Raw genomic sequence first — 110,385 nt, forward strand, 5'->3', positions numbered from 1 at the left:
CGGCGCGCCCGCCTGCCCGTCTCTCGAATTTCTTACCGCCTCGTCTGCGCTGGCGTCTCCGCCGCCGCCCCGTCTGGCGTCCCGTTGTGCGCCTCAGCGCCGCCGGTGAAGGGGCTTTTACGGTCAGCGCCGGGGGGCTGCAAGCGGATTTTCCAGGATGTGCGAAGGTTTTTCGAAAAAACTCGCAAACCACCCTATAAACAAGGACTTACACCTGCAATTTTCTGCGCATCCCCGCCGCCCCGCGCGCCTTCCCCCGCGTCCGCCAGACGCCCCGAAACCCACATCTTGCGGCACGCACAGAGTTATCAACAAGCCTATCCACACCCGGCCCCGAGTCAGGACCGAGTCAGCATGAGTCACGGAAGACTCGCCCTGCCCCGGAGTGGCAGACCCCATGCACAATCGATGCACAGGACATGCAGCACGAAAAAGGCGGCCGCTGCCGCGACCGCCTTTTGCTGTCCTATTTCAGATCGTGCGCTACCCCCTCGCCCCGCCCGGGGTGGCGAGCGACCTGGGGCTGCGCTTTTTTACACGGAGCGCCAGCAGCAGGACGGCAGCGCCGAGATAGAGCAGCGGCTCGATCTGGAATCCCTTGGCAAGCAGCACGAAGTGCAGAGCACCGAGCAGCACGGCCGGATAGGTCAGCCAGTGCAGCTTGCGCCAACGCTTGCCGAGTTTGCGGACCGAGAGGTTGTTCGAGGTGACGGCCAGCGGGACCATCAGGGCGAAGGCGAGCATCCCGACGGTGATATAGGGGCGCTTCACGATGTCGGCCCAAATCTGCGCGGGGATCTGCACGTCGAGCACCAGCCAGACCAGAAGATGCAGCGCAATGTAGAAGAAACAGATCAGCCCCAGGGCCCGGCGAAAGCGCAGCAGGTTCAGTCCGGCGTAGCGGCGCAACGGGGTGATCGCCAGCACGGCGAGCAGGACCTGCAGCCCCAACTCGCCCAGCTTGTGCTCGAGCGCGCGGATCGGCTCGACTCCGAGACCACCGGTGAACCCCAAATAGAGGAACCAGGCCACCGGCAGCGGCGCCACAATATAGAGGAGCCAGGGCGGAATGTGCCGGCTGGCACGGTTGATCCAATCCACCATGGCTCAGAAGTTCTTCGACAGGTCCATGCCGTCATACATGGCGGCGACCTCGTCCTCGTAGCCGTTGAACATCAGCGTCGGCTGGCGCTTGGCGAAGAAGCCGCCGCCGATGGGCCGTTCGGTGGCCTGCGACCAGCGCGGATGGTTCACCTGCGGGTTCACGTTGGAATAGAAGCCGTATTCGCGGGCATTGGCCTTGTTCCAGGAGGTCGGCGGCTCGCTGTCGGTCAGCGTCACCCGGACGATCGACTTGATCGACTTGAAGCCGTACTTCCACGGCACCACCAGCCGCAGCGGCGCTCCGTTCTGGTTCGGGATCTCCTTGCCATAGATGCCAGTGGCAAGCAGCGTCAGTGGGTTCATCGCCTCATCGAGCCTCAGTCCCTCGACGTAGGGCCAGTCGAGCACCGGGTAGGCGACGCCGCGCATTTCCTCGGGGCGCAGCAGGGTTTCGAAGGCGACATATTTCGCCCCGGACTGCACCCCCGCCATGTTCAGCAGGTCGGCCAGCTCGAAGCCGTTCCACGGCACGACCATCGACCAGGCTTCGACGCAGCGGAAACGGTAGATGCGCTCCTCGATGGTCATCTGCGAGAGGATGTCCTCGAGCGCGTAGTCGCCCGGGCGATCGACCATGCCATCGATGGTCACCGTCCAGGGATTGGTGGTCAGCGCACCGGCATAAGCCTTGGGGTCGTCCTTGTCGGTGCCGAACTCGTAGTAGTTGTTGTAGCTGGTGATCTCTTCCCAGCTGTTCGGCTCAAGCCCCTCGGCGGCGCGGGCCGGGCCAGCGAGCCCCGCCAGCCCGGCCCCGAGGCCGAGACCTGCCGCGCCACCGATGATCTGCCGGCGGTTCAGCCAGAGCGTCTCATCGGTAACGTGGTGGTCCTTGAGATCGCCTTTCCAGCGAAACGCCATGGATCGTCCTCCTTCACGCGGGTTTCAGGAAGGGTAGCGGCAATCCGCCGATCCGCCAAACCAAGCGATCTCACGTTGCGGTGTCCCCTCTGTAACTTGGGCGCAGCTTGGAGAAGGGGATCGAACTGCCGTCGGCCTGCACGATGCGCACGTGCCGCCGGCGCATCTGCCGCGGCTCCGACACGCCGACCGAATGGGCGATGGTCTCGACCTCCTTGATCACCGCCTTGGCGTAATTGGCGACCTTCTTGTACTTGTCCTCGACCACGAGCCCCTTCTGCAGGCGCGGGTCGTGGGTGGTGATGCCGGTCGGGCAGGTGTTGCGATTGCATTTCAGCGCCTGGATGCAGCCCATGGAGAACATGAAGCCGCGTGCCGAGGTGACGAAGTCCGCGCCGAGGCAGATCGCCCAGGCCACATCCGCCGGGTTCACCAGCTTGCCAGCGGCGACGATACGGATGCGTTCCTTGAGGCCATAGCGGTCCCGCAGATCGACGATGCGCGGCAGCGCCTCGCGGATCGGCATGCCGACAAGATCGATCAGCGGCATGGGCGCGGCCCCGGTGCCGCCCTCGCCGCCGTCGATGGTGATGAAGTCCGGGGCGCTCTCGGGGCCGCGCTCGACGATCAGCTGGAACATGCGTTCCCACTCGTCCGAGGAGCCGATCACCGTCTTGAAGCCCACCGGCTTGCCCGAGACCTTGCGGATATGCACGATCATGTCGAGCAGGTCCTCGAAGGTGTCGATCTCGCGGTGGCGGTTCGGCGAGATGCCGGGCTGGCCAACCTTGAGACCACGGATGGCCGCGATCTCGGCGTTGACCTTCTCGCCGGGAAGGATGCCGCCCTTGCCGGGCTTGGCGCCCTGAGCCAGCTTCAGCTCGAACATCTTCACCTGCGGGCGTGCGCCCACGGCGGCGAGCTTCTCGTCGTCGATATTGCCGTGCTCGTCGCGGATGCCGAACTTGGCGGTGCCGATCTGGTAAACCAAATCGCAGGCCCCGAGTTCGTGGAAGGGCGCGAGCCCGCCCTCGCCGGTGTTCAGCCAGACCCCGGCCTCGGCGGCACCGCGGCTCAGCGCCTCGACCGCCGGCCGCGAGATTGCGCCGTAGCTCATGCCCGAGATGTTGAAAATCGAGCGCGCCACATAGGGGACCTTGGCCATCGGGCCGATCACCATCGGCTCGGTCACCGAGAACTGGTCGTCGAGCGGCGGGAAGACCGCGTTCACGAAGATCGGCGTGCCGGGGATGTTGAGGTTGCGGGTCGAGCCGAAGGCGACGGTGTTATCCTTGCCCTTGGTGGCATGGTAGACCCAGTCGCGCTGCGCACGGTTGAAGGGCATTTCCTCGCGGTCCATGGCGAAGAAGTACTGGCGGAAGAATTCGCCAAGCTTGGAGAACCAGCCGCGGAAGCGGCCGATCACAGGGTAGTTGCGGCGGATCGCGTCGCCGGTCTGCGTGGTGTCGATCAGATACAGAAGTACCACTGCCAGCACTGCAAAGCCGATGGCCACCAGAAAGACCAGTGCCAGGATCTGCAGAAGGTACATTGCCGCGCCCATAATTTCCTCGGATGTCTTTAGAACGTGATTGTCGAAGCGGGTTCGGCGGCATGGTTACAACGCCCGGCAGGGACGACAAGGCAGGAACGACCGGCTTTTCCGAACTGGACGAATGTTAGCGCCATAGCTGCACAGAGATCGCCGACATCGCACCGCTGGATCGTTCACGAAGCCCTAACATGATCTCACGCGACCACGATCATATCGCGCAAATCCGAACAATCTGCGCTCTCCCGTTAGCTCCGCTTTCGCGTCGGGCAAGCTCTGCTCACGGGTATTTCAGCCTGATCCGTGGCCGAAACGCCCCCGTATCCCCTTCTACATTCACCTGATGAAGGAGCACTTCGAAATGATCCGCATGACGTCCATCGCCCTGAGCACCGCCGCAGCCCTTATCGCCAGCCCGGCTCTGGCCGACCATCATATGGAGAAGAACATCGTGGAGACCGCGCAGGAGGCCGGCAGCTTCTCGACCCTGCTCGCCGCGGCCGAGGCCGCAGGACTGGTCGACACGCTGACCGGCGAGGGCCCATTCACCGTCTTCGCTCCCACCGACGACGCCTTCGGCGCGCTGCCCGAGGGAACCGTCGACACGCTGCTGTTGCCCGAGAACAAGGACCAGCTGACCTCGATCCTCACCTACCACGTGGTGCCGGGCAAGGTGATGTCCTCCGACCTGACGAACGGCATGATGGCCGAGACGGTTCAGGGCGAGAGCCTCGAGATCATGACCGAGGGCGGGGTGACCGTGGGCGGTGTCAACGTGACCCAGCCCGATATCGAAGCCTCCAACGGCGTGATCCACGTCATCGATGGCGTTCTGATGCCGCAGTAATCCCCCTTGCAGCGCCGGCATATCCCCGCCGGCGCCGGTGGCATCAGCGAGGGGGCGCGGCAGCCAGCGTCGCGCCCCCTCACATCCCCTCAGGTCTGCTTGCCAGCCAGAAACGGAGAAGGCCCGCCGGAACGGCGGGCCTTCGGTCACTTTATATATAGAGTCCCGTTCAGTGCACCACGGCGTCGTCCGGGCGGGGCCGGTTGCTGGCGCCGATCCGGTCGCCGATGATCAGCCCCTCGGTCCCGGCACTCACGGGCACCGTGTCGCCGTCGTGGATGTCGCCGCCGAGGATCATCTCGGCCAGCGGATCCTGCAACGCGCGCTGGATCACCCGCTTCAGCGGACGCGCCCCGAAGACCGGATCATAGCCTTCCTCGGCCAGCCACTTCTTGGCGTCCGCATCGAGCGTGAGCGTGACCTTGCGGTTCGCCAGACGCTTGAGCAGCCGCGAGAGCTGGATCTCGACGATGCCGTCCATGTCCTCGCGCTTGAGCCGATCGAAGATGATCGTCTCGTCGAGACGGTTGAGGAACTCGGGGCGGAAGTGCGCCCGAACCGCATCCATCACGTCGCGCTTGGCGGCGGCGCTGTCGGCCCCCTCGGGCAACTGGCTCAGCGCCTGCGACCCAAGGTTCGAGGTCAGCACGATCAGCGTCTGCTTGAAGTCCACGGTGCGGCCCTGACCATCGGTCAGCACGCCGTCGTCGAGCACCTGCAGCAGCACGTTGAACACATCCGGGTGCGCCTTCTCGACCTCGTCGAACAGCACCACCTGATAGGGGCGCCGCCGAACGGCCTCGGTCAGCACGCCGCCCTCGTCATAGCCGACGTAGCCCGGAGGCGCGCCGATCAGACGGGCGACCGCGTGTTTCTCCATGAACTCGGACATGTCGATGCGAACCATCGCGCTGTCGTCGTCGAAGAGGAACTCGGCCACCGCCTTGGTCAGCTCGGTCTTACCCACACCGGTCGGCCCGAGGAACAGGAACGAGCCCAGCGGACGGTTCTCGTCGTTGAGACCCGCACGCGCCCGCCGAACCGCGTTGGCCACGGCGCGCACCGCCTGGTTCTGGCCGATGACCCGCTTGTGCAGGCCGTCTTCCATGCGCAACAGCTTCTCGCGCTCGCCTTCGAGCATTTTCGAGGTCGGGATGCCCGTCCAGCGCTCGACCACCTCGGCGATCTGCTCTGGACGCACCGCCTCTTCGACCATGACGTCGCTCTCGGCGTTCTCCGCCTGCTCGAGCTGCTGCTCAAGTTCGGGGATCTTGCCGTATTGCAGCTCACCGGCCTTGGCGAAGTTGCCTTCGCGCTTGGCGATCTCGAGATCGGCGCGCAGCCGGTCGAGCTGTTCCTTGATGTCCCGCGCCGAGGCAAGCTTGTCGCGCTCCGCCTGCCATTTGGCGGTCATCTCGGCAGAGCGCTCTTCCTGCTCGGCCAACTCCTTCTCGAGCTTCTCGAGCCGGTCCTTGGACGCCTGGTCATCCTCGAGCTTCAGCGCCTCGACCTCGATCTGCATCTGCAGGATGTTGCGGTCGATCTGGTCGAGCTCTTCGGGCTTGCTGTCCACTTCCATGCGCAGGCGGGAGGCGGCCTCATCCATGAGGTCGATCGCCTTGTCGGGCAGGAAGCGGTCGGTGATGTAACGGTGCGAGAGCGTCGCCGCGGCGACGAGGGCAGAGTCCGAGATCCGCACGCCGTGGTGCAGCTCGTATTTCTCCTTGATGCCGCGCAGGATCGAGATCGTGTCCTCAACCGTCGGCTCCTGCACCATCACCGGCTGGAAGCGCCGTGCGAGGGCCGGGTCCTTTTCCACGTGCTTGCGGTACTCGTCGAGCGTGGTGGCACCGACGCAGTGCAGCTCGCCGCGGGCCAATGCCGGTTTCAGCAGGTTCGAGGCATCCATCGCCCCGTCTGCCTTGCCTGCGCCGACAAGCGTGTGCATCTCGTCGATGAAGAGGATGATCTCGCCAGCGGCGGTCTCGATCTCCTTCAGGATGGCCTTCAGCCGCTCTTCGAACTCGCCGCGATATTTAGCACCCGCGATCAGCGCCCCCATGTCGAGCGCCATCAGCCGCTTGTTGCGCAGGCTTTCGGGCACGTCGCCATTGACGATGCGCAGCGCAAGACCTTCGGCAATCGCCGTTTTACCCACGCCGGGCTCACCGATCAGCACCGGGTTGTTCTTGGTGCGGCGCGAAAGCACCTGCATCGAGCGGCGGATCTCGTCGTCGCGGCCAATGATCGGGTCGATCTTGCCCTGTTCGGCGGCCTCGGTCAGGTCGCGCGCATACTTCTTGAGGGCGTCATACCCCTCTTCGGCATTGGCGCTGTCCGCCGTACGGCCCTTGCGAATGTCGTTGATCGCCTCGTTCAGCTTCTGCGGCGTGACCGCGCCAGCCTCCAGCGCCTCCTTGGCGCCGCTGCGCTCGATGGCGAGGGCCATGAGGACACGCTCGACGGGAACAAAGCTGTCGCCCGCCTTCTTCGCGATCTTCTCGGCCTCGTCGAGCACCCGCCCGGTGGCCGAGTCGAGATACACCTGACCGGCGTCGCCCGAGACCTTCGGCTGTTTCGCGAGTTTCTGATCGAGGGTTTCCACCACCCGCTGCGGCGCACCGCCAGCCCGGGTGATCAGGTTGCTGGCCAGCCCCTGGTCATCATCCATCAGGGCCTTCAGCAGATGTTCGGGAACCAGCCGCTGATGGCCTTCCCGCATGGCGATGGTCTGCGCGGCCTGAATGAACCCACGCGACCTTTCAGTGAACTTCTCCAAGTTCATCACGTCTCTCCTTCCACAAGCGCCCGTCTGGGATTTGCCACGCCTGCCAGGCAGCACGGGGCGGTATCGGGCCTCGGGATAGAGATGGGCGCAGGCCCTGAACGGTTCAAGAACATTACCGGTGAAAAATTGCCGCAGAGATGCAGCCCTTCAGACACTTGGCAGGATCCTGACACGCTTGCTTAATCTCTCTGGCGCATCCTGTCCGAAGTCCCGTCGCGCCCAAGAGGCGCCTTGCAGCAGAAGGATGCAAGCCATGCATGTCGAGCGCATCGAATTCGACGGATTCCGGCCGATGGATCAGTCCCCAGCAGACCATCCGATGGACCGACTCCCGAGGGATCATCCCCCGGGCCATGGCACCGCGAATCGGGTCCGCGAAGCTGCCGACCCCTGCGCAGAGGGCCCCCCGCCCCGCAGCGTGTCGCTGATCGCCCGGAACGGGCAGATCCGCGTCTCTCTCTACCCCGCGGCAGAAGAACCGCGCCGCGCCCTGATTTCCGGTATCCGGCAAATCTTGCGGATGCCGGAGTACCGTAGCGGGGCGGCGCGTCTCACCTTCGCGCAAATCCTGCCGCTGCGCGGCCTTGAACGGCGCCCCCGACCCGGCAATGGGCCAGGGGGCGACTAAGCGACTCAGCCCGCGCGTCGAAGGTCGGCAATCATCGCGTCGATATCGCCGCGGCGACGGTCGAGCATGGCGCCGATCTCGGTCCGCTCGGTCAGCAGCATGTTCACGCCCTCTACGTACATGTTGTAGAAGCGGCCGGATTTCTCGCCGACGAAGAAGGTCACCTCGAAAGGCGCCTGCCCGCGCAGGTCCGCCGTTGTGGCAACTTGGTAGGCGTTCTTCACTTTCTGCGTGCCCTCCACCCGGATTTGGCCGCCGATGAACTTGCGGAACTGCTTGCCGTACTTGCGCGCGGCATAGCCCTGGAAGGCGGCCGTGAAGGCCTTCTTCTGCGGGCCGCTGGCGCGACGGCCATCCGCGCCCATCACGTAAGCGGCGATATAGGGCATGTCGCCGTAGCGCGCGAAGATGCGCTCGAACTCGGCGATCATCGCCGCCTCGGAGGCCCCCGAGGCGATCACCGCGTTGACGTCGCCGACCAACCCCTGAACGAGCCGCTCTGCCTGCGCCGCGCTGGCCGCCAGCGCCACCCCCGGCAAGGTGCCCAGCGCCACCGCGCCCAGCGCTCCGACAAGAAAGCCGCGCCTGTTGGTGAAATGCGCCATCAGAATCCCTCCGTGTCCAAACTCTCGGGGTCGATGAACCCCGCACCTTCAATGCTGTCGTCACCAAGCTCGTGCCGGCGTTTCTCGAGCCAGATCACCCGCGCCTGCGCATAGCTGTCGGCGCTGCCCAGCATCACCGCGTCGAGCGCGTCGCCATAGTCGCTGCGCTTGATCGCCAGTTCCCCGAGCCGTGCGCCATAGCGCACGTAGCGCTGCGGCGAGGGCAGAACATGGGCGAAGGGATCAGTGAAGAAGTCGACGAAGATCCCCACCGTCTCGCGCTCGGTCGACGGGCCGAGCACCGGCAATTCCATGTAGCCGCCCTCCGGCAGGCCCCAGACGTAGAGGGTTTCGCCGAAATTGCTGCGATCCTGCGGCAGGCCCATCGGGCTGGCCACATCGATCAGACCGGCGAGGCCGAGCGTCGCGTTGACCGAAAAGCGCAGCGTGTTGCGCGATGCGCGCAGCAGCCGCCCCTGCAACAACTGATTCACCACGGTCTGTGGCAAGGCCACCGTATCGGAGAAATTGACCACCCCGTTTTTCACCGGATTCGGCAAAGATTCGATGAATCCGGGCTCATCGCCACCCGATAGGCGGGAATAAATCCTCTTGTTGAAAGCATGTACGCGACGATTGGCGGGTTCTTGCGGATCGTAGATGCCGTCGCGCATTTCGCCCGGTCCGGGTGTCGCGCAGGCAGCCAGCCCCGTGATAAGAACCAGGCTCGCAAAAGAACGGAAAACAGCCACACAGATGAACAATCGGGGAATTGTCATTAGGAAAAATCCGATCTTGATGTACAAGATCTACCTAATTGCAAACGCCGCAGGGCCCAAGTGTCCATGCACCTTGCGACGACCGGTTGCCCGGAGTGTGACATGAAAATAATTCGAGTCTGCACCGCAGACGAGATCTTCACAATTGGAGAGCGAAATAGCGCTCATGCAGAACAGAGTTAAAGCCGCCGGGGCAGACGAACTTGCAGCTGCCCGCAAGCAAAGCCGACCCTACTATTGGTTCGTCGGCGTATTCAGTTTCTTTGTCAACTTGCTGATGCTCACCGGACCGCTCTACATGCTGCAGGTCTACGACCGTGTGCTCGGCTCGAGGTCCGAGGCGACGCTGCTGGCGCTCACCGCGCTGGTCGTCTTCCTTTACGGCATGATGGGCGTGCTCGATTACGCTCGCGGCCGGGTCATGGCCCGCGTCGCGGCCCGCTTCCAGGCGGCTCTCGACATGCGGGTCTTCGACGCGGTGATCCGCCGCTCCGCCGTCAAGATGGACGAGCTGGCCGCCACCGGCCTGAAGGACCTGGAAGCCGTGCAGCGCTTCGTCGGCTCGCCAGTGCTGATGGCGCTCTTCGACATCCCCTGGACGCCCTTCTTCATCGCCGCCATCTTCGTCTTCCACCCCTGGCTCGGCATCCTGGCCATCTGTGGCGGCCTGGTACTGGTGGTGATCACCCTGCTCAACCAGACCCTCAGCCGCACCCCGACGCTCAAGTCGAACCGTGCCGTGCTGATCGCCGAGCAGACCTCCGAGCAGATCCGCCTCGATGCCGAGACCGTGCAGGCCATGGGCATGCGCGGTGCCGCCTTCTCGCGCTGGGACAAGGCGCGCTCCGAGGCGCTGAGCGGGCAGATCTCGACCAATGACCTGGTCGGCACCTTCACCACGATGACCAAGAGCTTCCGCATGCTGCTGCAGTCCGCGATGCTGGGCCTCGGGGCCTATCTCGTGCTGCAGAACGAGCTGACCGCCGGTGCGATGATCGCCGGCTCGATCCTGATGGGCCGTGCGCTCGCCCCGATCGAGCTTGCCATCGGGCAATGGCCGCTGGTGACCCGCGCCCGCAAGGGCTGGGAGAATCTGTCGGAGCTGCTTGGCGAAATGCCCCGCGAACCGGCCCGGACCGCCCTGCCCAAGCCGCGCGCCCTGCTCGAAGTGCAGCAGCTCACGGTCGTGCCGCCGGGGGAACAGCAGGCCTCGCTGCGCCTGGTGTCCTTCGATCTGCAACCCGGCCACGCGATCGGCGTGATCGGCTCCTCGGGGGCCGGCAAGTCGACGCTGGCGCGGGCGATCACCGGGGTCTGGCGCCCCGCCGGCGGGCGCATCCGCCTCGATGGCGCGACGCTCGACCAATACGACGAGGATCTCGGCAAGCATATCGGGTACCTGCCGCAGCGGGTCAGCCTGTTCGACGGCACGATCGCCGAGAACATCGCCCGCCTCTCGGAAAACCCCGACCCCGACAAGATCGTGGAGGCGGCCAAGAAGGCCGACGCCCACGAGATGATCCTCAAGCTGCCCAAGGGCTACGACACCCGCGTCACCGCCACCGGCGGGCGGCTTTCGGGCGGGCAGATGCAACGCGTCGGCCTTGCCCGCGCCATGTACGGCGATCCCGTCATCCTGGTGCTCGACGAGCCGAACTCCAACCTCGACAACGAAGGCAGCGAGGCGGTGAACGCCGCGATCCGCCGCCTCAAGGAAGAGGGCAAGTCGGTGATCATCATGGCGCACCGCCCTGCCGCGATCCGCGAATGCGACATGCTGCTCATGCTCGAGCATGGCGCCCGCGTGGCCTTCGGTCCCAAGGAAGAAGTGCTGCGCTCGCAGGTCAAGAACCACGAACAGATCACCCGGCACGCCGGGCCCGGAGGTGTCCGCTGATGTCGCAGGAAACCGACAAGCGCTTCCCGCTAAACAAACCGCTCACACTGGGCCTTGTTGCCCTGCTTATCCTGGTCGGTGGCTTCGGCACCTGGGCGGCGACCACCAACATCTCCGGCGCCATCGTTGCCAGTGGCCAGATCCAGGTCGAGCGCAACCGCCAGGTCGTGCAACACCCGGATGGCGGCGTGGTTCAGGAGATTCTGGTCGACGAGGGCGACACCGTCGAGGAAGGCCAGGTTCTGGTCAAACTCGACCCGACGCTGCTGCAGTCCGAGCTGAACATCGTCGAGGGGCAGTATTTCGAACTGGTCGCCCGCCGCGCCCGTCTCCAGGCGGAACGCGACAATGCCGACGAGCTGGCGTTCGACGAGACCCTGATCAAGGTGGCCGAATACGACGACGAGGTCGAAGACCTTATCGAAGGTCAGCGCAACCTGTTCTTCGCCCGGCTCGACTCGCTTCATCAGGAAAGCGATCAACTGGCCAAGCGCCGCGACCAGATCGTCAACCAGGTCGAGGGAATCGATGCTCAGCAGACCGCGCTGAAAAGCCAGCTCGCGCTCATCGAGAAGGAACTCACCGACCAGCAATCGCTGCTCGAACGCGGCCTCGCGCAAGCCAGCCGGGTGCTCGCCCTGCAGCGCGAGGAAGCCCGGCTCTCCGGCGAGGTCGGTGATCTCACCGCCCAGAAGGCCGAGGCCGAGGGCCGGACAACCGAGATCGACATCGAGATCCTGAAGCTCGCGACCAGCCGCCGCGAGGAGGCGATCACGCAGCTGCGCGACATGCAGTACCGTGAGCGCGAGCTGGCAGAGCAACGCTCGGCCCTGCTTGAGAAGCTCAAGCGAATGGAGATCACCGCGCCGGTCAGCGGCATCGTCTACGGCCTGACCGTCTTTGCCCCGCGCTCGGTGATCCGGGCGGCCGATCCGGTGCTCTACCTGATTCCTCAGGATCGTCCGCTGGTGATCACCGCGCAGATCCCGACGATTCACATCGACCAGGTGCACGTCGGTCAGGAGGTAACGCTGCGCTTCTCCGCCCTCGACCAGCGCCGCACGCCGGAAACCTTCGGCACCGTGACCCAGATCTCGGCCGATGCGTTTACCGATGAGAACACCTCAGCCAGCTTCTACCGTGCCGAGATCATGCTCGACGAGGGTCAGATCGAACGTCTGCCCGAGGGGTCCACTCTTGTGCCGGGCATGCCGGTGGAGGCCTTCCTGCGCACCGCCGACCGCACGCCGCTCGCCTATCTGGTGAAACCCTTCACCGACTACTTCACCAAGGCGTTCCGCGAGTAACCCTGCGTCAAACTTTTGATCGGGGGCCGCGTCCTACAGGGGCGCGGCCCCTTTTCTTTGCCGCCGCCCAGGTCTAGCGTCCGCGCAAACCCAAAGGAGGCCCCCATGACCGACATCACCGCCCGCCTTGAAGAGCTCGGCCTGACCCTGCCCGACGCCCCCGCCCCCGCCGCGAACTACGTCCCCTACGTGCAGAGCGGTGCCATGCTCTACGTTTCGGGCCAGATCAGCATGGACCAGAACGGGCTGATCACCGGCAAGCTCGGTGACTCGCTGGATGTCGAGGCCGGCGCCAAGGCCGCCCAGCGCTGTGCGCTGGCGCTCATCGCCCAGGCCAAGGCGGCCTGCGGCGGCGATCTGTCGAAGCTCAAGCGCGTGGTCAAACTGGTGGGCTTCGTGAACTCCACCCCCGAATTCACCGACCAACCCAAGGTGATCAACGGTGCCTCGGACCTGATGGTCGCCATCTTCGGCAACGCCGGCAAGCACGCGCGCTCCGCGGTGTCGGCCGCTTCGCTGCCGATGGGCGTTGCTGTCGAGATCGAAGCGATCTTCGAGCTCGCCTGATGGCCGGGCTGCCCGCCGCCTTTCTCGAGCGTCCCATCGCGCATCGTGCCCTGCACGATGTGGCGGCGGGCCGCCCCGAGAATTCCCGCGCCGCCATCACCGCCGCGATCAGCGCGGGCTACGGCATAGAGATCGACCTGCAGCTGTCCTCGGACGGGGTGGCCATGGTCTTTCACGACGAGCGGCTGGAACGGCTGACCGGCGCGCGCGGACTGCTCGGCGCGCGCGACGCCGCCGAGCTTTCCGCACTGAAGCTCAAGGGCGCTGACGAGGGCATTCCGACTCTCTCCGAGGTGCTGGACCTGGTCGCGGGCCGCGTGCCCCTGCTCATCGAGATCAAGGATCAGGACGGCGCGCTCGGCCCGGAGGTGGGCCCGCTGGAGCAGGCGACGGCCGATGCGCTGCGCGGCTACGGGGGACCGGTCGCCGTGATGTCCTTCAATCCGCATGCGGTCGCCCGCATGGCCCGGCTCGCGCCGAAGGTGCCGCGCGGGCTGACCACCGAAGCCTATGCCGCCGAGAACTGGCCCGGCGTGCCCGGCTGGCGGCTCGAGGAATTGCGCGGCATCCCCGATTATGCGCGCACCGGTGCCTGCTTCGTCTCGCACAACTGGAAGGACCTCGGCACGTCCCGTATCGCCGAGCTGAAGGACGCCGGCGCCGCAATCCTGTGCTGGACCATCCGTACGCCCGAGCAGGAGGCACAGGCCCGCAAGCTGGCCCAGAACGTGACCTTCGAGCAGTATCTCGCATGAGCGTGTCTTGATCCCGGCCCCGCCGGGGTCAGATAGTGCCCTGATGATGCCCAGCGCCGAGATCACCATATGACCGATCAGAGCCCCGCTCCGGCGTCCGACCCGCCGTCGGGCGACACAATAGCCGTCAACGTGCTGACCACTCTGGATCAGATCCCCGAAAGCGACTGGGACGCCTGCGCCTGCCCCGAGGCGGCGCAGGGAGGACGCGCGGACGATCCCTTCACCACCTGGCGCTTCCTGCGCGCGCTGGAGCGCTCCGGCTCGGTCGGGCGCGGCACCGGATGGGACCCGCGCTACCTGGTGGCGGAAAAGGCGGGACGGATCATCGCGGTCGCGCCGCTCTACGCCAAGGGCCACAGCCAGGGCGAGTACATCTTCGACCACAGCTTCGCCCATGCCTACGAGCAGGCAGGCGGGCGCTACTACCCCAAGCTGCAGGTCGCTGTCCCCTTCACCCCCGCCACCGGACGGCGCTTCCTGACCCGCCCCGGCCACGAGGCCGAGGGCATGATGGCGCTGGTTCAGGGCGCGGTGCAGCTCACCGCCGAGAACGATCTCAGCTCGCTGCACATCACCTTCTGCACCGAGGGCGAGGCCATTGCCGGAGAACGCATGGGGCTGCTGCGCCGCGTCACCCAGCAGTTTCACTGGCTGAACCGGGGCTACGCCGATTTCGACGGCTTCCTCGCCGATCTCAGTTCGCGCAAGCGCAAGGCGATCCGCAAGGAGCGCGCCCGGGCGCAGGACTTCGGCGGCACGATCCGCATGCTCACCGGCGACGAGATCGCGCCCGAGCACTGGGACGCCTTCTGGACCTTCTACCAGGACACCGGCAGCCGCAAATGGGGCACGCCCTACCTCACCCGCGCCTTCTTCGACGAGCTGCACGAGACCATGCGCGGGGACGTGGCGCTGGTGATCTGCGAGCGCGAGGGGCGGCCGGTGGCCGGCGCGCTCAACTTCATCGGCCGCGACGCGCTTTTCGGCCGCTACTGGGGCTGCACCGAGGATCACCCCTGCCTGCATTTCGAGGCGTGCTATTATCAGGCCATCGATTTTGCCATCGCCCATGACTTGTCGCGCGTCGAGGCCGGCGCACAGGGCGAGCACAAGCTGGCGCGCGGATACCTGCCCAATCCGACGCATTCTCTGCATTGGTTTCCCGACAAGGGGTTTGCCCGCGCCGTGGCGCACTATCTGGAGGCCGAGGCACGGGCCGTGGACGAGGACATCGAGGTGCTCACCGCCTACGGGCCGTTCCGGAAAGACCACGGGAAGGACACCCAATGACAGAGAAACTCTCCGACACCGGCCGCGCGACCATGCTCGCCCCGCTGCTCGAGAACGGATGGTCGATGAACAAGGCCGAGGACAGCCTCTGCAAGACCTTCGAATTCGCCGATTTCACCGAGGCCTTTGGCTGGATGACCCGCGCCGCGCTCTGGGCCGAGAAGTGGAATCACCACCCCGACTGGCGCAATGTCTACAAGACGGTGGAGGTCTGCCTGACCACCCATGACGTGGGTGGGCTCAGCGCACTCGACGCCAAGCTCGCGCGCAAGCTCGACTCGCTCTGAGCCCCGCGCCGGCAGGAGGGGCCTCCCCTCCCGCCTCCCCCCTTCGCCCCAAGGCAACCTTGACGGGCAGCGCGGCAGCGCATGTCCCGGCGCCGCGCCCTGCCCGGAACCGCGCGCGTCCGGCCTCGTCTCACCATGCGTATTTGGAAAGAGAAGACGCACCTCTCGCCCTTCTTCTCTTTCCAAATACGCAAATCCGGCGACGCCACCCGCGCCGCCGGATGCCGTTTCGCTCAGATCGCCGCCAGCAGCGCCTCGCCGCCCGAGATCTCGCAGGTGCCGCGCCCGGTTTCCTCGTGGAAGACCTTCACGGTGCCATCCTCGACATACATCGCGTAGCGCTTCGAGCGGCGGATCAGCCCGGCCGGCTCGGCGGTGAACTCCATGCCGATGGCCGAAGTGAAGGCGCACTCGGCGTCGGCCAGCATCGTCAGCCCGGCTTCGGCAGCGCCCGTCGCCTCGCCCCAGGCTTTCATCACGAAGGGGTCATTGACCGAGATGCAGATGATCTCGTCCACGCCCTTGGCGCCGAAACCCTCCTTGGTGCGCATGAAGCTCGGCACATGTGCCGACGAGCAGGTCGGAGTGAAGGCCCCGGGCAGTGCGAAGATCACCACCTTGCGGCCCGCCAGCTTCTCGCCCAGCGACACCTGTTCGGGGCCAGCCTCGCCCATGGTCAGCAGCGTCGCCTCGGGCAGTCGGTCTCCAGCGGATAGCGCCATGCAGTCTCTCCATCATTTGCGTTTCCAACCCGGCAAGATATAGGTTTCGCGCAAAACCCGGGAAAGTGGAAAGAGGCCAGGCATGGGGCATGTTGTTGTGATCGGCGCGGGGCAGGCCGCGGCTTCTCTGGTGGCCCGCCTGCGCGGCAAGGGGTTCGAGGGCAAGATCACCGTGATCGGCGCCGAGGCCGAGCCGCCCTACCAACGCCCGCCGCTCTCCAAGGCCTATCTGCTGGGCGAGATGCAGAAGGACCGTCTCTACCTGCGCCCGCGCGCCTATTACGACGAGCAGAACATCACCCTGATGCTGGGCGAGCCCGCCGTCTCGGTCGACACCGAGGCGCGGCACGTCATCGCCGGGGGCCGCGAGATCGCCTATGACGACCTGGTCTTCTGCACCGGCTCCGCGCCGCGCCGCCTGCCCGCCGCAATCGGCGGTGACCTCGACGGCGTCTGCGTGGTGCGCGGCATCGCCGACGTAGACGCCATGCGAGCCCGCTTTACCGAAGGCGCCCGCGTGCTGATCGTCGGCGGCGGCTACATCGGGCTCGAGGCCGCGGCGGTGGCCTCCAAACTCGGCCTGCAGGTGACCTTGGTAGAGATGGCCGAGCGCATCCTGCAGCGCGTCGCCGCCCCCGAGACCTCGGACTGGTTCCGCGCCCTGCACAAGGGCCACGGCGTCGACCTGCGCGAGGGCGTCGGCCTCGGCAGGCTGGTGGGCGAGGACGGCAAGGTGACCGCAGCGGAGCTGACCGACGGCACGACCCTGCCGGTCGATTTCGTCATCGTCGGCGTCGGCATCCTGCCCGAGACCTCGGTCGCCGAGGCCGCCGGGATCGAGATCGAGAACGGCATCCGCACAGACGCCATGGGCCGCTGCTCCGCCCCGCATGTCTGGGCGGCGGGCGATTGCGCCTCCTTCCCGCTGGGCGAGGCACAGCTGCGGCTGGAAAGCGTCGGCAATGCCATCGATCAGGCCGAGGCGGTGGCGGACAACATCATGGGCGCCGAGATGCCCTACCAACCGAAGCCGTGGTTCTGGTCCGACCAGTACGATGTGAAGCTGCAGATCGCCGGGCTGAACGCGGGTTACGACAAGGTCGTGGTGCGGGGTGGCGGCGCCGGGCCTGTCTCGCACTGGTATTACCGCGAGGGCCAGCTCATCGCCCTCGACGCGATGAACGATCCGCGCGCCTACATGGTGGGCAAGCGGCTGATCGAGGCGGGCAAGAGCGCCGACCCCGAGGTGGTTGCCGATACGGGAAGCGATCTCAAGGCGTTGCTGAAGGCATGAGGATCATCGCCGGAGACTGGCGCGGCCGCGCGCTCACCGCCGTCGGCAAGGGCGATCCGGGCGCGCATCTGCGCCCGACCACCGACCGGGTGCGCGAAAGCCTGTTCAACATGCTGGGCGGCGGACGCTTCGGCGAGCCCTTCGAGGGGGCCGTGGTGCTCGACCTCTTCGCCGGCACCGGCGCGCTGGGGCTGGAGGCGCTGTCGCGCGGGGCCGCCTCGGCGACCTTCGTCGATGACGGCCGGGTGGCGCAGAAGCTCATCAAGCAGAACATCCGGCTGCTCGCCTGCGCGGACCGCGCCCGGACGCTATCTTGCAACGCAACCCGCCTGCCGCCCGCAGAGGCACCCGCGACGCTGGTCTTTCTCGACCCGCCCTACGGGCTGAATCTCGGCGCCAAGGCGCTGGCGGCGGCGCACACGCAGGGCTGGCTCGCCCCCGAGGCGCTGATCGTCTGGGAGGAAAGCGGCCCGCAGGAGGCGCCCGAGGGCTTCACCATGCTCGACAGCCGCCGCTATGGCGACACCACGGTGACCCTGCTGGAAGCGCCCTGAAACCGCGCCTTAAACTCTGCGCCCGAACCGGGCATAATGACATGAGAGCGGGCATTTGCCGCACATTCGCGACCACTTGTCGCGCGGGCCCCGCGTTCCTATAACCGCGGCAACTTCAGGGGAGCCGTTCCATGCGTTTCGACCAGCGCCACCTTCTGGGCATCGAGCCCCTTCGTCCCGACGAGATCACCACGCTGCTCGACCTTGCCGAGCGTTACGTGACCCTGTCGCGCGCCCGCGACAAGCACGCCAATGCGCTGGCCGGGCTGACCCAGATCAACATGTTCTTCGAGAACTCCACCCGCACGCAGTCCAGTTTCGAGCTGGCGGGCAAGCGGCTCGGGGCGGACGTGATGAACATGTCGATGCAGGCCAGCTCGATCAAGAAGGGCGAGACGCTGATCGACACGGCGCTGACACTGAACGCCATGCACCCCGACCTGCTGGTGGTGCGTCACCCGCACTCCGGCGCGGTCGACCTGCTGGCGCAGAAGGTGAACTGCGCGGTGATCAACGCCGGTGACGGCAAGCACGAACACCCGACGCAGGCGCTGCTCGACGCGCTGACCATCCGCCGCGCCAAGGGCCGCCTGCACCGGCTCAACATCGCGATCTGCGGCGACATCGCGCATTCGCGCGTCGCGCGCTCGAACCTGCTGCTGCTGCACAAGATGGAGAACCGCATCCGCCTTGTCGGCCCGTCGACTCTGATGCCCTCGGGCATCGCCGACTTCGGTGCCGAGGTCTATGACGACATGGCCGAGGGGCTGAAGGACGTGGACGTGGTGATGATGCTGCGGCTGCAGAAGGAGCGCATGGACGGTGGCTTCATCCCGTCTGAGCGCGAGTATTATCACCGCTGGGGGCTGGACGCGGAGAAGCTCGCCCATGCGAAGCCCGACGCCATCGTCATGCATCCCGGCCCGATGAACCGCGGCGTCGAGATCGACGGCACCATCGCCGACGACATCAACCGCTCGGTGATCCAGGAGCAGGTCGAGATGGGGGTCGCCGTGCGCATGGCCGCCATGGACCTGCTGGCCCGGAACCTGCGGGCCCGGCCCACCGAGCTGGCGGTCTGAGCGGAGCGCGTCATGACCAAGATGCACATCAACGGCTCGGTGGACGGCGAAGTTCGCCTCTTTCACCTCGACCTGCCACCCGAGGCGGTCGAGCGCTTCACCGTGCAGGCCGGCACCGGGGAGTTTCCGCTGCAATACGCGCTCGGCGCGCGCAAGCTGCGGCCCTCGCGGATCGACGTGGTCTCGATCCGCGATCTGGGGGAAATGCCGCTCTCGACCTATCTCACCGAGGCCTATCAGGTCGGCGGCGAGGACTTCCGCCAGATGAAACCGCGCATCGACGCGCTGAAGGGCCACGTGGTGGTCCTGCCGAGTGCCGCCTTCGATCACACTTCGCAGGACCTGGCCATCTCGACCCCGCTGCGCTGGATCGGCACCTTCAAGGAAGCCGAGGGCGCGGGTGCCCGCGCCGGCAAGCTGCGCAGCGCCGCCGCCCGCGGCAGCATGGATCGCCCGGCGGCCACCGAGGACGCGCCGCGCAGCCGCGCGCTGACCTATGCCCTGCTCGGGCTGGGCGTGCTGGTGCTGATCGTCCTTTTCGCCTTCTTCAGGGCCGCATGATGCGCCCCTCCGCCGCCCTGAACATGACCCCGCCCCCCATGATTGCGCCTTCCGGAGGCACCGAATGAAAGACACGCTGCTCTACAACGCCCGGCTGATCGACCCCGAGGCCGGGACCGTCTCGGAGGGTGCGCTGCTGCTCTCGGGTGGCCGGATCAAGGCCGTGGTGACCTCGGCCGACGAGATCGCCACGCTGCAGGGACAGACCGCGGCGCAGGACCTGAACGGCGCGCATATCGCACCCGGTATCGTCGATCTCGGCGTCAAGGTGGGCGAGCCGGGCGAGCGTCACAAGGAAAGCTTCAAGACCGCCGGGGTGGCCGCCGCCGCCGGCGGCGTGACCACCATGGTGACCCGCCCGGACACCTCGCCGGCGATCGACACGCCCGAAGTGCTGGAGTTCATCCGCCGCCGCGCCAACGAGACCGCGCCGGTCAACGTGCTGCCCATGGCCGCGCTGACCAAGGGCCGTGAAGGCCGCGAGATGACCGAGCTCGGCTTCCTGCTCGACGCCGGTGCCGTGGCCTTCACCGATTGCGACCGCGTCGTGACCGACACCAAGGTGCTGTCGCGCGCCATGGGCTACGCCCGCTCGCTCGGCGCGCTGGTCATGGGCCACCCGCAGGAGCCGATCCTGTCGAAGGGCGCCGCCGCCAGCTCGGGCAAATTCGCCTCGCTGCGCGGCCTGCCCGCAGTCTCGCCGATGGCCGAGCGCATGGGGCTCGACCGCGACATCGCGCTCGTCGAGATGACCGGCGTCCGCTACCACGCCGACCAGATCACCACCGCCCGCGCCCTGCCGGCACTGGAGCGTGCAAAGAACAACGGCTTCGACGTGACGGCGGGCATCTCGATGCATCACCTGACGCTGAACGAGATGGACGTGGCCGACTACCGCACCTTCTTCAAGGTCAAGCCGCCGCTGCGCTCCGAGGATGATCGGCAGGCGGTGCTCGAGGCGCTGCGCACCGGGCTGATCGACGTGATCGGCTCGTTCCACACGCCGCAGGACGAGGAATCGAAGCGCCTGCCCTTCGAGGAGGCCGCCTCGGGCGCGGTGGGTCTCGAGACCATGCTGCCGGTGCTGCTGCGGCTCTACCACGCGGGAGAGGTCGATTTGCCCACGCTATTCCGCGGGCTGTCACTGAACCCGGCGAAACGGCTGGGGCTGGACTGCGGCCGCCTGAGCGCGGGCGCGCCCGCCGACCTGGTGATCTTCGACGCCGACAAGCCCTTCGTCCTCGACCGCTTCAAGCTGCAGTCGAAATCCAAGAACACCCCCTTTGACGGGGCGCGGCTGCAGGGCAAGGTGCTGCAGACCCTCGTCGCCGGAACCCCCGTCTGGAGCGCCTGACATGCTGCCCGAGATCACCTCTTCGGTCCCCGTGCTGATCCTCTGGGCGGTGCTCGGCTATCTGCTCGGCTCGATCCCCTTCGGCCTGCTGCTGACGCGGGCTATGAACCTCGGCGACCTGCGGTCAATCGGCTCGGGCAATATCGGCGCGACCAACGTGCTGCGTACCGGCAACAAGGCGGCAGCGGCGGGCACGCTGCTGCTCGACGGGGCCAAGGGCGCGGTGGCCGTGCTGCTGGCGCGCTGGATGGCGGGCGAGGACGCGGCGCAGTTGGCGGGGCTGGCGGCCTTTCTCGGCCATTGCTTCCCGGTCTGGCTGAAATTCCGGGGCGGCAAGGGCGTGGCGACCTTCATCGGTCTCATCCTTGCGCTGCACTGGCCGGTTGGTTTGATCACCTGCGCCACCTGGCTCGCCGCGGCGGCCATGTCGCGCATCTCGTCGCTGGGTGCGCTGGTGGCGGCGCTGCTCTCGACCCTCTGGATGGTGCTCTTCGGGCAGATCGAGATGACCGCGCTGACGCTGCTGCTGACCGCGCTGATCTTCTGGCGCCACCGCGAGAACATCGACCGGATCCGCAAGGGCACCGAGTCGAAGATCGGTCAGAAAGGCTGAGAGATCTCGAGGGATTTGGCCCGGACGAACGCCGGGCCGCCACCCTGCCGTGGAAGCTTCTTCTCAGAGCTTGCCGCTCAGGTGCAGCTCCAGATCCTCGACCCGGTCCTGCCCCCAGAACTTCTCGCCATCCTCGGTGATCCAGAAGGGCGAGCCGAAGACCCCGGCGCCCACCGCTTCCTCGAGGTTGGCGGCATAGGTCTCGGCCCCGACCAGCAGACCGCTATCGGTCAGCGACGGATCGAAGCCGTTCTCCTCCAGCGCCGCCTTGATCACCGCGTCCTCGGAAATGTCCTTTTCCTCGGCCCAGCAGTTCCGAAGCAGCATGTGGATCAGCCCGCCGACATCGCCGCCCCCGGCCTTGGCCGCCGCAATGATCGCGTAGGAAGACGGCGCGGCGTTCATCGGCCAGAACATCGGCTTGAGGTTCAGCGGCATGCCGACCTTCCGCGCCTGACGTGGCAGGTCCATGTTGCGATAATCGATCCGCGACTGATGGCGCTGCGCCAGAGGCGCGCCGCCGGTGCGCGGAAACAGGGCGGTGATGTCGAAGGGTTTGTAGACCACCTCAGCCCCGTGTTTCGCGGCGATCTCCTCGAACCGCGGCCCCGCGAGATAGGCAAAGGGAGACAACATCGAAAAATAGTACTGGATTTGTGCCATGGGGTCACATGCCCTTCCGTGTATCTTTGCCCCACGCTAACTGCGTGTTAAGGCGACCGCAACGTCACGAATCTGTCATTCCGTAACGCCGGAGCCTCCTCAAATGCCCACCGTCATCGAACCCAAGCTCATCGCGGGTAATGCCAACAAGCCGTTGGCGAACGCCATCGCCCGCCGCATGTCGCTCTATCGCGGAGGCGCGGTCGGACTCGTCGATGCCCGCGTCGAGCGGTTCAACGACCAGGAGATTTTCGTCGAAGTCTACGAGAACGTCCGCGGCGAGGACATGTACATCCTCCAGCCGACCTCGAACCCGGCGAACGACAACCTGATGGAGCTGCTGATCATGGCCGACGCGCTGCGCCGCTCCTCGGCCGCGCGCATCACTGCCGTGATCCCCTACTTCGGCTATGCCCGCCAGGACCGCCGAACCAAGGCGCGCACCCCGATCACCTCGAAGCTGGTCGCCAACATGATCCACGAGGCCGGCGTCGAGCGGGTGCTGACCATGGATCTCCACGCCGCGCAGATCCAGGGCTTCTTCGACATCCCGGTCGACAACCTCTACGCCTCGCCGATCTTTGCGCTCGACATCCAGCACCAGTTCAAGGACTCGCTGCAGGACGTCATGGTGATCTCGCCGGACGTCGGCGGCGTGGCCCGTGCCCGCGAGCTGGCCAAGCGGATCAACGCGCCGCTTGCCATCGTCGACAAGCGCCGCGAGAAGCCGGGCGAGATCGCCGAGATGACCGTGATCGGTGATGTCACCGGCAAGAAGTGCATCATCGTCGACGACATCTGCGACACCGCCGGCACGCTGTGCAAGGCCGCCGAGGTGCTGATGGACCACGGCGCCACCGAGGTGCACGCCTACATCACCCACGGCGTCCTGTCGGGCCCCGCGGTCGAGCGCGTCACCAAGTCGGTGATGAAGTCGCTGGTGATCACCGACTCGATCGCCGCCACCGACCCGGTCGCCGCCGCGCCGAACATCCGCATCCTGCCGACTGCGCCGATCTTCGCGCAGGCGATCCTGAACATCTGGAACGGCACCTCCGTGTCGTCGCTGTTCGAGACCGACGTGCTCGGCCCGATCTACGAAGGCATCCTCTGATGACCTCGCGCCCGCCGCTGATCCGGCGGGCGCGTCCCGCGGATCTTGAAGCGATCCAGGAGATCGTCGAGACCGCCTATTCCCCCTACATCCCGCGCATGGGGCAGAAGCCCGGCCCGATGCTCGACGACTATGCGGCGCTGATCGCCGCGGAGCGCGTCCATGTGGCCGAGCTGGACGGTTCGGTCGCCGCGCTGCTGGTGCTGCTGCCTCAGGACGACGCGATGCTGCTCGACAATATCGCCGTCTCGCCTCGGGCGCAGGGACACGGCATCGGCCGGGCCCTGATGGACTTTGCGGACGCGCAGTCCCGCGCCGGCGGCTACGCGCGAATCCGTCTCTACACCAATGCCCTGATGACCGAGAATCTCGTGCTCTACCCCCGCCTCGGCTACCGAGAGACGGGACGCGTGACCGAAAAGGGCTATGACCGGGTTTACTTCGAAAAGCCTATCTGAGCCTCGCGCCACGGTTTTTTCCCGGCATGCAGAGTCTGCAAGGCGGGCTTCTCCTGACGTGGCTTGTGACTCGGGCCGGAAATCCCGATGTCAGCGCCATCACGAAATCAGGAGGCCATCATGGCTACGACCGACATCCACAGTTTTCCGGCTGACTCGCAACGCGGATCCCTTTCCCGCATGATCGAACGCTTCAAGCTGGCCCGTTCGCGCCGCGCAGAATACTTCCGCCTCGTGCGCGAATTGGAATCCTTCAGCGACCGCGATCTTGCCGACATCGGGTTTCACCGCGCCAACATCCGCGACATCGCCTGGCAGGCCGCCTACGGCCGCTGACGGGCCCGGGCGATCCGCGGCAGGCTAGTCGATGCTCCAGTCATCCTCGCCCCGCACCTCCCCGATCGCCATCCAACCAAGACGCACGCGCGCGACGCGCGTGTCGGACCATGTGCGGAACACCATGTCGAACCCGGTTTCCGTGACATTCTCGGCCCCGAGGTCGGCACGGATGTTCCCGCCATTGTCGATATCCCAGAGCGACAGAACCACCTGAACGTTCGGCGGGCTCGCGAAAGGCTCGTTAAAACGCACGTGCCGCCGCCGTTCACGCTCGCCGGCACCGGTCCACATGGAACCGCCGGTCTCGAATTCCGAAAACAGGTCCTCGCTGCCCTGGTCGATACCAACCCAGGCGCCTCGCAATTTCCGCATAAGGTCTTTCCTCATCCGCGCTCTGCGCAGTCTTGTGCAACTGCCGGTGAAAGAAAATGGGAAATTCCCATTGTTTCCTATGACCTAGGACTTCAGTCGTCCGGGGTGCACACGCGGATGCGATGACCATCGGGATCGCGCGCCACGAAGGTACGCCCAAAGACAGCGTCAAGCGGCGGCTGTTCGATCTCGACACCCATCTCGCTCCAGCGCGCGTGGATCCGGTCGACCTCGGTATCCTCCGCCACCATGATGGCCAGTTCCGAACGGTGTCCGCTACCGCCGGAGACGAAGTCCTGCGCGGTTTCGGACCAGAGCCCGAGCGAGAGGCCATTCGCGAAGGAAAACGCCGCGTAGCCGGGAAAGACAGCCTCGGGCGCGGTGCCAAGCAGGCGTTCGTAGAAGGCGGCGCTAGCGGCGGGATCGGCGACGTAGAAAAGGATGAGGTTCGGGGTCATGGCGGGCTCCTGTGAAAGTCTTCCTCGGAAGTAGCCGACTCTGCCGACAGCACCTGTCAGCAGGGTGCTGCGCTCTCACGCGACCCCTTGGGGTCGCCCAAAAGCAAAAGGCCCCGCTTGCGCGGGGCCCTTGCGTTGTCTCGAGCGCCAGGCTCAGTAGTTGAGGTTGGCGGCTTTCGGGTCGAGCCCGATGTGCGTGCCAACCGCCACCATGTCCTGAAGCAGCTTTGCCGCCTCGTCCACGGGGCCCGGCTCGTTCTCGGGAGCAGCTTCCTTCGCGGCCTTGTAGGCCATGACAGCTTCTTCCACGAGCGCGTCGTAGGTCGCCTGGTCCATGTCGCCATGCGGCACAGCCTTCTCGGCCAGCACGCTGACCGACTGGCCGATCTCGGCGAAGCCGCCGGTGACGACGAACTCCTGGGTGCCGGTCTCGGTCTCGACCTTGAGGATGCCCGGACGCAGCGTGGTGATCATCGGCGCATGGTTGGGCATGGCCGTCAGATCGCCCTCGGTGCCCGGAATCTGCACTGCCGTGACGGCAGCCGACATCAGGTTGCGCTCGGGGCTCACCAGGTCGAATTGCATCGTTTCAGCCATTTGGGCCTCCGGTTACTGGGGGGCGCGAGGCCCCCCGCTGGTCTCAGGCTGCGTCTGCCGCCATTTTCTCGGCTTTCGCGAGCACCTCGTCGATGCCGCCGACCATGTAGAAGGCGCCTTCCGGCAGGTGGTCGTACTCACCGTTCACCACGGCCTTGAAGGACGAGATGGTGTCCTCGAGCGGAACCTGCACACCGTCGGAGCCGGTGAACACCTTCGCAACGTCGAACGGCTGGCTGAGGAAACGCTGGATCTTCCGGGCGCGGGCCACGGTCAGCTTGTCCTCTTCCGACAGTTCGTCCATGCCGAGGATCGCGATGATGTCCTGCAGCGACTTGTAGCGCTGGAGGATACCCTGCACGGCGAAGGCCACGTCGTAGTGTTCCTGGCCGACAACGGCCGGGTCCATCAGACGCGACGAGCTGTCGAGCGGGTCCACGGCGGGGTAGATGCCGAGTTCCGAGATGGCACGGTTGAGAACCGTCGTCGCGTCGAGGTGCGCGAAGGTCGTTGCCGGTGCCGGGTCGGTAAGGTCGTCCGCGGGAACGTAAACGGCCTGGATCGAGGTGATCGAGCCGTTCTTGGTCGAGGTGATGCGTTCCTGCATCGCACCCATGTCGGTTGCCAGCGTCGGCTGGTAGCCCACAGCGGAGGGGATACGGCCGAGAAGTGCGGACACCTCGGAGCCGGCCTGCGTGAAGCGGAAGATGTTGTCCACGAAGAACAGAACGTCGGTGCCGGACTGGTCGCGGAACTGCTCGGCCAGGGTCAGGCCGGTCAGGGCGACGCGAGCACGGGCTCCCGGCGGTTCGTTCATCTGACCGTAGACCAGTGCCACCTGCGATTCCGACAGATTGTCGGGCTTGATAACGTTGGATTCGATCATCTCGTGGTAAAGGTCGTTGCCCTCACGGGTCCGCTCGCCAACACCGGCGAACACGGAGTAGCCCGAGTGCACCTTTGCGATGTTGTTGATCAGTTCCATGATGAGAACGGTCTTGCCCACGCCGGCGCCGCCGAACAGGCCGATCTTGCCGCCCTTCGAGTAGGGAGCCAGCAGGTCGATCACCTTGATGCCGGTCACCAGGATTTCCGACTCGGTCGACTGTTCGTCGAACTGCGGGGCGGGCTGGTGAATGGCGCGGGTTTCTTCTGCGTTCACCGGGCCCTGCTCGTCGACGGGCTCGCCGACGACGTTCAGGATGCGGCCGAGGGTCGCGTTGCCGACCGGCACCGAGATCGGGCCGCCGGTGTCTTCCACGGCCTGGCCGCGGACGAGACCTTCGGTGGCGTCCATTGCGATGGTGCGAACGGTGTTCTCACCCAGGTGCTGGGCGACTTCAAGAACCAGTTTCTTGCCGTCGTTTTCGGTGGTCAGCGCGTTCAGAATCTCGGGCAGGTGGTCGTCGAACTTCACGTCGACCACGGCGCCGATGACCTGGGTCACTTTGCCTTTTGCGTTTGCCATTTATCGTCTCCGGTTCTTAGAGCGCCTCGGCGCCCGAGATGATTTCGATCAGTTCGTTGGTGATGACCGCCTGACGCGAGCGGTTGTACTCAATCGTCAGCTTGTCGATCATCTCGCCCGCGTTGCGCGTGGCGTTGTCCATGGCGCTCATCCGAGCCCCCTGTTCCGAAGCCGCGTTCTCCAGCAGAGCCGAGAAGATCTGGGTTGCGACACCACGGGGCAGGAGATCGGCAAGGATGGCTTCCTCGCCGGGCTCGTATTCGTAGAGCGTGGACCCGCCAGCGTCTCCCTCGGGCGCGTCGAATTGCGCCGGGATAACCTGCTGGGCCGTCGGAACCTGAGAGATCACCGACTGGAACTTCGAATAGAAGATGGTCGCCACGTCGAATTCCTCGTTGTCGAAACGAACGAGGATGTCCTTCGCGATGTTCTGAGCGTCGGCGTAGCCGATCTTCTTCACATCGCTCAGGTCGACGTGACCGACGAACAGGTCGCCGTAGTCACGCTTGAGCTGCTCACGGCCCTTCTTGCCGACGGTGAGGATCTTCACCGTCTTGCCAGACGCCTTGAGCGTTTCGATTTGAGTCCGCGCCTTCTTCACGATGGAGCTGTTGAAGCCCCCGCAAAGGCCACGCTCGGCGGTCATGACGACGAGCATATGCACGTCGTCCTTCCCGGTGCCCGAGAGCAGCTTCGGCGCCGTTGCGCTACCGCCCACCGACGCGGCCAGACCACCGAGCAGCGCGTTGAAGCGCTCGGTGTAAGGCCGCGACATCTCGGCCGCATCCTGTGCCCGCCGCAGTTTTGCGGCGGCCACCATTTGCATGGCCTTGGTGATCTTCCGGGTCGATTTGACCGAGGAGATGCGGTTTTTGAGGTCCTTGAGGCTAGGCATAATCCTGTCCTTTCAGGGCGCTCAGGCGTAGGTCGCGGCGAATTCGTCGAGCACTGCCTTCAGCTTGTCCGCGGGTTCACCCTTGATCTTCGGATCGTCGTTTTCGATCCACTCGAGGATGTCCTTGCGCTGGCCGCGCAGGAACGCGAGCAGGGCAGCTTCGTACTTGCCGACTTCCTTGACCGGAACGTTGTCCAGATAGCCGTTGGTGCCTGCGAAGATGATGCAGACGATCTCGGCGTTGGTCAGCGGCGAGTACTGCGGCTGCTTCATCAGCTCGGTCAGACGTGCACCGCGGTTCAGCAGCTTCTGGGTCGAGGCATCGAGGTCCGAACCGAACTGGGCGAAGGCCGCCATCTCGCGGTACTGCGCGAGCGACAGTTTCACCGGGCCGGCAACCGAGGACATTGCCTTGGTCTGAGCGGACGAACCCACGCGCGACACCGACAGACCGGTGTTCACGGCCGGGCGGATGCCCTGGAAGAACAGTTCGGTCTCGAGGAAGATCTGGCCGTCGGTGATCGAGATCACGTTGGTCGGGATGAAGGCCGACACGTCGCCGCCCTGGGTCTCGATGATCGGCAGCGCGGTCAGCGAGCCGGCACCGTGATCCTCGTTCAGCTTCGCCGAACGCTCGAGGAGGCGCGAGTGGAGGTAGAACACGTCGCCCGGGTACGCTTCACGGCCCGGCGGGCGGCGCAGCAGCAGCGACATCTGGCGGTAGGACACGGCCTGCTTGGACAGGTCATCATAGATGATGAGCGCGTGCTTGCCGTTGTCGCGGAAGTACTCTGCCATCGCGGTCGCGGTGTAGGGCGCGAGGTACTGCATCGGAGCCGGGTCGGACGCGGTTGCGGCCACGACGATCGAGTAGTCGATCGCGCCGGTTGCTTCCAGACGCTTCACCAGCTGCGCAACGGTCGAGCGCTTCTGGCCGACGGCCACGTAGACGCAGTACAGCTTCTTGCTGTCGTCGTCGCCGGCGGCGTCGTTGTAGGACTTCTGGTTCAGGATGGTGTCGAGCGCGATCGCGGTCTTGCCGGTCTGGCGGTCGCCAATGATCAGCTCGCGCTGGCCACGGCCGATCGGGATCATTGCGTCGACCGACTTGAGGCCGGTTGCCATCGGCTCGTGAACCGACTTACGCGGGATGATGCCCGGTGCCTTCACGTCGGCGACGCGACGCTCGGAGGTTGCGATCGGGCCCTTGCCGTCGAGCGGGTTGCCGAGGCCGTCGACCACGCGGCCAAGCAGGGCTTCGCCCGCCGGCACGTCCACGATCGAGTTGGTGCGCTTGACGACGTCGCCTTCCTTGATGTCCCGGTCGGAGCCGAAGATCACCACACCGACGTTGTCGGCTTCCAGGTTCAGCGCCATACCCATGATGCCGCCCGGGAATTCGACCATCTCGCCGGCTTTCACGCTGTCGAGACCGTGGACACGCGCGATGCCGTCACCGACGGACAGCACGCGACCCACTTCTGCGACTTCGGCCTCCTGACCGAAGTTCTTGATCTGCTCCTTTAGGATCGCAGAAATCTCGGCTGCTTGGATACCCATTTATCCGACCTCTTTCATTGCATTCTGGAGGGAGTTGAGCTTCGAGCGGATCGACGTGTCGACCATCTTCGAGCCCACCTTAACAACGAGACCGCCGATGAGGCTCTCATCCACGGTCGATTTGATCTTCACGTCCGAGCCGATCTGCGACTTCAGAGTCGCGGCAAGCTCGGTCGCCTGAGCCGGGGTCAGCTCGATGGCGGAGGTCACCTCGGCGGTCACCTCGCCCTTTTCTGCGGCGATCATCTCGCGCAGGTGGGCGATCAGCTGCGGCAGCGCGAAGAGACGACGCTTGGAGGCCATCAGCCCCAGCGTGTTCGTCAGCACGGGCGCGAGGCCCATCTTCGCAGCGATTGCCATGATTGCCTTGCCCTGCGCTTCGCGGGTGTAGACCGGCGAAGAGATCAGATCCTTCAGCTCAGCGCTTTCACCGAGTGCGGCGGACAGATCGTCGATACCGCTCTCGAGCTTGTCGAGCGCTTTTTCCTCTTTGGCGATCCCAAAGACCGCCGTGGCATAGCGCGCCGCGATGCCGCTGGAGATCGAAGCTGGTTCAGACACGTCCACCCTTCCGATATGAGGCCCCCGCGACGCACGGAAGTGATCCGGCGTCCGGAGGCGTTGTCCCTGCCCTGATGCCCTCAGGGCGTCGAAATCGCCGACGATCTATCAGAGCGATGGGGACCTCGCAACATGCTAACGGCCATTTAACCACCTGCGGAGCGTAGCTTTTCCGGCTCCCGACCGCCCCCGCGCGGCATTGCGGCAGACAGGGCTATGGAATGTCTCGCTTTTTCGTGATCCCCGGAAATAATGCGTCACGAAAGCGCAGGTTTTGATCACGCGTCACGCTAGCGCAAACGTGCGAGCGGCGTCACAATCTTAGGGAGATGAGTGCGCTTGCAGCGGCTTGGGCGAATCTTTCGCCCTGCCCCGCAGCGTCAAACCGGCTTCGGCTCCTTGCTGGGCACCGGGCTCAGCACCTCGAGCGGGCTCGGCACGCGGACTTTCTCGCCGATGCCCTTGCGCTGCGGCGGGTAACGCTTGGAGGCGCGCACCATCAGCACCCCGCCCGCCATCACTGCCGGCACCGTGCGGCCGATCCGCTCCCAGACCGGCGCGGTCTTCATCCAGAAGCGCCGGGTCGAAGGAGGCTGGTAGAGCACCGAGGCATGCGAGACCCGCAGGAAATCATGCGCCCGGAGCTGCGCGTCGAGCTGGCTCAGCGAGTAAGGGCGCCCCTGCCCGAAAGGCGTGCTCTCCGAGCGCGCCCAGAGCCCCGAACGGTTGGGCACGATGAACAGCACCTCACCCCCCGGCCCCAGCGTCCGGTAGCATTCATCGAGCAGCGCGGTGATGTTGTTGCAGGTCTCCAGCCCGTGCATGACCACCAGCCGGTCCAGATGCCCGGTCTCCACCGGCCAAAGCATCTCTTCGGTCAGCACCGAGACGTTCGGCATCCCCGCGGGCCAGCGCATCACCCCCTGCGGCGCGGGCATCAGCGCCATCACCCGGCGCGCCTGCGCGAGGTAGGGGCGCAGCACCGGCACGGCAAAGCCGTAGCCTGCAACATTCAGCCCCTGCGCCTCGGGCCAGAATCGCAGCACCTGGTCGCGCAGGGCGCCACGCGCCGCGCGGCCAAGCGCGCTGCGATAGTAGAAGTCGCGAAGCGCCTGCACATCCGGATGCATTGCGGGCCGTCGTCCCTTGCGTCAGTCTGGGTCTCTCTCGCGAGTCACTCTGTCAAAGCCTTGAAGGAAAAGCCATGCCCCTCGAGATCGTCACCGTCCCCTGCCTGAGCGACAACTACGCCTACGTGGTGAAGGGCCCCGAGGGCGTGATCCTGATCGACGCCCCCGAGGCGACGCCGATCGAGGCGGCGCTCGATGCGCGCGGCTGGTCGCTCGATGCGATTCTCATCACCCACCATCACCATGACCACGTCGAGGGCATCAAACCGTTGCGCGATCGCTACGGCTGCACCGTGATCGGCCCCCGCGCCGAGGCGGCAAAGATCGACGGTCTCGACCAACTCGTGGCGGGCGGCGACGAGTTCTCGGTCGCGGGTGTCGGCGTGCATGTCATCGATGTTCCCGGCCACACGCTGGGCCATATCGCCTTCTACATGCCGCAGGCGCAGGCCGCCTTCACCGCCGACAGCCTCATGGCGCTTGGCTGCGGACGGCTGTTCGAGGGCGATGCCGAGATGATGTGGGCCTCGATGCAGCGGCTCATGGCGCTGCCTTCGGACACGATGATTTGCTCGGGCCACGAATACACTTCCGCCAACGCCAGATTTGCGCTTACTATTGAACCAGAGAACGCCGAGCTTAAATCTCGGTGTGACGCCATCGCCAAAGCCCGGACAGAGGGGCGAGCTACCGCCTCCTGCGCGCTGTCCGAGGAACTGGCCACCAACCCTTTCCTGCGACCGGACTCTCCCGAGATCCGCGAGCGGCTCGGCTTGACCGAGGCGACGGATGCCGTTGTCTTTGCCGAAATCCGCGCCAGGAAAGACCGCTTTTAGGCCGCCGCTTTTCACGCCACGTTGCGCCCTTCGGGACAAATGTGAGCGCCGCAAGCCTAGAAAAGACTTGAAGGATGGTCGTGATCGACCAAACTTTAACGGTAAGAGGCAATGTTGGGCCCGTGCCCGACGCAGACAGGAAGGAGCACGCCGTGCCTTCATTCTCGAACACCCTTGAGCAGGCAATTCACTCGGCCCTGGCGCTGGCGAACTCCCGCAGCCATGAATTTGCAACTCTCGAGCACCTTCTCCTGGCCCTCATCGACGAACCCGACGCCGCCCGCGTGATGAAAGCCTGCTCGGTCGACACCGAGGAACTGCGCACCACGCTCGTCGAATTCATCGACGAAGACCTTTCCAACCTCGTCACCGACGTCGAGGGTTCCGAGGCCGTGCCGACGGCCGCCTTCCAGCGCGTGATCCAGCGCGCCGCCATCCACGTGCAAAGCTCCGGCCGCACCGAGGTGACCGGTGCCAACGTGCTCGTCGCGATCTTCGCCGAGCGCGAGAGCAACGCCGCCTACTTCCTGCAAGAGCAGGACATGACCCGTTACGACGCAGTCAACTTCATTGCCCACGGCGTGGCGAAGAACCCCGCCTACGGCGAGAGCCGCCCGGTGACCGGCGCGCAGGAGTCGGAGGAAGAAACGAAAAGCGAGAGCGCACAGGCCTCCGACAACAAGGAGTCGGCGCTGGCCAAGTATTGCGTGGATCTCAACGCCAAGTCCCGCAAGGGCGACGTGGATCCGCTGATCGGCCGCGAGCATGAAGTGGAGCGTTGCATCCAGGTGCTCTGCCGCCGCCGCAAGAACAATCCGCTGCTGGTGGGTGACCCCGGCGTCGGCAAGACCGCCATTGCCGAGGGGCTGGCGCGCAAGATCGTCAGCGGCGACACCCCTGAGGTGCTCTCGAACACCACCATCTATTCGCTCGACATGGGCGCGCTGCTTGCCGGCACGCGCTACCGCGGCGATTTCGAGGAGCGGCTGAAGGCCGTGGTGACCGAGCTTGAGGAACACCCCGACGCGGTGCTCTTCATCGACGAAATCCACACGGTGATCGGCGCGGGCGCGACCTCCGGCGGCGCCATGGACGCCTCGAACCTCCTGAAGCCCGCGCTTCAGGGCGGCAAGCTGCGCACCATGGGCTCCACCACCTACAAGGAGTTCCGCCAGCACTTCGAGAAGGACCGCGCGCTCAGCCGCCGGTTCCAGAAGATCGACGTGAGCGAGCCCTCGGTCGAAGACGCGGTGAAGATCCTCAAGGGCCTCAAGCCCTATTTCGAGGAGCACCACTCGGTCAAATATACCCAGGACGCGATCCGTACCGCGGTCGAGCTGTCGGCCCGCTACATCAATGACCGCAAGCTGCCCGACAAGGCCATCGACGTGATCGACGAGGCCGGTGCCGCGCAGCATCTGGTGGCCGAGAGCAAGCGCCGCAAGACCATCGGCACCAAGGAGATCGAGGATGTGGTCGCCAAGATCGCCCGCATCCCCCCGAAGAACGTCTCCAAGAACGACGCCGAGGTGCTCAAGGACCTCGAAGCGACGCTCAAGCGCGTGGTCTTCGGCCAGGACAATGCCATCGAGGCGCTGTCCTCGGCGATCAAGCTGGCCCGAGCGGGCCTGCGCGAACCCGAGAAGCCGATCGGCAACTACCTCTTCGCCGGCCCGACCGGTGTCGGCAAGACCGAGGTGGCCAAGCAGCTCGCAAGCTCGCTCGGCGTGGAACTGCTGCGGTTCGACATGTCCGAGTACATGGAGAAACACGCGGTCAGCCGCCTGATCGGTGCGCCTCCGGGTTACGTCGGCTTCGACCAGGGTGGCCAGCTCACCGATGGCGTGGACCAGCACCCGCATTGCGTGCTCCTGCTCGACGAGATCGAGAAGGCGCACCCGGATGTCTACAACATCCTGCTGCAGGTGATGGATCACGGCTCGCTGACCGACCACAACGGCCGGACCGTGGACTTCCGCAACGTGATCCTCATCATGACCTCCAACGCCGGCGCGGCGGAGCAGGCCAAGGCGGCCATCGGCTTCAACCGCGACCGCCGCGAGGGCGAGGACACCGCCGCCATCGAGCGGACCTTCACGCCGGAATTCCGCAACCGTCTGGACGCGGTCATCAGCTTCCAGCCGCTGCCGAAAGAGGTCATCCTCTCGGTCGTCGAGAAGTTCGTGCTGCAGCTCGAAGCGCAGCTCATGGATCGCAACGTCTCGATCGAGCTCACCAAGCCGGCGGCCGAATGGCTGGCCGACAAGGGCTACGACGACAAGATGGGGGCCCGCCCGCTGGGCCGCGTGATCCAGGAGAACATCAAGAAGCCGCTGGCCGAGGAGCTGCTCTTCGGCAAGCTGGTCAAGGGTGGACTGGTCAAGGTCACGGTCAAGGACGACAAGCTCGTGCTGAAGACCGAGGGCCCGGACAAGCTGCGCCTCTCGTCGCGCAAGCCGCCGCTGCTGACCGCAGACTGATCGTGCGCTTCGGCGCGCTGATATTGATGCTCTCCGCCGCGCCCGTCGCGGCGGAGAGTTTTCGTTTGGGCCTGCCCCTTGACTGCACGCTTGGCGAAGACTGCTTCATCGAGGATTACGTCGATCACGAGCCCGCCCCCGGCGCGCAGAAGGATTTCGCCTGCGCCTTCAACTCGCGCGATGGGCACAAGGGCACGGATATCGCCCTGCTCGACTTCGACCGGATCGCCGAAGGGGTCGCGGTCCGCGCCGCGGCCCCGGGCCGCATTCTGCGCGCCCGCGACGGCATGGCGGATGATCCAAACATGACCGGCGTCACCGAGCAGAACGCCTGCGGCAACGCCGTGCTCGTAGATCATGGCGGGGGCTGGCAGACCCTGTATTGCCACATGCGCGAAGGCTCCGTGGCCGACGTGATCACACCCGGAATGGACGTCGAGGCAGGAACGCAGCTCGGCCTCGTCGGCCTCTCGGGCCAGACCAATCACCCCCACCTGCATCTGGCGGTGATGAAAGACGGAAAGATCGTCGACCCTTTCGCCCCCGATGCAGGCGCTGCCTGCGGCACCGAGCAGGAGACGCTCTGGGCAGAGCCGCCGACCTACTACCGGACCGGGCTGATGACGGCGGGCTTCTCGACGTCGATCCCCTCCCTCGACGCGGTGCGCAGCGGCGCGGCGCGGGTGACGCGTGCCGAGCGAAACGCGGCGCTCGTCGTTTACGCCCATGTTGCCTATGGCGAGACCGGAGACCTGCTAACCGTCTCCGGACGAGGCCCGGACGGCGAGGTCTTTCGCAAGGAAATCGTCCTGGAACAGCCACAGGTGAGCCTGGTGCAGGCCTTCGGGCGCAAGCCCCCGCCAGGCGGTTGGCCCGCGGGCGACTATGTTGGCGAGGTACTTCTGACCCGCGACGGGATCGTAATCGCGCATCGCTTCGCCGACGTCACCGTTCACTGATCCCGCGCCGCGAGCCCGACGCGGGTCCTATTTCACAAGCCTCACTTCTCGGTCAGCTTCAGCTCGATGCGGCGGTTCTGAGCCCGCGCGGCCTCGGTGTCCGCAGGGTTGATCGGCTGGAATTCCCCGAAGCCGTTGGCTGCGAGCCGCTGCGGCGGGATGCCCTCGTTGTCGACCATGTAGCGCACCACCGAGAGCGCCCGCGCCTGGCTGAGTTCCCAGTTGTCGGCAAAAGGCGCGCCCGGGCGCAGCGGCGTGTCGTCGGTGTGCCCGTCGACCCGCAGGATCCAGTTGATCCCCGGCGGAATGTCCTGCGCGATGGTCCGGATCAGCCCGGCGACTTTGGAGATTTCACCCTCGCCGACCGCGGAAAGCGTCGCGCCCCCCGGCGGGAAGAGCACCTCGGAGGAGAAGACGAAGCGGTCTCCCTCGATGCGCACGCCCTCCTGCTGGCCGATCACCTCGCGCAGGCGGCCGAAGAACTCGGAGCGGTAGCGTTCGAGATCCTGCGCCTGCGCCTCGAGCCGCTTGCGCTCGGCCTCCTCGAGTTGCCGGCGCTTGCGTTCTTCGGCGGCGACACGGGCCAGCGCGGCGTTGAGGTCCGACCCAAGATTCTGGATTTGCACCTGTGCCTCGGCGTCCTTTTCGCGGCTGTCGTCGAGCAGCCCCTGCAGCTGCGACAGCTGCGTGCGCAGCGCCGCGACCTGCTGGTTGAGCAGCTCGGATTGCTTTTGCGCAGCGCTGGCGCGGTCGTCGCTGGCCTCCAGCTCCTTGCGCGCCTGCGCCAGAAGCGCCTGTTGGCGCTCGTCGTCGCTCAGCCCCTCGGCCAGCTTGGCCTCGGCCTCGGCCTTGGCGGCCAGCGCCGCGGCCAGCCGATCGCGCACCTGCCGGGCGTCGAGCTGCACGTCGCTCTGCGCCGCCAGCGCCTCGGCCAGCTTGACCTGCGCGGCATCGCGTTCGGCCCGCGCCGTGGCCAGATCGCTGCGCAGGCTGGCGAGTTGGCCCTGCGCGGTGTCGCCGCTCTGCTGGGCCTCTGTCAGCTCGCTCTCAAGCGCGACGATCCGTGCCTCCAACTCGTTGCTGTTGTCGGCGGCCAGCGCCGCGGCCAGCCGGGCGTTCAGCTCCGACTCCCCCTCGCGCGCGGCGGCGAGCAGGGTCAGCGTATCCTCGGCCTGCTTGCGCTGCTGTTCCAGCGACAGCGTCATGGCTGTCAGCTCGGCCTGCGCGCCCTCGAGACGCTTGCGCAGCGCGGCGGCAGCTTCGGACTCGGCCAGCCGGCGCTGTTCCTCGTCGGTCAGATCCTGCTCCAGCGCGTCGACCTGCGCAGAGAGCCCGCCCAGCTGCACCTCCTGCTCGGAATTCTTCGACCGAAGGTCGGCGATCAGCGCCTCCATGGCCTCGCGCTGCGCGGCGGCGAGCCGGGCCGCCTCGGCCTGATCGTCCATCTCGGTGCGGGCAGAGGCCAGCGCGGTCTGCAGGGCGTCCCGGTCCGAGGTCAGCTCGTTTTTCTCGGCGGTCAGCTCGGTGATCGTCTGCTGTGCCCCGTCACGCTGCGCGATCAGCGAGGCGACCTGTTCCTCGAACGACGCGATGCGCCCCTGCTGCTCGTCGCGCTGCGCGGTGAGCGCGGTGATGATCGACTGCTGCTCGGCCATCTGCGTGGCATTGTCCGAAAGCGTCGCCTCCAGTTCCCCCAGCTGGTTGGTCAGCGCGGTGTTCTCGCGCTCCTGCACCCCCAGCGCCTGCGCCAGCGCCGCCAATTCGCCCGAGAGGCTGTTGAGCTCGGTCTCCTGACCGGTAATCGTCTCGCGCAGCACGAACTGGATCACCATGAAGATGGTGAGCACGAACATCAGCACCAGCAGCAGGCCCGTCATCGCATCGACGAAACCGGGCCAGATATTGGCCTGAAGACGGGCTCCGGTGCGGCGGGACAGAGCCATGGATTAGCCCTCGGATCCGCCGGAGCGCGCCGGCCCGGGGCGCACTGCGCGCACCTGCGGCGGCTGCGGGCGGGCGATCTGACCAAGCACGCGGGTCAGCGTGGCAAGATCGGTGCGCAGCTCGGCCATGCTTTCCTGCCGGCCGGCGGCCACCTCTTCCAGCAGCCGCAGCATCTGCACGTCGATCGAGCGCAGGCGCATCCGGCTCTCGGCATCCAGCCCCTCGGCGCTCTCGCGGCTTTCCAGCACCTCGATCAGCCGCTCCTGGCCTTCAGCGATCCTCGCCAGCGAATTGTTCGACGGCGCAGTGGCTTCCAGCCGCTCGGTCATCCGCTCGATGGAATCGGCGAGCTGGCCGAGCCGCCCCTCGATTTCCATGCGGCCCTGCTCGCTCTCGGCATAGAGCGCGCTCATCCGCTCCATCTGCTCGGTCATCTGGTCGAGCACCATGCCGATCAGCGCCTCGTCACCGCTGCCCTCGCCCTCCCCCGAGGAGAAGCTGAGCTTGGTGATCGAGCTGAGCCATTCCTCCAGTTCACGGTAGAAGCGGTTCTGGCCGTGGCCGGCGAAGAGCTCCAGCAGGCCGACGATCAGAGACCCGGCAAGGCCCAGCAGCGACGAGGCAAAGGCCACGCCCATGCCGCCCAGCTGCCCTTCGAGACCGCTCATCAGCCGCGAGAAGGTCTGTACCCCGCTCTCGCCCTCTTCCGGCACGAGGCTGCGGATCGTGTCGACCAGCGCCGGCACCGTCGTGGCAAGCCCGTAGAAGGTGCCCAGCAGACCGAGGAAAATCAGCAGCGAGACGATGTAGCGGGTGATCTCACGCGCCTCGTCGATACGGGTCGCGACGGAGTCGAGGATCGAACGGGTCGAGGTGGTGGTGATTTGCAGCCGCTTGTCGTGCCGGCGAAGCAGCGCCGCCAGCGGCGCCAGCAGGCGCGGCGCGCGCGCGCCGGCGTCGCGACCCGAGGCAAAGCCCTCGATCCAGCGCACCGAGGTGATCAGCTGCGCCACCTGCAGGAAACAGGCCAGCACCCCGAGCACGAAGACGAAGAGGATGAATCCGTTGAGATAGGGGTTCGACTGGAACACCGGCAGAACGCGCGGCAGCACCAGCACCGCCCCGGCACCGCATAGCCCGAGCACCGCCAGCATCAGCAGGATCTGGCGGATCGGTTGGCTGAAATGGGCCTCTGCCTCGAGGTCGCGTCGGTCCATTTGGGGCACCTGGATTACCTTTATTCTGCGGGGCAGCGTAAGCCGTCGCCCCAATCAAGCCAAGCCGTTATCGGTCAGCCCCCGCACGCGGTCCGCCAACCAGTGCAGCTCGGCATCAGGAATCCCCAGATGTTCGAGGTGGGAGGCAGTGTTGTAGAGATACTCGCTGTTCGGCCCGCGTCCGCCAATGGCCTGCGCGATGATCCGCGCCTGCTCTTCGAGGTCGAGCCCGCCGCAATACTGCACGTGGTCCGGATCGATGATGTAGGTCACCGCCTCGACCTCGCGGCCATCCTGCAGCACCAGCGGCAGCGTGGCCTCGTAGTAGGCCGCCGAGACGAGCTCGCGCTCACGCAGGTAGGCCAGCGTCGGCCCTTCGGTGCCCGGCTGCGCGCGCAGCGCCAGCCCCTCGCAGGAGGCGGCGTGCTCGGCGTCCAGTGCCAGCACCAGCCCCGGCGCCTCGGGCGTGCCGCGATGATGGATCGAGCGCATGCAGAACGAGCGGCGATAGCCGGGCAGCGTCGCATGGGCGCTCTCCGCCACGGGAAAGCCGGGATTCCAAAGAAGTGAGCCGTAGCCGAAGACCCAAAGCGCCATCATTCTGGTCCTTTCCGCATGTGGGCTGTAAACACCAATCCTGTCCGTCAGAAAAGGGGGCGTAAGGTGAAGAAGCTGTTGACTGCCGTGATCGTGGCCGCGTTGGCCTGGTCCGGGTTCTGGTTCGTTTCGGTGCATTTCGAACGCAAGGCGATCGATGGCTGGATCGAGGCGCGCCGCGCCGAGGGCTGGACCGCCAGCTACGAGGACCTCTCGTTCCAGGGCTTTCCCAACCGCGTCGACGCGCGGCTGAGCGGGCTGGTACTGGAAAGCCCCGAGGGCCTGCGCTGGGAGGCCCCCTTCGTCGACATCTACCGGCTGGTCTACAACTTCGGGCATGAGATCCTCGCCTTCCCGCCGCAGATGACCCTGACCACCGAGCTTGGCGAAACCCAGGTCGCCTCGGACGGGATGCGGGCCAGCTTCGTCCATGAGGGCGACATCGTGGTGCGCGCCAATTTCGAGAGCCAGACGCTCAACCTCACCGGCGCCACCACCGCGGCGCTCGCGGGTCTGACCGCCGCGCTCACCCGCGACGAGGGTCAGGACACCAGCTACCGCATCGCGGTCGGCGCCGACGCCATCGCCGGCTCTGGCGGGCGCGTGGCCGATGCCATCCGGCTCGACGCGGGCTTCGACACCGACCTGCCGCTGCGCGTCGGCCGACAGGCAGGCCCGCATCCACAGCCGCTGCGCGTCGATCTGCGCCTCGCCGAGTACAAGGTCGACGACCTGCAGCTGAAGGTGGCCGGCGATGTCGACGTGGACGATGACGGCAAGCTCGACGGGCAGGTGACGGTGAAGGCGGTAAACTGGCGCGAGATGATCGACCTTGCCCGGCAGAGCGGCCAGCTGCCCGAGGGCATGGCGAAGGCCCTCGAGGACGGGCTGGGTCTCGTTGCCGGTCTCTCTGGCAACCGCGACACGCTCGATCTGCCGCTGACCCTCGACCGGGGCATCGCGCGCCTCGGTCCGATCCCCCTTGGAGAGGCGCCGCGACTGCGCTTCCCCTGACCTGACGCCTTCCCCGCGCCGCCACGCTTGCGCGGCGCGGCAAAGCCGGGAAGAGTGCGGACATGACAGACGCACTCGCCCCCCGCACGGACGCCCGCATCGAAGATCGTATCGCAGGCAAGCGCGACGATCTGATCGCGCTGACGCAGGACCTCGTCCGCATCCCGACGCTGAACCCGCCGGGGCAATACTACCGCGACATCTGCGACTACCTCGAACGCCGCCTTTCGGCGCGCGGCTTCACCTGCACGCTGGTACGCGCGACCGGTGCCCCCGGCGACAGTGACCGCTACCCGCGCTGGAACATCGTCGCCCGCCGCGAGGGCCCCCGTCCCGGTGACTGCGTGCATTTCAACTCGCATCACGACGTGGTGGAGGTGGGTGCCGGCTGGACCCGCAATCCCTTCGGTGGCGCGCTCGAGGGCGACCGCATCTACGGCCGTGGTACCTGCGACATGAAGGGCGGGCTCGCCGCCTCGATCATCGCCGCCGAGGCCTTCCTCGAAGAGCACCCGGATTTCGCCGGCGCGGTGGAGATCAGCGCCACGGCGGACGAGGAATCCGGCGGCTACGGCGGGGTTGCCCATCTTGCCAAAGAGGGCTGGTTCACCCCCGAGCGCGTGCAGCACGTGATCATCCCCGAGCCGCTCGACAAGCACCGCATCTGCCTCGGTCACCGCGGCGGCTGGTGGGCCGAGATCGAGACCAAGGGCGAGATCGCCCACGGCTCCATGCCCTTCCTCGGCGATTGCGCGATCCGCCACATGGGCGCCGTGCTCGACACCTTCGAAGAGCGGCTCTTTCCCGCCATGGCGGCCCGTGTCACCGAAATGCCGGTGGTCCCCGAGGGCGCGCGCAACTCGACGATGAACATCAACTCGATCCATGGCGGCCAGGCCGAGGAGCACGAGGGCCTCCCGGCCCATTGCGTGCCCGACAGCTGTCGCATCGTGATCGACCGTCGCTTCCTGATCGAAGAGACGGTGGAGGGTGTGCAGGAGGAAGTCGTGGGCCTCCTGGAAGACCTGAAATCCCGTCGCCCGAATTTCGATTACGAAATACGGGAACTCAACCGCGTCATCCCCTCGATGACCGAGAAGTCGGCCCCGGTAGTCACCACAGTCGCCGAGGCCATCCGCGAGGTCTTGGGGCAGGACCCCACTTACGTCGCCTCGCCCGGCAGCTACGACCAGAAGCACATCGACCGCATCGGCAAGCTGAAGAACTGCATCGCCTACGGACCGGGCGTGCTGGAGCTGGCGCACAAGCCCGACGAGTGGATCGGCGTCACCGACATGCTCGACAGCGCCCGCGTCATGGCTCGCAGCCTCGAGCGCCTGCTGCTGCGCTGAGCCCGTGTCCCGTTCGGGCGGGCAGGTCAGGCCTGCCTCCGGCGCGGATATATTCATCTAGACACGCCGCGCGCGGCCATCCCTTCGTCTAGGCCCAAATATCCCGGGGTCCGGGGGCAGATCCCCCACCCTGCGCCGGCCTCAACCCACCGCGATATTGTCGATCAGCCGCACCCCGCCCAGCCAGGCCGCGGCGAGCAGCCGCGCGGGCCGCGTGGGATGCTCCAGCGTTTCGAGCCCGTCCGCGCTGCGCAGCTCGATGTATTCGACCTCGGAAAACCCCGCCTCGCGCAGCGCCGCCTCGGCCTGGAAGCGCACCGGCCCGAGGCTCTCGCCCTCGGCAAGCCGCTCGGCAAGCTGCCGCATCACCCGGTTCAGCGCGGGTGCGGCCGCGCGGGTCTCGGGCGGCAGCAGTACGTTGCGCGAGGACAGGGCCAGCCCGTCCGGCTCGCGCACCGTCGGGCAGCCGATGACCTCGGTGAGCAGGTCGAGATCGCGCGCCATGCGGGTGACCACCTGCAGCTGCTGGTAGTCCTTTTCACCGAAATAGGCGCGATCGGCGAGAGTCTGCAGGAAGAGCTTGGCACAGACCGTGGTCACCCCGTCGAAATGCCCTGGCCGGTGCGAGCCGCAGAGCCCATCCGTGAGCCCCGTGACGGTGACCGCCGTGGCAAAGCCTTCGGGATAAATCTCGCCAGGTCCGGGCGCGTAGATGGCATCCACGCCAAAGGGCGCGAGCTTCTCGGCATCCGCCTCCTCGGTGCGCGGGTAGTTCTCGAGATCGGAGGCATTGTTGAACTGCTTGGGGTTCACGAAGATCGTCACGATCACCCGGTCGCAGTCGGCCTTGGCCGCCTCGACAAGGCTCAGGTGCCCCGCGTGCAGCGCGCCCATGGTGGGCACCACGCCAATGGTCTCACCGGCGCGTTTCCAGCCCAGCACGGCATCGCGCAACGCCGCCTTCGTTCGCAGGATGGGAGGGGTCATGTCTTCTTCTCCGGAGCCTCTTCGGCAAAGAGGTGCTCTTCGCCCGGGAATTCCCGGGCGCGCACCTCGGCCGCGTATTCCTCGATCGCCGCCTCGGCCTGATGGCCGAGCGCCGCATAGCGTTTCACGAATTTCGGCTTGAAGGCGGTGAAGGCGCCAAGCATGTCGTCGACCACGAGGATCTGCCCGTCGCAGCCTGCCGAGGCGCCGATGCCGATGGTCGGGATCGGCAGATCGGCGGTGACCCGGTCGGCCAGCGCCGCCGGAACCTTTTCCAGCACCACTGCAAAGGCCCCGGCCTCCGAGACCGCACGCGCATCGGCGATCAGCGCATCGGCCGCGGCGCCGCGCCCCTGCACCTTGTAGCCGCCCAGCGTGTTGATCGACTGCGGTGTGAGGCCGACGTGGCCCATCACCGGGATGCCGCGCTGCACGAGGAAGCGGATGGTCTCCTGCATGGTTACGCCCCCCTCGAGCTTCACGGCGGCGGCCCCGGTCTCTGCCATGACCCGCGCGGCATTGCGAAAGGCCTGCTGCGGGCTTTCCTCGTAGCTGCCGAAAGGCATGTCGACGACCATCATCGCCTTCGAAAGCCCGCGCTTCACCGCCCTTCCGTGCAGGATCATCATCTCCAGCGTGACGCCCAGCGTCGAGGGCAGCCCGTGCAGCACCATGCCGACGGAATCCCCGACCAGAACGACATCGCAATGGGCGTCCATCGCCTGCGCCATCGGCGTGGTATAGGCCGTGAGGCTGACCAGCGGCACGCCGCCCTTGCGGGCGCGAATATCCTCGGGCAGCGGGGCGCTCTTGCGGGCCGTGGCGCTCATCGATGTCTCCTCTCGATCCCGGCGCCCGGTCCGATCCTCCCCCGGGCTGGCGCCGTTTAACAGGCCCGGCGGCTCCGATCCAGCCTGCAAACCGTGTCGCCGCTTGCACAAACGGGGAATTTGCGCGCAGTCTTGGCCGCAGATCCGCCTGCCGGCGCCGACACAGGAGTTGCCTTCCCGATGACCCGACCGATGACCCGTTTCAGCCTCTCGCTCGCCGCGCTGCTGCTCGGCTCCGCCGCTGCCATGGCCCAGCAGGATGACCTGATCATCGCGCTGCAACTGGAGCCGCCGCATCTCGACCCGACCTCCGCCGCGGCCGGGGCCATCGACTCGGTGCTCTATGCCAACGTCTTCGAAGGGCTGACGAAATTCGCCGAAGACGGCTCGATCCACCCCGGCCTCGCGCAGAATTGGGATATTTCCGAGGACGGCACCAGCTACACCTTCCACCTGCAGGAGGGGGTCACCTTCCACGACGGCACCACGATGGACGCCGAGGACGTGAAATTCAGCCTCGACCGTGCCCGCGCCGAGGATAGCCAGAACGCCCAGAAGGCGCTTTTCACCGGTATCGACGAGGTCACGGTGATCGATCCGCTGACAGTACAGGTTACGCTCAAGGCACCCGACGGGGCGTTCCTCTTCAACATGGCCTGGGGAGACGCGGTGATCGTCGCGCCCGAGAGCATCGAGACCATCAAGTCGCAGCCGGTCGGCACCGGCCCCTTCAGCTTCACCAGTTGGACGCAAGGCGACAGCATCAGCCTGACGCGCAACCCGGACTACTGGGGCGAGGCCCCGGCGCTGAGCAAAGCCACCTTCCGCTTCATCTCGGACCCGACCGCGGCCTTTGCCGCGATGATGGCGCAGGACATCGACGCCTATGCCGGCTTCCCGGCACCGGAGAACCTGCCGCAGTTCGAGGCCGATCCGCGCTTCCAGGTGCTGGACGGCTCGACCGAGGGCGAAACCATCCTGGCGATGAACAACGGGCTCGAACCCTTCGACGATCCGCTGGTGCGCGAGGCGGTCGCCCATGCCATCGACCGGCAGGCGATCATCGATGGCGCGATGTTCGGCCTCGGCACGCCAATCGGCACGCATTTCGCGCCGCACAATCCCGATTACGTCGATCTGACCGACCTGTCGGACTACGATCCCGAGAAGGCCAAAACCCTGCTCGCCGACGCGGGCTATCCCGACGGCTTCACCACCACGCTGAAGCTGCCGCCGCCCTCCTACGCCCGCCGCGGCGGCGAGATCATCGCGGCGCAGTTGCGCGAGGTCGGGATCCAGACTGAAATCACCAACCTCGAATGGGCGCAATGGCTCGAGGAGGTGTTCCGCGGCAAGGACTTCGGCCTGACGATCGTCAGCCATACCGAGCCGATGGACATCAACATCTACGCCCGGCCCGATTACTACTTCCAGTATGACAATCCGGCGTTCCAGGACTTGATGGAAAAGCTCACCGCCACCACCGACCCGGCGGCGCGCTCCGAGATGCTGAAGCAGGCGCAGACCATGATCGCCGAGGATCACGTCAACGCCTTCCTTTTCCAGCTCGCCTTCCCGACCGTGGCGGATGCCAAACTGCAGGGGCTCTGGAAGAACCAGCCGACCCAGGCGACCGACCTCACCGCCGTCTCCTGGAAGGAGTGAGGCCGCCGAGGCCGGGGGCGCTGCCCCCGGACCCCCGGGATATTTCCATTTAGGCGAAGGGATGCCCGCGCGCGGCTTGGTCCAGGCCAGAATATCCCCGCCTAAGGCAAGCCGGCCCGTGCCGTACGCGCGGCGATCGGTCAGGCGACCAGCCGTTCCGCTTTCTTGAGATCGACCGAGACCAGCTGGCTGACGCCCTGCTCCTGCATCGTCACTCCGAAGAGCCGGTCCATCCGGCTCATCGTCACCGCGTGGTGGGTGATGATCAGGAAGCGCGTCTCGGTGCGGCGGCACATCTCGTCGAGCAGGTCGCAGAAGCGCGTGACATTGGCGTCGTCAAGCGGCGCGTCGACCTCGTCGAGCACGCAGATCGGTGCCGGGTTGGCCAGGAACACCGCGAAGATCAGCGCCAGGGCGGTCAGCGTCTGCTCGCCGCCCGAGAGCAGCGACAGCGTCGACAGCTTCTTGCCCGGCGGCTGACACATGATCTCGAGCCCGGCCTCGAGCGGATCGTCGCTCTCGACCATCACGAGGTTGGCCTCACCGCCGTTGAAGAGGTGGGTGAAGAGCGTGCTGAAGTTGGCGTTGACCTGCTCGAAGGCGGTGAGCAGCCGCTCGCGCCCCTCGCGGTTCAGCGAGGAGATGCCCGAGCGCAGCGTGCGCACGGCTTCCTCGAGGTCGGTCTTTTCCTGCACCAGCGTGTCGTGCTCGCTGCGCACCTCGCGGGCGTCCTCCTCGGCGCGCAGGTTCACCGCGCCGAGCGCGTCGCGCTGGCGCTTGAGCCGGTTTACATCGGCCTCGATCTCCTCGGAGCCGGGCATGTCCGAGGGCGCCATGTCGAGCCGCGCCAGCAGCTTCTCGGGGGTGGTCTCCTGCTCTTCCTCGATGCGCTCGGCGGCGGCAGTGACGGTCTCTCGTGCGGCTTCGACCCGGGCCTCGGCGCCGGCACGGGCCTCGCGCGCCTCGGAGGCGGCGCGTTCCGCGTCGCGCTCGGCGGCAATGGCGGCGCGCATTGCGCTCTCGGCGGCCGACAGCATGTCCGAGGCGGCGGCTCGGCGCTCCTCGGCCTCCTCCATCGAGCGGGCCAGCTCGTCGCGCTTGCCCGCCAGCTCGTCCGGCACGGCGTGGGCCTCGGCCAGCTCGCGTTCGTGGCCTGCCTTGCGCTCGGTCAGCTCGGCGCTGCGCTTCTCGGCGGTGTCGAGCCGGTGGCGCCAGCCCGAGAGCTCCTTGGTCACGTTCTGCTGCCGACCCTTGCGCGCCTCGCCCTCGCGGCGCAGCTCGTCATGCGCCGAGCGGCGGGTCATCATGGTCATACGCGCCGCCTCGACGGTCATCCGCACGTCCTCGGCCAGCGCCCGGGCGCTTTCGAGGTCGCCCAGTTCGGACATCGCCCGCTCGGCCTCGATCACCTGTTTGCGCGCTGCCTCGGCCTCGCCCTCGTGCCGGCTCACCGCCAGCCCGAGGCTCTCCAGCCGGCTCTCGGCCATGCTTCGATCGCTCTCGGCGCGGTTGACCGCGCGCATGGCCTCGTTGACCTCGCGGTCGGCCTCGCGCCGGGTCTCGCGCGCCACCTTGTCGGCGCGGGTGAGGTCGGCGAGCCGCGCCACCAGCGCGTCATGGGCGAGGCGCGCGGCCTCGGCCTGCGCCTCGGTGCGGGCCATGTCCTGTTTCAGCACCTCGAGCCGATTGAGCTGTTCCAGCCGCAGCGCGGCAGCCGAGGGCGCGTCCTCGGCCCCGGCGCGGAAGCCGTCCCAGCGCCAGAGATCGCCCTCGCGGCTGACCAGACGCTGGCCGGGCTTCAGCCGGGACTGGAGGCGGCGCCCCTGCGTCCGGTCGACAAGGCCGACCTGGCTCATCCGGCGCATCAGCACGCCGGGCACGGTGACATGCTGCGACAGCGGCTCAGCCCCTTCCGGCAGCAGCTGCTGGCTCTCGTAGCGCGGCAACTCGACCCAGCCGGAGGCCTCGTCCGCCCCGACCTCGGGCACGCGCAGATCGTCGGCCAGCGCCGCGCCGAGCGCCTTCTCGAAACCCTGCGCGACCTGCAGCCGGTCGAGGATCTGCCCGCCCTCGGCGGTGTCGCGATCCAGAAGCCGCGACAGCGCGCCGACCTCTGCGCTGAGCGCGCTCAGCTCGCCCTCGGCCTCGGAGCGTTCAGCGCGGGCCTCGGCCTCGCGCGACTGGCAGTCGGTGCGCGCCTCGTCGGCCTGCGCCAGCAGCTCCTCGGCACGGGCGGCCATGGCCTGCGCCGCCTCGGCGCGTGCCTGCGCGTCTTCCATGGCACCGGTCGCCTCGGCCAGCTTGCCGCGCGCGCCGGTGGCGGCATCGCGCGCCTTGCCCGCCTCGTCCTCGTGGCGGACAAGGGCCTTGCGCAGGTCAGCAAGATAGCGCTGCGCCGACTGGTGACGCGCCGCCAGACGCGCCACGTCCTCGGTCTGCTGCGTCAGCGCCGCCTCGCGGTCCTGCAACACCGCCGAAGCCTCGGAAGCGGCATCGGCGGCATCCGCCAGCCGCTCGTCGTGGCCTTCGGCGGCCTTGGCAAGCTCCCGCGCCTCCCATTCGAGCTGGGCGATGGTCTCGCCCGCGTCGCGGTTCAGCGCGCCCTCGCGCTCGATGTCATGGGCGATCTGCTCGATCCGCCGCGTCAGCGTCTCGATGGTGTCCTGAGCGCGCGCTTCCTGCTCGGCCAGCGCGTCGCGCTGCACGGCGAGGCGCTGCAGGATGGCGGCGGCGATGGCCTCTTCCTCGCGCAATGGCGGCAGCGCCTCGTCGCGCTCGGCGCGCGCGCGCTCGGCGGCGCGGGCGGCGCTCTCGGCCTGCGCGGCGGCGGTGACACGGCCGCGCAGCACCGTCTCGGCCGCCTGCCGGGCCTCCTCGGCCTCCATCCAGCGGCGGTAGAGCAGCAGACCCTCGGCCTGTCGCAGATCGGTGCCGATGGCGCGATAGCGCGCCGCTTGCCGCGCCTGCCGGTCGAGCTGCCCCAGTTGCGCCGCCAGTTGCTCGATCACGTCGTCGACGCGCAGCAGGTTGGCCTCGGTGTTGTTCAGCTTCAGCTCCGCCTCGTGGCGACGCTGGTAGAGTCCGGAGATGCCGGCCGCCTCTTCGAGGATGCGGCGGCGGTTCTTCGGCTTGGCGTTGATCAGCTCGGAAATCTGGCCTTGCCGCACCAGCGCCGGAGAATGCGCGCCGGTGGAGGCGTCGGCAAACAGCATCTGCACGTCGCGCGCCCGCACGTCCTTGGCGTTCACCTTGTAGGCGGAGCCGACGTCGCGGGTGATGCGGCGGACGATCTCCAGCTGGTCCTGATCGTTGAAGCCGGCCGGGGCGAGCCGGTCGCCGTTGTCGATGGTCAGCGCCACCTCGGCGAAATTGCGGGCGGGGCGGGAATGCGCCCCGGCGAAGATCACGTCTTCCATGCCGGCGCCGCGCATCGCCTTGGCGCGGTTTTCCCCCATCACCCAGCGCAACGCCTCGAGCAGGTTCGACTTGCCACAGCCGTTCGGACCCACGACGCCGGTCAGCCCGTCCGCGATGACCAGATCGGTCGGGTCGACGAAGCTCTTGAAGCCCGTCAGTCGAAGCCGTGTGAACTGCAATGGAGTGTCCTGATTCCGAAGTTACCCCCGAATTTGCCGTTCCGCGGGGACCCAAGTCAAACGCTTTGCACCGGATGTGGCAGGCGCTTGCCAATTGTCCACAAGATATTGCGGAGGGCCGCGCCGTCTTTCCGGGTTGACCGTGGCGCAGACCCGGCCAATATCCCAAGCTATGCCCGGAGGAAAGCTTTGATGTCGGTGACCATTCGTCCAGTTTCGCCCCGCGATCCGCGCGCCGAGGCGCTGCTGCTGGAAAGCCACGCGCTGATGGATGCGCTGTTTCCCCCGGAGGAGAACTACCACCTCGATCTCGACGCGCTTTGCGCCCCGGCGGTCACCCTTTTCGGAGCCGATGAGAACGGTGTGCTGCTCGGCTGTGCGGCCATCGCCCGCCACGGCGACTATGCCGAGGTGAAATCGATGTTCGTCAGCCCGGAGGCGCGCGGTCTCGGGCTGGCCCGCAAGCTTCTGGAACAGCTCGAGACGGTGGCGCGCGACGAGGGCATCGCGCAGCTTCGGCTGGAGACCGGCGACAAGCTGCCCGCGGCGGTCGCGCTCTACGAAAGCGCCGGCTTCGCGCTGTGCGGCCCCTTCGGTGGTTATGTCGAGAACAGCTCCAGCTTGTTCTACGAAAAGACGCTCTGAACCCTTCAACCGCATTGTGACACGCCCCGGACCACGAGGAAATCGCAGTCCGTGTGCCGCCCCCGCGGCTTCTTGGGGGCAGGTCTGCCATCGCAGGACAGACCGATTTCCAGCATCGCCGGATCGCCGATCACCCAGTCGGGCATGCATCCGCTTTCACGTGCGACGGCGATCTGCGCGCGGCGTGCTACCTCTCGGAAATTAGGGGGAAACATCGGGCTGACACGCACCGCCTCGGCCCGGTCGGGCCGAAGCCGCAGGATAAATCGCATACCTTCGACCTCGGCCTCTAGCGCTGGCAGCCCCCCGTAGCCCGGCCCGGCGACCTGCGCGGCGCAGCCCGGCAAGACCGAGGCAAGAACCACGATGAACAGCGGGGGAACTCCCGCGGAACGACGCCTGCGGCTTGGCAAAATCATGCGCAAAGCTTTGTGAAAATTTATTAATTTTCCGCAAACATCGCTCTCCATGGCTTGCCAGACCAGCTGCACAAGCCGCAGACTGGCCTGAGCCCTGCCCCGCGCGACGTTCCGAAGCGCCGCCCTTCAACGGAGTTTCCCGATGGCCCACGGTCCCGCTACCCCCGATCCCGGCAAGAAATGGGGCTGGATGCTCGCCCTTGGGATCATCCTGATCCTTGGTGGCATCGGCGCCCTGGTGCACCCTTTTGCCGCCTCGATGACCGTGCTGACGATCTCAGCCATCGCCTTCGTCATCGCCGGTGCGTTGCAGCTGTGGATCGCTTTCAACGACCACGCGAGCACCGGTGCGCGTATCGCCGAGGCGGTGCTGGGTCTGCTCGTGCTGGCGTTCGGGGTCTTCCTGCTGGCCAACCCGGCACGCGGGCTGGTCTCGCTGACCTGGCTGATCGCCGCTTTCTTCCTCGCCCTCGGTGTGGCGCGGATCGCCATCGGGTTTTCGATCCGCGAGCGTTCGGGATGGGCGTGGCTCGTCTTTGCCGGGCTCGTTTCGGTGGTGCTGGGCGGGCTGATCATGGCCACCCTGCCGGGCTCGGCCATGGGTCTGCTTGGCATCTTCCTCGGCATCGACCTGCTCAGCTCAGGCATCGGGGCGACGCTCATCGCCCTGCACATGCGCAGCCACTAGCCCGGGTGGCTGAGGGTCAGAAGTTCACCTCGACCCCGGGCAGTTCGAGCGCCGAGACCAGCTCGCGCAGCTCCTGTCGCGCCGCCACGTTCGAGATGTTGAGGTTGCCGACGCCGATGTCCTTGAGATCGAGCAGTGTCAGCCCGCGCGGGAACAGCTCTCGGAAGATCACCCGCTCGTTGAAGCCGGGGGCGATGCGGAAACCGATGCGCTTCGAGAGCTTGGTCAGCGCCTTTTCCATCTTCATCTTGTTGACCATGTTCTGTGCCCCGAGACGGTTGCGCAGCACCACCCAGTCGATCGGCTGCAGACCGGCCTGCGCGCGCAGCTGGCGGGCGTTCCACACCATCTCGGAATAGACCGAGGGGCCGAGGATCTTCTCGCCATCGGTGTCGATATGGGCCAGCAGGTCGAAGTCGATGAAGCTGTCGTTGAGCGGGGTGATCAGCGTGTCGGCCAGCGAATGCGCCACCTGGCTCAGGCGGGTGTGCGAGCCGGGGCAGTCGATCAGCACGAAATCGCAGTCGGTCTCCAGCTGTGCCACCGCCTTGGACAGCCGGTGATCGAAGGCGTTCTCGCCCGGCGCCAGCGCCTCGGGTGCGACCTCGGGCAGGTCGAGGTAGTCGGGGATCGGCAGGTCGAGCCCCTCGCGCGCGCAGAAGGCGCGGCGGTTCTCGATGTAGCGGCCGACCGAGCGCTGCCGCAGGTCGAGGTCCAGCGTGCCGGTGCGGTGTCCCATGCGGGCCAGGGCAGTTGCCACGTGCATCGAGACGGTGGACTTGCCCGCCCCGCCCTTCTCGTTTCCTACGACGATGATATGTGCCACGCTGTCCCCTCGAACTTCCGCCCACATGTTTGGCTGTGCTGGCGATAGACACACAGTATATGGGGTCTACTTCAAGGAAAAGCCTTCAGAAGCCCCTGATGCACAAGCTTTCGCGGTTTGCTGTCCCGGATGGCGTCTCCGCAACGCAAAAGCCCGGCCAGGGGCCGGGCTCTGCAAGCGTGTCGCTTCGCAAGGATCAGTGCAGCTTGGCACCGATCTCCTTGATCGACGAGTCCACGAGCTTTGCCTTGTCGTCGGCACCGAGCTGCTTGGCGATCACGTCGCTGGCAGCGGCGACAGCCACGGAAATCGCGCGATCGCGGACTTCCTTGACGGCCGAGGTCTCGGCGGACTTGATCTGCTCCTCGGCAGCCGCGATGCGGCGTGCGATGGAGACGTCCAGGTCCTTGCGGGCCTGATCTGCGGCGCTTTCGGCGTCGATCTTGGCCTGGGCCACGATCTTGTCCGCCTGCTCCTGCACTTCACGCTGCTTGCGCTCGTAGGAGGCCAGCAGGGTCTGTGCTTCTTCGCGCAGGGCGCGGGCTTCTTCGAGCTCGTTGCGGATGCCGTCGGCGCGCTTGTCGAGCAGGCCGCCCAGGGTTTTCGGCACTTTGAAGTACACGAGAACCGCGAGGAACAGCAGGAAGCCGAGCAGCACGACGAAGTCGGTGTTGCGCAGCGAGAAGAACGGGCCGGAGGCGGCCAGCGCGGGGCTGGCCATCAGGGTTCCGAGCGCGCTCAGGGAAATGAGGTTGCGCATGGGATCAGCCTTTCATCCGGTTGGCCACGGCCGCGTCGATCGCGGCCTTGTCGGCAGAGGTGCCCAGGGCAGCCACAATGGCTTCCGCGGTGTCCTTCGCCACGGCTTCGACGCTTTCCACGGCAGAGGCGCGGATCTCGGCGAGGACCTTTTCGGACTCGGCCGATTTCTCGGCGATCTTGGCATCTGCCTCGGCCGTTGCGGCGTCCAGCTTCGCCTTGATCTCGTCGCGGGTCTTCTGCGCGATGGCCTGTGCCTCGGTACGGGCATCGGCAAGCGCCTTCTCGTAGGCCGCTTCCGCGTCCTTCGCCTGGCGCTTCAGTTCTTCCGCGGCGGAGATGTCATTCGTGATGGTGCCCTGACGCTCGGCCAGGACGGATGCGATCCGCGGCAGAGCGATGCGCGACAGCACGAAGAAGATCACCACCAGAGTGATGATGAGCCAGAAGATCTGGTTCGGAATCCACTCGCCGCAAAGCTGCGGCATCCCGATGGCGGAGCCATGGGCGTCGACGCAGACACCGGCCATTTCTTCTTGAATGGGTTCGACCGCCATGTCGTCCTCCGTCGGAACGTTGTCTCTACTTGGGGCGGCCCGTCAATGACGGTGCCGCCCCCGCGTAAGGATAAGGTCCCGAAGGATTAGACGGCGAACATCAGCAGCAGAGCGACGAGGAACGAGAAGATCCCCAGTGCTTCTGCGAATGCGATGCCGATGAAGAGGGTGGCGGTCTGCGATGCAGCTGCCGACGGGTTGCGCAGTGCGCCGCCCAGGAAGTTTGCAGCAACGTTACCCACGCCGAGGGCTGCGAGGCCCGAACCCAGGCCTGCGAGGCCGGCGCCGATGAACTGACCGAGGTTTGCGATATCGCCTTCCATTTGAGTCTCTCCTTACGATGGAATTGGATGGATAGAGGTTGTCCGGACCGGCCTGCCCTTAGTGGGCAGGGTGCAGCGCGTCCTTGAGGTACACGCAGGTCAGGATGGTGAACACGTAGGCCTGGATGAAGGCCACCAGAACTTCGAGGCCGTAGATCGCGGTGATCGCGACGATCGACACCGGCGAGACGACGGCCAGCGCGGCGAAGCCTGCGAAGACCTTCATCACGGCGTGACCGGCCATCACGTTGCCAGCAAGACGGATGGAGTGGCTGACCGGGCGGACGAAGTAGGAAATGATCTCGATCACGGCGAGGATCGGGCGCAGCGCCAGCGGCGCCGAGGTCACCCAGAACAGGCCGAGGAAGTGCACGCCGTTCTTGACGAAGCCGAGGATGGTCACGCCGAGGAACACCGCCAGAGCCAGAACCCAGGTCACCGCGATGTGCGAGGTGGTGGTGAAGCTCATCGGGATCAGGCCGAGGAAGTTCGAGAAGACGATGAACATGAACAGGGTCATGATGTACGGGAAGTACTTCAGGCCGTCCTTCCCGGTCACGTCCTCGATCATCTTGTAGATGAAGCCGTAGGCGAGTTCGGCCACCGACTGGCTGCGCGAGGGGATGATCGCGCGGCGCGAGGTGCCCAGCACCATGACGCCGATGATCGCGAGGATGCAGATGAACATCCAGAGCGTCACGTTGGTGATGGTGAACATGCCCACGTCGCCGGCTCCGAAGAGCGGTTTGATCATGAACTGGTCCATCGGGTGGAAGGACAGGCCGCCTTCTACCGCGTGTTCTGCCATATCAGCACCGTGAGCCGCTTCAGTCGCCATCGCCGCGATCCCTCTTCTCGTCATCTCCGGACGTGCCGGAGGGTTGTCCCTCTCCGGCAGAGCCGGAAGTTTGTTTCGCCTGGATCTCGGCGGCGGTCCGCAGCATCACGCGGATGCCCGCCACGAGGCCCAGCAATGTGAACAGCACCATGAACCACGGCATGGTCCCAAGAAGGGTGTCCAGGCCGTAGCCGATACCAAAGCCGATCCCGAGACCGGCCACCATTTCCGTCACCATCCGCCAGGCGACATTGGCCTGGGAATAGTGTTCCTCCTGGTGCGACTTCCGGGTCTCCCGGGCAGCCTTGGCCGCCGCGATCTTCGCCTCCAGCGCGTCGAGTTGCCGCTTCGGATCGGGATCGCCCACCATTTCGCTCCATTCGGACGTTCCCGGAGTTGCTATGCGGAGGGGGGCTTCGAGTCAACCCGCCGTGATCGATTGAAACAGGTGCCTAAGTATCTGATTTTACTACATCAGAAAGCGAAGCTGCGGCGCGGCATCCACCCGCTAGCGCCAACAGCGGCGCAGATCCATATTCAACCCCGGGGTTGAGTATGGGAAAACAGCCGCCACGGCGCGGCTTGACGGCCTGCCCCGCTCCGGCGCTTATGAGCCCATGCAACCCGATCTCGACACTGTCTTCGCCGCCCTGGCCGACCCCACGCGGCGGCGCATCCTCGCCATGCTGCTCGAGGACGACATGGCGGTGACCGATGTCGCCGAGCCCTTCGAGATGTCGCTCGCCGCGATCTCCAAGCATCTCGCCATCCTCGCCGCCGCCGGGCTGATCAGTCAGGAAAAGCGCGGCCGGGTGAAGTGGTGCAAGCTCGAGCCCGATGCGCTGCGCGAGGCCTCGGTCTGGATGCAGGGCTTCGGACGGTTCGAGCCAATCAACCTCGACGCCTTCGAGCGCTTCCTGCTGGTCGAGCTGAAACCCGACGACGCGGGCTGAGGCCAAATTCCTTCCAAGGAATTTGCAACTCTCTTCGAAGAGAGTTGATCTCTATCCGTCCCGCAGCAACAGCAGTACCGCCAGCACCGACATCGCTATGCCGACGAGGATCAGCGCCGGAGGGGCGCTCCGTCCGAGCCCGAGCTCCCACAAGATCACCCAGCTGGGGATCAGATAGGTATAGGCCATCACCTTGGCGCTCGGCAGGCGCATCGCTGCGAACTGCAGCAGCACGGTGCTCAGCGCGGTGGCGGCCACCGTGGTATAGAGGATGGTCACCCAGACGATGGTCGGCAGCCCTGCCCAGTCGGTGGCGAGGATGTCCCTCCAGCCCCAGAGCACCAGCACGAGCGTGCCCGCCACCATGGTACCCAGGGTGAACACAAGGCCCGGCTCGCCGCGGTTCAGCCGCGGCACCAGCGGCGCGTAGACCGCATGGGCGGTGCAGCCGACGAAGAAGATCATCTCGCCCCGCCCCGGGGCGAAACGCAGCAGCGCCGCGAGATCGGCGCGGAAGATCACCCAGAGCGCGCCCGCGGCGCCGATCGTCAACCCCAGCGCGATGCGGCGGCTCATCCGCTGGCGCATCAGCAGCCAGCCGAAGCCCGCCGCCATCACCGGCGTCAAGGTGAAGACCGCCGACATGCTCACTGGCTCCGCGGTCTTCAGCCCCTCGAACATCAGCAGAAAGTAGATGGCCATCAGGGTGCCGATGAGCAGGTAGCGCCAGGGAGACGCGAGCGCCCACCGGGGCACGCCACCACGCGCCGCCACGACAATGCCGAGGACCGTAGTCGCCAGAAGGAACCGCCCGGCGTTCAGGGCGGCGGGTGCGATATGCGGCGCGGCCATCGCGCCCAGCGAGAAGGAGCCCGCGACCACAGCCGAGAAGACCAGCATCGCGAGATGGCCGCGGCCGGCATCAGTCCGGATCACGCAGTCTCCTGCTCGGCGGCATAGGCCTTGAGGTGCTTGAGGAAGGCCTGCACCTTCGGCGTGCGGTGCAGGTCGACGTGGGTGACCAGCCACAGCGGCGAGGACCAGTCCTCCTGCGGCGGCAACACCTGCACCAGTTCGGGATCGGCGTCGGCCTCGGTCGACGACATGAAGCCCATGCCCGCCCCGGCACGGATCGCCTGCAGCTGCACCCGGTCGTCCGACGTGCGGAAGACGATGCGTTCCTGCGGCACATGGCCCTTCATCCAGCGATTGTAGGGCGCGCGCGATTCAAGATCGTCGAAGCCGACGAAATCATGCGTGGCCAGATCGGCGACGCCCTTGGGCGTGCCCTTGCGCGCGACGTAGGATTTCGCCGCGTAGAGCGCCACCGACTGGCGATCGAAGGGCTGCACCACGTTGTCCGGCTCCTGCGGCGCCGCCCCGGCGCGCAGCGCTACGTGCGCCTCGCCGTACTCCAGCCGGAACAACCGCGAGCCGGTCAGGTAGCGCACGGTGACATCGGGGTAGGCTTCACGGAAAGAGGTCAGCGCTCCGATCATCAGGGTCGAGAAATTGACCAGAGAGGTGACGAGCAGCTCGCCCGACACCGCCTCGCCGCGGCCCTTGATCCGGCCGACGAGTTGCTGAAACTGGTCGTCGGTGCATTGTGCGACGCGCGACAGGTCGCTGCCTGCCTCGGTCGGCGTGTAGCCCCGCGCGTGACGCTGAAACAGCTTCACCCCCAGCCGGGCCTCGAGTGCATCGATGTGGCGGATCACCGTGGCATGGTGCACGCCCAGCACCTCCGCGGCTCCGCTGACGGTTCCCAGCCGCGCCACGTGATAGGCGGTGCGAATCTCGTCCCAGTTGTCCATCGGCCTCTCCTGTGCACCAGCTCGCAAGTTTGCGCTAGAAAGCGCGAAGCGGTGGGGAAATGCAAGGGAGCGTCCGCGACGCGCGGTCGCACAGAAGGCGGGCCGCGACCCCGCCGCCCGACCCCGCGGAGTGCTGCGGCCGCCCCGCGAGGCGCGACCGCCCGGGGCCCGAAATACAAATGCGAAAAGGGCCGGTCGAAAAGAAATGGCTGAGACAAAGAAAAACGCCCGGTAAATACCGGGCGTTGATCTGGCTGCGACTATTGCGCAGCAATATCAGAGCGATATTATTCGCCAGTCGTGCCGACGGTGCCCGACGAGCCGTCGTCATCGTTGTCCGAAGCAGCCACGATGAGCGCGATCGCTGCCAGACCAGCGGCGACGCCCAAGGCTGCGCCGCTCGAGGGCACGGCTGCCGGAACAACCGCGTAGGGGTCATCTTCCTCGACAACCGGAGCCGGCGAGCCGGCAATTGCGGCAGACGCACCGATCATGGAAATGACGGCTGCGGAAGCAATGAGTTCTTTGAGTTTCATATTCGCACCTATCAAAATGAGCGTCTCAGTCTCCCTCATACCGTCAAACCGATTTTCGGGCCAGAAATAATTGTTAAAACTCGTTGCATCGGCGGGCTCCTGCAGCTTGTTCAGCCAGATTTCGGGCACCCACCTTACCCAAGGTAAACAACCACCCCCTTACCCCCCGGTTTTCCGCCCATCCGCGGGCCCGCTGTTCCCCGCATCCCCGCGCCTGCGACCTGCCGAACTTGACTCCACGCGCCGCGGGGCGTACATCGCGCGCAATCCACCGGGAGTCCGCTATGCTTCCGGTCCCTTGGGCCAATGCCCGGGATCGCCCTCCGTCAGCGCGTTGCGCCCACGGAGGCGTTTTCGCATTGCCCCACGGGTCCGGCAGACACAGTGCTTCCGCGTCACGTTTGATTCCACGCCGCATGGCCCCCATCTCGGGTCTGCACACCAGATACGGACCAGAGAAGAAGGAGCCCAGACGGCCCATGTTCGAATCTCTTTCCGAACGCCTCGGCGGCGTCTTCGACCGCCTGACCAAGCTGGGCGCCCTCTCCGAGGACGACGTCCGCACCGCCATGCGCGAAGTCCGCGTCGCCCTGCTCGAGGCCGACGTCTCGCTGCCCGTGGCGCGCCAGTTCATCAAGGCCGTCGAGAAAAAGGCCACCGGCGCCGCGGTCACCAAGTCGGTGACCCCCGGCCAGCAGGTGGTGAAGATCGTCCACGACGAGCTGATCGCCACCCTCGCCGGCGAAGGCGAGCCCGGCGCGCTGCGCATCGACAACGCGCCGGCGCCGATCCTCATGGTCGGCCTGCAGGGCTCGGGCAAGACCACCACCACCGCCAAGCTTGCCAAGCGCCTGAAGGAGCGCGACCGCAAGAAGGTGCTGATGGCCTCGCTCGACGTGAACCGTCCAGCGGCCATGGAGCAGCTGCAGATCCTCGGTCAGCAGATCGGCGTCGACACGCTGCCGATCGTCAAGGGCGAGGACCCGGTGGCGATCGCAAAGCGCGCCAAGACCCAGGCCAGCCTCGGCGGCTATGACGTCTACATGCTCGACACCGCGGGCCGCCTGCACATCGACGCCGAGCTGATCCAGCAGGCCGCCGACGTGCGCGACGTGGTGAGCCCGCGCGAGACGCTTCTGGTGGTCGACGGCCTCACCGGCCAGGACGCGGTCAACGTCGCCACAGAGTTCGACGACAAGATCGGTGTCTCGGGCGTGGTGCTGACCCGGATGGACGGCGACGGCCGCGGCGGTGCCGCGCTGTCGATGCGCGCCATCACCGGCAAGCCGATCAAGTTCGTCGGTCTCGGCGAGAAGATGGACGCGCTGGAAACCTTCGAGCCCGACCGCGTCGCCGGCCGCATTCTCGGCATGGGCGACATCGTCGCGCTGGTCGAGAAGGCACAGCAGACGCTCGAGGTCGAACAAGCCGAGCGCATGATGAAGCGCTTCCAGAAGGGTCAGTTCAACATGAACGACCTGAAGATGCAGCTCGAGCAGATGATGAAGATGGGCGGCCTCGGCGCGATGATGCAGATGATGCCCGGCGCCGCAAAGATGGCCAAGCAGATGGACGACGCAGGTCTCGACGACAAGATCCTGCGCCAGCAGGTCGCCCTCATCAACTCCATGACCAAGAAAGAGCGCGCCAACCCGCAGCTCCTGCAGGCCTCGCGCAAGAAGCGCATCGCGGCCGGCGCGGGCATGGAGGTGGCGGACCTCAACAAGCTGCTGAAGATGCAGCGCCAGATGTCCGACATGATGAAGAAGATGGGCAAGATGGGCAAAGGCGGCATGCTGAAACAGGCCATGAAAGGCATGTTCGGAAAGGGTGGCATGCCCGAGGGGATGGACCCGTCGCAGATGGACCCCAAGCAGATCGAGGCCGCAGCCAAGGCAATGGGCGGCAAGCTGCCCGGCGGTCTCGGCGGCATGCCCGGCATGGGTGGCGGCGCGCTGCCCCCGGGCCTCGGCGGATTCGGCAAGAAGAAATGATCGACAAGCGCCCCCTTCCCCTTGCCTCGCAGGAGGTGACGGACCCGACCGCCCCGCTGGCGGCCGGCGCGGAGGGCCTGCGCGCTTCATTGTTCTCCAAATACGCAGACCCCGTCCCCGCCACGGGCACCCCGGCTGATCCTTTCGCGCGCTACGGCGCTCCCGAAAACGATGCCGACGGCAGCGTGGAGGCCTACGCATGAGCCTCGTGAACGCCCCCCGCCTCGAGACCGAGCGGCTGATCCTGCGCGGCCCCGAGGCCGATGACGCCGAGGCGATGATCGCCTTCCTGCTCGACCGCGAACGCTCGGACGGCTTCGGCGGTTACGACCACCGCGGCGACGCCTGGCGCTGGTTCGCGCTGAACGTCGGCCACTGGCACCTGCGCGGCTACGGCTATTTCACCATTGAAGACAAGGCCACGGGCAAGCCCGCAGGTATCTGCGGTATCTGGGAGCCCGAAGGCTGGCCCGAGCCCGAGATCGGCTGGGTGGTCTTCGAGGGCTATGAGGGGCGCGGCATCGCCTCCGAGGCGGCGCTGCGCGTCCGCCGCTACGCCTACGAGGATCTCGGCCTGAAGACGCTGACCTCGAACATCGTACCGGGCAATGCCCGCTCCGTCGCGCTGGCCGAACGGCTGGGCGCGGTCTACGAGCGCACCTACACCAATTACCACATGGGCGAGGACATGCTCTATCGCCACCCTCCCGCCGAGGAGGTGCTGGCATGAGCATCGAGATCCCCACTGTCGAGACCGAGCGCCTGATCCTGCGTGCGCCCTGCATGGATGATCTGGAAGCCATGTGCACCTTCTACGCCGAGCCGCGCTCGCATTTTGTAGGCGGCCCCACCGACCGCGGGCAGGTCTGGCGCACGCTTCTGCGTTCGGCGGGTCACTGGCAGATCCGCGGCTACGGCATCTGGCACGTCACCGACCGCGAGAGCGGCGAGATGGCGGGCTTCACCGGGCCGCTCAACCACATCGAATGGCCCGAGCCCGAGCTTGCCTATTCTATCTTCTCGCGGTTCGAAGGTCGCGGCTACGCCTATGAGGCGGCTTCCGCCGCCCGCGCCGCCGCCGCCAAGCACTTCGGCCTGACCCGGCTGATCAGCCTTGTCGATCCCGAGAACGACCGCTCGCGCGCGCTGGCCCTGCGGCTTGGTGCGACCTTCGAGCGCGCCGAGAAGGTGCTTGGCCACGTGGCCCATATCTACCGCCACCCGGAGATCGCCGGATGAGCCTCGCAATGCAGCCCCAGACCGCCCCGGCGGTGCCCGCAGCCGTGCTGCAGGGAATTCCCGAGCTGGAAACGGCCCGGCTGGTGCTGCGCGCACCGAAGTCCGAGGACTACCCGGACTTCAAGGCCACCTTCGCGTCGTACCGCTCGCGCTTCATGGGCGGTCCGCTCAACGCCTACGAGACCTGGATGCTCTACGCCGCCGAGATCGGCCACTGGCAGATCCGCGGCTTCGGCATGTGGATGATCCACCTGCGCGAGACCGGCGAGACCGTCGGCATGGCGGGCGGCTGGTTCCCGGCGAAATGGCCCGAGCGCGAGATCGCCTGGATCATCTGGCCGGACCGCGGCGGGCGTGGCTACGCGCTCGAGGCGACGCAGCGCGTGCGGCAGTATTTCTACGACGAGGCCGGATGGGAGGGCGCGGTCAGCTACATCGACCCCAAGAACCTCGATTCCATCCGTCTTGCCGAACGGCTCGGGGCCCGCAAGGACCCCTCGGCCGCAACCGTCGATGGCAGCGACGCCGTCTACCGCCACCCAGCGCCCTCGGCGCTGCGCGGCAGTCAGCTGGCGCATGGCATCGACATGGAGATCGCCAACTACATCGATCCCCTCTTCAAGCCGAAGGGATGGGCCGTTGACTGAAGCGTTCTCCCCGAAGTCCCGGCGCGCGGTTCCTGCCGCCTCCGATGCACGCGTGGTGCATGGGAGGCGCATGGAGTGTGCCCCCTCTTTTTTGTTCAAAGGAGCCGAGCATGAGTGACCCCGCCGCCCGCGCCGCAGACCTTCTGAAAGAACACCGCGAAAGCATCGACAGGCTGGACGCGATCCTCGTGTTCACGCTCGCCGAGCGGTTCAAGCACACGCAGTCCGTGGGGGTCCTCAAGGCCACCCACGAGCTGCCCCCCTCCGACCCCGCGCGTGAAGAGCAGCAGATCGCGCGGCTCAAGGATCTGGCGGAGAAAGCGGATCTCGATCCGGCCTTCGCCGAGAAATTCCTGAATTTCATCATTCAGGAAGTCATCAAGCACCACGAAAAACACCAATCCTGACAGGGCTTTGCCCGTCAAAAACGCCATACTCAAGGAGATACCCCCATGGCCATGAAAATCCGTCTTGCCCGCGGTGGCTCGAAAAAGCGCCCCCACTACGCAATCGTCGCATCCGACTCGCGCATGCCGCGTGACGGCCGCTTCGTCGAGAAGCTGGGCACCTACAACCCGCTGCTCGCCAAGGACGACGAGCGCCGCGTGATCATGAACGTCGAGCGCATCCAGTACTGGATGGAGCAGGGCGCGCAGCCGACCGACCGCGTGTCGCGCTTCCTCGAAGCCGCAGGCGTTGTCGCCAAGAAAGAGCGCAGCAACCCCAAGAAAGCCGTCCCGGGCAAGGCAGCCACCGAGCGCGCCGAAGCCAAGGCCGCAAAAGCCGCAGCCGCCGCAGAGGCCGCAGCAGCACCGGCAGAGGAATCCGCAGAGTAATCCTCCGCGGCACCAAAGCCACAAAACGGGGTGCGCAGGAGAAATCCTGCGCACCCTTTTTGGTTGACGCTTGGATAAGTTGTATCCTCGCCCTACCATCGCCCTTGTACTGCTTTGCGAACACCGGGATTTCTGCCATGCCGCTGCTCCGCCCCCTTGCTGCCCTTACGCTTGCCACAGCGCTGCTCGCCGGTCCCGCACTGGCGCAGGAATTCGTGACTCCCGAAACCGTCGGTGACGGGTCTCCGGCAGCGCAGCCGGTCACCTCGACGCAATCCGCGGGCAACAGCTTCACCTTCACGCTGCGCGGCGGGGTCGCAACCCAGCCGAAGTTCTTCGGCTCGGACGAATATGACGTCGGCCCGGACATCGGTTTCCAGTTCAAGCACCTGCGCCTGCGTGGTCTGCCCGAGGTCGGCGACACCGACCCGTGGGCCGAGGATTATGGCTGGGACGTCCACGGCTCGTTCCGCTACCTCGGCGAGCGTGACGCCAGCGAGGACCCCGACCTCGAAAGCCTGCATGACGTCGATCCCAGCTACGAGATCGGCTTCGGCGTCGGCTTTGCCGGCCCGAGCTACGAGGCCTTTGCCGACATTCGCCGCGGGTTCGGTGGCCACGAGGGCCTGGTCGGCTCGGTCGGGGTTGACTACGTCGCCCGCCCCGACGACCGCTGGCGCCTGACCGTCGGTCCCCGCTTCATCTGGGCCAACGACGAATTCATCGACACCTACTCGGGGATCGATCCTGACGAGGCCACTGCCGATCTGCCCGCCTATGACCCCGACGGCGGTCTGATCAGCGCCGGCATCCAGCTCGGTGCCCGCTACAAGATCAACGATAGTTGGGGTGTCGAAAGCGCGCTGAACTGGGACAACCTGCAGGGCGACGCGGCTGACAGCCCGATTGTCGAGACCGGCGACAACGACCAGTGGCGCTTCCGCATCGGGGTCACCCGCGTCTTCAACCTGCGCTTCTGAGCTTCTCGGAGATTGCAAATGCGGGCCGGGTCGCGCTATCCCCGGCCTCACCGCGCGTTGTGCATCGCGCAGCGGGCCGGGCAAGCGCAATGACGGGAGGCGCAACGAAGTGGACGAGATGATCTGTGTCGGCGTTCTGGGCGGCGCCTTCGGCGTGAATGGCGAGGTCCGGCTGAAGAGCTACACGGCAGACCCCGAAGCGATTGCCGACTACGCCCCGCTCACCTCCGAGGACGGCAGCCGCAGCTTTGACATCCAGATCACCCGCCCGCTCAAGGGTGGCTTCGCGGCACGACTTTCCAACGTGCGCACAAAGGAAGAGGCCGACGCCCTGAAGGGCCTGCAGCTCTTTGCCCCGCGCGACCGGCTTCCTGATCTGCAGGATGACGAGTTCTACTACACCGACCTGATCGGGCTGACGGTGCTCGACACTGGGGGCGCAGAGATCGGCAAGGTGAAGGCGGTTCTAAATCACGGTGCCTCGGATCTACTGGAACTGATCGTGCCCGGAGCCTCGACCACCGTGCTGCTGCCCTTCACCCGCGCCGTGGTGCCCACCGTGGACATCGCCTCGGGCCGGATCATCGCGGATCCACCCGAAGGGCTTCTGGAGTAAAACTCCGCCAGGCTGCAACCGGAGGCCGAAACTTGGCGCAATCCGGAAACGGGTCCCCGGGTCGTTCCAGATTGTTCGCCTGGCGCGAACCGGAAATCGAAATTTCTGAAATTTGGCTGGAATTTGGCGCGCCCGTGCTAAAGTTAACCTCGTGTTTTACCCGAGGGTTGGTTCCTTGTTTTCGGTTTCCCGTATTGGCCTCTGGGCGCGCTCCGCGACGCTGCTGATCCTGACCTGCGTGGCGTCCGTCGCGCTGACGTTCGGCCTCGCCGAGATGGGCCAGCAGTCCCTTTTCCTTTTTGCTGCACTCTGGATTCTCGCGGTGCTGGCACTGCTGGCCGCGCGGGCGGCCGTGCGCCGCCACCGGGCCTCGCGCCCGCTGCTGCTGTCGCGCCGCGCCCTGCGACGCCCCCCGATGCCGTTGCCGCCCCTGCGCCAGATGCGCGCGGAGCTTGACCGCCTGCTAGCTAGCCCCGGCCCGCAGGACATGCAGCCCGAAAGCCCCGAGCACGCCATCCGCCGCATCCTTGAGCGCGGGCTCATTTGCCAGAATGCCCGCGAGGCGACCGATCTCTCGGTTCGCGCCGTGACCGAGTTCTGGCTTCTCCTCGTGCTGCTGCGCGCCTCGCCGGACCGCGCCGGCGGCCTTGCCCGCTGCTTCCGCCAGCCCGACATGGTGCTCGAACTGCACGACAGGGTTTCCCGGGTCGCGGTGGCCTACGCAGCCGCACCGGCCATGCCGCTCGCCCGCAGCGCGTGAAGGGACGGCTTGAGCCGGGCGCGCTACGCCGCTAGACGGGGCGCGACAAGGACACCCGCCATGACCGATACTCCGCAGCGCGCCTCGGGCCGCAAGACCATCCGACCCAGCCTCAAGCCACGCGAGCTGATGACCGGCGCGCCCGAGCTGGCCCGTGCCTTCCAGGCGCAGGTGATCACCCTGCTGCCCGATGCCTTCCCCGGCGTGCTGGGCCATTCGCTGACCGGCCGCGCCCTGCAGGACGGGCTGTGGCAGCTGAGCACGGTCAACCTGCGCGAATTCGGCGAAGGCAAGCACCGCAATGTCGACGACACCCCCGCCGGCGGCGGCGCCGGCATGGTGCTGCGTCCCGACGTGATGGGCCAGGCCATCGAGCACGCCCGTGCCCGAATGCCCGCCCGCGCACCGCTGATCTACCTCAGTCCGCGCGGCCGCCGCTTCGACCAGCAGATGGCGCAGCGCCTCGCGCAGGAGCCCGGCGTCTCGCTGATCTGCGGCCGCTTCGAGGGGCTCGACCAGCGGGTCATCGATCATTACCGGATCATCGAGGTGTCACTGGGGGATTTTGTCCTCACCGGTGGCGAGATCGCTGCGCAGATGCTGCTCGACGCCACCATCCGGCTGATCCCCGGCGTGCTGGGCAATGCCTCTTCGACCGAGGAAGAGAGCTTCTCGAACGGGCTGCTCGAACATCCGCAGTACACCCGCCCCGCCGAGTGGCAGGGCCACCGCATCCCCGACGTGCTGCTCTCGGGCAACCATGGTGCGATCGACGCCTGGCGCCGCGAACAGTCCGAAGAAATCACCCGCACCCGCCGTCCCGACCTCTGGGCCGCGCATGTGGCGGCAAAGGGGTCCGGCAAATGAATGCGATCAGCCTGCGCCGCGCCACCGAGGCGGACGTCCGGATCATCGTCGAAATGCTGGCGGACGATCCGCTGGGTGCCATGCGCGAGGATCTCTCGGAGCCTCTCGCCGCCGGCTACCTCGACGCCTTCCGCGCAATCGACGCGGACCCGAACCAGTTCCTTGCGGTCGCCGAGCGGGATGGCGAGATCATCGGCACGCTGCAGCTCACCTTCATCGCCGGGCTTTCGCGCAAGGGCGCGCTGCGCGGCCAGATCGAGGCCGTGCGTGTCGCGGCACCGGCACGCGGCATCGGGCTGGGCAGCCAGATGATCGACTGGGCCGTCGAAGAGTGCCGCGCCCGCGGATGCGCGACGGTGCAGCTGACCTCCGACGCCAGCCGCACCGATGCGCATCGCTTCTACGAGCGGCTCGGCTTCAAGGCGAGCCACCTGGGGTTCAAGCGCACGCTCTGAGCTCTGCGCACCCGTTTTCACTTGATCAAAGCGCTATCCCCGCCTATATGGCGCCAATCCGCGACGTCCTCAGGGCGCTCGTGGATTCGTCCGTTCCCGCCTCCCGCGTTTCTTCGGCGCGGCCCGAGCGATCCGGACGCGGCCTCTGGCCACCCAGAAGACAAAGATGTTGTTACCTCCGGCGGGCGCTGCGGCGGACCCGATCGAAGACACGGAGCTCTGAGAACGCGACACCTTCACGGAAAAAACCGTGAGCAGATAGGAGAGCGTCAGATGGATCTGATCGCACAGCTCGAGGCGGAGCAAATTGCCGCCCTGGGGAAAACCATCCCCGACTTCAAGCCCGGCGACACCGTGCGCGTCGGCTACAAGGTGACCGAAGGTACGCGTACCCGCGTGCAGAACTACGAAGGCGTCTGCATCAGCCGTAAGAACGGCAAGGGCATCGCCGGCTCGTTCACCGTCCGCAAGATTTCCTTCGGCGAGGGCGTCGAGCGCGTCTTCCCGCTCTATGCCACCAACATCGATTCGATCGAGGTGGTGCGCCGCGGTAAAGTCCGTCGCGCCAAGCTGTACTACCTGCGTTCGCGTCGCGGCAAATCCGCCCGTATCGCAGAGCAGACCAACTACAAGCCGCTCGCCGGCGCCGAGGCATAAGGAGAGCCGTTATGAAAAAGGGCATCCACCCCGACTATCACGTCATCGACGTCAAGATGACCGACGGCACCGTCTACCAGACCCGTTCGACCTGGGGCAAGGAAGGCGATCAGATGTCGCTCGACATCGACCCGACCGTGCACCCGGCCTGGACCGGTGGCTCGTCGCGCCTGCTGGACGCCGGCGGCCGCGTGTCGAAGTTCAAGAAGAAATACGAAGGCCTGGGCTTCTGATCCCATCCCTTCCGGATTTCGGAAAACGCCGTCCCTCGGGGCGGCGTTTTTCTTTGTCAGCACGCCGCGCGCCACGCGCCGCGCTGACCCTGCGACAATGTGATCGCCGCCTCCCCGTCGAACCAAATGCATTCTCAATGCTGAATGTGTATGATCTTGGCGAATCGAGTTGGGAGGACTTCTCGTGGACATTCGCAAGATCACCGACGACATCGCCGCCTCGGCGCAGATCACCGCCACAGACGTGGCCTTGATCGCAGAGGCTGGCTATCGGGCCATCATCTGCAACCGGCCCGACGGCGAGGGGGCCGACCAGCCGAACTTCGAAGAGATCGAAGCCGCAGCGAAACAGGCCGGGCTCGAGGCCCGCTACATCCCCGTCGTCTCGGGCAAGGTGCAGGACGCTGATGCCGTGGCCTTCGGCAAGACGCTGCGCGAGTTGCCCGGCCCGGTGCTGGCCTACTGCCGCAGCGGCACGCGTTCGGCCACGCTCTGGTCGCTGAGCCAGGCCGGCAGCCTGCCGCCCGCGCAGATCCTAGCGGCCACCAAGCAGGCGGGCTACGACATGGCCGGGGTGGTGCGGCGCATCGTCAACGGCGGCAAAACCCCGACCGACACCGGCGACGCACGGTTCGACGTGGTGGTGGTTGGCGGCGGCGCCGCAGGCATCGCCGTCTCGGCCAGCCTCAAGGCCCGCAAACCCGATCTGAACATCGCGCTGCTCGACCCGGCCGACATCCACTACTACCAGCCCGGGTGGACCATGGTCGGCGGCGGCGTCTTCGAGCCACAGACCACCGCCCGCACCATGGGCAGCCTGATCCCGCGCGGAGTGCATTGGATCAAGGCCGCCGTCGCCGCCTTCGAGCCCGAGGACAACGCCGTGATCCTGGATGGGTGCCGGGTGGTGAAATACGACCGGCTGATCGTCTGCCCGGGGCTGAAGCTCGACTGGCACAGGGTCGAGGGGCTGGTCGAGACGCTGGGCAAGAATGGCGTCACCTCGAACTACCGCTACGACCTCGCGCCCTACACGTGGGAGCTGGTGAAGGGGCTGAAAGAGGGCCGCGCACTCTTCACCCAGCCGCCGATGCCGATCAAATGCGCCGGCGCACCGCAGAAGGCGCTCTACCTCTCGGGCGACCACTGGTTCCGCACCGGGGTGCTGCCGCGCATCGACATCGAGTTCATGAACGCCGGTGGCGTGCTCTTCGGGGTTAAGGACTACGTCCCCGCGCTCGAGAGCTATATCGAGAAGTACCGCGCCAAGCTGAACTTCTTCCACAACCTCGTGGCGGTGGACGGCCCCGCCCGCAAGGCGACCTTCAAGGTTGCCAAGCCCGATGCCGAAGCGACCGAGGTGACCGTCGACTTCGACATGATGCACGTCTGCCCGCCGCAGGTCGCGCCCGATTTCATCCGCGTCTCGCCGCTGGCTGACGCCGCGGGGTGGGTGGATGTCGATCAGGGCACCCTGCGCCACAAGAGCTATGACAATATCTGGAGCCTCGGCGACGTGATGAACGCGCCCAACGCCAAGACCGCCGCGGCCGCACGGATGCAGGCACCGGTGGTGGCCGAGAACGTCGCCGCCGACATCGACGGCAAGGCGCCGGTGGCGCTCTACAACGGTTACGGATCCTGCCCGCTGACCGTCGAGCGGGGCAAGATCGTGCTCGCCGAGTTCGGCTACGGCGGCGCGCTGCTGCCGAGCTTCCCGAAATGGCTGATCGACGGCACCAAGCCGACGCGCGCGGCCTGGCTGCTCAAGGAGCAGATCCTGCCGCCGGTCTACTGGAAGGCCATGCTGCGCGGGAAGGAATGGATGGCCAAGCCCGAGCCGGTCACGGCGGTCTGAAAAATTCTTCTGGAAATAATAAGTCTGGGCGGACAATGTTCCGTCCAGACTGAATCGCGAGGAACATGGGTTTCGCTCTTCACAAATTCTATTTTCGGAATATATAGACACCAAATCCCCGACTCCCGCGGGGACCGCGCAATTCAGGACCTTGCCCCATGCAGCTTCCCCGCCTGACCCGCTACCTGCCAATCCTCGACTGGGCGCGGAGCTACGACCGCGACACCGCCACCTCGGACCTTGTCGCGGCGGTGATCGTGACGATCATGCTGATCCCGCAATCTCTGGCCTACGCCCTGCTCGCCGGTCTGCCCGCCGAGATGGGTCTCTACGCCTCGATCCTGCCGCTGGTGGCCTATGCGATCTTCGGCACCAGCCGGGCGCTGGCCGTGGGCCCGGTGGCCGTGGTCTCGCTGATGACCGCGGCGGCGATCGGCCAGCTCGGGCTGAGCGACCCGGCGCAGATCGCTCTGGCCGCGATCACCCTGGCCTTCATCTCCGGCGTCTTCCTCGTCGCCATCGGCGTGCTGCGGCTCGGCTTTCTGGCGAACTTCCTCAGCCACCCGGTGATCGCGGGCTTCATCACCGCCTCGGGCGTGCTCATTGCCGCCTCGCAGCTCAAGCATATCTTCGGCATCAGCGCCGAGGGCCACACGCTGCTAGACCTCGTCGGCTCGCTGATCGCCCATCTGCCGGAGACGAACTTCATCACCTTGGCCATCGGCCTCGCCGCCACCGCCTTCCTGTTCTGGGTGCGCAAGGGGCTGAAGCCGCTGCTGCGCAAGATGGGCCTTGGCCCGCGTATGGCCGATATTCTCGCCAAGGCCGGTCCCGTCGCGGCCGTCGCGGTGACCACCCTGCTGACCTGGGGGCTGGGGCTGAACCAGATGGGCGTGAAGGTCGTCGGCGAAGTGCCCATGGGCCTGCCGCCGCTCTCGGCGCCGTCCTTTGATCTGACGATGTGGAAGACGCTGCTGATGCCGGCGATCCTCATTTCGATCATCGGCTTCGTGGAATCGGTCTCGGTCGCCCAGACCCTTGCTGCCAAGCGTCGCCAGCGCATCGACCCCGACCAGGAGCTGATCGGCCTCGGCGCCTCGAACATCGGCTCGGCGCTTTCCGGCGGCTTCCCGGTGACCGGCGGCTTCTCGCGCTCTGTGGTGAACTTCGACGCCGGGGCCGAAACGCCGGCCGCGGGCGCCTATACCGCCGTGGGCATCGGCCTCGCGACACTGGTGCTGACCCCGCTGCTGTTCTTCCTGCCGAAGGCCACGCTGGCCGCCACGATCATCGTCGCCGTGCTCAGCCTCGTGGATTTCTCGATCCTCAAGAAGACCTGGACCTACTCCAAGGTCGATTTCACCGCGGTCTCGGCCACCATCGTGCTGACCCTGCTGGTCGGCGTGGAGGTCGGTGTCTCCGCCGGGGTTCTGCTGTCGATCCTGCTGCACCTCTACAAGACCTCCAAACCGCATGTGGCCGAGGTCGGGCTGGTGCCGGGCACGCATCACTTCCGCAACGTGCTGCGCCACGACGTCGAGACCCTGCCCGGCGTTCTGACGCTGCGGGTCGACGAGAGCCTCTATTTCGTCAACGCACGCTTCCTCGAGGAATACGTGCTGACCCGCGTCGCCCAATGCCAGAACCTGCGCCACGTGGTGCTGATGTTCCCGGCGGTGAACGAGGTGGACATGAGCGCGCTGGAGACGCTGGAAGAGATCAATCGCCGCCTGTCGGAGCAGGGCATCACCCTGCACCTGACCGAGGTGAAGGGGCCGGTGATGGACCGGCTCAAGCGCTCGCACTTCCTGCACGAGCTCTCAGGTCAGGTCTTCCTGTCGCAGTACGAGGCCTGGTGCGCCCTAAAGCCGGACGCGTCCCATGGGACCGAGCAGGAAAGCCTCGCGGCCCAGTAGCAGCGCCGGGTAGAGCGGGCGTCCATAGCCCGCTCCGCCATCCATGTTGAGCCGGTTGGGATAGAGCTGCGGCACGTCGAGCGCCGTATGCCCGTGCACCACGAGCCGCCCCCAGTCGCCTTGCCAGTCGAGGAAGGGCGCCCGGATCCACACCAGATCGTCTTCCTTCTGGTAGTTCAGCAGCACTCCGGGGCGAAGCCCGGCATGAACGAAGATCTGCTCCTCGGTCTCATGGTAGCGCGGCAGAGTCGCGATCCAGTCGCGGTGCGCCTGCGGGATCGCCTCGAGTGCGTCGGCGTGGATGTCCCTGAGCTCGCGCCCCTCGCTCACGTCCACCCCGTAGGAGGCCAGCGTGCGCGCTCCGCCAAGCGGCGGGTCGGTCCAGAGCAGCGGCCGCGAGACAGCCGGATCCATGTACCGCGGGTTGTCCAGGAACCGCAGCAGGAAGCGGTCGTGGTTGCCCATCAGGCAGGTCCAGGGCTTGCCCTCCGCCTGGCCCTGCATCAGCAGGTCGATCACCGCGCGCGAGTCGGGACCGCGGTCCACGTAGTCTCCGAGGAAAACGATGGGCGCGTCTGCGTGATCGTCGGTCGCGATGGCCTCGAGGGCGGCATGCAGCTGATCGATCTGGCCGTGGATGTCACCGATGGCAAAGATGGGCGTCATGAGAAATCCTTTCCGTGCTGATTACTTGGACCGCCAACCCCCGAGAGGCAAGGGCGCGCGGGAAGACTTGGACGGGACGCCGGCCGTTGCTTATCAGCAGGAACCGGATTGCGGGATTTCGGCACCGGCCGATCATGGGGCTCCCATTCACCGGAGACTTGAAATGCCCAACATCGCCTTCCTCCCGCTTCCGAGCGACACCGTCGCCAGGCTCAGAAACGGCGGCGCCGACGCCTATGGTCAGCCGCCCGAAAGGGCCGTTTCCAAGGGCAGCGGCAATCCCTGCCGGCATTGCCTCGACTTCGTGCCCGAGGGCGCCGAGATGCTGATCCTCGCACACCGCCCTTTCGGCGAGCTGCAACCTTATGCGGAAACCGGTCCGATCTTCCTCTGCGGCGAGGCCTGCACCGCCTGGGAGGCAGATGGCATCCCGCCGATCCTGACATCGAGCCCCGACTACCTGCTCAAGGGCTACACCGCCGACGAGCGCATCCGCTACGGGACCGGCAGGGTCGTGCCGCGGGACGAGGTGGAAAGCTACGCAAAGACCCTGCTCGACCGGCCCGAGATCGCCTTTGTCGATGTGCGCTCGGCGCGCAACAACTGCTTCCAGACGCGGATCGTGCGGGCGGCAGGCTGACAGGCAAAAGGGGCGCCCTGCGGGGCGCCCCTTTCTCGTCTGTCCCTGTTCAGACTTCGGATCGGGTCCGTTGTCCGGACCCCGGCTATCAGGCCACGTCGAATTCCAGCGGTTTCACCTGCTGGAAGAGGCCGGTGTCGCGCAGCGCGGTGACCACATCGTCGCCAATCTCCTCGTCGAGGTAGGCAATCGCGATGGCCTCGCCACCAGCAGCCGAACGGCCCAGCGTGAAGTTCGCGAGGTTCACCTTGTGGTCGCCCAGCATCGAGCCCAGCTTGCCGATGATGCCCGGCACATCCTCGTTGGTGGTGTAGAGCATGTGCTCGCCGACCTCGGCCTCGATATTGATGCCCTTGATCTGGATGAAGCGCGGCTTGCCGTCCGAGAAGACGGTGCCCGCGATCGAACGCTCGCGCTTCTCGGTCACCACGGTCACCTTGATGTAGCCTTCGAAGGCACCCGACTGCTCCTGGTTGGTGGTCGAGATCTGAATGCCGCGCTCTTTCGCGATCACCGGGGCGGAGACCATGTTCACCTCGGGCGAGATGGTCTTCATGATGCCGGCGATCAGCGAGCAGTTCAGAGCGGCGAGGTTCATCTCGGCGACCGAGCCGTCGTAGAGGATGTTGATCGCGGTGATTGCCTCGTCGGTCATCTGGCCGATGAAGTTGCCGAGGTGGCCGGCAAGCTTGATCCACGGACCCATGACCTTGGCTTCCTCGGCGGTCACCGACGGCATGTTCAGCGCGTTCGACACGGCACCGGTCAGCAGGTAGTCAGCCATCTGCTCGGCCACCTGCAGCGCGACGTTCTCCTGCGCTTCGGTGGTCGAGGCACCGAGGTGCGGGGTGCAAACCACGTTGGGCAGGTTGAACAGCGGGTTCTCTGTGGCGGGCTCGACGGCGAAGACGTCGAAAGCCGCACCGGCCACGTGACCCGACTTCAGCAGCTCGGCCAGTGCTTCCTCATCGACGAGGCCACCGCGGGCGCAGTTGATGATCCGCACGCCCTTCTTGGTCTTCGCGAGGTTCTCGCGGCCGAGGATGTTGCGGGTTTGGTCGGTCAGCGGCACGTGCAGCGTGATGAAGTCGGCGCGGGCCAGCAGCTCGTCGAGCTCGACCTTCTCGACGCCCATCTTGTCGGCCTTCTCCTGGCCGAGGAAGGGATCATAGGCCACGACCTTCATCTTCAGGCCGCGGGCGCGGTCGCAGACGATGCCGCCAATGTTGCCGGCACCGATGACGCCGAGGGTCTTGCCGGTCAGCTCGACGCCCATGAACTTCGACTTTTCCCACTTGCCGGCATGGGTCGACTCGGACGCCTCGGGCAGCTGGCGGGCAACGGCGAACATCATCGCGATGGCGTGCTCGGCGGTGGTGATCATGTTGCCGAAGGGCGTGTTCATGACGATCACGCCGTGCTTCGAGGCGGCTTCCTTGTCGATGTTGTCGGTGCCGATGCCGGCGCGGCCGACGACCTTGAGGTTGGTCGCGTTCTCGAGGATCGAGGGGGTCACCTTGGTGGCCGAGCGGATGGCAAGACCATCGTAGTTGCCGATCACGGCGGCGAGCGCCTCCTTGTCCTTGCCCAGCTCGGGGCGGAAGTCGACCTCGATGCCGCGATCCTTGAAGATCTGTACGGCGGCGTCGGAAAGCTTGTCGGAGATGAGAACCTTGGGAGCCATGACAGCGGTCCTTTCGGGGAAATCTGGATGCAGGGAAAGACGGGACCGCCGCGCGCGGTCCCGCATTTTGCTCAAAAAGTGCGGATCAGGCCGTTTCTGCCTGTGCTTCGATCTCGGTCTCGAAGGCCCATTCGAGCCACAGCGTCAGCGCCTCGATGTCGGCGCTTTCGACCGTGGCACCGCACCAGATACGCAGGCCCGCCGGAGCGTCGCGATAGGCACCAATGTCATAGGCGACATGGTAGGTCTCGAGCTTCTTGGCCACGGCCTTGGCGAAGGCGGCACCATCCTTGATCCGGTCGTCGGTGAACTTCAGGCACACCGAGGTGTTGGAGCGGGTGGCGTCATCCTCGGCGAGGTTGGCGATCCAGTCGTGACGGTCGCAGAAATCCCACAGCACCTTGGCATTGGTGGTGGCGCGGTCCTGCAGCGCCTTGAGGCCGCCGATCTTGCGGGCCCATTCCAGCGCGACGAGGTAGTCTTCGACCGCCAGCATCGATGGGGTGTTGATCGTCTCGCCGACGAAGATGCCCTCGATCAGCTTGCCGCCCTTGGTCAGGCGGAAGATCTTCGGCAGCGGCCAGGCCGGGGTGTAGTTTTCGAGGCGCTCGACGGCGCGGGGGCTCAGCACGAGGATGCCGTGGGCCGCTTCGCCGCCCATCACCTTCTGCCAGGAGAAGGTGGTGACGTCGAGCTTGTCCCAGGGCAGGTCCTGCGCGAAGGCGGCCGAGGTCGCGTCGCAGATGGTCAACCCTTCGCGGGTCGCGGGGATCGCGTCGCCGTTCGGCACGCGCACGCCGGAGGTGGTGCCGTTCCAGGTGAAGACGACGTCATTGTCGAAGTTCACCGTGGCGAGGTCGACGATCTGGCCGTAGTCGGCGGTCTTCACCTCGGCGTCGATCTTCAGCTGCTTCACCACGTCGGTGACCCAGCCTGCGCCGAAGGATTCCCAGGCCAGCATCTCTGCCTTGCGGGCGCCGAGCATCGACCACATCGCCATTTCAACCGCACCGGTGTCGGAGGCGGGGACGATGCCGATCTTGTAGTCGGCGGGAATGTTGAGGATCTCGCGGGTGCCTTCGATGGCAGCCTTCAGCTTGTCCTTGCCGACCTTGGCACGGTGCGAACGACCGAGCGCGGCATCGGACAGCATGTCCAGCGAGAAATGGGGGATCTTGGCACAGGGGCCGGAAGAAAAGCGCGGGTTTGCCGGCCGCGCGGACGGTTGGGGTCTAGCCATGATGTCTCTAACCTTACAGATAGTCGCCCTTCGTTGGGGAAGGGTGTCCCACCGCCGCATCTAAGGGAGCGCGCGGATTCGAGCAAGACGTGAAATGCATCCATTGCGTCGCTTTTTGGTGATTGCTTGCGCGGCGTGGAGCGGATCGGAAACTTTCGGATCCGAGCCGACTGCCGAAGTTGCATTTCAGGGCGCGCGTCCACCCCCGGGATATTTCCGTCTGCACGAAGCCGCCGCGACAGCGCCCTTTCCCCGCGCCCCGCCCTCGGCTAGGTCTTGCGCGGAACCGACGCGCCTAACACGAACGGGACAGAGCGATGCAGTGGACGGACCTTCTTTGCGCCGAACGGCTGAGCGACCCGAGCTATGTCGAGGGGCGCAACCGGTCGATCTTCGTGCAGGATCACGACCGGATCGTGTTTTCCGCGCCGTTCCGGCGGCTGGCCAACAAGACGCAGGTGCATCCGCTCTACGAAAACGACCACATCCACCACCGGCTCATCCATTCGGTCGAGGTCGGCAGCGTCGGGCGCTCGCTGGCGATGCACATCGGGCATTGGCTGATCGAACAGGGCGAGATCGACCCGCACGAGGATCACAGCCTCGCCAACGTCGTGCAGGCCGCCTGCGCCGCGCATGACATCGGCAACCCGCCCTTCGGCCATTCCGGCGAGGAGTCGATCGGCAGCTGGTTCGCCGAGCGTTTCGACACGGAGCGCGGCCTTTGCGGGGCGCTGGATCCCGCACTGCGCGCCGAGTTCACCGCCTTCGAGGGCAACGCGCAGGGCTTCCGGATCGTCTCGCGGCTGGAGATGTACCGGAACGCCGGCGGCATGCGCCTGTCGAAGGCAGTGCTGGGCGCCTTCATGAAATACCCCGCCACCGCGGCGACCCGTTCCCGTCTGCCCGTGGACGTCCGCAAGGGCTACGTGGGGCTGAAGAAATTCGGCGTCTTCTCCGGCGAGGAGGCGCTCTTTGCCGAGGTCGCGCAGGGCTGCGGGCTGCCCATGGAGCAAAGCGCCTCGGGACGCTGGTGGCGGCGCCACCCGCTGGTCTTCGTCGTCGAGGCGGCGGACGACATCTGCTACAACATCGTCGATCTCGAGGACGCCTTCACCTCGGGCGACCTGCCCTTCGACGTGGTGCGCGAGGCGCTGAACGAGCTGGCCGGGCGGCCCAACCGGGACACCACCGGCTACACCCGCACCGAAGAGATCGCGCTGCTGCGCTCACTGGCCATCGGACGGGCGATCGAGGCCTGCGTCGCCGCCTTCCGCGAGAATTACGCGGCGATCATGGACGGCAGTTTTTCCGCCGCGCTGGTCGACGTCTCGGCCTGCGCAGGGAGCTTCGCGCAGATCGGCACGCTGGCGCAGGAGCGCATCTTCACCGCGCGCCGCAAGACCGAGCTGGAGATCTCGGGACGGCAGGTGATCCGCAACGTGTTGGACGGCGTGCTGCCGGTCTTCGAGGCCCTGTCCGCAGTCGGCTGGGACGATGCCGCACTGAGGGGCCACCCGGCGCAGATCGCCCGGGCGCTCTCGCTCGACCTGCGAGACATCGACAGGCCCGACGCCGCCCTGCACGCGCTTGCGGATTTCGTCTCGGGGATGACCGACCGCTACGCGCTTTCGGTCTCGCGGATGCTGTCGGGGACCTGAAGGGCGGCGCAAGGGAACTGCGCCGTGTGGGGGCATTGCCGCGCCAACCGCCAACGGGTCTCTAGGCACCTCTCCCCCGGGATATTTTCGCCATGTGGAAGATCATAAGACGGTGAGTTGCACGGCAGATCTTGATTTGTGACCACATCAGGCGCAGCTTTGAAGGATGAACAGCCTGACACCTTTTCCGGGACAGGGCAGCGATGTGGTTGCCTTTCACCGGACCGAGCTGAACGTGATCCTCTCGCTCTATGGCCGCATGGTGGCGGCCGGGGAATGGCGAGATTATGGGATTTCGTCGCTCAGGGACGTGGCGGTGTTTTCCGTCTTCCGGCGCACCGCCGAACACCCTCTCTACCGCATCGAGAAACGCCCAAAGCTGCGCAACAAGCAGGGCGAATACGCGGTGATCACCATGGAGGGGCAGGTCCTCAAGCGCGGGCACGACCTGAAGACCGTGCTGCGCGTGCTTGAACGCAAACTGATCCGCGCGGTGGAATAGCCTCCCTCGCGGGACGATCCGCGCGGGGCACCGCGCGGATCGGGATTATCACGCGCTCTGGCCAACCATGGCGCAGAGCAGCTCGAACATGATCGTCACGCCGAGGAAGGCGGTACCGCCCGAGCTGTCGAAGGGCGGCGAGACCTCGACGAGGTCGGCGCCGACGATGTTCAGCCCCATCAGCTCGCGCACCACCTGCAGCGCCTGGTAGGAGTTCGGCCCGCCGATCTCGGGCGTGCCGGTGCCGGGAGCAAAGGTGGGATCGACGAAATCGATGTCATAGCTGACGTAGGTCGGCGCGCTGCCGACGATTTCGCGCGCCTCGGCCATCACGTCGGCCACGCCGCGGGCGTGGAACTCCTCGATCGGGATGATGCGAATACCCTCCGCCTTGGCGAAGTCGCGATCCTCATGGTCGTACATCGGGCCGCGGATGCCGATCTGCACGATGCGCTTGGGGTCGAGAAGCCCTTCTTCCACCGCGCGGCGGAAGGGGGTGCCGTGGGTGTACTTGAAGCCACCGAAGTAGCTGTCCCAGAGGTCGGTGTGGCTGTCGAAATGCACCATGCCGAGCGGCTTTGCCTTGCCGAGCGCGCGCAACACCGGCAGCGAGCACAGGTGATCGCCGCCGCCCGTGAGAGGCCGGATGCCCGCCGCGACGATCTGGTCGTAGAAGGCGGTGATGCGGGTCATACTGTCCTGGATGTCGGCGGGGTTCGGCCCCACGTCGCCGAGATCGGCACAGGCCGCGGCCTCGAAGGGGCGAATGCCGAAATGGCCGTGCTCTGCGCGGATCATCGTCGAGGCGTCGCGCAGCTGGCGCGGGCCGTGCCGCGGGCCGGGACGGTTGGTGGTGCCGCTGTCCCAGGGCACGCCGACGAGGCCGATCTCGACCTCTTCGAAACGCGCGTGATCCGGCTGCACCAGCGGCAGGCGCATGAAGGTGGGAATACCGGCGTAGCGCGGCAGCTCCATGCCCGAAACAGGGTGGAAGAAGGGATCGCTGGTCATCTCAAACTCCGGTCAGGCGGGCGTGGCGGGTGACAGGGCCGTCGCCCTGCGTCTCGATGCGGGTCAACGCCTCGGCCAGCGGCTCGAAGGCGACGGCCATGTGGTAGGCATTGGCGTGCAGGATCGTCTGCGGGTCGGCGACCCAGGCGACGTGTCCCTTCCAGAACAGCAGGTCACCACGTTTCGGGGCGGTGCCGGGCGCGAGGGTCTCTCCAAGCGCCTGCTCCTGCAGGTCGCTGTCGCCGGGGCAGTCGATACCGCAGGACATAAGCCCCGCCTGCACCAGCCCCGAGCAGTCGATGCCCATCGCAGAGTTGCCGCCCCAGAGGTAGGGCGTGCCAAGCAGGCGCTCCGACACGGCGACCGGATCGGGGTCGGGGCGGCCCAACGGGAACAGGTGCCCGGCGGGAACGAAGCCCGTCTCGGTCTCGAGGAAACTGCCGGACTGGCCGGTCACGCAGAGCCGCGCGCCGAGCGTCAGGAAGGCGCGGTCAGGCGTCTTGAGATTGGCCTCGGCATAGGCATGGGTGGCGCGGGTGGCGACGCGGTGGGTCGGCGCGGTGCGCGGCCCCAGCGCCTCCTCCGAGACGTAGCCCACGAAGCCATCCGCCTGCGCCTGCACGAAGGCCCAGCCTTCGTGGCGCTCGTAGACGGTGACGGCGGCTCCGTAGGTCAGCTGCCGGTCGCGCGCGCCATCGGGGGATTTCAGCAGGTCGGCGACGTCGGCGCTGACCGAGGCAGGCTCGCCTTCGGTGAAATACTGCGCCTCGACCTGTCCCTGCAGCTGCGCGGCGGCGACACGGCCATTGGCGGGAGTGAGGCGGCGGTCCATTGACACGGCGTCCCTCACAGGCCCAGCACCAGCGGCAGCGCGCCGAGGATGGCGCGCGGTCCCTGCCCTACGCCGCCCTTGGGTCGCGCCGGGGCAGAGGCGGGATTCCAGGCGTAGATGTCGAAATGCGCATAAGGCGTTTCGGTCACGAAGCGGCGCAGGAAGAGCGCCGCGGTGATCGACCCCGCCATGCCACCCGCCGGCGCGTTGTCGAGGTCGGCGATGCCAGGTTCGATCCTGTCCTCGTAGGGCTCCCAGAAGGGCATCCGCCAGACCGGGTCCGCCGCCGGGCCGCTGGCCCGGGTCAGCGCCTCGGCAAAGGGCTCGTCATCGGTGTAGAACGGCGCGAGATCGGGGCCGACCGCGACGCGCGCTGCGCCGGTGAGCGTCGCCATGGACAGGATGAAGTCGGGCTTCTCCTCGTCCGCCAACGCCAGTGCATCGGCCAGCACGAGACGCCCCTCGGCGTCAGTGTTGTTGATCTCGACCGTCAGCCCCTTGCGCGAGGTCAGGATGTCCTGCGGGCGGAAAGCGTCGCCGCTGACCGAGTTTTCGACCGCCGGGATCAACACGCGCAGCTGCACTTTGAGCCCCAGCGCCATGATCATCCGGGCAAGGCCGAGCACGTTGGCCGCGCCGCCCATATCCTTCTTCATCAGCCCCATGGAGCTTCCGGGCTTGAGGTTGAGGCCGCCGGTGTCGAAGCAGACGCCCTTGCCGACCAGCGTCAGCCTTGGGCCGGTGGTGCCCCAGCGCATGTCGATCAGCCGCGGCGCGCGCGGGCTGGCGCGGCCGACGGCGTGGATCATCGGGAAGTTGTTTTCCAGAAGCGCCTCGCCCGTGGTCACCGCGATCTCGGCCTCGAACTCTGCGGCAAGACCGCGTGCGGCGGCCTCGAGCTGCTCCGGCCCCATGTCCGACGCCGGGGTGTTTACCAGGTCGCGAGTCAGCGCCTCGGCGGCGGCCAGCACCTCGACCCGGGCCGCATCGACCCTTTCGGGGGCGATCAGGCGCGGCATTTCGGGGGCGTCTCCGGCGTAACGGGTGAAGCGGTAACCGGCGAGCAGCCAGCCGAGCGCCTCTTCCTCGGCCGCGGCCGCAGGCAGGCCGGAGGCAATGCGATAGGTGCCGCGCGCGAGGCGACCGACCCCGGCGGCCAGCGCGAAACGTCCGCGCCGGCGGCGCGCGGCGGTGCCGTAGCCGATCAGCGCCGCCTCTGGCCCGCCGCTTTCGCCGGGAATCATCACCGCGTTGCCGATCTCGCCCGCGAAACCGCTGGCCTCCACCCAGTTGCGCACGCTTGCGGGCTGATCCGCCAGCCAGCTTTCCAGCCCCTCGGCCTCGATCACGTGCAGCGGCAGGGCGCCGGCGTCGGCGGGTGCGAAAGTCAGGTTCATGGGGGTCCCCTTGGTCGATTTGGGCAGAGCCTATCGGAGCCAGCGGCACCCGCAAGGGGTCCGGACGTGGGCAGTTGCCGGGATGACGGCAGCGTGACGGCCAATGACGAGCTTCCGAAGATCAAGATCCGCCAAGCAAGATCCGCCAAGCAAGCTCCCCCAACCGATTCCCGCAAACTGCGCTCCGCTCGGAAGGCAGATCGCGAAACCGACGGCGAGCCACGCGGCTTGCCCGATCCTGCCGCCAGCTCTTGATCGGTCAGAAACCCTGATCTTCCATGTCCCAGATGGCATAGAGTGAGCGCTCTGCGACCCGGCCGAGCCGAGCGACGGTCGCGGCGAGCGCGACGAAGTCCCCGTCATCGAGGCAGGCCAGCACGTCCTCGGAGATCCGCACGACCGACCGCATCCCGAGGCAGACCGCGATGCCACCCAACTCGCGGGTGTGGCGGCGCGTCTCGGCCCAGTGACCCTGAGAATGCACCCGGTCAAGTTCCCCCAGTCGATAGGCGAGTTCTTCCATGGCGCGGCAGAGGGCGTTCTCGGCCTCCGACGGGCCGAGGCGCGCAAAGATCGCTTCGAGCGGCTCGGGATCGAGTCCCGCTTTCTCGAAGGGGGCGAGCACAGCGATTGGTTTCACCGCCCTGACGTGTGCCGGGCCGGGTGTCAGCGATTTGGTCACCGCCCTATCCTCATCTCTGCGCCCCCACGGCCCTGCATGCATACAGCGCCCGGGTTCCCAAAAGGTTAGACCGAGGTGTTTCTTCTCTCGAATTCCGCGACAATCCCGCGTATTCGGTCAAAGGCTTCAAGTTGCTTGGAGGATCGAGATGCACAACGCCAAACCGCTACCCACCTACCTGGTCCAGAGGTTCCAGGGCTGGAAGGCGACAAGCTATGCCGAGAATTCCGCGTGGTACCGACGCCTCGCCTCGGAAGGGCAGCACCCCCGCGCCATGATCATCTCGTGCTGCGACAGCCGCGTGCACGTGACCTCGATCTTCGGCGCCGACACCGGCGAATTCTTCATTCACCGTAACATCGCCAACCTCGTGCCGCCCTACAAGCCCGACGGACAGCAGCACGGCACCTCGGCGGCGGTCGAATACGCGGTGACCGCGCTGAAGGTCGCTCATGTCATCGTCATGGGCCATTCCAGCTGCGGTGGGGTGAAAGGCTGCCTCGACATGTGCTCGGGCAACGCGCCCCAGCTCGAGGAAAAGTCGAGCTTCGTCGGCCGCTGGATGGACATCCTCCGCCCCGGCTACGACCGCGTCGTCGAGCGCAAGCCCGACGACATGGCCCGTGCGCTGGAAAAGGAATCGGTCCTGGTCTCGCTCGAGAACCTGATGACCTTCCCCTTCGTGCGCGCGGCGGTCGAATCGCAGGACCTGTCGATCCACGGCCTGTGGCACGACATCGGCAGCGGGTCGCTGGAATGCTACGACCCGAAAGCCAACGGCTACGTAGTGGTCTGAGCCGACCCCGGCTCAGCCCTGAAGCTGCGCGCTCCGCCCGTCGCGGCTGAGCCGCAGCGCCGGGCGCCCGAGTCGCGCCGCAAGTCCCCGCAGGGGCGCGCCGAGGCTGCGCCCCGTGCAAATCTCCGCACCGTTGTCGAGCCGGTTCAGAATCATCCGGCCGGCGCGGAAGCCGAGGCCGAATCCCTTGTCCCCGAGCCGCATCACGAGGTCGCCCCAGCTCGACGCCGCCTCGATCTGCGGCAGCACGACCATGCGCAGCAAGGCTGCCGTCTCGGAATCGAGCTCTCCCGGAAGCATGTCCGGAGCCGTTGCAGCGGGTCTGTCATGGGAAAGGGAGACCGGAGCGGACTCGGCGAAAAACGGCCCGGAAATACCGTGGGCCCGATCAAGACTGTCCATTGTTCAAATCTCGTCCATACTGAAAAGACCTTCATTATATCACGGGTCCGCCCCAGGGCCGGATCACGATTGACGGATTTTTGTGACGGAGGCTCTCGAACCGCGCGGCGCCTTTCAAGGCGTTAGCAGGAAAACCAGCGGGGCACGCAATCGCCCGACCACGCGCCCCACCCTTACTGGTTACTCGTTACAGGTACTACACGTTCCGAAACACTCGGAGACCCTCGCGTCCATGCCGGCACTCAAAACAACACCGCTGGCGATACTCAACGCGACACGAGGGTCAGTTGGGGGCTCAAAACTCCCCGCCCCCGGGGGATAACTGGCCTGGTTACATGGCGACGACAGGTCGCCGAGGCGGCACTCGTAAAATTCGTTGACCCGGCTCAGGACGGCAGGCGGAAGCTGCTCAGCAGTCGGGAGATCAGGGTGGGCATCGGACGGCTCCGCCGGCTCAGCAGGGACATGTCGCGGGCGGCAACGGCAACGATGCGGCGGCCCCGGGCGATGTCTGCGAGATCAATTGTCATATCGGCACTCCTTTGACTGGTTGCGCCTTCTGGCGGGTGCGGCGGAAACCGTCGCTGTTGATGCACCTTTTCTACCAACATGAGAAATATCCGCCCATCCTGACGGCGGAGTAGGTGCCGTTCCCAGTGGGTGAGGCACACCTATCCCAACGGATGGGGTGCGATCCGAATTTCTGGGAAATGCTTAAGAACATGATAAAAACCCGCCCCCTTTCGGGGACGGGTTTAAGAATTTATTTAGACATGTCGGAGGCTGTTCAGCCCTTCTTGAGCGCCTTCTGCCCGAGCACCTCTGCAATCTGCACGGCGTTGAGCGCCGCGCCCTTGCGCAGGTTGTCCGACACGCACCACAGGTTCAGACCGTTTTCGATGGTCGGGTCCTGGCGGATGCGGCTGATGAAGGTGGCGAAATCACCAACGCATTCTTTCGGAGTGATGTAGCCGCCGTCCTCGCGTTTATCGACGACCATGATTCCGGGCGCCTCGCGCAGGATGTCACGCGCCTCATCTTCGTCGAGGAAGTCCTCGAATTCGATGTTGATCGCTTCCGAGTGACCGACGAAGACCGGCACGCGCACGCAGGTCGCGGTCAGCTTGATCGACGGATCGACGATCTTCTTGGTCTCGGCGACCATCTTCCACTCTTCCTTGGTCGAGCCGTCTTCCATGAAGACGTCGATGTGCGGAATGACGTTGAAGGCGATTTCCTTGGGGTACTTCTTCGGCGGCACCTCGGAGACCGGGTTGTACACGGCCTTGGTCTGATCCCAGAGCTCGTCCATGCCTTCCTTGCCCGAGCCCGAGACCGACTGGTAGGTCGACACGACGACGCGCTTGATCTTGGCGCGGTCATGCAGCGGCTTGAGCGCCACGACCATCTGCGCGGTCGAGCAGTTCGGGTTCGCGATGATGTTCTTCTTGGTGTAGCCCAGAACGGCGTCGGCGTTCACTTCCGGCACGATCAGCGGAACGTCCGGATCGTAGCGGTAGAGCGAGCTGTTGTCGATCACCACGCAGCCCGAGGCCGCGGCCTTGGGCGCGAATTCCTTGGTCGGACCCGACCCCACGGCAAAGAGCGCGATGTCCCAGCCGGTGAAGTCGAAGGTGGCGAGGTCCTGGGTCTTGAGTGTCTTGTCGCCGAAGCTCACCTCGGTTCCGAGCGATTTTCGCGATGCAAGCACGGCGATCTCGTCGACCGGAAACTCGCGCTCGGCGAGGATGTTCAGCATTTCGCGGCCCACGTTCCCCGTGGCACCGGCAACAACGACCTTGTAGCCCATGGTTCTGGCTCTCCTTCCTGGGTGCTGCGCGCAAGCGGATCCTGCGCTGCAGGCTGGCGCGCGTCATATCGCATGCGAGATATATCCGGAAGGGCTGTTTTCCAGTCTGCTGCCTTCACTGCGGTCGCAGGTGCTGCCAAAGCATCCCTTTGGCGCCAAACTCTCCGACAAAACCCCGGAATGCGGGGATTTTCCTGTATCCGCAGCGTTTTTCATGGCATTGGACAAGTATTGTTTGGAAGATTTCCGCTCGTCCGTATGTGCGCAGGACCTGCACTCTTGTCGATTGTTTAACCAAGTGCGTAGATCATATCCGTATTTGATTACCGATTGGAATGAAGCACCTATGCGGCAGAGAACCAAGAGGCAGCAAATTTCGCAACGCGCTTCCGGCGTCGCAGAGGTCACATCCCAGCGTCCCAGCAAGTCGCGACTGCGCTTCTATCGGTCGGTCACGACCCTGTCGCGCGGCACGAAGCAGGTGATTTTCCTCACCCTCGACTCCCTGATGGTCGCCATCGCCATGGCGCTCGCCCTGACCATGAATCCCGCGGTGCGCACCGATCTTCCGCCCGCCGCGCAACTCATTCCGCTGATCTTTCTCGTGGTCCTCTGCGGTGCCGCGATCTCCTCGCGGCTGCAGCTTCCGCGCATCAAGCTCAACGCCTTCGAGACCCGGGGCATCACCCGCACCGCCCTCTTCTCCGTGCTCACGGCCCTTGCCGCCCTCGCCATAGACGCCGTGGTCAGCCCCGAGATCACCATCGCGGTCTACTTCAACTTCGCCATCCTGCTCATGGTGCTCAGCGCCTCCTGGCGGATCGCTCTGCGGCACATCACCGTCGCGATCTACCGGCGCAGCCGGCCACGCATGCGCGTGCTGATCTACGGCGCGGGAAAGACCGGGCAACAACTGGTGGCCGCGCTGCGCCATGATGACGCTATCGAACCGGTCTGCTTCGTCGATGACAACCCCACGCTGCAGACGCTGGTGATCTCCGGGCTTCGCGTGCATGCGCCCTCCACCATCAAGCACCTGATCGAGACCCGCAGCGTCGACCGCGTCGTGCTCGCCATGCCGTCCATCCGCCAGCCGGAACTGGCGCGCATCGCACACCGGCTGCGCAGCATCGGCTGCGAGGTCCATGCCCTGCCCTCCTTCGCCGAACTGGTCGGGGAGGGAGAACTGCGCAAGCGGGTTTCGCCGGTCTCTCTGCACGATCTGCTCGGCCGCGGCCGGCTCGAGAGCGAGCTGCCCGGCGTCAGCCACGCCTATTCCGGGCGCCGCATCCTGATCAGCGGCGCCGGCGGCTCCATCGGCTCCGAGCTCTGCCGCCAGCTGCTCGGCTGCAAGCCCGAATGCATCGTGGCGCTCGATCACTCGGAACTCGCGCTCTACAACATCGACAAGGAACTGCGCGACCTCTCGGGCGACGGGCTCAAGATCACCCCGGTGCTGGGCTCGGTACTCGACGAAGCGCTCGTTGCCAGCGTGCTCGAGCGGTATCGCATCGACGTCGTGTTGCACGCCGCCGCCTACAAGCACCTGCCGATGGTCGAAAGCAATGTCATCACCGGCATGCGCAACAACGTACTCGGCACCAAGGTCATCGCCGAGGCGGCGCGAGAGGCCGGGGTCGAGCGTTTCATCCTTGTCTCGTCGGACAAGGCCGTGCGCCCGACCAATGTCATGGGCGCATCCAAGCGCCTCGCCGAGCTGATCGTCCAGGACCTCGCCACGCGCAGCACCGGAACCCGCTTCTCCATGGTCCGTTTCGGCAACGTCCTCGGCTCCTCCGGCTCGGTCATTCCGCTCTTCGAGGAACAGATCGCCCGCGGCGGCCCGGTCACCCTCACCGACACCCGCGTCACGCGCTACTTCATGACCATATCCGAAGCGGCACGGCTGGTGCTCCTCGCCGGCTCCTTTTCGCGCGGCGGGGACGTCTTCGTGCTCGACATGGGCGAGCCGGTGCCGATCCGCAAGCTGGCGCGCCAGATGATCGAAGGCGCCGGCTATTCGGTGCGCAACGAGGCAAACCCCGACGGCGACATAGAAATCCGGGTCACCGGCCTGCGCAAGGGCGAGAAACTGCACGAGGAGCTGCTGATCTCCACCGACATGCTGACCACGCCGCACCACAAGATCCTGCGCGCCCAGGAAAGCTACCTTTCGGAGTTCGAGATCGCCACCGCCATCAAGGACCTGCGCCAGGCGATCAGCGAGCGCGACGAAGAGTTCGCGCGCGAGATCATCGCGCGCTGGGTTGAACGCAGCGACGACCTCCCCGCCAAATCTGAGGAACAGCAATCCGTCTGAGGCGCGCGCGGCCCCTCGCCGGGCGCGGTCGTTGGATGCGAGACCCTGAAATGCGAACGGCGGAACGCACGAAAGGGCGCGGCAATCCGCGCCCCTTCTCGCAATCTGGTCAATCCGATGCGCCGTCCCGCGGTCTCAGCGGCCGGGGATGTCGCTGCGCGCCGGCGCCGGATCCCATTCCTCGATAATATGGGCGGCTTCCTCGGCGCTCTCGACGAAGCGGAAAAGATCGAGGTCCTCGGGGCTGATCGTCCCGGCCTCTTTCAGCGCCTCCCAGTTGATGATCGTCTCCCAGAACTTGCGACCGAACAGCAGGAAGGGCACCCGCTCCATCCGCCCGGTCTGGATCAGCGTCAGCGCCTCGAACATCTCGTCGAGCGTGCCGAAGCCGCCGGGGAAGACGCAGATCGCCCGCGCCCGCATCAGGAAGTGCATCTTGCGGATCGCGAAATAATGGAAGTTGAAGCACAGGTTCGGCGTCACGTATTCGTTCGGCGCCTGCTCGTGCGGCAGCACGATATTGAGCCCGATCGACACGCCGCCCGCCTCTTCTGCGCCGCGGTTGCCCGCTTCCATCACGCCGGGACCGCCGCCCGTGGTCACCACGAACTCGCGGTTGCCGGTGGCGATCGACTTCTTGGTCATCGCCTGCGCGAAGAGCCGCGCCTCCTCGTAGAAATGCGACAGCTCGGCCAGCGTCTGGGTCCGCGCCGAACCCTTCTCGGCCGGCGAGGGGATGCGCGCGCCACCGAACAGCACGATGGTGCTGTCGATCTGCCGCTCGTCGAGTTCGAGCTGTGGCTTCAGCAGCTCCAGCTGCAAGCGCACCGGCCGCAACTCCTCGCGGCACAGGAACGCCTCGTCGGCAAAGGCCAGGCGGTAGGACGGGGCGCGCGTCTGCGGCGTGTCCGGGATCTGCTCTGCAGTCTTGCGGTCACGTCCGGCGTCGCGGAAGATGGAGTGGCGTTCGTCGTTCATGTCGGCCGTCCTTGTTCTGCTCAGACTCTGAATATAGCGTTCCCGGCGGCAAGAGCATCAGAGGAAAACGAAAAATGGACTGGAAAGCCGAGATCGCCGCCGCTGCGGAACGCAGTTCTGCATACGTGCAGCGCACACCGGTGATGCGCAGCACGGTGCTGTGGGATCATCCGGTCGACCTCAAGCTCGAGCAGATGCAGCACACCGGCAGCTTCAAGGCGCGAGGCGCGTTCAACACGCTGCTCAGCCAGCCGGTCCCGAGCGCCGGCGTGGTCGCGGCTTCCGGCGGCAACCACGGCGCCGCGGTCGCCTATGCCGCGACGCAACTGGGGCACCGCGCGCAAATCTTCGTCCCCGAGATCGCCGGCCCCGCCAAGATCGCCCTGATCGAGCGCACCGGCGCGGCGCTGACCGTGGTGCCCGGCGAATATGCCAACGCGCTGGAGCAGGCCCGCGCCTATGAAGCCGAAACCGGCGCCATGCAGGTCCACGCATATGACGCCCCCGCCACGCTCGCCGGGCAGGGCACGCTGATGCGCGAATGGGAACAGCAAGGGCTCGACGCCGACACGGTGCTCATCGCCGTCGGCGGCGGCGGGCTGATCGGCGGTGCGCTCGGCTGGCTGCAGGGCACGCGCCGGGTGGTCGCCGTCGAGCCCGGGCAGGCGCGCACGCTGGATGCCGCGCTCGAGGCCGGCGCGCCGGTGGATGTCGAGGTCTCGGGCGTCGCCGCCAACGCGCTCGGCGCGCGGCGCATCGGCAGCCTCTGCTTCGATCTCGCGCAAAAATACCTCGCGCGCCGGGTGACCGTCACCGATGCCGCCATCACCGAGGCGCAGCGCACGCTCTGGCAGGCGCACCGGCTTCTGGTCGAACCGGCCGGTGCCACCGCGCTTGCCGCGCTGCGCTCGGGCGCCTATCGCCCGGAGCCCGGCGAGCGCGTGGCGGTGCTGCTCTGCGGCGGCAACATTGCGCCCGACCCACTGGGCTGATCCGCGCCTCCTGCTCCCGGCCCTTCTTCTCTTTGAAAATACGCCGGGGGTGAGCCCGGAACGGGCGAGGGGGCAGCGCCCCCTTCCCCGCCGACCGCCCCGCGCAGGTCAGCGGATCAGCGGAACCGCCCGCTGCGCTCCAGCACCTCGATCTGGTAGCCGTCGGGGTCGGCAACGAAGAAGAACCGCGCCACCACCTCGCCAGCGGGGGCGAATTCCACAAGCTTGCGCGGCGCGAGGCCGGCCGCTTGAAAGCGCGCATGTTCGGCATCGAGGTCCGCGACAGAGACCGCGAAATGCCCATAGCCGTCGCCGAGATCATAGGGCTCGGACCGGCCCTTGTTCACCGTCAGCTCCAGTTCGAAGCCGCTCTCGGGATTGCTGAGGTACACCAGCGTGAACTCCGGGAAGTCCAGCCGGTCGGCCACGGTCAGGCCGAAAGCGGTCTCGTAAAAGGCCAGCGAACGCGCCTCGTCGAGGACGCGGATCATGCTGTGGATCGGTTTTGCCAAGGGTCTCTCCCATCGTTGTCCGCAGGCGCCCATGCCCCGCGGGGGCGGCACCACGCCGCTCCGGCGAAGCTGCGCATTGTCGCGGCGGCACCCTGCCGCTATAGGGCAGTAAACCCGGACGACAGGAGACGCAAATGTCCAACGCCCAGCTCGAAACCGCCATCGAAGCCGCCTGGGAGGCGCGCGACACGATCACCCCTGCGACCACCGGTGAAACCCGCGAGGCCATCGAGGACACGCTGAACGCCCTCGACAGCGGCAAGCTGCGCGTGGCGGAAAAACAGGCGGACGGCAGCTGGCACGTCAACCAGTGGGCCAAGAAGGCCGTGCTGCTCGGCTTCCGCATCAAGGACATGGAGCAGCACGACGGCGGCCCGCAGGGCTCCGGCTGGTGGGACAAGGTCGACAGCAAGTTCAAGGGCTGGGGCGAAAACCAGTGGAAGGCCGCCGGCTTCCGCGCCGTGCCCAACGCCGTCGTCCGCAAGTCGGCCTATATCGCACCGGGTGTGGTGCTGATGCCGTCCTTCGTCAACCTCGGCGCCTATGTCGACAGCGGCACCATGGTGGACACCTGGGCGACCGTCGGCTCCTGCGCGCAGATCGGCAAGGGCGTGCACCTTTCGGGCGGCGTCGGCATCGGCGGCGTGCTCGAGCCCATGCAGGCCGGCCCGACCATCATCGAGGACAACTGCTTCATCGGCGCGCGTTCGGAAGTGGTCGAGGGCGTGATCGTCCGCGAGGGCTCGGTGCTCGGCATGGGCGTCTTCCTCGGCCAGTCGACCAAGATCGTCGACCGCGAGACCGGCGAAGTCATGTACGGCGAAGTGCCGCCCTACTCGGTCGTCGTCGCGGGCTCGATGCCGTCGAAGAACGGCGTCAGCCTCTACTGCGCGGTCATCGTCAAGCGCGTCGACGAGAAGACCCGCTCGAAGACCGGCATCAACGAGCTGCTGCGCGACTGATCCGTCGGGCCGCGGCCCGGCCATGAGGTTTTTCGGGAAGGGGCGCTTCGGGTGCCCCTTTTCTTTTGGCCGCTTCCGCCCTCGGGCTTCGTCTTGAGTCCGCAGGTATCTTCGTACCGCACAAAGGAACCTTCTTCGCCCCAAGGCGTTCCCCCTGCGTCACTTTTCCAAACAGGGGATACGCACCATGGGTCTCGGAATTATCGCTTCCATCATCGTCGGCGGGCTCGCCGGTTGGATTGCCTCGATGATCATGAAGGCCGACACCGGCATTTTGACGAACATCATCCTCGGGATCATCGGTGCGGTGGTGCTGAACCTGATCCTCTCGCTGGTCGGCATCTACGCCGCCAACACATGGATCCCGCAGCTGATCGTCGGAATCATCGGGGCCAGCCTGCTGATCTGGGGCTACCGCAAGCTGCGCTGACCGCTTGATCTCCTCCCTCTCCCTCCCGCTGCTGCTGGCCGTCTTCGCGGTGGCCGGCGCCATCGTCGTCGCCGTCTCCGTGCGCGCGACCTCGCTGGCCGATCTCATCGCCGACCGCACGCGGATGGGCGAGGCACTGGCCGGCGGCGTGCTGCTGGGCGGCGCAACCTCTCTGTCGGGCGTTGTCGTATCCGTCACCGGCGCGGCGGGGGGAGACGCCAGTTTCGCCGTCTCGAACGCCGTCGGCGGCATCGCCGCGCAGACGCTGTTCCTTGCCATTGCCGACCTGCTGCACCGCCGCGCCAATCTCGAGCACGCCGCCGCCGAGCCTGCCAACCTATTCCAGGCAGTCATGCTCATGCTGCTGCTCTCGCTGCCGCTGGCCGCCATGGCCGGACCGGAGCTGACCTTCCTTGGCATCCACCCGATCTCGCCGCTGATGCTCATCGCCTATATCGCCGGTGTAAAGCTCTCTGCCTCGGTCCGCGAGGCCCCCATGTGGCAGCCAGTCGAGACCTCCGACACCCGCCACGACGAGCCCGACGACGAGAACGACCCCCACGCGCCGGTACTGAAACCGGCTCTCATCTTCGCGGCGCTAGTGGCAATCATGGGCCTTTGCGGGTGGGCAATCTCCCAGGTGGGCGGCGCGTTCATCACCCGCTTCGGCCTCGGCTCCAGCCTCGTCGGCGCGCTGATCACCGCAACCGTCACCTCGCTGCCCGAGCTGATCACCACGCTGGTCGCCGTGCGCCGCGGCGCGCTGCAGCTTGCCGTCGGAGGGATCATCGGCGGCAACACCTTCGACACGCTGTTCCTCGTCTTCTCCGACGTGGCCTACCGCGAGGGCTCGCTCTACCACCACATGACCCAGACCGACGTCTACTGGCTGGCCACGGGCCTGATCATGACCGCCATCCTGCTCGGCGGTCTGATCCTGCGCCAGCGTGAGGGCCCCGCCCGCATCGGCATCGAGAGCGTGCTGTTGATGGGGGTCTACGCCTGTGCCGTCGCAGTCGCGGTGATCGCGCCCTGAGCCGCAGCGCTCGACGGGCCGAGCCCGCCCCGCTGGCAAGGACAGGATCAGCGGTAGGCTGAGAAATCGTGATGAACCGCTTCGATGTTGCAGCCGTCAGGGTCGAGCACAAATGCGCCGTAATATCCGGCATGATACTCGGGACGCAGCCCCGGCTTTCCGTTGTCGCGGCCACCAGCCTCAAGCGCGGCGGCGTAGAAGCGGTCAACAACCTCGGGCGAGGCCGCGGTGAACGCAATATGGATACTGCCGCGAACGGGCTCGCCTGCGCCGATCCAGAAGAATGGTTTGAAATCGGTCCCAAACCCGACGTGGCTCGGGGTGCCGTCCCCATCATCCCCTCGTGCCATAAGCTGTGTGATCCCCAGCGGCGCAAGCGCATGGCGATAGAATGACAGCGAACGCGCCATGTCAGAGACAGCGATGCTCATGTGATCCAGCATGCGCGGACGGTGACAGATTCGGGCCACGGTTAGAAGGTGCTATGAGGCGCCCGCGATGCGCGGAGATTGCCGCAGTGCCCCTGCCCCGGTCCCCGCGCCTTCGCGGCGACGCCTAGCGCCGGGCAAAGGTGCCCCCGCTTGACATGTCCCTGCCGCTTGCGCATTGCGGGCGGCAGGCATCGCGGAGCGAGAGAACATGGGCAAGAAACCGTCGAAACAGCAGGTCTACACGCTTCTGGTCGAGGTCGGCCGCAAGGATGGCGACGGGCTGCCCAAGGGTGCGACCGGCGCCGGGCTGCTATGCTACGCCTCGGGCGTGGACGAGGCCGAGGCGGTGCGCGAGACCGTTGCGATCCTCAAGCAGGCCGACATGAACCCGCTCGACGTGACCGGATACGGCACCGAGGAAGAGCGCAAGGCGCAGGGCATGGACATCGACGACAACGAGCGCGAGCTGATGGCGCGCGCGCTCGAGGAAAACTCGGTGATCGTCGCCCAGGTCACGCCGTTCTACGACGATGACGAGGACGACGACGAGGACTGATCCCGCTCAGCCGGGGATGATCTCGAACTTCGTGACATCCACCATGCCGCGGTCGGTGATCTTCAGCGCGGGGATCACCGGCAGCGCAAGGAACGCCAGCTGCAGGAACGGCTCCTCCAGCGTCACGCCCAGCGAGCGCGCCGCGGCGCGCAGCTCCACCAGCCGGTCGCGCACCTCCTCGAACGGCAAGAGGCTCATCAGCCCCGCCACCGGCAGCGCCAGCTCGGCGAGGATCTTGCCTTCTGCCGCCACCACGAAGCCGCCCTCGATCTCTGCCAGTCGGTTCGACGCCAGCGCCATGTCGGCGTAATCGGCGCCGACGCAGGCGATGTTGTGGTGGTCGTGGCAGACCGTCGAGGCGATCGCCCCCTTCTGCAGCCCGAACCCTCGCACGAAGCCCGTCGCGATATTGCCGTTCTTGCCGTGCCGCTCGACCACCGCGATGCGGATCAGATCGCGCGCCACGTCGGGGGCCTTGTCGCCGTTCTCGATAACCACTGTCTCGTGCAGATGGTCGGTGAGGATCTGCCCCTCGCGGATGCCGATCACGTCGGTCTCCTCGCGGTTGGCGGTGGCGCGGAAGCTCTGCGGCGTCAGCTTCGGCGCATGCACGGAGTCGCGCCCCACCTCGGGGATCGTGTCACGTGCGGCGAACGCCGCGTCATCGACCACCACGCCGCCCGCCAGAACCAGCTGCGCATGGCACCCCTCGAGGCTGTCAACGGCGACGATATCGGCCCGCTTGCCCGGCGCGATCATCCCCCGGTCCTTGAGGCCAAAGGCCTCGGCCGCCGACAGCGACGCCGCGCGATAGGCTGCCAGAGGCGTCGTCCCCAGGGCGATCAGCGTGCGGATCATGTAATCGAGATGCCCGTGCTCGCCGATGTCCAGCGGGTTACGGTCGTCGGTGCAAAGGCACATGTAGGGCGAGGTCCGCTCGCTGAGCAGCGGCTGCAGTGCGTGCAGGTCCTTGCTGACCGAGCCCTCGCGGATCAGCACCCGCATGCCCTTGCGCAGCTTCTCCAACGCCTCCTCGGCGCTGGTCGCCTCGTGCTCGGTGCGGATGCCCGCCGCCACATAGGCATTCAGATCGCGCCCCGACAGCAGTGGGCAATGGCCATCGATATGCCCGCCCTCGAAGAGCTTCAACTTCTTCATCGCCTCGGGGTCGCGGAAGATCACGCCGGGGTAATTCATGAACTCCGCCAGCCCGATGCCCGAGGGGTGGCCCATCAGTTCGGCGATATCCTCGGCCAGCAGTTCGGCGCCGGCGGTCTCCATGTGGGTCGAGGGCACGCAGGACGACAGCTGCACGCGGATGTCCATCAGCGTATGCGCCGAGGCCTGCTGGAAGTACCGGATCCCCGCCGCACCGATCACGTTGGCGATCTCATGCGGATCGCAGATCGCCGTGGTCACCCCGCGCGGCGCGACACAGCGGTCGAACTCGAAGGGGGTCACCAGCGAGCTTTCGATGTGCAGATGCGTGTCGATGAATCCGGGCACAAGGATCGCACCGGCGACGTCGATCTCGCGCTTGCCCTCGTAGCTCTCGTAGACGCCGACGATGGTGTCGCCGCAGATCGCGACGTCGCCCGCGATCAGCTCGCCGGTGATCAGGTCGAGGATGCGCCCGCCCTTGAGCACCAGGTCCGCCGCCTCGTCGCCGCGCCCCTGCGCGATCTTCGTCTCGAGTTCCGCCATGCCTGCCTCCGTCTGCCGGTCTTGCTGTTGTGTCGTGCCGTCGTGTTTCCCGCAGCCTGCCACAGCCCGAGCCCGAAAGGCGAGAGGCCTTGCGCCTCGCCCGGTTGCAAAGCATTGGCGAAAGGCGCTTACTTGCGCGCAGAAAACCAACAGGGGACAAGATCATGACCATTTCCCGCCTCGCGCTCGTTGCGGCGCTGGCCACTGCCGGTGCCGCCGGCATCGCCCAGGCTGATTGCAGCAGCGTCACCTTCTCGGATGTGGGCTGGACCGACATCACCGCCACCACCGCCGCGACCACCGTGATCCTCGAGGCGCTCGGCTACGACACCGACATCAAGGTGCTCTCGGTGCCGGTCACCTACACCTCGATGGACCGCGGCGACGTCGACGTCTTCCTCGGCAACTGGATGCCGACGATGGAGGGCGACATCGCCCCCTACCGCGAGAAAGGCTCGGTCGACACCGTCCGTGCCAACCTCGAAGGGGCGAAGTACACGCTGGCCACCAATGCCGCCGGTGCCGCACTCGGCATCGCCGATTTCGCCGATATCGCCGCCCACGCTGATGAACTCGACGAGACCATCTACGGCATCGAGCCGGGCAACGACGGCAACCGGCTGATCCTCGACATGATCGAGGCGGACGCCTTTGGCCTGAAGGCTTTCGACGTCAAGGAAAGCTCCGAGCAGGGCATGCTGGCGCAGGTCGATCGGGCCACCAAGCGCGACGAGCCGATCGTCTTTCTCGGCTGGGAACCGCATCCGATGAACGCCAACTTCGACCTGACCTACCTGTCGGGCGGCGACGACTGGTTCGGCCCCGATTTCGGCGGCGCCACGGTCTACACCAACACCCGTGCCGGCTACGTCGAGGAATGCCCGAACGTCGGCAAGCTGCTGACCAACCTCGAATTCTCACTGCAAATGGAGAACGAGATCATGGGCGCGATCCTCAACGACGGCACCGACCCCGACAAGGCGGCCACCGCCTGGCTGAAGGCCAACATGGGCGTTCTCGACGGCTGGCTCGACGGCGTGACCACGCTGGACGGCGGCGCGGCCAAGGACGCGGTGACCGCGGCCCTGAACTGACGCCAACCCCGGCTTTCCACCCCGCCCACACGGGCGGGGTGACACGAGACCGTTAAATTTGAGGCTATTTTCCCCGCGCCCGCCGGGGTCCGGTTCAGCAAGCCTTCACCTGTCCCCCGCCAGATGTCCCGAGGATGTCTCTCTGGACGGACCCTTGCCCATGAGCCTGCGCCTTATGCTCTTCGCCGCGCTCGGACCGCTTCTGGCGCTCCTGCTCTATTTTTCCGGTCAAGAGCTGCTGCGGCTCGAGCGCAACGCCAAGAATCTCGAGCGCGTCGCCCGTATCGCCGCCGAGGCCGAGGTGCTCTCCGATCTCGCGCACGAACTGCAGAAAGAACGCGGCTATTCCGCCGGCTTCACGTCGTCGCGCGGCAAGAACTTCTCCACCGACCTTGCCCGCCAGCGAGAGGCCACCGACGCGGTGCTCGCTGGGTTCTTCGACGCCCTGCCGGAAACGTCGGCCGCCGCCGCCGCGCACATCGAAATCGCCCGCGACCAGCTCTCAAGTCTGGCTGACACGCGCGCCGAGATCGACCGCTTCACGCTCACCGTCCCCGAGCTGGCGGGCTTCTACACAGGCCTCGTCAACCAGCTGCTGTCCGCGGGCCGCCAGATGCGCGACATCGCCCGCTCCCCCGCCACCGGAGCGTTGATGGAAGCGCATGAGGCAGTCGCCCTGGCCAAGGAAAGCGCCGGACTGGCCCGCGCCATGGGCGCCACGGGGCTCGGCACGGATGTCTTTCCGCAACAGGTTCACCGGCGGTTCATGGACTTGATCGCACGCGAATCCGCCCACCTGACCCGAGCTGCGCAGGTTCTCCACCAGCCCGGCCTGCTGGAAGACCTCGGCGCCACGCCGGCGGCATCGGCGCTCGCTCCGATGATCGAAACCATTTCCGCCCTGCCCTACGGCGGCAGCCGCGGCGCGCTCACGGCGCCGGCCTGGTTCGCCGCTTCCACTGCCTGGATCAACGCGCTGCGCGACCTTGAAACCCGACTCAGTACCCAGACCTCCGCGCTGGCCACCTCGACCGCAGAGCAAGCCCGGAGCAGCCTCCTGGTCACCGGCGCTGTGACCCTGCTGATGACCCTCGCCATGGCTGGTATTGCGGTACTGATCGCCGAGTTCGTCACCCGGCGGCTCGGTCGGCTCACCGGCGTGATGATGGACTTCGTCGAGGGCCGGTTCGAGGCCTGGGTTCCCTATATCCACAGCCGTGGCGAGATCGGGCACATGGCGCAGGCGATCTACCGCTTCAAGCAACTCTCCAAGGCCGCGATCGAAAAGCGCGCCGAGGACGAGGCCCAGCTCAATGCCCGCCACCAGCAGGTCGTCGATCTGATGACCGATGGGCTGAATGCACTGGCCCGCGCGGATCTGACCCTGCGTTTCGACGAGCCGCTGGCCGAGGAATATGACGCGATCCGCACCGACTTCAACACCGCCACCGCCCGTCTGCGCGAGGTGATGCGCGCGGTCTCCGGCACCGTAGGCGAGATCGAGCAGCGCTCGCGCGGGCTGCGCGGCTCGGCCTCCGATCTCGCCGAGCGGACCACCACGCAGGTCGAAACCATCAGCAGCACCGCCGAAACCGTTTCTGGGCTGACCAGCACCCTCGCAGAGACCGACGTCGCGCTGAAGGACGTCAAGCACCTCGCCGACGAGGCCAAGGGCCGGGCAGACCGCTCCGGCGAGGTGGTGCGCAACGCCGTGGCCGCCATGGATCGCATCGCCGAAAGCTCGGGCCGCATCGCCCAGATCACCACGGTGATCGAGGACATTTCCTTTCAGACCAACCTTCTGGCGCTCAATGCCGGGGTCGAGGCCGCGCGCGCCGGGGAGTCGGGCAAAGGGTTCGCCGTGGTCGCCATGGAAGTGCAGGGGCTGGCGAGCCGCTCCGCCGATGCCGCGCTCGAGATCAAGGGGCTGATCGAGGAGAGCGCGCGCGAGGTCAGCGGCGGCGTCAACCTTGTCGGCGAGACCGGAGAGGCCCTGCAGGCAATCCTCGAACAGATCCTGCGCGTCGACGAGGTGCTTTCGAACATCAGCGCCGCCGCCGAGTCCCAGAACCGCGAGCTGCAGGGGGTGAACGCTGCGATGACTCGGCTGCGCGACCTCACCTCGCAGAACACCGAGGTCGCCGATGCCAGCCGCGACGCCTCGACCGAACTGGCCGAGGGTGCCCAGCGCCTGTCGGCGCTGGTCAGCGAGTTCGACCTGCGCGTCCCGGAGCAGGCTCAGGCCACGGCGTATCCAGCAACCGTGACCCGAACAGAGGAAACCCGGGCGGCCTGATCTGCCGCGCCACCACAAGCGGCTGGCCGCGAAGCGCAGATCACTCGAGAGGGGCAGGACACAGTCGGCCGACCGCACGCGCAGGCATAAACTGAAGGCGCAGGCATAAACTGAAGGACCGCGCCGCCCCCGGCGCACCGGTCAGCCGATCATCCCCTTGATCGCCGCGGCATGGGCGGGATCGGCGCCCAAAGTATCCTCGGCAAGAGCGCGGGCCGAGGACAGCAGCGCCTCGGGCGGCACGATCCGGTCGATCAGCCCCCAGCCCTGCGCGTCTTCCACCGGCACCTTCTGCCCCGCCATCAGGACCATCTTTGCCCGCGCCGGGCCGACAAGCGCGGCCAGCCGTCCCGGGTCCGACGGCTGCGGCAGGAACCCCAGCTTCATCACCGGGTAGAAGACCTTGGCTCCGGGCACCGAGATGCGCAGGTCGCAGGCCAGCGCCATGCCCATGGCGCCCCCCGCCAGCGTGCCGTTCAGCGCGCAGATGGTCAGCCCAGGCAGCGCCGCGATGGCCCCCGACAACCGCTCCCAGAGCGGCGAAGTGGCAAGCCCCGCCCGCGCCGCCTCGAGATCCGCGCCCGCCGAGAACACCTTTCCCCTGCCGGTGATCACCAGAACCTGCGCCTCGCGCGCCGCTTCGGCAATCTCGCAGAGCCGCTCCAGCATGTCCGGGGTCAGCGAATTGGCCTTCTCCGGCCGGTCTATGACCGCCAGCCAGTAGCCGCCGTCGCGCTCCAGCGTGATCATGCGACGCCGATCGCCTTGCGCACCGCCTCATCGCGCAACGAGATCTCGCCGCCGAGGTGGGCATCGGTCTCCGGGCCGCACATCCACAGCAGCGCCTTGGCCACCCATTCGGGAGGGATGTGGTCTTCCCACTCCAGCTCGCTGACCGGGTTCACCCCGGAGGCCTTGATCGTGCGCTGCATTTGCGTCGCCACCGTGCCCGGGGAGAGCGAGATCGCGCGGATGCCCCGATCGCGATACTCGGCATCGGCCATGCGGGTCAGCATCAGCGCCCCGGCCTTCGAGGCGCAATAGGCCGACCAGCCCTCGAGCGGGTGGTGCGCCGCGCCCGAGCCGATGGTCAGCACCGAGCCGCCGCCCGCTGCCAGCATCAGCGGCAGCGCCGCGTGCATGCCGTGGTAGACGCCCTTGAGGTTGACGTCGATGACCTGCCCCCAGGCGCCCGGATCGGCCCCTGCCAGCGGCGCGATCGGCTCGATCACACCGGCATTGTTGACCAGCACGTCGATCCCCCCGAACGCCGAGACGCAGGCCTGCACCGCCTGATCCATCTCCCAGTAGCGGGAGATGTCGCAGGGGATGGCCATTGCCTTCGGCCCGATCTCGCCGGCCAGTTCGGTCACCGCTTCGCGCCCCCGCGCCACAAGTGCGACATTCGCGCCAGCCTCGGCGAAGAGGCGCGCAGTGGCGGCCCCGATGCCCCGGCTCGCGCCGGTGATCAGCGCGGTTTTCCCTGTCAGATCCATGGATTGCCCCATCGCTTGAAGAATCCCTCCTTTGGTAAACACTGGTCAATCCCCGGTCCACCCTCTTGACCCCGGCGCGCGTGGAGGCGAACTCTAGGCCAGGAATTGCGGCCCAGGGCGAAAAGGATTGGATATGCGGTATTTCACAAAGGGTTTCGGGACTGCTGCGACGGCATTGGCCCTCGCGCTGCCCGCGCATGCCGATGTCACGCCCTCGCAGGTCTGGGACGATCTGGCGGAGCTTCTCGAAGGGGTCGGCTACGAAGTCTCGGTCACCGAAAGCAAGAGCGGCGGCAACCTGTTGCTGGGTGACCTGACCCTGCGCATGGCGATCCCGGAGAGCGAGGGCCAGGCCGCCGGAGACGTGACCGTCGGTCTCGCCGACCTGACGCTGGAGGATCTCGGCGATGGCACCGTCGGCCTGCGGTTCCCGAGCCCGATGCCGATCGAGGTGCGGGTCACCGAGGAGGGCACGGACCCGGTCGAGATGACCCTCGAACTGACGCAGGACGCGCTGAGCCTGATCGCCTCCGGGGATCCCGACGCGCTGAACTACGCCTACAGCGCCGACGCCACGCAGCTCGACCTGGTGCGCCTTGTCGCCGAGGGCGAGGAGCTGTCCCGCGACGTGTTCAGCGCCAGCCTCGGCACCGGGCCGCTGTCCGGAAGCTCCGAGGTCGCCACGCAGGACGGCAAACGCCGCTACAGCCACAGCTACCAGACGGGCGAGCTGCGCTACGATCTTTCGGGCAGCGATCCCGAGCAGCCCGATGCCACCGCGCAGGTGTCCGGCCGGCTCACCGGCCTGACCAGCAAAGGTGAATCGGTGATTCCCGAGATCACCGACCAGAGCGATGCGGCGGCAATCATGAGCGCCGGCTTCGAAGGCAGCGGTGCCTTCACCTTCGAGACCGGCCAGACGAGCTTTGCCTTTACCGAAGACGGCAACACGACGACCGGCAGCAGCAGCTCGCAGGGCGGCAGGCTCGAAGGTGCGCTCGACGGCACCCGGATGAGCTATGCGTTGAGCCTCGACACACTCACCTACGAGGCCGAGGGCGGCGAGCTGCCCTTCCCGGTGAGCGCCGCAATCGAGAAGGTTGGCCTCAACCTGTCGCTGCCCCTGGCAGAAGCGGAGGCACCGCAGGACATGGCCCTCGGGATGACCCTCGGCGGGCTGACCCTGTCTGACGCGATCTGGGGCATCTTCGATCCCGGTGCAACGCTGCCACGCGATCCCGCCACCGTGGCCTTCGACATCACCGGCAAGGTGACGCCGCTGGTCTCGATCTTCGACCCCGCTGGCCTGACAAAACTCGAGGAAGAAGAGACCCCGCCGGCGGAGCTCAACGCACTCACGCTGAACAGCCTGACGGTCTCGGCCGCGGGCGCGGAAATCACCGGACAGGGCGATTTCGCCTTCAACCAGGACGACACCGAGAGCTTTGGCGGCATGCCTGCGCCCGAGGGCGAGGTGACCTTCAACATCAGCGGTGCCAACGGGCTGATCGACAAGCTGATCGCCATGGGCCTGCTGAGCCAGCAGGACGCCATGGGGGCGCGGATGATGCTGGGCATGTTCACCGTGCCGGGCTCCGCGCCGGACACCCAGGTCTCGACCATAGAGGTGAACGACCAGGGCCAGATCCTCGCCAACGGCCAGCGGATCAAGTAACGTCCGGATGTGAAAAGGGGCGGATGGTAACATCCGCCCCTTTTTCGTTCTCCCGGATCCAAATCTCTTCGAAGAGATTTGCAAGCTCCTTCGAAGGAGCTTGGGCCGCCGAAGCCCGTCCTACTTCGCCATGAGGTCCGGCAGCTCGCCAGTCAGCCCCGCCGCCTCGCGCACGAAGTTGCGGCGCAGGCCCGGCATGCCCTGCACCAGCGCCATGCCAAGATCGCGCCCCGCGCGCAGGATCGGGTTGTCGTTCGAAAAGAGCCGGTTGAACAGGTCCGTCGCCGCCGCCAGCGCCGCCGTGTCGAACCGACGCCAGCTCTGGTAGCGCGCCAGCACCAGCGGCGAGGCCACGTCCTCGCCGCGCCGCTGCGCATGGCTCAGCACATGCGCCAGTGCCGCCACGTCGCGCAGCCCGGCGTTGAGTCCCTGCCCGGCGATCGGGTGCATCCCATGCGCCGCGTCCCCCACCAGCGCCAGCCGGTCGGCGACGAAGGCATTCGCCAGCGTCAGGCCCAATGGGTAGGTGTAGCGCGGCCCGGCAAGCGAGATCTCTCCCAGGAAATCGCCGAAGCGCGGGCGCAGCACTTGCAGGTATTCGTCATCGGGCAGCGCGTGGATGGCCCGGGCCAGCGCATCCTTCTCGCTCCAGACGATGGAACTGCGCCCCCCGGTCAGCGGCAGGATCGCCAACGGTCCGCTCGGCATGAAGAATTGATGTGCGACACCCTCGTGCGGCAGTTCATGCGCAATGGCGCAGACCAGCGCGGTCTGCCCGTATGTCCAGCCCATGCGCTTGATCCCGGCGCGCGCGGCGGTGCCGCTGCTGCGCCCGTCCGCGCCGACCAGCAGCCGCCCGCGCAGGGTGCCGCCGTCGGCCAGCGTGACCGTCACGCGCGAGACGTCCACCGACTGCCCGATCACGGTGGCCGAGGCGCGGTGGGTGATCAGCGGCTCGGTCGCCATGGCCTCAAGCAGGGCGCGGCGCAGGAAACGGTCCTCGACCATATGGCCCATCGGCCCTTCCTCGATCTCCGCCGAGGCGAAATCGAGCCCGAGGAAAACCTCCGCCTCGCCGACACGCCCGTCGGTGACGCGGATCGCGCTCATCGGCTGGGCGTCGGGGGCCAGCTGCTCCCAGAGCCCGAGATTTGCCAGCAAGCGCACCGAGGCGAGCGCCAGCGCATAGGCGCGGCCGTCGAATTCCGGCTCCGCCCGCGCTTCGGCAGGCAGGGCGTCAATGACGGTGGCGCTGAGCCCGGCCTTGGCCGCCGCCAGCGCGAGGGCGGGCCCGTTGAGCCCGCCGCCGATGATGAGCAGATCGCTGTCCTGTGTCATGGGGCGTACTATGGTCCTGCGACCGGGATTGTCCATGCGCCCGCGTGCCGCTACCGTCGCGCCGATCGAAAAAAGCAAAGCCGCCCAGCGTGGAAGGCGGCCCCGGGAAGGAAAGCGGCATGACGGATTGGACAGGCAAGAGCGCGGCAGAGCTGGGGCGGGCGATCGGGGCGGGCGAGGTTGACCCGGTCGATCTGGCGCAGGCTTATCTCGACAAGATCGCGGCGCACCCGCTGAAGGATCGCATCTACGCCCGCGTGACGCCGGAGCGCGCGCTGGACGAGGCAAAAGCCGCCAGCGACCGCGCCAATGCAGGCATGCGCCTGTCGCCGCTCGACGGTGTGCCGGTGAGCTGGAAGGACCTCTTCGACACCGCGGGCGTCGCGACCGAGGCGGGCTCGAAGCTGCTCGAGGGCCGCGTGCCCGACACCGACGCCAAGGTGCTGCAGACCGCGACCGCCATGGGGCTCGTCTGCCTTGGCAAGACCCACCTGTCCGAGCTGGCCTTCTCCGGTCTGGGGCTGAACCCGGTCACTGCCACCCCACCCTCGGTCAATGACACCGAGGCCGTGGCAGGCGGCTCCTCGTCGGGCGCAGCCGCCTCGGTCGCCTTCGGACTCGCCGCCGCAGCGGTGGGCTCGGACACCGGCGGCTCGGTGCGCATCCCCTCGGCGTGGAACGATCTGGTGGGGCTGAAGACCACCGCGGGCCGCCTGTCCCTGGTCGGCGCGGTGCCGCTGGCGGCGCGCTTCGACACCGTCGGTCCGCTCTGCCGTACGGTCGAGGACGCGGCGCTGATGCTCGCCGCGCTGGAAGGCCGCCGCGCCCCTGACCTGGCCGGCGCCTCGCTCGAGGGCGTCCGCCTCGGGGCGCTGACCACAATCGTCATGGATGACCTCCGCCCCGAGCCTGCCGCCGCCTACCAGTCCGCGCTGGAGCGGCTGGCGGCGGCCGGTGCCGAGATCGTCCCGGTCGACGTGCCCGAGGTGGCCATTCCGATGGGCGACGCCGCGGTGCTCTACACCGCCGAAGCCTGGGCCACCTGGGGTGCCGACATCACCGCGCGCGGCGAGCTGATGTTCCCGCCGATCCGCGAGCGCTTCGAGGGCGGCAAGGCGTTCACCGCCGCCGAGTACATCACCGCCTGGGATCGCATGATGGCGGCCCGGGCCGCCTGGGCCGAGGCCACTGCCGGTTTCGACGCCGTGCTCTGCCCCACCGCCCCGAACCTGCCGCCCAAGGTCGACCGGCTGCTCAGCGACGACGCCTACTACGTCACCGAGAACCTGCTGACCCTGCGCAATACCCGCGTCGGCAACGTCATGGGGCTCTGCACCACCACGCTGCCCACCGGCACGCCGAGCTGCGGTATCTCCCTCATGGCCGCGCCGATGGCCGAGGACCGCCTGCTGCGCCTGTCGGCAGCGGCAGAACAAGCGCTCGCCTGACACGCGACCCGCACACTCTACGCAGGCCGGGCACACGGCCTGCCGGACCCCGGCAACCGTTCATCTTTCCCAAAATACTCCCGCCGGAGGCGTTCTTTTCAGCCGCAGCGCTGGTAGGTCAGCGGCTCCGGCACAGCCCCCTCGCCGCTTTCTTGCCGCACCAGCGTATCGCCCTTGGCCACCAGCACCATGTCGCGCTGCCAGCTCATGCCCTCTCCGGTGAAATCGAACCTGGCCTCAAGCCGCGTGTCCGAGCTTTCCACGACATCCGCGAGCACTGCGCGGGATTCGTAGAACTTCAGGCTCTCGGCACCGACCTCCATCAACCCTTTCGCGTCCCCCTGCGTCGAGGTGCAATCGGCGGGCACCAGCCCCCAGCGGCCCTGCATGGCCTCGGGGATCCCGGTTTCCTCAACCGCGGAGGTCGCCGGATCGTCTAGCGGCAGGCAGGCGGAGACGAGTGTCAGCGCGGCAAACGCCGCGAGCGAGGCGGGGGAACGGTCAATCCTGGTCATGCCTGCCAACCGTGGAGCAGCCGCGACGGTTCCCCGGTCGCCCCGGCCCCGGCGCTCCTCCGCTCAGAAGGCCTGCAGCAGCTCTGCGGTTGGCCAGCCGTCCACCGGCAGCCCGAGCTCGGCCTGCATCGCCCGGACCGCAGCCCTCGTTCCGGCCCCGAGGATGCCGTCCACCTCGCCGACGTCATGCCCGCGCGCCTGCAGCTTGCGCTGCAACTGTTGCATTTGCGGCCCCGCCAGGCCCGGCGCGGGATTGCCCGCGTCGTAGACCGGCGACCCCTCGAGCCGCGTGGCGAAATAGGCCGCGGTCAGCACGTAGGTGAAACTCTGGTTCCACTCGAAAAAGACCCGGAAGTTCGGATAGGCGATGAAGGCCGGTCCGCCCCGGCCCTGCGGCAGAACGATCGACGCCTGCAGCCGCCCGTCGTCCAACGCGCCGTTGCGCCCGGAGACGCCCAGCCGTTCCCATTCGGCGACACTCATCGTCGTCTCGAGCCCGCTCAGCGCCCAGTCGAACCCGTCCGGCAGGGTGATTTCCTGCAGCCAGGGCTCGTTCGGGCGCCAGCCCAGAGACGAGAGCATCCGCCCACCGGACATCAGCGCGTCGGGCACCGAGGTCTTGAGCGTCACGTGGCCGTCGCCGTCGCCATCGACACCGTTCTCGATGATGTCCTTCGGCAGCATCTGCACCATGCCGATCTCGCCCGCCCAGGCCCCGGTGGTGGTGGCCGGATCGAAATCGCCGTGCTGATAGAGTTCAAGCGCCGCCAGCAGCTGCGGACGGAACAGCTCGGGCCGGCGGCAATCATGCGCCAGCGTGGCCAGCGCATTGGCCGTGTTGAAGTTGCCCTGATAGCCGCCATAGTCGGTTTCGAAGGCCCAGAACGCCAGCAGCACCCCGCGTGAGACCCCGTACTCGGCCTCGATCCGATCAAACACCGCATCCCATTCCGTCGCCTTGCGGCGGCCCTTGTCGAGCCGGTCCTGCGAGATCAGCTTGCGCGAGAACTCGATGAAGGGCGATTGGAAGATGCCCTGCGCCCGGTCCGCCTTCAGCACCTTGGGGTCTTGCCTCAGCCCGGCAAAAAACCGCTGCGCCACAGCCGGATCGGCGCCCTGTGCCACGGCCTCGTCCGACACCCCCTGCAGGAAGGCGCGGAAGTCGCCGCCGCAGGGCGCGGGCTGCGCCTGCGCCGCCATGGGCTGCACAAGGGGCAGAACCAGGGGCAGCAGAGCTGCGGTCAGAAAGGACAGGCTACGCATAAACACCTCGCACGATGACTGCGCTCTACCCTAGCAGTCCGCACTCCGCTGACAAGCTGACCCGCATCGGAACGGATCACGTCCTCCGGAGGCGAAAACCCGCACCTCCGAGACGCTATTAATGATTTATTTAGAAACGAGATCGACAAGGAGGAGGAAGGGTAAAAAACAAATAAAATGGATCAGGACAACATACAGGTGCGGACAAAGGGGGAAGTCTGCCGGGAGATGAGCCATGAAGGTACTTATCGTACAGACCGACCAGACTCTTGCCGGGACTTGGAGCAGTCACCTGGAGCGGACCGGAGCGGATGTCAGCATCGTCTCTGATCAGGACAGCGCGACAAGGCTGATGCACATCGAAGACGTGGATGTCATCGTGCTCGACCTGATGCTGGCGTCGGGCAGCGCGCTGGCGGTGGCGGATTTCGCCTCCTACCGCCAGCCGGACTGCCGGGTGATCTTCGTCACCGACGCCCCGGTGTTTTCCGACGGTTCCATTTTCCAGCACTGCGCCAACGCCTGCGCCTACCTACCTACGGACACTTCGCCCTCGGACCTAGCTGCAATGGTCGAGCACTACGGCGTGCACTGCGCCGTCTGACGCCCCTCCGGCTCTGCACCCGGACAGGACTTACACAGACGGGAACTGCGCCTCGCGGCCATGCGGCGCGTCCAGGTCCAGCACCGGCCCGACGGGCACGATCCGATGCGGATTGATCGTCTCGTGGCTGTAATGGTAATGGCGCGAAATATGGTCGAGCCGCACGGTCCCGGCGACGCCCGGCCACTGGTAGAGCTCGCGCACATAGGCCCAGAGCGCCGGGTAATCGACAATGCGCCGCCGGTTGCACTTGAAATGGCCATGGTAGACCGTGTCGAAGCGGATCAGCGTGGTGAACAGCCGCCAGTCCGCCTCGGTGACCCGGTCGCCCATCAGGTAGCGCTGCCCCGAAAGCCGCGCTTCCAGCCAGTCCAGCGTGTCGAAAAGCGGCATCACCGCCTCTTCGTAGGCCTCCTGTGAGGTCGCGAAGCCCGCCTTGTAGACGCCGTTGTTGACCGTGTCATAGATGCGCGCGTTGACCGGTTCGATCGCCTCGCGCAGGTCTTCCGGCCAATAGTCGTCCGCGTTCCCGGTCAGCCCGTCGAAGGCGGAGTTGAACATGCGGATGATCTCGGCGCTCTCGTTCGACACGATGGTCTCACGCTGGCGGTCCCAGAGCACCGGCACCGTCACCCGTCCCGAGATCTCCGGGTCGGCCTTCAGGTAGATGTCGCGCAGGAACGGCAGATCGTACAGCCGGTCACCGGTGGCACCGTCGAAATCCGTGCGGAACTCCCAGCCCTCAGAGAGCATCTCGGGGTGCACGACGCTGTAGGGGATAAGCTCCTCGAGCCCCTTCAGGGCGCGGAAGATCAGTGCGCGATGCGCCCAGGGGCAGGCATAGCTGACATAAAGGTGGTAGCGGCCCGGCTCGGCCTTGAAGCCGGCCTCGCCCGACGGACCGGCGCTGCCGTCCGCGGTGATCCAGTTGCGGAACTTCGCCGTGGACCGGACAAATTTGCCACCGGTCTTCTCGGTGTCGTACCAGGTGTCCTGCCATTCGCCTTCGACCAGCTGGCCCATGTTGCTCGCGCTCCCTGCGGTTAGTTGTGCAAACAGCTAGGGGAGCGGCACCGACAAGCAAACCGGCACCGGCGCGCAGCCCCTCCGGCATCAGCGCACAATCCCGACGCCGGGGTCAGCGCGGGCCGAACCTTTGCAGGATCCAGATCAGCAGCATCGCCCCCAGCACCGCACCGACCAGACCGGCCAGCGCGCCGGTCACCGCGATCAGTCCGCGCAGCACCAGTCCGCCGATGAGCGCGCCGCCCATGCCGAGCGCCACCGTCTGCACCACGCCGGTCTGCACATTCATGAAGCGCGTGGCGAAGAAGCCCGCCGCCGCGCCGATGATCAGAAGCCAGAGAATGCCCATGCCGTCTCCTTGCGCTATGTCCCGCCCAGCACCGTGCCGGCGGGAACTTTCATGCCGCGCAGGAAGGTCTCGACGTCCTGCGCGCCCTTGCCGGCGCGCTGCGCCCGCGTCACCTGCACCGCACCGGAGCCGCAGGCGATGACGAAGCCGTCGTCCAGCGCCTCGCCCGGCGCGCCCTCACCCGGCACCACCCGCGCGCCCAGAAGCTTGATGCGCTGGTCTCCCACCATCGTCCAGGCCCCAGGGAAGGGCGCCAGCCCTCGCACCTTGCGCGACACCTCCTCGGCGGGCAGGCTCCAGTCGAGCACCGCCTCGGCCTTGTCGATCTTCTGCGCGTAGGTCACGCCCGCCTCGGGCTGCACCGCCGGCTCCAGCATGTCGAGACGCTCCAGCGCGGTGACGATCAGCCGCGCACCCATCTCCGACAGACGGTCGTGCAGTGCGCCGGTGGTCTCCTCGGCACCGATCTTCAGCGCCTCGCGGAGCAGCACCGGACCGGTGTCGAGCCCGGCCTCCATCTGCATGATGCACACGCCGGTCTCCGGATCCCCGGACAGGATCGCCCGGTGGATCGGCGCCGCCCCGCGCCAGCGCGGCAGCAAGGATGCGTGGATGTTCAGGCACCCGCGCGCGGGCGCATCGAGGATCGCCTGCGGCAGGATAAGCCCGTAGGCCACCACCACCGCCACGTCGGCCTCGAGCGCCGCGAACTCCGCCTGCTCTTCAGCCCCCTTGAGGCTCACCGGGTGACGCACCTCCAGCCCCAGCGCCTCGGCGCGGGCCTGTACCGGCGAGGGGCGGTCCTTCTTGCCCCGCCCGGCGGGCCGCGGCGGCTGGCTGTAGACGGCGGCAATCTCGTGCCCGGCCGCCACCAGCGCCTCGAGCACCGGCACCGAAAACTCGGGCGTTCCCATGAAGACCACGCGCATCCGCCGCCCCCCCCTTTCATCTTTCCACAAATACTTCGGGACGCGGCCCGCCCGAAAGCGCCCGCCCCTTCTTCTCTTTGACAAATACGCAAATCCCGCCCGCGCCGCCAGCACGGCCTCGGGCGGAGGCGCGCTTCAGCCGCGCTTCTTCGAGCGGCGGATCAGCATGTCGCGCTTCACCTTGCCGAGATGGTCAAAATACATCTTGCCGTTCAGATGATCGACCTGGTGCTGCACCGAGGTCGCCCAGAGCCCGACGAAGTCCTGCTCCTGCATCTCGCCCTCGGCGTTCATGAAGCGCACCGTCACGCCGCGCGGGCGCTCGATCTTCGCCCAGACGCCGGGCAGGTTCGGGCTCGCCTCGTCATGGCTGTTCATCTTCACCGAGGCGTGCAGGATCTCGGGGTTGGCCATGCGGATCGCCTTGCCGCGCTCCTCCGAGGCATCGACCACCGCGAGCCGCAGCATCACGCCGATCTGCGGCGCGGCGAGGCCGACGCCGGGCATCGCCTCCATCGTGTCGATCATGTCGTCCCAGGTGGCGCGGATCTCGTCGGTGATCTCCTCGACCGGCGCGGCGGGCGTGCGCAGGCGCTTGTCGGGCCAGGGAATGCATGTGCGTGCGGTCATGGCAGGCTCCTTACGCCAGCGCCTCGTAGTCTGCGATCAGCGCGCTGCGCGCCTCCGCCGCGAGCCGGTCGAAATGCACCAGCCCGTCCAGATGGTCATACTCGTGCTGCGCGACGATCGCCTCGGCGCCCGACAGCTCGACCTCCTGCGCCGCGCCCGACAGGTCGGTATAGGCCAGCCGGATGCGCGCATGGCGCTCCACTTGCGCCGTGACGCCGGGGATCGAGAGGCACCCTTCGCCGCCCGTGACCCGCTCGTCCGAACCCCAGGTGATCCGTGGGTTGATGCAGGCCCGGGGCGACATGTCGCCGTCCTTCCAGCCCGCATCCATCACGAAGGCCCGCACCATCGCCCCCACCTGCGGCGCGGCGAGGCCGCGGCCGGGCGCGTCGTACATGGTCTCGAACAGATCGGTGACCAGCCCGGCCACCTCCGCCACAGCCCCCACCTCGGCGCAGCGCTTCGACAGCCGCGGGTCGGGCCAGCGCAGGATCGGCAGCAGGCTCAAATCCGCGCCCTCTCGCGCTTCAACTTCTGCATCTTGCGGGTGATCATCTGGCGCTTGAGCGGCTTGAGGTAATCGATGAACAGCTTGCCGTCGAGGTGGTCGATCTCGTGCTGCACGCAGGTCGCCCAGAGCCCGTCGAATTCTTCCTTGTGCAGCCTGCCGTCGCGATCGAGCCATTCGACCTCGACCAGCTTCGGGCGCTCGACCTCGGCGTATTGCTCGGGGATCGACAGGCAGCCCTCCTCGTAGACGTTGCGCTCGTCCGAGCTGGCCACCACCCGCGGGTTGAACATCACCAGCGGGCGCGGCGTCTCACCGTCGTCAGGCCGGGCGCAGTCGAGCACGATCAGACGCTCCAGCACGCCGATCTGCGGCGCCGCCAGCCCGATGCCCGGCGCGTCGTACATGGTTTCAAGCATGTCGTCTGCAAGCACGCGCAGCTCGTCCGACAGGTCGGGCACCGGCGCGCAGAGCTTCTTCAGCCGCGGATCGGGGTGGATGAGGATAGGGCGTTTCATGCGCTTCACTTAGGCAAATGCGCGTGAGCGCGCAAGGTGTCCGCGCCTGCGGCCCTTGCACTCGGGCGCCAAGCCGCTAGCGTCCGCAACAGCAGTCCGGCAGTTCCAGAGCAGAAAGTGACAGTGACATCATGAAAGACCTCTTCGACCAACCGATCGACCGCCGCGGCACCGGCTCGGCCAAGTGGGACCTCATGGAGAAACTCTTCGGCGTGCCGCAGGAGGACGGGCTGGCGATGTGGACCGCGGATTCCGACTATCCCACCGCGCCCTGCGTGCGCGATGCGCTGCAGGCGCAGGTCGACCTGGGGATCTTCGGCTACTTTTCGGCCATGGGGCTCTACACCAGCGCGGTGCAATGGTGGATGAAGGAACGCCACGACTGGCACATCGAGCAGGAGTGGATCGTGCCGGTGCACGGGCTGGGCAACGGCGTCGCCATGTGCCTCGACGTCTACACGGCGCCGGGCGACCACGTGGCGATCTTCTCGCCGGTCTACCACGAGTTCGCCGCCAAGATCCGCCGCGCCGACCGCGTGGTCACCGAATGCCCGCTGAAGCGCGAGGGCGACCGCTACGAGCTCGACCTCGAGGATGCGCAGTCGCGGCTCACCGGCAAGGAGACCATGCTGATCTGGTGCTCGCCGCAGAACCCCTCGGGCCGGGTCTGGACCGCCGAGGAGCTGCGCGCCGTCGCCGAGTTCGCCAAGCGCAACGACCTGATGCTGCTGTCGGACGAGGTGCACCACGATCTGGTCTACCCGGGCGAGACCTTCGTGCCCATGGCCGTCGCCGCGCCTGAAAGCGAGGAACGCCTGGTGACGCTGACCGCCGCCTCGAAGACCTTCAACATCGCCGGACAGCGCGTCGGGGCGCTGACCATCAGCGACGCCGGGCTGCGCAAGCGGATGGAAGACAGGCTGACGGCGCTCGACAGCAAGCCCAACGCGCTGGGTCTGATCATGACCGCCGCCGCCTATTCGCCCGAGGGGGCGGAATGGGTGGACGCGCAGATCGCCCACCTGCAGGGCAACCGCGCGGTCTTCGACGAGATGGTCAACGCCATCCCCGGGCTGCGCTCGATCCCGCTGCAGGCAACCTACCTCGCCTGGGTGGATTTCTCCGGCACCGGCATGACCTTCGACGAGGCCAACGCCCGGGTGCGCGACATCGCCAAGATCGCCGTCAGCCCCGGTCCCTCCTTCGGCGCCGGCGGCGAGACCTTCATGCGGGTCAACCTCGCGGCGCCGCGCGCCATCATCGAGGAAGCCGGCACGCGCCTGCAGAAGGCCTTCGCCGACCTGCAGTGACCGCACGGCGGGTCACCTGCCGGGGCGCGCCCGCCGCGGCCGCCCCTTCTTCTCTTTGAAAATACGCCGGGGAGCGCGAGGGGCAGCGCCCCTCGCATTTCCCTCACATCACGCCTCCGGCGCTTTG

General features: G+C 66.6%; 114 protein-coding genes. 57 read left to right on the forward strand and 57 right to left on the reverse strand.

The window, feature by feature from the left end:
• Positions 1-483: 483 nt before the first annotated feature.
• From msrQ to BM397_RS19310, 3 genes are all read right to left on the reverse strand, one after another.
• Entirely contained in the window at positions 484-1,104 is a 621-nt protein-coding gene (msrQ, locus tag BM397_RS19300) for a protein-methionine-sulfoxide reductase heme-binding subunit MsrQ (RefSeq protein ID WP_092427975.1), read from the reverse strand.
• Positions 1,105-1,107: 3 nt separating this feature from the next.
• On the reverse strand, positions 1,108-2,022 hold the full coding sequence (gene msrP, locus BM397_RS19305; protein ID WP_092427973.1) for a protein-methionine-sulfoxide reductase catalytic subunit MsrP: 915 nt from the start codon (positions 2,020-2,022) through the stop codon (positions 1,108-1,110).
• 70 nt (positions 2,023-2,092) lie between these two features.
• A complete protein-coding gene (locus tag BM397_RS19310) occupies positions 2,093-3,574 on the reverse strand; it encodes an FMN-binding glutamate synthase family protein (protein ID WP_245696153.1) in 1,482 nt (493 codons plus the stop codon).
• 361 nt (positions 3,575-3,935) lie between these two features.
• Here BM397_RS19310 and BM397_RS19315 point away from each other — a divergent pair, with 361 nt between their 5' ends.
• The gene (locus tag BM397_RS19315) at positions 3,936-4,421 is read left to right on the forward strand and encodes a fasciclin domain-containing protein (protein ID WP_092428010.1); all 486 of its coding nucleotides are present in this window, start codon (positions 3,936-3,938) and stop codon (positions 4,419-4,421) included.
• Between the two features lie 169 nt (positions 4,422-4,590).
• Here the strand turns inward: BM397_RS19315 and clpB are convergent, their stop codons facing one another.
• From clpB to BM397_RS19335, 3 genes are all read right to left on the reverse strand, one after another.
• Positions 4,591-7,206 (reverse strand): ATP-dependent chaperone ClpB, encoded by a 2,616-nt coding sequence (clpB, locus tag BM397_RS19320; protein ID WP_092427969.1) that lies wholly within the window; start codon positions 7,204-7,206, stop codon positions 4,591-4,593.
• A gap of 636 nt (positions 7,207-7,842) precedes the next feature.
• Positions 7,843-8,442, reverse strand: coding sequence for an MlaC/ttg2D family ABC transporter substrate-binding protein (locus tag BM397_RS19330; RefSeq protein WP_092427965.1), 600 nt, complete (start codon positions 8,440-8,442; stop codon positions 7,843-7,845).
• On the reverse strand, positions 8,442-9,248 hold the full coding sequence (locus BM397_RS19335) for an MlaA family lipoprotein (RefSeq protein ID WP_245696152.1): 807 nt from the start codon (positions 9,246-9,248) through the stop codon (positions 8,442-8,444). The genes BM397_RS19330 and BM397_RS19335 overlap by 1 nt, the downstream gene beginning before the upstream one ends.
• 139 nt (positions 9,249-9,387) lie before the next feature.
• Between BM397_RS19335 and BM397_RS19340 the strand changes: the two genes are divergently transcribed.
• The 6 genes from BM397_RS19340 to BM397_RS19365 all read left to right on the forward strand — a co-directional run bounded on the left by BM397_RS19340 (position 9,388) and on the right by BM397_RS19365 (position 15,327).
• Positions 9,388-11,118 (forward strand): type I secretion system permease/ATPase, encoded by a 1,731-nt coding sequence (locus tag BM397_RS19340; protein ID WP_092427963.1) that lies wholly within the window; start codon positions 9,388-9,390, stop codon positions 11,116-11,118.
• Positions 11,118-12,425 (forward strand): HlyD family type I secretion periplasmic adaptor subunit, encoded by a 1,308-nt coding sequence (locus BM397_RS19345; RefSeq protein WP_092427961.1) that lies wholly within the window; start codon positions 11,118-11,120, stop codon positions 12,423-12,425. Before BM397_RS19340 ends, BM397_RS19345 begins: the two co-directional genes overlap by 1 nt.
• 105 nt (positions 12,426-12,530) lie before the next feature.
• A complete protein-coding gene (locus BM397_RS19350) occupies positions 12,531-12,992 on the forward strand; it encodes a RidA family protein (RefSeq protein WP_092427959.1) in 462 nt (153 codons plus the stop codon).
• Positions 12,989-13,747 carry a glycerophosphodiester phosphodiesterase family protein gene (locus tag BM397_RS19355; protein ID WP_176806762.1) on the forward strand — a complete coding sequence of 253 codons (759 nt, stop codon included), beginning with the start codon at positions 12,989-12,991 and terminating at the stop codon, positions 13,745-13,747. The genes BM397_RS19350 and BM397_RS19355 overlap by 4 nt, the downstream gene beginning before the upstream one ends.
• 69 nt (positions 13,748-13,816) lie before the next feature.
• A complete protein-coding gene (locus tag BM397_RS19360; protein ID WP_092427955.1) occupies positions 13,817-15,040 on the forward strand; it encodes a GNAT family N-acetyltransferase in 1,224 nt (407 codons plus the stop codon).
• Positions 15,037-15,327 carry a 4a-hydroxytetrahydrobiopterin dehydratase gene (locus BM397_RS19365; protein ID WP_092427953.1) on the forward strand — a complete coding sequence of 97 codons (291 nt, stop codon included), beginning with the start codon at positions 15,037-15,039 and terminating at the stop codon, positions 15,325-15,327. Before BM397_RS19360 ends, BM397_RS19365 begins: the two co-directional genes overlap by 4 nt.
• Positions 15,328-15,560: 233 nt before the next feature.
• Here BM397_RS19365 and BM397_RS19370 read toward each other — a convergent pair whose 3' ends face one another.
• Positions 15,561-16,049 (reverse strand): peroxiredoxin, encoded by a 489-nt coding sequence (locus BM397_RS19370; RefSeq protein ID WP_092427951.1) that lies wholly within the window; start codon positions 16,047-16,049, stop codon positions 15,561-15,563.
• 82 nt (positions 16,050-16,131) lie between these two features.
• Here BM397_RS19370 and BM397_RS19375 point away from each other — a divergent pair, with 82 nt between their 5' ends.
• The 6 genes from BM397_RS19375 to plsY all read left to right on the forward strand — a co-directional run bounded on the left by BM397_RS19375 (position 16,132) and on the right by plsY (position 21,507).
• Positions 16,132-17,343 carry an NAD(P)/FAD-dependent oxidoreductase gene (locus BM397_RS19375; protein ID WP_092427949.1) on the forward strand — a complete coding sequence of 404 codons (1,212 nt, stop codon included), beginning with the start codon at positions 16,132-16,134 and terminating at the stop codon, positions 17,341-17,343.
• Positions 17,340-17,897, forward strand: coding sequence for a 16S rRNA (guanine(966)-N(2))-methyltransferase RsmD (gene rsmD, locus BM397_RS19380; RefSeq protein WP_092427947.1), 558 nt, complete (start codon positions 17,340-17,342; stop codon positions 17,895-17,897). The genes BM397_RS19375 and rsmD overlap by 4 nt, the downstream gene beginning before the upstream one ends.
• Before the next feature lie 131 nt (positions 17,898-18,028).
• Positions 18,029-18,979 carry an aspartate carbamoyltransferase catalytic subunit gene (locus BM397_RS19385; protein ID WP_092427945.1) on the forward strand — a complete coding sequence of 317 codons (951 nt, stop codon included), beginning with the start codon at positions 18,029-18,031 and terminating at the stop codon, positions 18,977-18,979.
• A gap of 12 nt (positions 18,980-18,991) precedes the next feature.
• A complete protein-coding gene (locus BM397_RS19390) occupies positions 18,992-19,540 on the forward strand; it encodes an aspartate carbamoyltransferase catalytic subunit (protein WP_092427943.1) in 549 nt (182 codons plus the stop codon).
• 64 nt (positions 19,541-19,604) lie between these two features.
• Positions 19,605-20,894: a dihydroorotase gene (gene pyrC / locus BM397_RS19395; protein ID WP_092427941.1), complete on the forward strand. Its 1,290-nt coding sequence runs from the start codon at positions 19,605-19,607 to the stop codon at positions 20,892-20,894.
• A gap of 1 nt (position 20,895) precedes the next feature.
• Entirely contained in the window at positions 20,896-21,507 is a 612-nt protein-coding gene (plsY, locus tag BM397_RS19400) for a glycerol-3-phosphate 1-O-acyltransferase PlsY (RefSeq protein WP_092427939.1), read from the forward strand.
• Positions 21,508-21,570: 63 nt separating this feature from the next.
• Here the strand turns inward: plsY and BM397_RS19405 are convergent, their stop codons facing one another.
• A complete protein-coding gene (locus BM397_RS19405) occupies positions 21,571-22,170 on the reverse strand; it encodes a 2-hydroxychromene-2-carboxylate isomerase (protein WP_092427937.1) in 600 nt (199 codons plus the stop codon).
• Positions 22,171-22,273: 103 nt separating this feature from the next.
• Here BM397_RS19405 and BM397_RS19410 point away from each other — a divergent pair, with 103 nt between their 5' ends.
• The 3 genes from BM397_RS19410 to BM397_RS29030 all read left to right on the forward strand — a co-directional run bounded on the left by BM397_RS19410 (position 22,274) and on the right by BM397_RS29030 (position 24,078).
• Positions 22,274-23,284, forward strand: a complete 1,011-nt coding sequence (locus tag BM397_RS19410) for a ribose-phosphate pyrophosphokinase (RefSeq protein WP_092427935.1) — start codon at positions 22,274-22,276, stop codon at positions 23,282-23,284.
• Positions 23,284-23,742, forward strand: coding sequence for a GNAT family N-acetyltransferase (locus BM397_RS19415; protein WP_092427933.1), 459 nt, complete (start codon positions 23,284-23,286; stop codon positions 23,740-23,742). The genes BM397_RS19410 and BM397_RS19415 overlap by 1 nt, the downstream gene beginning before the upstream one ends.
• 120 nt (positions 23,743-23,862) lie before the next feature.
• Positions 23,863-24,078: a DUF1127 domain-containing protein gene (locus BM397_RS29030; protein ID WP_245696151.1), complete on the forward strand. Its 216-nt coding sequence runs from the start codon at positions 23,863-23,865 to the stop codon at positions 24,076-24,078.
• Between the two features lie 24 nt (positions 24,079-24,102).
• Here the strand turns inward: BM397_RS29030 and BM397_RS19425 are convergent, their stop codons facing one another.
• From BM397_RS19425 to BM397_RS19460, 8 genes are all read right to left on the reverse strand, one after another.
• The gene (locus tag BM397_RS19425; protein ID WP_092427929.1) at positions 24,103-24,453 is read right to left on the reverse strand and encodes an H-type lectin domain-containing protein; all 351 of its coding nucleotides are present in this window, start codon (positions 24,451-24,453) and stop codon (positions 24,103-24,105) included.
• A gap of 92 nt (positions 24,454-24,545) precedes the next feature.
• Entirely contained in the window at positions 24,546-24,911 is a 366-nt protein-coding gene (locus BM397_RS19430) for a VOC family protein (protein WP_092427927.1), read from the reverse strand.
• A 153-nt stretch (positions 24,912-25,064) separates the two neighbouring features.
• The gene (locus tag BM397_RS19435; RefSeq protein WP_092427926.1) at positions 25,065-25,508 is read right to left on the reverse strand and encodes a F0F1 ATP synthase subunit epsilon; all 444 of its coding nucleotides are present in this window, start codon (positions 25,506-25,508) and stop codon (positions 25,065-25,067) included.
• Positions 25,509-25,551: 43 nt separating this feature from the next.
• Complete coding sequence (gene atpD / locus BM397_RS19440; protein ID WP_092427925.1) at positions 25,552-26,976, reverse strand: F0F1 ATP synthase subunit beta; 1,425 nt, start codon at positions 26,974-26,976, stop codon at positions 25,552-25,554.
• Between the two features lie 16 nt (positions 26,977-26,992).
• Positions 26,993-27,871 carry a F0F1 ATP synthase subunit gamma gene (locus tag BM397_RS19445; protein WP_092427924.1) on the reverse strand — a complete coding sequence of 293 codons (879 nt, stop codon included), beginning with the start codon at positions 27,869-27,871 and terminating at the stop codon, positions 26,993-26,995.
• 21 nt (positions 27,872-27,892) lie between these two features.
• On the reverse strand, positions 27,893-29,431 hold the full coding sequence (atpA, locus tag BM397_RS19450; RefSeq protein WP_092427922.1) for a F0F1 ATP synthase subunit alpha: 1,539 nt from the start codon (positions 29,429-29,431) through the stop codon (positions 27,893-27,895).
• Entirely contained in the window at positions 29,432-29,998 is a 567-nt protein-coding gene (locus BM397_RS19455) for a F0F1 ATP synthase subunit delta (RefSeq protein WP_092427920.1), read from the reverse strand.
• Positions 29,999-30,372: 374 nt separating this feature from the next.
• Complete coding sequence (locus BM397_RS19460) at positions 30,373-31,122, reverse strand: methyltransferase domain-containing protein (RefSeq protein WP_092427918.1); 750 nt, start codon at positions 31,120-31,122, stop codon at positions 30,373-30,375.
• Between the two features lie 74 nt (positions 31,123-31,196).
• Between BM397_RS19460 and gloB the strand changes: the two genes are divergently transcribed.
• The 3 genes from gloB (at position 31,197) to BM397_RS19475 (ending at position 35,397) form a co-directional block, all read left to right on the forward strand.
• Positions 31,197-31,958, forward strand: a complete 762-nt coding sequence (gene gloB / locus BM397_RS19465) for a hydroxyacylglutathione hydrolase (protein ID WP_092427916.1) — start codon at positions 31,197-31,199, stop codon at positions 31,956-31,958.
• Between the two features lie 152 nt (positions 31,959-32,110).
• Positions 32,111-34,438, forward strand: coding sequence for an ATP-dependent Clp protease ATP-binding subunit ClpA (gene clpA / locus BM397_RS19470; RefSeq protein WP_092427914.1), 2,328 nt, complete (start codon positions 32,111-32,113; stop codon positions 34,436-34,438).
• Positions 34,439-34,503: 65 nt separating this feature from the next.
• The gene (locus BM397_RS19475; protein WP_245696150.1) at positions 34,504-35,397 is read left to right on the forward strand and encodes a M23 family metallopeptidase; all 894 of its coding nucleotides are present in this window, start codon (positions 34,504-34,506) and stop codon (positions 35,395-35,397) included.
• A gap of 41 nt (positions 35,398-35,438) precedes the next feature.
• On the opposite strand, the gene BM397_RS19480 is transcribed toward BM397_RS19475, so the two are convergent.
• Genes BM397_RS19480 through BM397_RS19490 form a run of 3 tightly spaced genes read right to left on the reverse strand, consistent with a single transcriptional unit; the run spans position 35,439 to position 39,155 of the window.
• A complete protein-coding gene (locus BM397_RS19480; RefSeq protein WP_092427912.1) occupies positions 35,439-37,340 on the reverse strand; it encodes a peptidoglycan -binding protein in 1,902 nt (633 codons plus the stop codon).
• A gap of 3 nt (positions 37,341-37,343) precedes the next feature.
• Positions 37,344-38,558 carry a biopolymer transporter ExbB gene (locus tag BM397_RS19485; protein WP_092427910.1) on the reverse strand — a complete coding sequence of 405 codons (1,215 nt, stop codon included), beginning with the start codon at positions 38,556-38,558 and terminating at the stop codon, positions 37,344-37,346.
• Between the two features lie 54 nt (positions 38,559-38,612).
• Positions 38,613-39,155, reverse strand: coding sequence for a gamma-glutamylcyclotransferase (locus BM397_RS19490; protein ID WP_092428005.1), 543 nt, complete (start codon positions 39,153-39,155; stop codon positions 38,613-38,615).
• A 66-nt stretch (positions 39,156-39,221) separates the two neighbouring features.
• Here BM397_RS19490 and BM397_RS19495 point away from each other — a divergent pair, with 66 nt between their 5' ends.
• Positions 39,222-40,169, forward strand: a complete 948-nt coding sequence (locus BM397_RS19495) for a DUF2125 domain-containing protein (protein WP_092427908.1) — start codon at positions 39,222-39,224, stop codon at positions 40,167-40,169.
• Positions 40,170-40,231: 62 nt separating this feature from the next.
• Positions 40,232-41,521 (forward strand): acetylornithine deacetylase/succinyl-diaminopimelate desuccinylase family protein, encoded by a 1,290-nt coding sequence (locus tag BM397_RS19500; protein WP_092427906.1) that lies wholly within the window; start codon positions 40,232-40,234, stop codon positions 41,519-41,521.
• A gap of 141 nt (positions 41,522-41,662) precedes the next feature.
• Here BM397_RS19500 and panC read toward each other — a convergent pair whose 3' ends face one another.
• The gene (panC, locus tag BM397_RS19505; RefSeq protein ID WP_092427904.1) at positions 41,663-42,508 is read right to left on the reverse strand and encodes a pantoate--beta-alanine ligase; all 846 of its coding nucleotides are present in this window, start codon (positions 42,506-42,508) and stop codon (positions 41,663-41,665) included.
• Positions 42,505-43,338 (reverse strand): 3-methyl-2-oxobutanoate hydroxymethyltransferase, encoded by an 834-nt coding sequence (panB, locus tag BM397_RS19510; RefSeq protein WP_092427902.1) that lies wholly within the window; start codon positions 43,336-43,338, stop codon positions 42,505-42,507. The genes panC and panB overlap by 4 nt, the downstream gene beginning before the upstream one ends.
• A gap of 180 nt (positions 43,339-43,518) precedes the next feature.
• Here panB and BM397_RS19515 point away from each other — a divergent pair, with 180 nt between their 5' ends.
• Positions 43,519-45,003 carry an ABC transporter substrate-binding protein gene (locus BM397_RS19515; protein WP_092427900.1) on the forward strand — a complete coding sequence of 495 codons (1,485 nt, stop codon included), beginning with the start codon at positions 43,519-43,521 and terminating at the stop codon, positions 45,001-45,003.
• Positions 45,004-45,143: 140 nt separating this feature from the next.
• Here the strand turns inward: BM397_RS19515 and smc are convergent, their stop codons facing one another.
• Entirely contained in the window at positions 45,144-48,599 is a 3,456-nt protein-coding gene (smc, locus tag BM397_RS19520; protein ID WP_092427898.1) for a chromosome segregation protein SMC, read from the reverse strand.
• 192 nt (positions 48,600-48,791) lie between these two features.
• On the opposite strand from smc, the gene BM397_RS19525 reads away from it, so the two are divergent.
• Complete coding sequence (locus tag BM397_RS19525; RefSeq protein ID WP_092427896.1) at positions 48,792-49,244, forward strand: GNAT family N-acetyltransferase; 453 nt, start codon at positions 48,792-48,794, stop codon at positions 49,242-49,244.
• A 5-nt stretch (positions 49,245-49,249) separates the two neighbouring features.
• On the opposite strand, the gene BM397_RS19530 is transcribed toward BM397_RS19525, so the two are convergent.
• Positions 49,250-49,714 carry a hypothetical protein gene (locus tag BM397_RS19530; protein WP_143015392.1) on the reverse strand — a complete coding sequence of 155 codons (465 nt, stop codon included), beginning with the start codon at positions 49,712-49,714 and terminating at the stop codon, positions 49,250-49,252.
• A 91-nt stretch (positions 49,715-49,805) separates the two neighbouring features.
• Here BM397_RS19530 and BM397_RS19535 point away from each other — a divergent pair, with 91 nt between their 5' ends.
• Positions 49,806-50,351 (forward strand): HdeD family acid-resistance protein, encoded by a 546-nt coding sequence (locus tag BM397_RS19535; RefSeq protein WP_092427892.1) that lies wholly within the window; start codon positions 49,806-49,808, stop codon positions 50,349-50,351.
• Positions 50,352-50,367: 16 nt separating this feature from the next.
• On the opposite strand, the gene BM397_RS19540 is transcribed toward BM397_RS19535, so the two are convergent.
• The 6 genes from BM397_RS19540 to BM397_RS19565 all read right to left on the reverse strand — a co-directional run bounded on the left by BM397_RS19540 (position 50,368) and on the right by BM397_RS19565 (position 54,021).
• A complete protein-coding gene (locus BM397_RS19540; RefSeq protein WP_092427890.1) occupies positions 50,368-51,177 on the reverse strand; it encodes a division plane positioning ATPase MipZ in 810 nt (269 codons plus the stop codon).
• Positions 51,178-51,373: 196 nt separating this feature from the next.
• A complete protein-coding gene (locus BM397_RS19545; RefSeq protein ID WP_092427888.1) occupies positions 51,374-51,937 on the reverse strand; it encodes a F0F1 ATP synthase subunit B in 564 nt (187 codons plus the stop codon).
• A gap of 4 nt (positions 51,938-51,941) precedes the next feature.
• On the reverse strand, positions 51,942-52,493 hold the full coding sequence (locus tag BM397_RS19550) for a F0F1 ATP synthase subunit B' (RefSeq protein ID WP_092427886.1): 552 nt from the start codon (positions 52,491-52,493) through the stop codon (positions 51,942-51,944).
• A gap of 86 nt (positions 52,494-52,579) precedes the next feature.
• Complete coding sequence (locus BM397_RS19555) at positions 52,580-52,816, reverse strand: F0F1 ATP synthase subunit C (RefSeq protein WP_092427884.1); 237 nt, start codon at positions 52,814-52,816, stop codon at positions 52,580-52,582.
• A gap of 58 nt (positions 52,817-52,874) precedes the next feature.
• The gene (locus BM397_RS19560) at positions 52,875-53,654 is read right to left on the reverse strand and encodes a F0F1 ATP synthase subunit A (protein ID WP_092427882.1); all 780 of its coding nucleotides are present in this window, start codon (positions 53,652-53,654) and stop codon (positions 52,875-52,877) included.
• A complete protein-coding gene (locus BM397_RS19565) occupies positions 53,644-54,021 on the reverse strand; it encodes an AtpZ/AtpI family protein (protein WP_092428003.1) in 378 nt (125 codons plus the stop codon). The genes BM397_RS19560 and BM397_RS19565 overlap by 11 nt, the downstream gene beginning before the upstream one ends.
• A 250-nt stretch (positions 54,022-54,271) precedes the next feature.
• Here BM397_RS19565 and BM397_RS19570 point away from each other — a divergent pair, with 250 nt between their 5' ends.
• Positions 54,272-54,607 (forward strand): ArsR/SmtB family transcription factor, encoded by a 336-nt coding sequence (locus tag BM397_RS19570; protein ID WP_092427881.1) that lies wholly within the window; start codon positions 54,272-54,274, stop codon positions 54,605-54,607.
• A gap of 51 nt (positions 54,608-54,658) precedes the next feature.
• On the opposite strand, the gene BM397_RS19575 is transcribed toward BM397_RS19570, so the two are convergent.
• The 3 genes from BM397_RS19575 to BM397_RS19585 all read right to left on the reverse strand — a co-directional run bounded on the left by BM397_RS19575 (position 54,659) and on the right by BM397_RS19585 (position 57,086).
• Positions 54,659-55,540, reverse strand: a complete 882-nt coding sequence (locus tag BM397_RS19575) for a DMT family transporter (protein ID WP_092428001.1) — start codon at positions 55,538-55,540, stop codon at positions 54,659-54,661.
• A complete protein-coding gene (locus BM397_RS19580) occupies positions 55,540-56,421 on the reverse strand; it encodes a LysR family transcriptional regulator (protein ID WP_092427879.1) in 882 nt (293 codons plus the stop codon). The genes BM397_RS19575 and BM397_RS19580 overlap by 1 nt, the downstream gene beginning before the upstream one ends.
• Positions 56,422-56,708: 287 nt before the next feature.
• Entirely contained in the window at positions 56,709-57,086 is a 378-nt protein-coding gene (locus tag BM397_RS19585; RefSeq protein ID WP_245696149.1) for a hypothetical protein, read from the reverse strand.
• A gap of 350 nt (positions 57,087-57,436) precedes the next feature.
• Here BM397_RS19585 and ffh point away from each other — a divergent pair, with 350 nt between their 5' ends.
• The 16 genes from ffh to BM397_RS19665 all read left to right on the forward strand — a co-directional run bounded on the left by ffh (position 57,437) and on the right by BM397_RS19665 (position 70,015).
• Positions 57,437-58,951, forward strand: coding sequence for a signal recognition particle protein (gene ffh / locus BM397_RS19590; RefSeq protein ID WP_092427875.1), 1,515 nt, complete (start codon positions 57,437-57,439; stop codon positions 58,949-58,951).
• Positions 58,948-59,154, forward strand: coding sequence for a hypothetical protein (locus BM397_RS19595; RefSeq protein WP_092427873.1), 207 nt, complete (start codon positions 58,948-58,950; stop codon positions 59,152-59,154). Before ffh ends, BM397_RS19595 begins: the two co-directional genes overlap by 4 nt.
• The gene (locus tag BM397_RS19600) at positions 59,151-59,681 is read left to right on the forward strand and encodes a GNAT family N-acetyltransferase (RefSeq protein ID WP_092427871.1); all 531 of its coding nucleotides are present in this window, start codon (positions 59,151-59,153) and stop codon (positions 59,679-59,681) included. The genes BM397_RS19595 and BM397_RS19600 overlap by 4 nt, the downstream gene beginning before the upstream one ends.
• Positions 59,678-60,190, forward strand: coding sequence for a GNAT family N-acetyltransferase (locus tag BM397_RS19605; protein ID WP_092427869.1), 513 nt, complete (start codon positions 59,678-59,680; stop codon positions 60,188-60,190). The genes BM397_RS19600 and BM397_RS19605 overlap by 4 nt, the downstream gene beginning before the upstream one ends.
• Positions 60,187-60,837, forward strand: a complete 651-nt coding sequence (locus BM397_RS19610; RefSeq protein ID WP_245696148.1) for a GNAT family N-acetyltransferase — start codon at positions 60,187-60,189, stop codon at positions 60,835-60,837. Before BM397_RS19605 ends, BM397_RS19610 begins: the two co-directional genes overlap by 4 nt.
• Before the next feature lie 110 nt (positions 60,838-60,947).
• Positions 60,948-61,244: a chorismate mutase gene (locus tag BM397_RS19615; protein WP_092427867.1), complete on the forward strand. Its 297-nt coding sequence runs from the start codon at positions 60,948-60,950 to the stop codon at positions 61,242-61,244.
• 45 nt (positions 61,245-61,289) lie between these two features.
• The gene (gene rpsP / locus BM397_RS19620) at positions 61,290-61,673 is read left to right on the forward strand and encodes a 30S ribosomal protein S16 (protein WP_092427865.1); all 384 of its coding nucleotides are present in this window, start codon (positions 61,290-61,292) and stop codon (positions 61,671-61,673) included.
• 137 nt (positions 61,674-61,810) lie between these two features.
• Positions 61,811-62,653, forward strand: a complete 843-nt coding sequence (locus tag BM397_RS19625; protein ID WP_092427863.1) for a MipA/OmpV family protein — start codon at positions 61,811-61,813, stop codon at positions 62,651-62,653.
• A 109-nt stretch (positions 62,654-62,762) separates the two neighbouring features.
• Complete coding sequence (gene rimM, locus BM397_RS19630) at positions 62,763-63,269, forward strand: ribosome maturation factor RimM (protein WP_092427861.1); 507 nt, start codon at positions 62,763-62,765, stop codon at positions 63,267-63,269.
• 175 nt (positions 63,270-63,444) lie between these two features.
• Positions 63,445-64,029 carry a hypothetical protein gene (locus tag BM397_RS19635; protein WP_092427859.1) on the forward strand — a complete coding sequence of 195 codons (585 nt, stop codon included), beginning with the start codon at positions 63,445-63,447 and terminating at the stop codon, positions 64,027-64,029.
• Between the two features lie 60 nt (positions 64,030-64,089).
• Positions 64,090-64,896: a tRNA (guanosine(37)-N1)-methyltransferase TrmD gene (gene trmD / locus BM397_RS19640; RefSeq protein WP_092427857.1), complete on the forward strand. Its 807-nt coding sequence runs from the start codon at positions 64,090-64,092 to the stop codon at positions 64,894-64,896.
• Complete coding sequence (locus BM397_RS19645) at positions 64,893-65,351, forward strand: GNAT family N-acetyltransferase (RefSeq protein WP_092427855.1); 459 nt, start codon at positions 64,893-64,895, stop codon at positions 65,349-65,351. Before trmD ends, BM397_RS19645 begins: the two co-directional genes overlap by 4 nt.
• A 273-nt stretch (positions 65,352-65,624) precedes the next feature.
• A complete protein-coding gene (gene rplS, locus BM397_RS19650) occupies positions 65,625-66,008 on the forward strand; it encodes a 50S ribosomal protein L19 (RefSeq protein WP_092427853.1) in 384 nt (127 codons plus the stop codon).
• A gap of 11 nt (positions 66,009-66,019) precedes the next feature.
• Positions 66,020-66,241 carry a 50S ribosomal protein L31 gene (gene rpmE, locus BM397_RS19655; protein WP_066103860.1) on the forward strand — a complete coding sequence of 74 codons (222 nt, stop codon included), beginning with the start codon at positions 66,020-66,022 and terminating at the stop codon, positions 66,239-66,241.
• Between the two features lie 184 nt (positions 66,242-66,425).
• Complete coding sequence (locus BM397_RS19660) at positions 66,426-68,099, forward strand: bifunctional protein tyrosine phosphatase family protein/NAD(P)/FAD-dependent oxidoreductase (protein WP_092427851.1); 1,674 nt, start codon at positions 66,426-66,428, stop codon at positions 68,097-68,099.
• 158 nt (positions 68,100-68,257) lie between these two features.
• Positions 68,258-70,015 (forward strand): SulP family inorganic anion transporter, encoded by a 1,758-nt coding sequence (locus BM397_RS19665; RefSeq protein WP_092427849.1) that lies wholly within the window; start codon positions 68,258-68,260, stop codon positions 70,013-70,015.
• On the opposite strand, the gene BM397_RS19670 is transcribed toward BM397_RS19665, so the two are convergent.
• Positions 69,962-70,681, reverse strand: a complete 720-nt coding sequence (locus tag BM397_RS19670; protein WP_092427847.1) for a metallophosphoesterase — start codon at positions 70,679-70,681, stop codon at positions 69,962-69,964. The two genes, BM397_RS19665 and BM397_RS19670, sit on opposite strands and share 54 nt — an antisense overlap.
• Before the next feature lie 163 nt (positions 70,682-70,844).
• On the opposite strand from BM397_RS19670, the gene BM397_RS19675 reads away from it, so the two are divergent.
• Positions 70,845-71,321 carry a DUF1203 domain-containing protein gene (locus BM397_RS19675; RefSeq protein WP_092427845.1) on the forward strand — a complete coding sequence of 159 codons (477 nt, stop codon included), beginning with the start codon at positions 70,845-70,847 and terminating at the stop codon, positions 71,319-71,321.
• A gap of 88 nt (positions 71,322-71,409) precedes the next feature.
• Here the strand turns inward: BM397_RS19675 and serA are convergent, their stop codons facing one another.
• Both serA and BM397_RS19685 read right to left on the reverse strand, forming a co-directional pair.
• Complete coding sequence (gene serA / locus BM397_RS19680; RefSeq protein ID WP_092427843.1) at positions 71,410-73,005, reverse strand: phosphoglycerate dehydrogenase; 1,596 nt, start codon at positions 73,003-73,005, stop codon at positions 71,410-71,412.
• 85 nt (positions 73,006-73,090) lie between these two features.
• Complete coding sequence (locus BM397_RS19685; protein ID WP_092427841.1) at positions 73,091-74,245, reverse strand: phosphoserine transaminase; 1,155 nt, start codon at positions 74,243-74,245, stop codon at positions 73,091-73,093.
• Between the two features lie 317 nt (positions 74,246-74,562).
• Between BM397_RS19685 and dgt the strand changes: the two genes are divergently transcribed.
• On the forward strand, positions 74,563-75,906 hold the full coding sequence (dgt, locus tag BM397_RS19690; protein WP_092427839.1) for a dGTP triphosphohydrolase: 1,344 nt from the start codon (positions 74,563-74,565) through the stop codon (positions 75,904-75,906).
• Between the two features lie 166 nt (positions 75,907-76,072).
• Positions 76,073-76,408 carry a DUF2794 domain-containing protein gene (locus BM397_RS19695; protein ID WP_092427837.1) on the forward strand — a complete coding sequence of 112 codons (336 nt, stop codon included), beginning with the start codon at positions 76,073-76,075 and terminating at the stop codon, positions 76,406-76,408.
• Between the two features lie 48 nt (positions 76,409-76,456).
• On the opposite strand, the gene speB is transcribed toward BM397_RS19695, so the two are convergent.
• The 4 genes from speB to BM397_RS19715 form a co-directional block, all read right to left on the reverse strand.
• Complete coding sequence (gene speB, locus BM397_RS19700) at positions 76,457-77,419, reverse strand: agmatinase (protein ID WP_092427835.1); 963 nt, start codon at positions 77,417-77,419, stop codon at positions 76,457-76,459.
• A gap of 1 nt (position 77,420) precedes the next feature.
• Positions 77,421-78,251: a C40 family peptidase gene (locus tag BM397_RS19705; RefSeq protein ID WP_092427833.1), complete on the reverse strand. Its 831-nt coding sequence runs from the start codon at positions 78,249-78,251 to the stop codon at positions 77,421-77,423.
• 14 nt (positions 78,252-78,265) lie between these two features.
• Positions 78,266-79,648: a leucyl aminopeptidase family protein gene (locus BM397_RS19710; RefSeq protein ID WP_092427831.1), complete on the reverse strand. Its 1,383-nt coding sequence runs from the start codon at positions 79,646-79,648 to the stop codon at positions 78,266-78,268.
• A 259-nt stretch (positions 79,649-79,907) separates the two neighbouring features.
• Positions 79,908-80,330 (reverse strand): hypothetical protein, encoded by a 423-nt coding sequence (locus BM397_RS19715; protein ID WP_245696147.1) that lies wholly within the window; start codon positions 80,328-80,330, stop codon positions 79,908-79,910.
• 148 nt (positions 80,331-80,478) lie between these two features.
• Here BM397_RS19715 and BM397_RS19720 point away from each other — a divergent pair, with 148 nt between their 5' ends.
• Complete coding sequence (locus BM397_RS19720) at positions 80,479-81,126, forward strand: carbonic anhydrase (protein ID WP_092427829.1); 648 nt, start codon at positions 80,479-80,481, stop codon at positions 81,124-81,126.
• A 12-nt stretch (positions 81,127-81,138) separates the two neighbouring features.
• Here the strand turns inward: BM397_RS19720 and BM397_RS19725 are convergent, their stop codons facing one another.
• From BM397_RS19725 to BM397_RS19730, 3 genes are all read right to left on the reverse strand, one after another.
• Positions 81,139-81,426, reverse strand: a complete 288-nt coding sequence (locus BM397_RS19725) for a hypothetical protein (RefSeq protein WP_092427827.1) — start codon at positions 81,424-81,426, stop codon at positions 81,139-81,141.
• A 488-nt stretch (positions 81,427-81,914) separates the two neighbouring features.
• Positions 81,915-82,058, reverse strand: a complete 144-nt coding sequence (locus BM397_RS29380; RefSeq protein ID WP_176806760.1) for a hypothetical protein — start codon at positions 82,056-82,058, stop codon at positions 81,915-81,917.
• A 257-nt stretch (positions 82,059-82,315) separates the two neighbouring features.
• Positions 82,316-83,338, reverse strand: coding sequence for an aspartate-semialdehyde dehydrogenase (locus BM397_RS19730; protein ID WP_092427825.1), 1,023 nt, complete (start codon positions 83,336-83,338; stop codon positions 82,316-82,318).
• 508 nt (positions 83,339-83,846) lie between these two features.
• Between BM397_RS19730 and BM397_RS19735 the strand changes: the two genes are divergently transcribed.
• Positions 83,847-85,658, forward strand: a complete 1,812-nt coding sequence (locus BM397_RS19735) for a polysaccharide biosynthesis protein (RefSeq protein WP_245696155.1) — start codon at positions 83,847-83,849, stop codon at positions 85,656-85,658.
• 135 nt (positions 85,659-85,793) lie between these two features.
• Here the strand turns inward: BM397_RS19735 and BM397_RS19740 are convergent, their stop codons facing one another.
• Positions 85,794-86,636: an LOG family protein gene (locus BM397_RS19740; protein WP_092427821.1), complete on the reverse strand. Its 843-nt coding sequence runs from the start codon at positions 86,634-86,636 to the stop codon at positions 85,794-85,796.
• Positions 86,637-86,710: 74 nt separating this feature from the next.
• Between BM397_RS19740 and BM397_RS19745 the strand changes: the two genes are divergently transcribed.
• A complete protein-coding gene (locus tag BM397_RS19745; protein WP_092427819.1) occupies positions 86,711-87,628 on the forward strand; it encodes a threonine/serine dehydratase in 918 nt (305 codons plus the stop codon).
• Positions 87,629-87,744: 116 nt separating this feature from the next.
• On the opposite strand, the gene BM397_RS19750 is transcribed toward BM397_RS19745, so the two are convergent.
• Positions 87,745-88,140: a VOC family protein gene (locus BM397_RS19750; protein ID WP_092427817.1), complete on the reverse strand. Its 396-nt coding sequence runs from the start codon at positions 88,138-88,140 to the stop codon at positions 87,745-87,747.
• A 134-nt stretch (positions 88,141-88,274) separates the two neighbouring features.
• Here BM397_RS19750 and dapD point away from each other — a divergent pair, with 134 nt between their 5' ends.
• The 3 genes from dapD to BM397_RS19765 all read left to right on the forward strand — a co-directional run bounded on the left by dapD (position 88,275) and on the right by BM397_RS19765 (position 90,568).
• Positions 88,275-89,102, forward strand: a complete 828-nt coding sequence (gene dapD / locus BM397_RS19755; protein WP_092427815.1) for a 2,3,4,5-tetrahydropyridine-2,6-dicarboxylate N-succinyltransferase — start codon at positions 88,275-88,277, stop codon at positions 89,100-89,102.
• Between the two features lie 187 nt (positions 89,103-89,289).
• A complete protein-coding gene (locus BM397_RS19760) occupies positions 89,290-89,532 on the forward strand; it encodes a GlsB/YeaQ/YmgE family stress response membrane protein (RefSeq protein WP_092427813.1) in 243 nt (80 codons plus the stop codon).
• A 4-nt stretch (positions 89,533-89,536) separates the two neighbouring features.
• Entirely contained in the window at positions 89,537-90,568 is a 1,032-nt protein-coding gene (locus BM397_RS19765) for a sodium:calcium antiporter (protein ID WP_092427811.1), read from the forward strand.
• Between the two features lie 47 nt (positions 90,569-90,615).
• On the opposite strand, the gene BM397_RS19770 is transcribed toward BM397_RS19765, so the two are convergent.
• Positions 90,616-90,999 (reverse strand): VOC family protein, encoded by a 384-nt coding sequence (locus BM397_RS19770; RefSeq protein WP_235952959.1) that lies wholly within the window; start codon positions 90,997-90,999, stop codon positions 90,616-90,618.
• A 208-nt stretch (positions 91,000-91,207) separates the two neighbouring features.
• Here BM397_RS19770 and BM397_RS19775 point away from each other — a divergent pair, with 208 nt between their 5' ends.
• Positions 91,208-91,555: a DUF8846 family protein gene (locus BM397_RS19775; protein WP_092427807.1), complete on the forward strand. Its 348-nt coding sequence runs from the start codon at positions 91,208-91,210 to the stop codon at positions 91,553-91,555.
• A gap of 6 nt (positions 91,556-91,561) precedes the next feature.
• Here BM397_RS19775 and ade read toward each other — a convergent pair whose 3' ends face one another.
• Positions 91,562-93,259, reverse strand: a complete 1,698-nt coding sequence (gene ade, locus BM397_RS19780; RefSeq protein ID WP_092427805.1) for an adenine deaminase — start codon at positions 93,257-93,259, stop codon at positions 91,562-91,564.
• A 164-nt stretch (positions 93,260-93,423) separates the two neighbouring features.
• On the opposite strand from ade, the gene BM397_RS19785 reads away from it, so the two are divergent.
• Both BM397_RS19785 and BM397_RS19790 read left to right on the forward strand, forming a co-directional pair.
• Positions 93,424-94,353 carry a choline ABC transporter substrate-binding protein gene (locus BM397_RS19785; RefSeq protein WP_092427803.1) on the forward strand — a complete coding sequence of 310 codons (930 nt, stop codon included), beginning with the start codon at positions 93,424-93,426 and terminating at the stop codon, positions 94,351-94,353.
• Between the two features lie 160 nt (positions 94,354-94,513).
• The gene (locus BM397_RS19790) at positions 94,514-96,649 is read left to right on the forward strand and encodes a methyl-accepting chemotaxis protein (RefSeq protein ID WP_092427801.1); all 2,136 of its coding nucleotides are present in this window, start codon (positions 94,514-94,516) and stop codon (positions 96,647-96,649) included.
• Positions 96,650-96,790: 141 nt separating this feature from the next.
• Here the strand turns inward: BM397_RS19790 and BM397_RS19795 are convergent, their stop codons facing one another.
• Both BM397_RS19795 and BM397_RS19800 read right to left on the reverse strand, forming a co-directional pair.
• Positions 96,791-97,399 carry an enoyl-CoA hydratase/isomerase family protein gene (locus tag BM397_RS19795; RefSeq protein WP_092427799.1) on the reverse strand — a complete coding sequence of 203 codons (609 nt, stop codon included), beginning with the start codon at positions 97,397-97,399 and terminating at the stop codon, positions 96,791-96,793.
• Positions 97,396-98,145 (reverse strand): SDR family oxidoreductase, encoded by a 750-nt coding sequence (locus BM397_RS19800; protein ID WP_092427797.1) that lies wholly within the window; start codon positions 98,143-98,145, stop codon positions 97,396-97,398. Before BM397_RS19800 ends, BM397_RS19795 begins: the two co-directional genes overlap by 4 nt.
• A 133-nt stretch (positions 98,146-98,278) precedes the next feature.
• Here BM397_RS19800 and BM397_RS19805 point away from each other — a divergent pair, with 133 nt between their 5' ends.
• The gene (locus BM397_RS19805; RefSeq protein ID WP_092427795.1) at positions 98,279-99,820 is read left to right on the forward strand and encodes a DUF2125 domain-containing protein; all 1,542 of its coding nucleotides are present in this window, start codon (positions 98,279-98,281) and stop codon (positions 99,818-99,820) included.
• A gap of 120 nt (positions 99,821-99,940) precedes the next feature.
• Here the strand turns inward: BM397_RS19805 and BM397_RS19810 are convergent, their stop codons facing one another.
• The gene (locus BM397_RS19810) at positions 99,941-101,158 is read right to left on the reverse strand and encodes a UbiH/UbiF/VisC/COQ6 family ubiquinone biosynthesis hydroxylase (RefSeq protein WP_092427793.1); all 1,218 of its coding nucleotides are present in this window, start codon (positions 101,156-101,158) and stop codon (positions 99,941-99,943) included.
• A gap of 119 nt (positions 101,159-101,277) precedes the next feature.
• On the opposite strand from BM397_RS19810, the gene BM397_RS19815 reads away from it, so the two are divergent.
• Positions 101,278-102,606: an amidase gene (locus BM397_RS19815; protein WP_092427791.1), complete on the forward strand. Its 1,329-nt coding sequence runs from the start codon at positions 101,278-101,280 to the stop codon at positions 102,604-102,606.
• A gap of 98 nt (positions 102,607-102,704) precedes the next feature.
• Here BM397_RS19815 and BM397_RS19820 read toward each other — a convergent pair whose 3' ends face one another.
• The gene (locus BM397_RS19820) at positions 102,705-103,121 is read right to left on the reverse strand and encodes a hypothetical protein (RefSeq protein ID WP_092427789.1); all 417 of its coding nucleotides are present in this window, start codon (positions 103,119-103,121) and stop codon (positions 102,705-102,707) included.
• Positions 103,122-103,184: 63 nt separating this feature from the next.
• The gene (locus tag BM397_RS19825; RefSeq protein ID WP_092427787.1) at positions 103,185-104,384 is read right to left on the reverse strand and encodes a lytic murein transglycosylase; all 1,200 of its coding nucleotides are present in this window, start codon (positions 104,382-104,384) and stop codon (positions 103,185-103,187) included.
• A 235-nt stretch (positions 104,385-104,619) separates the two neighbouring features.
• On the opposite strand from BM397_RS19825, the gene BM397_RS19830 reads away from it, so the two are divergent.
• Entirely contained in the window at positions 104,620-104,988 is a 369-nt protein-coding gene (locus BM397_RS19830) for a response regulator transcription factor (RefSeq protein WP_092427785.1), read from the forward strand.
• Positions 104,989-105,018: 30 nt separating this feature from the next.
• Here BM397_RS19830 and BM397_RS19835 read toward each other — a convergent pair whose 3' ends face one another.
• The 6 genes from BM397_RS19835 to def (BM397_RS19860) form a co-directional block, all read right to left on the reverse strand.
• Entirely contained in the window at positions 105,019-106,011 is a 993-nt protein-coding gene (locus BM397_RS19835) for a glutathione S-transferase family protein (protein WP_092427783.1), read from the reverse strand.
• Between the two features lie 115 nt (positions 106,012-106,126).
• The gene (locus BM397_RS19840) at positions 106,127-106,363 is read right to left on the reverse strand and encodes a GlsB/YeaQ/YmgE family stress response membrane protein (RefSeq protein ID WP_092427781.1); all 237 of its coding nucleotides are present in this window, start codon (positions 106,361-106,363) and stop codon (positions 106,127-106,129) included.
• Positions 106,364-106,377: 14 nt separating this feature from the next.
• Entirely contained in the window at positions 106,378-107,292 is a 915-nt protein-coding gene (gene fmt, locus BM397_RS19845; RefSeq protein ID WP_092427779.1) for a methionyl-tRNA formyltransferase, read from the reverse strand.
• A gap of 135 nt (positions 107,293-107,427) precedes the next feature.
• Positions 107,428-107,922, reverse strand: a complete 495-nt coding sequence (gene def, locus BM397_RS19850; protein ID WP_092427777.1) for a peptide deformylase — start codon at positions 107,920-107,922, stop codon at positions 107,428-107,430.
• 10 nt (positions 107,923-107,932) lie between these two features.
• Entirely contained in the window at positions 107,933-108,430 is a 498-nt protein-coding gene (def, locus tag BM397_RS19855) for a peptide deformylase (protein WP_092427775.1), read from the reverse strand.
• The gene (gene def / locus BM397_RS19860; protein WP_092427773.1) at positions 108,427-108,948 is read right to left on the reverse strand and encodes a peptide deformylase; all 522 of its coding nucleotides are present in this window, start codon (positions 108,946-108,948) and stop codon (positions 108,427-108,429) included. Before def (BM397_RS19860) ends, def (BM397_RS19855) begins: the two co-directional genes overlap by 4 nt.
• 131 nt (positions 108,949-109,079) lie before the next feature.
• On the opposite strand from def (BM397_RS19860), the gene BM397_RS19865 reads away from it, so the two are divergent.
• Positions 109,080-110,258: a MalY/PatB family protein gene (locus tag BM397_RS19865; protein ID WP_092427771.1), complete on the forward strand. Its 1,179-nt coding sequence runs from the start codon at positions 109,080-109,082 to the stop codon at positions 110,256-110,258.
• Positions 110,259-110,385: the final 127 nt, after the last annotated feature.

The sequence above is a fragment of the Alloyangia pacifica genome (assembly GCF_900116195.1).
GTDB classification, from domain to species: domain Bacteria; phylum Pseudomonadota; class Alphaproteobacteria; order Rhodobacterales; family Rhodobacteraceae; genus Salipiger; species Salipiger pacificus.

Bases quoted from the DNA above. Each gene is read 5' to 3' on its own strand.
- msrQ (WP_092427975.1), bottom strand. From the start codon at position 1,104: ATGGTGGATTGGATCAACCGTGCCAGCCGGCACATTCCGCCCTGGCTC.
- msrP (WP_092427973.1), bottom strand. From the start codon at position 2,022: ATGGCGTTTCGCTGGAAAGGCGATCTCAAGGACCACCACGTTACCGAT.
- BM397_RS19310 (WP_245696153.1), bottom strand. From the start codon at position 3,574: ATGTACCTTCTGCAGATCCTGGCACTGGTCTTTCTGGTGGCCATCGGC.
- BM397_RS19315 (WP_092428010.1), top strand. From the start codon at position 3,936: ATGATCCGCATGACGTCCATCGCCCTGAGCACCGCCGCAGCCCTTATC.
- clpB (WP_092427969.1), bottom strand. From the start codon at position 7,206: ATGAACTTGGAGAAGTTCACTGAAAGGTCGCGTGGGTTCATTCAGGCC.
- BM397_RS19330 (WP_092427965.1), bottom strand. From the start codon at position 8,442: ATGGCGCATTTCACCAACAGGCGCGGCTTTCTTGTCGGAGCGCTGGGC.
- BM397_RS19340 (WP_092427963.1), top strand. From the start codon at position 9,388: ATGCAGAACAGAGTTAAAGCCGCCGGGGCAGACGAACTTGCAGCTGCC.
- BM397_RS19345 (WP_092427961.1), top strand. From the start codon at position 11,118: ATGTCGCAGGAAACCGACAAGCGCTTCCCGCTAAACAAACCGCTCACA.
- BM397_RS19350 (WP_092427959.1), top strand. From the start codon at position 12,531: ATGACCGACATCACCGCCCGCCTTGAAGAGCTCGGCCTGACCCTGCCC.
- BM397_RS19360 (WP_092427955.1), top strand. From the start codon at position 13,817: ATGACCGATCAGAGCCCCGCTCCGGCGTCCGACCCGCCGTCGGGCGAC.
- BM397_RS19365 (WP_092427953.1), top strand. From the start codon at position 15,037: ATGACAGAGAAACTCTCCGACACCGGCCGCGCGACCATGCTCGCCCCG.
- BM397_RS19370 (WP_092427951.1), bottom strand. From the start codon at position 16,049: ATGGCGCTATCCGCTGGAGACCGACTGCCCGAGGCGACGCTGCTGACC.
- BM397_RS19375 (WP_092427949.1), top strand. From the start codon at position 16,132: ATGGGGCATGTTGTTGTGATCGGCGCGGGGCAGGCCGCGGCTTCTCTG.
- rsmD (WP_092427947.1), top strand. From the start codon at position 17,340: ATGAGGATCATCGCCGGAGACTGGCGCGGCCGCGCGCTCACCGCCGTC.
- BM397_RS19385 (WP_092427945.1), top strand. From the start codon at position 18,029: ATGCGTTTCGACCAGCGCCACCTTCTGGGCATCGAGCCCCTTCGTCCC.
- BM397_RS19390 (WP_092427943.1), top strand. From the start codon at position 18,992: ATGACCAAGATGCACATCAACGGCTCGGTGGACGGCGAAGTTCGCCTC.
- pyrC (WP_092427941.1), top strand. From the start codon at position 19,605: ATGAAAGACACGCTGCTCTACAACGCCCGGCTGATCGACCCCGAGGCC.
- plsY (WP_092427939.1), top strand. From the start codon at position 20,896: ATGCTGCCCGAGATCACCTCTTCGGTCCCCGTGCTGATCCTCTGGGCG.
- BM397_RS19405 (WP_092427937.1), bottom strand. From the start codon at position 22,170: ATGGCACAAATCCAGTACTATTTTTCGATGTTGTCTCCCTTTGCCTAT.
- BM397_RS19410 (WP_092427935.1), top strand. From the start codon at position 22,274: ATGCCCACCGTCATCGAACCCAAGCTCATCGCGGGTAATGCCAACAAG.
- BM397_RS19415 (WP_092427933.1), top strand. From the start codon at position 23,284: ATGACCTCGCGCCCGCCGCTGATCCGGCGGGCGCGTCCCGCGGATCTT.
- BM397_RS29030 (WP_245696151.1), top strand. From the start codon at position 23,863: ATGGCTACGACCGACATCCACAGTTTTCCGGCTGACTCGCAACGCGGA.
- BM397_RS19425 (WP_092427929.1), bottom strand. From the start codon at position 24,453: ATGCGGAAATTGCGAGGCGCCTGGGTTGGTATCGACCAGGGCAGCGAG.
- BM397_RS19430 (WP_092427927.1), bottom strand. From the start codon at position 24,911: ATGACCCCGAACCTCATCCTTTTCTACGTCGCCGATCCCGCCGCTAGC.
- BM397_RS19435 (WP_092427926.1), bottom strand. From the start codon at position 25,508: ATGGCTGAAACGATGCAATTCGACCTGGTGAGCCCCGAGCGCAACCTG.
- atpD (WP_092427925.1), bottom strand. From the start codon at position 26,976: ATGGCAAACGCAAAAGGCAAAGTGACCCAGGTCATCGGCGCCGTGGTC.
- BM397_RS19445 (WP_092427924.1), bottom strand. From the start codon at position 27,871: ATGCCTAGCCTCAAGGACCTCAAAAACCGCATCTCCTCGGTCAAATCG.
- atpA (WP_092427922.1), bottom strand. From the start codon at position 29,431: ATGGGTATCCAAGCAGCCGAGATTTCTGCGATCCTAAAGGAGCAGATC.
- BM397_RS19460 (WP_092427918.1), bottom strand. From the start codon at position 31,122: ATGCATCCGGATGTGCAGGCGCTTCGCGACTTCTACTATCGCAGCGCG.
- gloB (WP_092427916.1), top strand. From the start codon at position 31,197: ATGCCCCTCGAGATCGTCACCGTCCCCTGCCTGAGCGACAACTACGCC.
- BM397_RS19480 (WP_092427912.1), bottom strand. From the start codon at position 37,340: ATGGCTCTGTCCCGCCGCACCGGAGCCCGTCTTCAGGCCAATATCTGG.
- BM397_RS19485 (WP_092427910.1), bottom strand. From the start codon at position 38,558: ATGGACCGACGCGACCTCGAGGCAGAGGCCCATTTCAGCCAACCGATC.
- BM397_RS19490 (WP_092428005.1), bottom strand. From the start codon at position 39,155: ATGGCGCTTTGGGTCTTCGGCTACGGCTCACTTCTTTGGAATCCCGGC.
- BM397_RS19500 (WP_092427906.1), top strand. From the start codon at position 40,232: ATGACAGACGCACTCGCCCCCCGCACGGACGCCCGCATCGAAGATCGT.
- panC (WP_092427904.1), bottom strand. From the start codon at position 42,508: ATGACCCCTCCCATCCTGCGAACGAAGGCGGCGTTGCGCGATGCCGTG.
- panB (WP_092427902.1), bottom strand. From the start codon at position 43,338: ATGAGCGCCACGGCCCGCAAGAGCGCCCCGCTGCCCGAGGATATTCGC.
- BM397_RS19515 (WP_092427900.1), top strand. From the start codon at position 43,519: ATGACCCGACCGATGACCCGTTTCAGCCTCTCGCTCGCCGCGCTGCTG.
- BM397_RS19525 (WP_092427896.1), top strand. From the start codon at position 48,792: ATGTCGGTGACCATTCGTCCAGTTTCGCCCCGCGATCCGCGCGCCGAG.
- BM397_RS19530 (WP_143015392.1), bottom strand. From the start codon at position 49,714: ATGGAGAGCGATGTTTGCGGAAAATTAATAAATTTTCACAAAGCTTTG.
- BM397_RS19535 (WP_092427892.1), top strand. From the start codon at position 49,806: ATGGCCCACGGTCCCGCTACCCCCGATCCCGGCAAGAAATGGGGCTGG.
- BM397_RS19545 (WP_092427888.1), bottom strand. From the start codon at position 51,937: ATGCGCAACCTCATTTCCCTGAGCGCGCTCGGAACCCTGATGGCCAGC.
- BM397_RS19550 (WP_092427886.1), bottom strand. From the start codon at position 52,493: ATGGCGGTCGAACCCATTCAAGAAGAAATGGCCGGTGTCTGCGTCGAC.
- BM397_RS19555 (WP_092427884.1), bottom strand. From the start codon at position 52,816: ATGGAAGGCGATATCGCAAACCTCGGTCAGTTCATCGGCGCCGGCCTC.
- BM397_RS19560 (WP_092427882.1), bottom strand. From the start codon at position 53,654: ATGGCGACTGAAGCGGCTCACGGTGCTGATATGGCAGAACACGCGGTA.
- BM397_RS19570 (WP_092427881.1), top strand. From the start codon at position 54,272: ATGCAACCCGATCTCGACACTGTCTTCGCCGCCCTGGCCGACCCCACG.
- BM397_RS19580 (WP_092427879.1), bottom strand. From the start codon at position 56,421: ATGGACAACTGGGACGAGATTCGCACCGCCTATCACGTGGCGCGGCTG.
- ffh (WP_092427875.1), top strand. From the start codon at position 57,437: ATGTTCGAATCTCTTTCCGAACGCCTCGGCGGCGTCTTCGACCGCCTG.
- BM397_RS19595 (WP_092427873.1), top strand. From the start codon at position 58,948: ATGATCGACAAGCGCCCCCTTCCCCTTGCCTCGCAGGAGGTGACGGAC.
- BM397_RS19600 (WP_092427871.1), top strand. From the start codon at position 59,151: ATGAGCCTCGTGAACGCCCCCCGCCTCGAGACCGAGCGGCTGATCCTG.
- BM397_RS19605 (WP_092427869.1), top strand. From the start codon at position 59,678: ATGAGCATCGAGATCCCCACTGTCGAGACCGAGCGCCTGATCCTGCGT.
- BM397_RS19610 (WP_245696148.1), top strand. From the start codon at position 60,187: ATGAGCCTCGCAATGCAGCCCCAGACCGCCCCGGCGGTGCCCGCAGCC.
- BM397_RS19615 (WP_092427867.1), top strand. From the start codon at position 60,948: ATGAGTGACCCCGCCGCCCGCGCCGCAGACCTTCTGAAAGAACACCGC.
- rpsP (WP_092427865.1), top strand. From the start codon at position 61,290: ATGGCCATGAAAATCCGTCTTGCCCGCGGTGGCTCGAAAAAGCGCCCC.
- BM397_RS19625 (WP_092427863.1), top strand. From the start codon at position 61,811: ATGCCGCTGCTCCGCCCCCTTGCTGCCCTTACGCTTGCCACAGCGCTG.
- trmD (WP_092427857.1), top strand. From the start codon at position 64,090: ATGACCGATACTCCGCAGCGCGCCTCGGGCCGCAAGACCATCCGACCC.
- BM397_RS19645 (WP_092427855.1), top strand. From the start codon at position 64,893: ATGAATGCGATCAGCCTGCGCCGCGCCACCGAGGCGGACGTCCGGATC.
- rplS (WP_092427853.1), top strand. From the start codon at position 65,625: ATGGATCTGATCGCACAGCTCGAGGCGGAGCAAATTGCCGCCCTGGGG.
- rpmE (WP_066103860.1), top strand. From the start codon at position 66,020: ATGAAAAAGGGCATCCACCCCGACTATCACGTCATCGACGTCAAGATG.
- BM397_RS19665 (WP_092427849.1), top strand. From the start codon at position 68,258: ATGCAGCTTCCCCGCCTGACCCGCTACCTGCCAATCCTCGACTGGGCG.
- BM397_RS19670 (WP_092427847.1), bottom strand. From the start codon at position 70,681: ATGACGCCCATCTTTGCCATCGGTGACATCCACGGCCAGATCGATCAG.
- BM397_RS19675 (WP_092427845.1), top strand. From the start codon at position 70,845: ATGCCCAACATCGCCTTCCTCCCGCTTCCGAGCGACACCGTCGCCAGG.
- serA (WP_092427843.1), bottom strand. From the start codon at position 73,005: ATGGCTCCCAAGGTTCTCATCTCCGACAAGCTTTCCGACGCCGCCGTA.
- BM397_RS19685 (WP_092427841.1), bottom strand. From the start codon at position 74,245: ATGGCTAGACCCCAACCGTCCGCGCGGCCGGCAAACCCGCGCTTTTCT.
- dgt (WP_092427839.1), top strand. From the start codon at position 74,563: ATGCAGTGGACGGACCTTCTTTGCGCCGAACGGCTGAGCGACCCGAGC.
- BM397_RS19695 (WP_092427837.1), top strand. From the start codon at position 76,073: ATGAACAGCCTGACACCTTTTCCGGGACAGGGCAGCGATGTGGTTGCC.
- speB (WP_092427835.1), bottom strand. From the start codon at position 77,419: ATGACCAGCGATCCCTTCTTCCACCCTGTTTCGGGCATGGAGCTGCCG.
- BM397_RS19705 (WP_092427833.1), bottom strand. From the start codon at position 78,251: ATGGACCGCCGCCTCACTCCCGCCAATGGCCGTGTCGCCGCCGCGCAG.
- BM397_RS19710 (WP_092427831.1), bottom strand. From the start codon at position 79,648: ATGAACCTGACTTTCGCACCCGCCGACGCCGGCGCCCTGCCGCTGCAC.
- BM397_RS19720 (WP_092427829.1), top strand. From the start codon at position 80,479: ATGCACAACGCCAAACCGCTACCCACCTACCTGGTCCAGAGGTTCCAG.
- BM397_RS19725 (WP_092427827.1), bottom strand. From the start codon at position 81,426: ATGCTTCCGGGAGAGCTCGATTCCGAGACGGCAGCCTTGCTGCGCATG.
- BM397_RS29380 (WP_176806760.1), bottom strand. From the start codon at position 82,058: ATGACAATTGATCTCGCAGACATCGCCCGGGGCCGCCGCATCGTTGCC.
- BM397_RS19730 (WP_092427825.1), bottom strand. From the start codon at position 83,338: ATGGGCTACAAGGTCGTTGTTGCCGGTGCCACGGGGAACGTGGGCCGC.
- BM397_RS19735 (WP_245696155.1), top strand. From the start codon at position 83,847: ATGGTCGCCATCGCCATGGCGCTCGCCCTGACCATGAATCCCGCGGTG.
- BM397_RS19740 (WP_092427821.1), bottom strand. From the start codon at position 86,636: ATGAACGACGAACGCCACTCCATCTTCCGCGACGCCGGACGTGACCGC.
- BM397_RS19745 (WP_092427819.1), top strand. From the start codon at position 86,711: ATGGACTGGAAAGCCGAGATCGCCGCCGCTGCGGAACGCAGTTCTGCA.
- dapD (WP_092427815.1), top strand. From the start codon at position 88,275: ATGTCCAACGCCCAGCTCGAAACCGCCATCGAAGCCGCCTGGGAGGCG.
- BM397_RS19760 (WP_092427813.1), top strand. From the start codon at position 89,290: ATGGGTCTCGGAATTATCGCTTCCATCATCGTCGGCGGGCTCGCCGGT.
- BM397_RS19770 (WP_235952959.1), bottom strand. From the start codon at position 90,999: ATGAGCATCGCTGTCTCTGACATGGCGCGTTCGCTGTCATTCTATCGC.
- BM397_RS19775 (WP_092427807.1), top strand. From the start codon at position 91,208: ATGGGCAAGAAACCGTCGAAACAGCAGGTCTACACGCTTCTGGTCGAG.
- ade (WP_092427805.1), bottom strand. From the start codon at position 93,259: ATGGCGGAACTCGAGACGAAGATCGCGCAGGGGCGCGGCGACGAGGCG.
- BM397_RS19785 (WP_092427803.1), top strand. From the start codon at position 93,424: ATGACCATTTCCCGCCTCGCGCTCGTTGCGGCGCTGGCCACTGCCGGT.
- BM397_RS19790 (WP_092427801.1), top strand. From the start codon at position 94,514: ATGAGCCTGCGCCTTATGCTCTTCGCCGCGCTCGGACCGCTTCTGGCG.
- BM397_RS19795 (WP_092427799.1), bottom strand. From the start codon at position 97,399: ATGATCACGCTGGAGCGCGACGGCGGCTACTGGCTGGCGGTCATAGAC.
- BM397_RS19800 (WP_092427797.1), bottom strand. From the start codon at position 98,145: ATGGATCTGACAGGGAAAACCGCGCTGATCACCGGCGCGAGCCGGGGC.
- BM397_RS19805 (WP_092427795.1), top strand. From the start codon at position 98,279: ATGCGGTATTTCACAAAGGGTTTCGGGACTGCTGCGACGGCATTGGCC.
- BM397_RS19810 (WP_092427793.1), bottom strand. From the start codon at position 101,158: ATGACACAGGACAGCGATCTGCTCATCATCGGCGGCGGGCTCAACGGG.
- BM397_RS19815 (WP_092427791.1), top strand. From the start codon at position 101,278: ATGACGGATTGGACAGGCAAGAGCGCGGCAGAGCTGGGGCGGGCGATC.
- BM397_RS19820 (WP_092427789.1), bottom strand. From the start codon at position 103,121: ATGACCAGGATTGACCGTTCCCCCGCCTCGCTCGCGGCGTTTGCCGCG.
- BM397_RS19825 (WP_092427787.1), bottom strand. From the start codon at position 104,384: ATGCGTAGCCTGTCCTTTCTGACCGCAGCTCTGCTGCCCCTGGTTCTG.
- BM397_RS19830 (WP_092427785.1), top strand. From the start codon at position 104,620: ATGAAGGTACTTATCGTACAGACCGACCAGACTCTTGCCGGGACTTGG.
- BM397_RS19835 (WP_092427783.1), bottom strand. From the start codon at position 106,011: ATGGGCCAGCTGGTCGAAGGCGAATGGCAGGACACCTGGTACGACACC.
- BM397_RS19840 (WP_092427781.1), bottom strand. From the start codon at position 106,363: ATGGGCATTCTCTGGCTTCTGATCATCGGCGCGGCGGCGGGCTTCTTC.
- fmt (WP_092427779.1), bottom strand. From the start codon at position 107,292: ATGCGCGTGGTCTTCATGGGAACGCCCGAGTTTTCGGTGCCGGTGCTC.
- def (WP_092427777.1), bottom strand. From the start codon at position 107,922: ATGACCGCACGCACATGCATTCCCTGGCCCGACAAGCGCCTGCGCACG.
- def (WP_092427773.1), bottom strand. From the start codon at position 108,948: ATGAAACGCCCTATCCTCATCCACCCCGATCCGCGGCTGAAGAAGCTC.
- BM397_RS19865 (WP_092427771.1), top strand. From the start codon at position 109,080: ATGAAAGACCTCTTCGACCAACCGATCGACCGCCGCGGCACCGGCTCG.